The sequence below is a fragment of the Streptomyces paromomycinus genome (assembly GCF_003865155.1).
GTDB lineage: Bacteria > Actinomycetota > Actinomycetes > Streptomycetales > Streptomycetaceae > Streptomyces > Streptomyces chrestomyceticus.
Genome location: NZ_BHZD01000001.1, coordinates 4,154,698 through 4,263,852, shown reverse-complemented (window position 1 = coordinate 4,263,852; position 109,155 = coordinate 4,154,698). Strand labels below are relative to the sequence as shown.

Here is a 109,155-nt window from a genome sequence, read left to right as displayed (position 1 = left end):
CCGGTGGAGGTCCGTACGGGAAGCCGCGTCGTCTCCACCTTCCCGAACAGGAAGCTGGTGAACGCCTCGGTGAGCGCTGCGAGCGGATCGAGCATGGCCATGACGTACGCGCCTCCCAGCGGCTTAGCGGCGGATCCCGGTCGCGAACGGCAGCGTGTTGACAAAGGCGCGGTGGTGTTCCCGGTCGCACCACTCCAGTTTGAGGTAACTCTTGCCCGCCGAGGCGCGGATGGTGCGCTTGTCGCGGGCCAGCGCCTCCGGGGAGCGGGCGGAGACGGTGAGGTAGCCGACGAGGTTGACGCCCGCGGCGCCCGAGGCCAGATCCTCGCCGCGCTGGTCGACGCGGCCGTGGTGGGCCACGTCGCGCGGGTCGACCACCCGGTTCATCTTGGCGGCCCGGCTGGCCTCCGCGTCGTCGTTGGTCTTCTCCGTCAGCATCCGCTCGATCGCGATCTCGGTGGGCTCCAGGTCCATGCAGACCGCCACCGTACGGATGACGTCGGGAGTGTGCACCAGCAACGGCGCCAGGAAGTTGACGCCGACCGGGGTCAGCGGCCACTCCTTGACCCAGGCCGTGGCGTGGCACCACGGCGCGCGGGTGGCCGACTCGCGGGTCTTGGCCTGGAGGTAGGTCGGCTCCATCGCGTCCAGCTCGGCCGGCCAGGCGTTGCGCTGGCTCATCGCCTGGATGTGGTCGATGGGGTGGTCCGGGTCGTACATGGAGTGCACCAGCGACGACAGCCGGCTCTGCCCGAGCGGCTGGCGTACGCGGATGTCGGCCTCGGCCAGCCGCGCGCAGATGTCGGTCAGTTCGCGCGCCATGACGACGGCCAGGCCCGCGTCCCGGTCCAGCTTCTTGCGGATCAGTCCGCCGTTGTGCAGGTGCGCGGCGCGCGCCATGGTGTGCGCCTCGGCGGCCAGTTCGCGGGTGTAGTGCATGCAGGCGACCAGGTAGGCGCGGTGCTGCTCGGAGGAGGTGGAGACCATGGACTGGAGCTGGTCGTACGACTCCTGGAGCCAGGCGGGGGAGTCGGCGTTGCCGCGCTGGGCGACGTCCTTGGCGTGCGCGTCGGGGTCGGCGGGGAGCGTCCGGGCCAGCATCTGGAGGCGGGTGACGAAGCCGTCCCCGTTGGCGACGTGCTTGAGCAGCGTGCCGAACCGCTCGACGAGGGCCTCCTGGTCCTCGCTGTCGCGCAGGCCGACGCCCGGGCCCTCGATCTCGATGGCGGCCGTGACGGTGCGGCGGTCGGCGTGCAGCAGGACGGCGATCTCGTCCGGGCCGAACGGGGCGGTCAGCCAGTTGATGCGGCCGATGCCGGGCGGCGGGCCGATCTCCACCTCGCGGCCGTCCAGGCGGGTCCCGGCCTCGGCGGTGCCGGAGCGGTACGTCGTGCCCTGGCGGACCGTACGCCGGTAGCTGCGGTTGATCTCGAACCACTTGTAGAACGTACGGCCGCGGTACGGGAAGTAGACCGCGGCGATCGCCAGCAGCGGGAAACCGGTCAGGGTCGCGATCCGCAGCGACAGCACCGGCACCAGCAGGCCGCACACCATGCCGAGGAACGCGCCCGCGATGATCAGGGCGATCTCGCCGGTCTCGCGGTTCTTGCCGACGATCGCGTTCGGGCGGGCGCGGCCGATCAGGTACGTGCGGCGGGGCGCGATCGGGTGGGACTGGGTCGTCAACGCCCGTCACCTCCTGGAGTCTTGCCGGGGCGGGCGTTGCCGGTGGAGCCGGAACCGGAACCGGGGGACGGGCGCGAGCGGGGGGCGGGCGAGGCGGGGGCCGGGACGCGGCCGCCGGAGCCGCCGCGGCTGCTGTGGGCGGCCACACCGCCGGAGACCGCGTCGGCGGGCCGGGCCTGGCCGCCGCCGCCCTGGTCCTGGCCACCCCCGCCGGACCTGCGGGAGCTGTGCGTCTTGATGCCCTGGGACACCAGCGCGGCGGGCGAGGAGATCACGGCGGCGGCCTGCGAACCCTCGGTGGCCTGCTTCTTGTTCGTACGGGCCGAGACCATCTCGTCGCCGAAACCGGGCACGAAACGGTAGATCACGGCGCTGGCGAAGATGGCCAGCAAGATGATCGCGAGGCCGGAGACCACGGCCGAGATGGCGTTCGGGCCATCGCCGGTGGTGAGCGCGCCGGCGATGCCCAGGACGATGACGATGACCGGTTTCACCATGATCACGGCAATCATGATGCCCGCCCAGCGACGGACATGTCCCCACATGTTCTTGTCGACCAGGCCCGCGTAGACGACCGTACCGAGCAGCGCGCCCACGTACAGCAGGGCCGCCCTGATCACCAGCTCCAGCCAGAGCACACCGGCCGCCAGCACCGAGACCAGCGAGACCACGATCAGCATGATCGGGCCGCCGCCGATGTCCGTGTCCTTCTTCAGCGCCGCCGCGAACGCCCCGAAGAAGGTGTCGGTCTGCGCGCCCGTCCCTTTCGCGATGATCTCGGTGATGCCGTCCGTCGCGGAGACCACGGTGTACAGGATCAGCGGTGTGAACGCGGAGGCGAGCACGGTCAGCCACAGGAACCCGATCGCCTCGCTGATCGCCTCCGTCAGCCGCACGCCGCGCACGGCACGCTTGGCGACGGCCAGCAGCCACAGCACGAGCGTCAGCACGGTCGAGGCGGCGAAGACGACGGCGTACTGCTTCAGGAAGGCCGCGTTGGTGAAGTCGACCTGCGAGGTCGCCTTCACGGCTTCGGACAGCTTGTTGACGATCCAGGCGGCGGCGTCGGCACAGCCCTTGGCGAGGGAGGTGAGGGGGTCGAGGGGGTTGTTGTCGGTTAGGCCGCCGGGGGATTTGGGGGTGGTGTTGGCTTTGTCGCCTTCCTGGCAGTAATCCCTGGCGAGGCCGCGGATGAGGTCGCAGGCGTCGTTGCTGGGCGAGGGGCTGGCCGAGGGGCTGCCGCTGCCCGTAGGAGTCGGGGTAGGCGTGGGTGTGGGACTCGGCTCCGCGAAGGCGCGGGACGCCAGGAGGAGGACAGCCGTCTGTACGCCCGTCACCAGTGCGGCGAGGGAGAGAGCGCGACGACGATGGTTAGCGGGCATACGTGAACCCTCCGAAGCCTTGCACAGCCTTGGACATCTCCTCGGCCGACGACGCGGTCTGGTCCCGGCCGACCGGAGCCGGACCGTCCTTCTGCGTGAAGTCGGTGATCTTCCAGTCCCCGTCGATCCACCGCAGGTCGAAGGTGTTGGTGTACCAGCCTTCCGCGACCGGGTTCTTGGAATCGGCCCCGGCGATGCCGAAGAGGGCCGAGTACCAGACCGAGACCTTGGCCGCGGTGCCCGAGAACTTCTCGACCTTGGTGCCGACCGGGTTGGCCCGGGAGACGAACGTCGAGCCGTCGGGAGCCCGGCCGTCGGGCTTGAGCCCGATCCGGCCGAGGAACTTCGGGTTGCCGTACGCCTGGTCGAGGGCGCTCTCGCGGGCTGCCGCCACGTCCGGCGCGTACACCGTGGTGACTATCGTCCGCCGCCGGTCCTTCGCGTACATGCCGTCGCTGTTGAGCGCCACCGCGTAATTCGCCGCCGCCGACTGCGCCCCCTGCTCCGTCTTCGCGAAGCCCGACGCGATGCCGCCGTTCTTGCCCTCCACCGGCTTGGTGCCGGTCGGTGCGGTGGAGCGGGCGTCCGCTTCCTTCGCGCCGCCGTCGCCCGCGCCCTGTCCGTCCCCGCCCCGGTTCGCGAAGGCGATGGCGGCGATCAGGAGGACCACCACGCCGACGATCGTGATCAGGTTGCGGCTGGAGGAGCCCGTACGGGTGCGGCGGCCGCCTCCGTACGGGTCGCCGCCGCCGTCGGGGAGTCTGGTGCGGGTCTGGCCGCCCGTATCCGGGCCGCCCGGCTCGCCACCGCCGTATCCACCGCCATCGCTGAGACTCATCGTGCCTGTGCCCCCTCAACCGACCTGGCCGTCACTGCTGTCCTTTTGCCGCCCGTATATGACCGTAGCCGCGCGGGCAGCGGCTCGGGCGCAGTGGTACGAGTAGATCTCACCGTGACGGAACCTCAGGTGTCGGGCGGAAGAGGCGAATGGGGGACTCTGCGGCATTTGCGACCACCCCGTGGGCCGCGGCCGCCGCTCGGTCCCCGCCAAGCCCTTGTGTCCCCGCCCGGTGCGCGGCCCAATCGGACCGTTGCGCGCCGCAGTGGCGCAAAGCGGAACGGTCCGGGGCGGAGTGAGCGGGCATCGGCGGGTGCTCTCGGCGGTGGGGTGTGGCCGGTGATGGGGGAGGTGAGGAGGGGCTGTGGTGCGGGCGGCCGGCGGGGCGTACGGAAGGAGGCGGTCCGTGGTGCGCTGCGCCGGGGGCGTGCGGGGGCGTGGGTGAGGGGATTCGAGGTGACGGGAGGGGGTGGTGGGGGGCGGTGGTACGAGGGGGTGGCGGTGACCCGGAAGGCCCGTCGGCCGGCCGGTCGGCCGACCGCCGGTCGGTCCGTCGGCCTGTCGGCCCGTCAGCCCGTACGAGCCGGCCGGGCCGCTCCCGGGGCACCGGCTCGGCCGTCGCCGACCGCCCCGGCTACACGGCCATTCCGTACACGATCGTGAACAGCGTGCCGAGCGATCCGATGATGAAGACACCGGTCAGACCGGCCACGATGAGGCCCTTGCCCTGTTCGGCGCTGAACGTGTCGCGCAGCGCGGTGGCGCCGATGCGCTGTTTGGCCGCGCCCCAGATCGCGATGCCGAGGCAGAGCAGAATCGCTACTGCCATGACCACTTCGATCATGACGCGTGCTTCGTTGCCCAGTGTCCCGAACGGACCCCAGTCCGGGGCGATTCCGCCAATGATGGTGGTGATGTCGCCCTTTTCGGCCGCCAAGTGCATGAATGAACTCACCGCCCCTTATGGGTTGTTGCGTACCCGCGCCATACGGTACGGGCCAGCATCTATCTTCGCTGACAAAACCGCCACCAGATGTCGACTTGGCGGCTTTCTTTGACGGATCCCGTGGGGATTGCGTGCGTACGGGGGCGCACGTCGCCTGGGGACCCGTCGGCGTCACCGTGTGTACCACGGCCGGTCACACCGGGCAATGTTCGAATGGCGCGCCGGAACGGGCGCTGCTCAGAGCCCCACGAAGTGGTCGAACTCGCCGGCCTTCACACCCAGGACGAAGGCGTCCCACTTGACGCGCGTGGTGATCACGACGTTGTCCGGCTCGGTGTTCGTCCGCAGGTAGACGTTGCCGTCGTCCCCGAAGGCGACCTCGATGTACTCGGGCGCGTTCTCGTCGTCCGTGGCTTTCTGCCAGATGAGGTTCTCGGGGGGAGTGGGGGGAGTGGGGGTGGTCTGCATCAGTTCCTCCGTCGGCCCGCGGTGGGCGGTGACCTCGTGCACTCGCTCGTACGCGGAGGACTTTACGGCCCGTCAGGGGTGGTCAGGGGGCGGGTACCTGCCGCTCCCCGCCTTGACGTCCCGGAGGAACGCGGCCCAGGTGTGGGCGCTCACGCGGGCGACCACCCCTGGTCGGTCACTCTCCCGGTAGAGAACCGGTCCGTTCGGGTTCGCGGCCACCTCTACGCAGTCGTCGTTGCTGTAGGTGCTGTACGACGACTTCTGCCATGTGCGCGATTCGGCGCATCGGTCGCTCCGGGTTACCGGGTGTTGACGCTGTCGTACGAACCGGCCTTCACGCAGTCGAGGAAAGCGGACCAGGTGTGCGGCCTGGCGCGGGCGATTTCCCCTGGTCGGTCGCTCTCCCGGTAGAGGACCGGTCCGTTCGGGTTCGCGGCCACCTCCACGCAGTCGTCCTGGGGGTGCGCACTGTACGAAGACTTGCGCCAGGCGAGCTGCGACATGGTGGTTCCTTACAACGTGTACACAAGGTGGTGGATCAGAGTCAGGGAGTCCCGGCCCTCATGAGACTCGGGCTTTGTCTCCGGGTCAACACGCGGCAGAGCGAGTTCGGACAGCTTGGTGAAGATCCCGGAGTACTTGTCGACGTACTGCCTGTCGTGAAGCAGGACCGGGCCGAGCGGCTGCTCCAGCCGAACCGTGTCGAGTTCCGGCGCCGCCCCGCTGAACAGGGAGAACAGGCGGCTGTACGCGGCGAAGCCGCCTGCGGTGAAGGGAAACACCTGGATGGTCACGTGCGGCAGGCGCGCGACCTCGATCAGCCGGCGCAATTGCCTGCGCATGATGTCCGCGCTGCCGATCAGCGTGCGCAGCGCGCCTTCGTGGATCACCGCGTGGTACGGCGTCCCGGTCCCCGGCCCGATGATGTGCTGGCGGGCGATACGGAAGTCGACGTAGCGGTCGATCGCCTCGTTCCGGTCGGTTCCCTCCGCCATGACGCACATCGCGCGGGCGTAATCGGCGGTCTGTAGCATGCCCGGCACGACGGAGGGTTCGTGCATACGGATGGCGGTGGAGCGTGCTTCCAGTTCCGCCAGATCCAGGGCACGCCTGTCCATCACGTCCCGGTACGCGTCCCACCACCCCTTCCCCCGGTCCTGCGCCATCGCCATCAGCGCTTCGAACAGCGGTCCCTCCGCGCAGCCGTAGGAGCGCAGGAGGTGGTAGAGGCCGTTGCGCGGGACGTCGACGCGGCCGCTTTCGATGTGGCTCATGCGCTGGCGGTCGGCGTCGATCAGGGCGGCGGCCCGGTCGCCGGAGAGGCCCGCGGCGAGGCGGAGTTTGCGCAGCTCGGCGCCGAGGCGGCGTTGGCGCTCGGTGGGCTGGCTTCTGGGGGCCATGGGTTCCTCCTCGGGGTCCGGGCGCAGTTTGGCGCGATCTCGCGGCGGCGGACCATGGTTGGGGCGGGCTGCCACTCGTCCGAGGGAGATTCCGGGGTCTCGGTTGCAACTACCTCAACCTCGTCCCTAGCTTCGACGGCACAGGCCCACCCCCGTGCGCCCCGCGCGGCCCGGGCCCGGTGACCCCAGGAGGCCACGTCATGCGCCCCACCACCGAGGCCGCGCCCCGGCCGCTCACGTCCGGTGACTTCTCGCTCGTCTTTCCGCCGGATCCGGGGTGGGTGCGTACGGCCAGGGACGCGGTCGGTACGGCGGTGCGCTCGGCCGGGCGGGGCGGGCTGGCCGACACCGCGCTGCTGCTGACGTCCGAGGTGGTGACGAACGCGGTCAATGCCTGCCGCAGCAGCGGCTGTTCGGAGCCGGTGACGTTGTACGGGGAGTGGCCGGGGCCGGGCACGCTGCGGGTGCTGGTGCACGACGGGGCGCCGGGGCTGCCGGTGCGGCGGTGGTGCGAGGACGACGCGACGGGCGGGCGTGGGCTGTACCTGGTCGGGGTCTGCGCCGACGAGTGGGGTGTGTGCCGGCACGGGCCGGGGGACGGGAAGTCGGTCTGGTTCGAGCTGGGGGAGTGAAGGGCGCCGGCGGGAGCGGAGTGGGGTCGCGCGCCGGGGGCGGCCTGCCGGGAGCGCGGGAGGTGGCCCGTACAGCCGAGGTGTGGCGAGGTACATGACGAAAACGGCGGTGAAACGCGCCCGTTTGGGGGAGGGTTGAGGGGTGCGCAAATACTGGGTGGCCGGTGGGGTCGGGGTCGGGCTGGTGCTCTGCTTCCTCGCGCTGCTCGTGGTGGGCACGTACACGGCCGCCGCGGGCCTGGCGGGCGGCGCGGGCCGGGCGGTGGGGCTGGCGAAGGGCGCGGTGCCGGCGTCGTACCAGCCGCTGGTGCAGAAGTGGGGCAATCTGTGTCCCGCCATCAACCCGGCGCTGCTGGCCGCCCAGCTGTACCAGGAGAGCGGCTGGAACCCGAGGGCGCAGAGCCCGGCGGCGGCGCAGGGTATCGCCCAGTTCATCCCCGGTACCTGGGCTTCGCACGGCATCGACGGCAACGGGGACGGCCGGCGGGACGTGTGGGACCCGGCGGACGCGATCCCGTCGGCGGCGTCGTACGACTGCGAGCTGGCGAAGTACGTGAAGGACGTGCCCGGGGACCCGGCGCACAACATGCTCGCGGCGTACAACGCGGGCGCCTACCGGGTCATCAAGGCCGGCGGGGTGCCGGCGATCAGCGAGACGCAGAACTACGTGAAGATCATCACGACCCTCGCCAAGAGCTTCGAGGCGCCGGTGGGGCGGGTCCCGGCGTCCCGGCAGGCGGCCGCCGCGATCACCTTCGCGCAGGAGCAGCTGGGCAAGCCGTACCTGTGGGGCGGGAACGGCACGCCGGACCAGGACGGGCGGTTCGACTGCTCGGGGCTGACGAAGGCGGCGTACCACTCGGTGGACATCGAGCTGCCCCGGGTGGCGAACGACCAGTGGAACGCCGGGCCGCACCCGAAGCGGGACGAGCTGCTCCCCGGGGACCTGGTGTTCTTCGCGCACAATCTGAACGATCCGCGGTCCATCCACCACGTGGGGATCTATGTGGGCGGCGGCTACATGATCAATGCTCCGTACACGGGCGCGGTGATCCGGTTCGACAAGATCGACACACCGGACTACATCGGTGCGACCCGGGTCACCGAAGATGGCGCGAAAGCGCTGCCCCGGCCGAACGCTGCGTGAACATGGGGCCCTGAACTGCGGACATCAGTCTCTCTTCGATAACGTCCTGGTGATCATCCGGTGGAAGCTGGAACGGCTCGGCTGTCCATCGCGTTTCCTGGGCATGGAGACATGGCGAGGCCGTGGAAATCCGGCCACGCCCGACGACCACGGGGGTTGGCAGCACTCACACGGCGCTCGCGCGCGCGAAAGGTAAGGGGCCGCGGCAGATGGCTGGACTCGCAATGGACGGGTCGAACCCCGATGTGGACGTGCTCGACGGCATCAACGGCCTCGCGAAGGACGCGCCGGAGTGGCTCAACCGCGCCACGAAGTTCGTGGGGGAGTACGGCCTCGTCGCCGCGCTCGCCGTGCTGTGCCTGATCGCCTGGTGGGGTGCGCGCAGGCGGCCGGACGCGCCGGGCGCGGTGGCGGGCCTGGTCTGGGCGCCGCTGGCCGCCGGGGTGGCGCTGCTGGCCAACATTCCGATCCGGGCGGTGGTGGAGCGGCCCCGGCCGTTCCGGGTCCATGCCGGACTGGAAGTGCTCATTCCCGGCAAGACGGACTTCTCGTTCGTGAGTGACCACGCGACGCTGACCATGGCAGTCGGCGTGGGGCTGTTCATCGCGCACCGCGTGTACGGGCTGATCGGCATCGGCCTGGCGCTGCTGGAGGGCTTCTGCCGGGTCTACATGGGTGTGCACTACCCGACGGACGTCATCGGCGGCTTCGCGCTCGGTACGGCGGTGGCGCTGCTGCTGGCGCCGGTGGCGCAGGCCATGCTGATCCCGGTGGCGACGGCCGTGGGGCGCTCGCCCGCCTGGTGGCTCGTCCGGGCCGGCGGCCCGGCGCCCCGCGCGGTCGCCGAGCCGGTGACGGCCGTACCGCCGGTGGCGCGCGAGGAGCGGGACGAGGACCTGGCGGCGTAGCCGGGGACGACGCGAAACGGACGACGAAGACCGGACGACGAGGGAGGACCGGGGCTGACGGCCCCGGTCCTCCCTCGTCGTATGGGGGACGGACCTGCCGTCACCCCCCCGCCGATGGGCCGGACGCGCCGTCACAGGGCCTGCGGGAACGTCCTGAACAGCCCGTTCGGGTCGTACTGCCGCTTCAGCTCGGTGAGGCGGCCGGCGGCCGGGCCGTAGTACGCCTTCTTCCAGTCGGTCAGGGCCGCGTCCGTGTAGTTCTGGTAGGCGGCGCCCGAGGCGTAGCGCCGCATCGCGCCGTGGATGCCGTCCAGCCAGGCGCTCTGGGCGGCGCCCGTACCGCCCGCCTTCCAGGACGCCAGGTACTGCGCGAGGAAGCGCGAGCGGCGGTGCACGAAGGCGGTGTCGGTGGGGCGGACCCGGTTGATCGCGCCGCCCAGCGCGGTCAGCGACGCGTTGCCGCCGACGCCCTTGCGGCTCGCGGCCTCGATCTGGCCCAGCAGGGCGCGGATGCCGGCCGCGTCGAGCGAGCGGTCGTAGAAGTCGGAGCGGGCCGCGTACGTCTCGCGGGCGAGCTTGCCGGTGGCGCTGCGGCCGGGGAGGGCGCCCGGCAGGTGGCACTGCTCGGTGGACTTCGTGGAGCAGCCCGCGTAGGACTCCATCGCGTCGAGGTACGAGGTGGGCGTCAGACGTACGGACTTCGCGGGGCCGGGGCCGCCCGCGCGGTCGGCCAGCTTGTCGACGGCGTTCTGGAGGTCGCCGTAGGAGCCGAGGGAGAAGGCGGCGACGGAGACGGTCGGGGTGCCGCCGGGGTGCGCGTCCAGGTGCAGGGAGGACCAGATCTCGTCGGGCTGGGTGGGGCCCCACTCCTGCCAGGAGCGCAGCAGGGCGGTGGCCTTGGCCCAGGGCCAGGTCAGGTAGGCCATGACCGAGCGGGGGGCCGCGTGGGTGCGGAAGCGCAGTTCGGTGACCACGCCGAAGTTGCCGTTCCCGGCGCCGCGCAGCGCCCAGAAGAGGCCGCTGTTGCGCTTGGCGTCGCACTCGACGGTCTTGCCGTCGGCGGTGACGACGGTGGCGCCGACGAGGCTGTCGCAGGTCAGGCCGTAGGCGCGGGACGCGACGCCGTGGCCGCCGCCGAGGGTCAGGCCGGATATGCCGACGGACGGGCAGGAGCCGCCGGGGATCGTGACGTGGTGCTTGCCCAGGCCCTCGTAGACCTCGATGAGCTTGGCGCCGGCACCGATGCGGGTGATGCCGCCGGAGGGCGCGGAGACCGAGTTCAGCGCGGAGACGTCGATGATCAGCTTGCCGTTGCCGCTGGACCAACCGGCATATGAGTGGCCCCCGTTGCGTATCGCGACGGGGGCGTTGTAGCGGCGGGCGAAGGACAGGCACTCGGCTATGTCGGCCGGGTGGCGGACGTAGGCGACGGCCGCGGGCTTCAGGTTGTCGTAACGGGTGTTGTACAGGCGGCGGGCGGCGTCGTACGAGGCTTCGCCGGCGCGTATCAGCTTGCCGTCGAGGCTTTTGCGCAGTGCGTCCCACGCTGCCTTGGCGGCCGGGGGCCTGCCCGCCTGTGAACTGGTGTTGAGGCCGACGCCGCCGGACGCGGCGCCGCCAAGGGTGTTCGCGTGGCCGGTTTCGGTGCTGCAGGCGGTGGTAAAGCCGGCGGTCGCCGCCGCGAGTCCGCCGCCGGCTGCCAGTATCGTGCGCCGCTTCATTGTGAACTGCCCCTTTTGGAACCCTTTACGGGTCCGCGCGCCGTGGATGCTTCCCCCTACCCAGATGAGGCGGGGGCCCGGCGAGGTTCCAGGGGCGTGCTGACGGGGTTTCACGGGCGGTCATGGGTGGGAGGCCCGCCGGCCGGGCGGGCCGGCGCTCACCCCGCCCGGTGGTGCTGTTCCGCGTCCGTCCGTGCCTGGGAGCGGGCCCGGCGCGCCGGGCCGTGCCAGCCGCAGCTGCAGCGGGCCAGGCAGAACGAACCTCGTTCGGTGGTGGTGGTCCGGTGGTCGGCCGCCCCGGAAGGCGGCGCTGTCGGCTCCTGCGCTGCTCGGTCCTGCACGGCGCCACGCTACGCGCCCGAGGTGTACGGGCGTGACGAAGCGGGCTGAACAGTCGTTGAACGGAACGGGTCGTGGTGGTCCGGACAACCGGAACATCCCGGTCCGCTACTTCACGAGCAGAGCGGCCGAGGGGGCTCGTACGCGATGGTGGTGCAGGACAGGCGAGGCGGTGCCGTCGCGGCCGCCGTGTGCGGGGTGGGCCTGCTGGCCGGGCTGCTCACCACGGGCTGCTCCCCCAACGGGGCGGCGGCCGACGACCACGCCTCGGCCGGCCGCTCCGCAGACGGCCCGGTGGGCGGGTCCGCGGCCGGGCCGCCCTTCACCGACCGTGCCCGCCCACCGGGCGGCCGTCCGTCCGCCGGGCCGCGGGATGCCGCCGGCCCGGCGGACGCCGGTGCCCCGTCCGGCCGTACGGACTACGCGGCGGCCCTGCGCGCCGGCGCCGACGCGCTCGTCCGGGCCGGCACCTCCCGGGTGCGTACGGAGCTGGAGACGGTCAGCGGCGGCACCCGCGTCGCCATCCGGGGGACCGGCGGCCACGACTACCGCAAGCGGACCGGGCAGCTGAACGTACGGCTTCCGGACACCGGCGACGGGAGCGGCGCGCACCGCACGATCACCGAGATCCTCACGCCGTCCGCCTTGTACATGAAGAACCGCGGGGCGGGCGTGCCGGCCGGCAAGTGGGTGCGGGTGGACACCGCCTCGCTGGCCGACGGCAATCTCGTCACCGGCGGCGCGACCGATCCGCTGGCCGCCGCCGAGCTGCTGCGGGGGGTGCGGGAGGTGACGTACGCGGGGCGGGAGCGGCTGGACGGCGTCCCGGTGCGGCACTTCAGCGGGACGACGGACATCGGGTCGGCGGCACGCGCGGCGTCGGCGGCGTTCCGGCCCGCGCTGACGGCGGCGGAGAAAGGCTTCACCACCGACGTGGTGGCCTTTGACGCGTATCTGGACGACGCCGGGCGGCTGCGCAAGGTGCGCCAGCGCTTCCGCTTCGCCAACGGCACGACGGGCGGGACGTCGGTGACCTCCACCACCACGCTGTACGGCTTCGGGGCGCCGGTTCCGGTCCGGCTCCCCGACCGGGACGACATCTACACGGGCAAGGTCGCCGCCACGGGCGGCTGAGCGCGGCCGCCACGGGCGGCTGAGCGCGGCCGGCGCGGGCGGCGGTCGCGGGCGGCCGGGCGGCGCGACCGACAGGTTCGGCCCCCGGCCCCGGACCACGGCCTCCGGGGCACGTGTCGACGGCCTGTGCGAACTGGCGGAAATGGTCCATCCGTGCCATGCGCGGAGCGTGCGCCCGTACCTACTCTGGGCGGTAACCACCAGAAGAGTGGGGAGGCGCTCGAAGGAGGAGGTGTTGTACGTGGCCGGACACCGCAACTCGACGGTTCAGGACCACGTAGCCCTCGTCGAGATCGACCTGACTGGTGAGTTGATGATCGCGGCGGCCGCCGCGAGCGAGGATCGGCTCAGCTCGGACCGTATCGACGAGGTGCTGGACGTGGACGCGGACCGCGCGCGAACGGGGCACGGACCCGGGAATCCCAGGTGACAGGGCGGCGGCGCCGGGCGTGACGGTGCGGGGCACCGGCGCCCGGCGGCCGCGCTCAGGTGCGCAGCATCCGCTCGATGGCCTTGGTGGCTTCCTTGACCTTCTCGTCGATGGCCTCGGGGCCCTTGACGGCGGCGTCGGCGACGCAGTGCCGCAGGTGTTCCTCCAGGAGCTGGAGGCCGAAGGACTGCAGGCCCTTGGTGCTCGCCGACACCTGGGTGAGTATGTCGATGCAGTACACATCTTCTTCCAGCATCCGCTGGAGGCCGCGGATCTGGCCCTCGATCCGGCGCAGCCTCTTGAGGTGTGCGTCCTTCTGCTGCGCGTAACCGTGGATGCCCAGATCGTGAGCGGTGACGGCGTCGGGGCCGGTGCCGAGGGCGGTTTTCGGCCCGTCGGTGTGGCAGGCCGCGGCGGCTGCGGTGGTGCCGTTGGTGTCGGCGTCCGTGGTCGTCATGGCCATCTCCCGTGGTACGTAGGCGTTCCATATACCCCTAGTGGGTATATGGTACAGAAATTCGCAGGCGCGGGCGGTACCCCGTGCAGAGCATGGTGCCCGATGGGCGACACTGAAGGAATGCCGGTTAGCAGTGGCTGGATGATGCGCCTAGCATCAACTCGACCGAATCCGATGCACCCCGAGGATTTCACGTGCGCTTTCGTCTGACCCCCAGGGAGACGAGCTTCTACGACATGTTCGCGGCGTCCGCGGACAACATCGTCACAGGCTCGAAGCTCCTGATGGAACTGCTCGGGGCGGACGCCTCCGCGCGGACAGAGATCGCCGAGAGGATGCGGGCGGCGGAGCACGCGGGGGACGACGCGACCCACGCGATCTTCCACCAGCTGAACTCCTCGTTCATCACGCCGTTCGACCGCGAGGACATCTACAACCTCGCCTCGAAGCTCGACGACATCATGGACTTCATGGAGGAGGCCGTCGATCTCGTCGTCCTCTACAGCATCGAGGAGCTGCCCAAGGGCGTCGAGCAGCAGATCGAGGTGCTGGCGCGGGCGGCGGAGCTGACCGCCGAGGCGATGCCGAACCTGCGGACGATGTCCAACCTCACCGAGTACTGGATCGAGGTCAACCGTCTGGAGAACCAGGCCGACCAGATCCACCGCAAGCTGCTCGCGCACCTGTTCAACGGCAAGTACGACGCCATCGAGGTGCTCAAGCTCAAGCAGATCGTGGACATCCTGGAAGAGGCGGCCGACGCCTTCGAGCATGTCGCCAATACGGTCGAGACGATCGCCGTCAAGGAGTCCTGACCTCCGGTGGACACCTTCGCGCTCATCGTGACCATCGGGGTCGCGCTCGGATTTACGTACACCAACGGCTTCCACGACTCCGCGAACGCCATCGCGACCTCCGTCTCCACCCGGGCCCTGACCCCGCGGGCGGCGCTCGCCATGGCCGCGGTGATGAACCTCGCCGGCGCCTTCCTGGGCAGCGGGGTCGCCAAGACGGTCAGTGAGGGACTGATCTCCACGCCCGAGGGCTCCAAGGGGATGGGCATCCTCTTCGCCGCCCTGGTCGGCGCGGTGGTCTGGAACCTGGTGACCTGGTACTTCGGGTTGCCGTCGTCGTCCTCGCACGCGCTCTTCGGCGGCATGGTGGGCGCGGCGCTGGCGGGCGGTACGACCGTCTACTGGTCGGGCGTCATAGAGAAGATCGTCGTGCCGATGTTCCTCTCGCCCGTGATCGGCCTGGTCCTCGGCTATCTGGTGATGGTCGTGATCATGTGGCTGTTCCGGAAGTCCAACCCGCACAAGGCGAAGCGGGGCTTCCGCATCGCGCAGACGGTCTCGGCGGCCGGCATGGCGCTCGGACACGGCCTCCAGGACGCCCAGAAAACCATGGGCATCGTGGTGATGGCGCTGGTCATCGCGGATGTGCAGACCGCGGGCGACGCCATTCCGGTCTGGGTGAAGATCGCCTGTGCGCTGACCCTGTCGCTGGGCACGTACGCGGGCGGCTGGCGCATCATGCGCACGCTCGGCCGGCGCATCATCGAGCTGGACCCGCCGCAGGGCTTCGCGGCCGAGACGACCGCGGCGTCCGTCATGTACACCGCCTCGTTCATGTTCCACGCGCCGATCTCCACCACCCACGTCATCACCTCGGCGATCATGGGTGTGGGCTCGACCAAGGGCACCCGTGCGGTGCGCTGGGGCGTCGCCAAGAACATCGTCATGGGCTGGTTCATCACCATGCCCGCCGGCGCGGCGGTGGCCGCCCTGTGCTACTGGTGCGTCCACCTGGTGTTCGCGTGACGGTGCGCGGCCGCTGAGCCGCACGTTCTTGTGGGCCCGCCCTCCGGTTCCGGAGGGCGGGCCCTCGTCCTTGCGGTGGCACCGCCATGCAGCACCGCGGGACGTACGGGGCGGGCCCGGGTCCGGGCGCCGCGCGGGGCCCGGACGGGCGCTCAGCCGAAGCGGCCGGAGATGTAGTCCTCCGTGGCCTGGACCGAGGGGTTGGAGAAGATCCGCTCGGTGTCGTCGATCTCGACCAGCTTGCCGGGCTGCCCGACCGCGGCCAGGTTGAAGAAGGCCGTACGGTCCGAGACGCGTGCCGCCTGCTGCATGTTGTGCGTGACGATGACGATCGTGAACCGTTCCTTCAGCTCGCCGATCAGATCCTCGATGGCGAGGGTGGAGATCGGGTCGAGGGCCGAGCACGGCTCGTCCATCAGCAGCACCTGCGGCTCGACCGCGATGGCGCGGGCGATGCACAGCCGCTGCTGCTGGCCGCCGGACAGACCGGAGCCGGGCTTGTTCAGCCGGTCCTTGACCTCGTTCCAGAGGTTGGCGCCCTTGAGGGACTTCTCGACGACGTCGGTCAGCTCGGACTTCTTCTTCACCGTGCCGTTCAGACGCAGGCCCGCCGCGACATTGTCGAAGATCGACATGGTGGGGAACGGGTTCGGGCGCTGGAAGACCATGCCGACGGTACGGCGTACCGCCACCGGGTCCACCCCGCTGCCGTACAGGTTCTCGTCGTCCAGCATCACCTTGCCCTCGACGCGGCCGCCCGGGGTGACCTCGTGCATCCGGTTCAGGGTGCGCAGGAACGTCGACTTGCCGCAGCCCGAGGGGCCGATGAAGGCGGTCACCGAGCGGGGCTCGACGGTCATGGAGATGTCGTCGATGGCCCGGTGGCTGCCGTAGTAGGCGGAGAGGCCGCTGACGTCGATTCGCTTGGCCATGGCAATCACTGCTTCTTTCACTGTCGCTGGGGAGGTCAGCGGCCGGTCTTGGGGGCCTTCCAGCGGGCGATGCCGCGGGCCACCAGGTTGAGGATCATGACGAAGGCGATCAGGACGAGCGCCGCGGCCCACGCCCGGTCGTACGAGGCGTCGGAGCCCTGCTGCCACTGCTGGAACACGTACAGCGGCAGCGACTGCTGGGCGCCCTCGAAGGGGTTGTTGTTGATCGTCTTCGCGCCCCAGACCAGCAGCAGGACCGGCGCGGTCTCACCGGTGATACGGGCGACGGCCAGCATCACGCCGGTGGTGATGCCGCCGATCGAGGTCGGCAGGACCACCTTGAGGATGGTGCGCCACTTCGGCACGCCGAGGGCCAGGGACGCCTCGCGCAGCTCGTTGGGCACCAGCTTGAGCATCTCCTCGGTGGAGCGCACGACCACCGGCATCATCAGGATCGCCAGGGCCATCGCGCCGGCGAAGCCGGACGGGCCGAAGCCGAGGATCAGGATCCACACCGAGAGGATGAACAGGCCGGCCACGATCGAGGGGATGCCGGTCATCACGTCGACGAAGAAGGTGACGGCCTTGGCCAGCTTGCCGCGCCCGTACTCGACCAGGTAGATCGCGGTGAGCAGGCCGATCGGCGCGGCGATCAGGGCGGCCAGGCCGACCTGCTGGAGGGTGCCGATGATCGCGTGGTAGATGCCGCCGCCGGGCAGCGCGTCGGGCAGGGTGCCCATCGAGTGGCTCAGGAAGTAGCCGTCGAGGACCTTGACGCCCCGCACGACCGTCTCCCAGATGAGGGAGGCCAGCGGCACCACGGCCAGCAGGAAGCAGATCCAGACCAGGCTGGTGGCCAGGCGGTCCTTGGCCTGCCGGGCGCCTTCGACGGCGGTGGCGATCACGAACGTACCGAGGATGAACAGCAGGGCGGCGATCAGGCCCCACTGGATGCGGCTCTCCAGGCCGGCGGCCAGGCCGATGCCGCAGCCCACGGCGACCGCGGCCGCGGCGAGTCCGGCCGGGGCCCAGCGGGGCAGCCGGGGCTGCTTGAGCGAGACCGGGAGCGGGGCGCTGTCGGAGACGCGCCGGGGCGGGGTGACCGTGTTGCTCATGCGTTGGCCCCCGAGTACTCCTTGCGGCGCGCGATGATCACGCGGGCCGCGCCGTTGACGAGCAGCGTGATGACGAAGAGGACGAGGCCGGAGGCGATCAGGGCGTCCTGCCCGAACTCGTCGGCCTCGCTGAACTTGCTGGCGATGTTCTGCGCGAAGGTGCCGCCGCCCGGGTTCAGCAGGCTGAGGTTGATCAGGAAGCTGGGGGAGAGCACGGTGGCCACGGCCATCGTCTCGCCGAGCGCGCGGCCCAGGCCCAGCATCGAGGCGCTGATGATGCCGGAGCGGCCGAACGGCAGCACCGACATGCGGATGACCTCCCAGCGGGTCGCCCCGAGCGCGAGGGCGGCCTCCTCGTGCATCTTCGGCGCCTGGAGGAAGACCTCGCGGCTGACGCTGGTGACGATCGGCAGAATCATGATCGCGAGCAGGATGCCGACGGTGAACAGCGCGCGGGGGGCCTCGTCGGCGTAGGAGAAGATCCCGGTCCAGCCGAAGTAGTCGTCCAGCCAGCTGAACAGGCCGGTCAGGTGCGGTACGAGGAAGAGGGCGCCCCACAGGCCGTAGATGATGCTGGGCACGGCGGCGAGCAGGTCGATGACGTACCCGAGCGGGGAGGCCAGCTTGCGCGGCGCGTAGTGCGAGATGAACAGCGCGATGCCGACCGCGACCGGGACCGCGATGACCATCGCGATCACCGAGCTGACGACGGTGCCGAAGGCGAGGACCGCGATGCCGAACTCCGGCTCGGGGCCCGAGGTGTTCCACTCGAAGTAGGTCAGGAAGTTCGCGTGGTCACCGGAGATGGCGATCACCGAGCGGACGGTGAGGAAGGCCGCGATGGCGGCCATGATCACCAGGAGGGCGATGCCCGAGCCGCGGGACAGGCCGAGGAAGATCCGGTCGCCGGGGCGGACCGCCTTGCCGGACACCGGGGAGGCGGCGGGCTGCGCGGGTGGTGGCGGTGGTGCGCTGGATATCGAGGGTGCTGAGTTCATGGGTTTCTCCGGTCTGCGGAGCCCGGCGGGGGCTCCTGGCGCGGCGGTGCACCGGACGGGCGGCGGCCTGCGGGGCGCGGGCCGCCGCCCGGTGGGTCAGGCGAGCGAGGCGACGGCCGAGCGGACCTTGTCGGCGATCTCGGCCGGCAGCGGCGCGTAGCCCAGCTCCTTGAGGGCGTTCTGGCCGTCCTTGCCGGCGATGTAGGTCAGGAAGGACTTGGTGGCGGGCAGCGTCTCCGCCTTGTTGCCCTTGTCGCAGGCGATCTCGTACGTGACCAGGGTGATCGGGTAGGCACCCTCGGCCTTGGTGGTGTAGTTGAGCTTCAGGGCCAGGTCGCTGCCCTTGCCGACCTGCTTGGCCTCGGCGATGGCCTTGGAGGCGTTGTCGACGGTGGCCTCGACCGGGTCCTTGGCGCCGGTGTTCAGCTTGACCGTGTTGATCTTGCTGGCCGTGGCGTACGACAGCTCGAAGTAGGAGATCGCGCCGCTGGTCTGCTTGACCTGCGAGGAGACACCCGCCGAGCCGGACGCGGCCTGGCCGCCCTTGCCCTCCCAGGTCTTGCCGGGCTCGTGCTTCCAGGCGTCGGGGGCGGCGCCCTTGAGGTACTTGGTGAAGTTGTCGGTGGTGCCGGAGTCGTCGGAGCGGTGGAACGCCTGGATCTTGAGGTCCGGCAGCTTGGCGTCCGGGTTGAGGCGCTTGATCGCCTCGTCGTTCCACTTGGTGATCTCCGAGTCGAAGATCTTGGCGAGGGTCGGTGCGTCCAGCACGAGGCTGTCCACGCCCGGCACGTTGTAGCCGACCGCGATCGGGCCGCCGACCATCGGCAGGTTGATCGCCTGGCCGCCCTGGCAGACCTTCTTGGACTTCTCCACCTCCTCGGGCTTGAGGGCCGAGTCGGAGCCCGCGAAGGCGGTCTGGCCCTGGAGGAAGGTGGTGATGCCCGCGCCGGAGCCGGTGGGCTGGTAGTTGATGCTGGTGTCCTTGCAGGCGCCCGAGTACGCCTGCACCCAGGCGTCCATGGCGTTCTTCTGCGCGGACGAGCCGGAGGCGAGCAGCTTGCCCTTGCCCTCGCACTTGATGTTGCCGGTCTTCGCCGCGGAAGCCGCCCCGCCGCCACCACTGGTGTCGTCGGAGCCGCACGCCGACAGGGTCAGGGCACCGGTGACGGCGAGAGCGCCGACGGCGAGGGCGCGAACCCGGTTCTTGCGCTGCAGCTGCTTCACTGTCGTGAGTTCCTTCCTGGGGCGCGCCGCTTCTTGTTCGGCGTGCGGGGTGCAGACGTAGGTGGTCACCGGCGTGGCGACCGGGTGGTCACCCGGGTGGTGACCGCGTGGTCACTGTGCGGCGGCCGCAGCGGTCGGGCAAGGGTCGCCGGAGCGGGTGGTCGGACGGTTCAGCAATGCCGTGCCGCGTTCGCTCCGCAGGAGTGGCACGCCGCTCGGTACGGCCGAAATTAGGCAGATCAGGTGAAGCCGCCGATGGAGGAGAGTGAACGCCGGGTGAACCTCGGCCGTCGGCTGGGGGCGGCACCCGGACGGCGCGGAAACCTCGGCAGCGCTCTGTCGGATTACCCGCCGGTATGGCAGCATCCGCGCCTGTAGAGGTGCACGAATCGGTGCGGATCGACCGGAGGTGGCTGGTGGGGCGGCAGGGGGCAGGGCGGGGCAATCCCGATGCGTACGGCAAACGGGACGTACGGGACCGGACGGGTGCGGCGGACGGGCCGCGGCGGGCGGGGGCGGGGAGCCTGACGGGCGGACGGAACCTGCTGGGCGCGGGGCGTCCGGCGGGGGTACGGAGCCGGGCGGGCGCGGGACGCCGGCGGGGCGTGCGGGGGCTGCGCGGCGCCGTGGTGGCCGCCACGGCGGTGGTCCTCGGCGTGACCGGAATCCTCGGCGGGACGGCTCCGGCCGCGTACGCCGATCCCGGCCCCGCGGTGTCCGAAAAGCGCCTCGAAGAGGTGCGCAAGGAGCTGGAGGGCCTCTACCGCAAGGCGGAACAGGCCACCGAGGCGTACAACGCGGCGAAGGAGCAGGTCGCCCTCCAGCAGAAGGAGATCGTCAAGCTGGCGCAGACGATCGACCGGACGCAGAAGCAGATGGACGAACTCAAGCGTCAGGCGGGCGCGCTGGCCAGCGCGCAGTACCGGGGCGGCGGCATTCCCGCCGAGGCGCGCCTCATGCTCAACAAGGACCCGGAGCGCTTCCTCGACAACGCCACCCTGGTCCGCAAGGGCCAGCACGCCGCGAAGGACCTGAGCGACCAGCTCGCGCGGACGAAGAACGCCTTGGAGGGCTACGCGCAGGACGCCACCGACCGCTGGGAGCGGCTGGAGGAGAACCGCAGGAAGACGGAGACCGCGCAGCTCGACGTCCGCAAGAAGATCGAGGCCGCGCAGCAGCTGGAGTCGCAGCTCGCCGCGGAGGAGAAGGAGCGGCTGAAGAAGCTGGAGGACGCGCGGGCGCTCCAGGAGCAGCAGAAGTGGCTGGACTCCGGCGTACTGAAGGACATCGGCGCGCATGCCTCGGAGGCCGGCAAGAAGGCGGTGGCGTACGCGACTTCGCAGATCGGCAAGGACTACGTGTGGGGGGCCGAGGGCCCGGACACCTTCGACTGTTCGGGGCTGACGATGCGGGCCTGGGAAGCGGGCGGGCGGCCGATACCGCGCACCTCGCAGGAGCAGTGGCGGCAGCTGCCGCGGATCGCCCTGAAGGACATGCGCCCCGGCGACCTGATCATCTATTACCCCGACGCGAGTCATGTCGGCATGTACATCGGGGACGGCGCGATGGTCCACGCGCCGCGGCCGGGCCGGCAGGTCACGGTCACCGGGGCCGGGTCGATGCCGATTCTCGGGGTGGTGCGGCCCGACAAGTAGGGGCACCGGGAGGGGCACGGGGCGCCGTACGCGGGGGAGTCCCCGTCCCCGTACGCAGCGTGAGGCGTACGTGCGTTTCGTCACGGAGCGCCGACGGCCAACCTGACGCCGTCGAGGTGATGTTCGTCATTCCGCGCCCCTCCCTGCCCAGGTCACCGGGCGTGTGGGGGATGGCATATGACAAGTGCCGGGTGTCGTCGGCCATTCCGTAAGCCTCCGCGCTACCGCTATGGTCGCCTCTCGGTGCCCGGTGGCGCACCGCCCGGACCGACCGCCGGGCGGCGGCGGAACCGGGCACAGTGGCGCGCCGTTCGGCGGGCCACTGTGCACCCTCGGGGGGAGGGAAGGAAGCAGAGCATGTCCGTACCCATTCCGCGCCAGCGGACGGCCGTGCTGCCGCAGGAGGCAGCGTCGGCGGGCGACGCGCGCGACGGCGCGGCGCATGCGGCCGGTCCGTCGACGGCGCCGGATGCCGGGCTGACGCTGCTGCTGATAGGCGACGACCCCACCAGCGCCGTACCCGAGATGCGGGACGGGGAAGGCCGCCGGGCCCGCGTCCGTACGGCCCGCAACCTCACCGAGGCGGAGCGGCTGCTCACCGACGACGTGCACTGCATCCTGCTCGACCTGACGCCCGCGGGCGCCCGGGCCCGCACCGACCGCACTGACCGCGCGGACCGCTCGGACCGGGACGGGCACCTGACGGACGAGGACGGCGGCCACGACGAGCTGGGCGCCCTGCGCGAGGTGCTGCGGATGGCCCCCTCGCACGCCGTCCTCGCGCTGACCTCCGAGGCCGACGCCGAGCGGGCCGCCGAGGCCGTACGCGTCGGCGCGCAGGACTACCTCTTCCACGGCGAACTCGACGGTGCCGCCCTCGGCCGGGCGGTGCGCTACGCCGTCGAGCGCAAACGCGCCGACCTAGCGCAGCGCCAGCTCACCGAGTCACGGATGCTGGCCCAGGAGAACCGCCGGCTGGAGCGCGGCCTGCTGCCCACCCCGCTCCTGGACGGCTCCGACCTGCGCTTCGCGGCCCGCTACCGCCCCGGCCGCAGCCGCGCGCTGCTCGGCGGCGACTTCTACGACACCGTCCGGACGGCCGACGGCACCGTCCACGCGATGATCGGCGACGTCTGCGGCCACGGCCCCGACGAGGCCGCGCTCGGCGTCGAACTGCGCATCGCCTGGCGCGCGTTGACCTTCGCCGGCCTGTGCGGCGACGAGCTCCTGTCCACGCTCCAGAAGGTCCTGGAGCACGAGCGCGCCGACGACGAGATCTTCGCGACGCTGTGCCTGGTGGACATCGCGCCGGACGGACGGCACGCCGGGGTGTGCCTGGCCGGCCACCCCGCACCGCTGCTCGCCCGGTCCGGCGGTGCGCCGCGGCTGCTCCCGTACGAGGAGGGCGGCCCGGCCCTGGGCCTGCTGCCGCACGCCCGCTGGCCGCGCCGCCAGGTCGTGCTGGGCGGCTCCTGGAGCCTGATGATGTACACCGACGGCCTGATCGAAGGCCGCGTCGGCGACGGCAACCAGCGCCTCGGCCAGGAGGGCATGACGGAACTGGTGGGGCGTCGCACGGCCGCCGGGCTGCGGGGCGAGGAACTGCTCGACGCGGTGCTCACGGAGGTACGGGACCTCAACGGCGGGGAACTGACGGACGACGTGGCCGTCCTCCTGCTGGACCGCGGACGCGTGCGGCACTGAGCCGTACGCGCCGCACACCGTCCTCTACGGCCTTGCTACCGCCCGCCGTTGAACGGCCCGTACGGCCCGTCCGAACTCGACCCGCTGCGGCGCGGGCCCCGGCCGCCGGCGATCCCCTTGATCGCGGGCCGCACGTCGACCGTGTAGACGATCACGGCGATCAGGCCGATGATCGGCAGGAACGACATCAGCGGCAGCAGGAACAGCAGCGCGGTGGCGATCACCAGGAAGATCAGCCACATGCCCTTGGTCTGCTTGTCGGCCGCCCGGTAGGCGTCCTCGCGCCGTACGGCCGCGTCGACGAGCATCACGGCGGCGTACACGGCCAGCACCAGCTGCACCCAGCTCAGCACGTTCTGGAACCCGTAGATCAGCACTGCCACCACCCGTTCGACTCTGGTCCGTCGTCGGCCCACCGTACCCGGAGAACGGGCCGGGCACGCGTGGCGTGCCCGGCCCGCCGTCCCGGATCGCCTACTTGCCGTTCTCGCCCGGCGCGGCGGTCTTCTTCGCCGTCGTCTTCTTGGCGGCCGGAGCCTTCCTGGCCGCGGCGCCCTTGGCCTCCGGCTCGCTGCCGGCGGTCTCCGCGTCGCCCGTCGCGGGCTCCTGCTTCGGCTCCTGCCGGGGCTCCGGCTCGATCGCGACCGCGAGGTCCTCGGTCGCCTCGGCGGTCTCGCTGCGCCAGTTCTGCACCGCGCCGCGGCCGCGCTCGGCCAGCCCCTCGTACCCCTCACGGGCCTTGACCGCGGCCTCGGCGGCCCGGCCGACCCCCTGGAGCACGAGGTCCTGCGTCTGCTGGCTCAGCTTCTTGAAGTCGGCGTCGAGCAGGCCCAGCTGCCGGGTGATCCAGTCCTGCGCCTCCTTGGCCTCCTTGGTGACGCGGTCCTGAACGGCCTTCGGGTCGGTGTTGCGGACGGCCTCGAAGCGCTTGGGAGCCTCCTCGCGGAGCTTGTCGACCAGCGCCGGCAGCTCCTTGGCCTTCTCGGCGGCGAGGTCCACACCGCCCGCGAAGGCGTACAGCGGAGTCGGGTCGGTGAGCACCTTGCGGACGTCGTCGGTGATGGCCATGGCGTGGTTCCTCCTGGTATCGGTGGTCGGTCGCTCAGGTGGCGTGCGGGTCGCCGTCGGCCCCTCGGGCGTCCGGAGCGGGCTCGTGCGCCGTCGCACCGTCGCTCTCGCCGCGCCCGCTCCCGTGTCCGTTCTCCTTGCGGAAGGACTCGTAGATCTGCAGCAGCACCTGCTTCTGCTTCTCGGTCAGCGCGGGGTCGGTGAGGATCGCGGTGTGCACCTCGACCCCGTCCACCTTCCGCTCGTCGAGGATCCCGGCCTGCACGTACAGCGTCTCGGCGGAGATCCGCAGCGCCTTGGCCAGCTGCTGCAGGATGTCCGCGCTCGGCTTGCGCAGCCCGCGCTCGATCTGACTGAGATACGGATTGGACACCCCGGCGGCATCGGCCAGCTGCCGCAGGCTCAGCTGCGCGTTACGCCGCTGCTCCCGCAGGAACTCGCCGAGGTTGCCGACGTTGAGTGATGCCATGCCCCGATGGTGCGTCATCGTGCTAACTATTGCAAGCGGGCGCTAGCAAAAGTGGCGTTGGCGGGTGGGGGAGCGGGGCACGGTGCGTCCCGCCCCCTCCCGGGTGCCCCCGACCGCCCCGCTCACCCCGCTCCACCCATCAGCGCGCCGACATAGGCATCCAGCCGCCCCTCCAAGACCCGTGCCGTCAGGTCGGTCCGGCCGGACTCCTGCCATGGCTGGGCCACCGCCTGGAGTTCCTCCGAGGACGCCAGCGCGTCCCGCACCCGCCAGTACAGCCGTTCGCTGGCGGTCGCGGCCAGTGTGCCGCCCGCCTCCTCGTACGCGTCGGTGAACCGCAGGCCCCACTCCGGGCCGTGCAGCAGGGCCAGAACGGCGGAGCAGTGCGCCGCGTCGAGGTCCGCCGGGCCCCAGGAGGTGGCCGCCCAGTCGACGACGCCGGTGAGCCGGGCGCTCGCCGGGCCCGGCGCGTCGAACAGGACGTTGCCGGGCTGGAAGTCGCGGTGCAGGTAGCGGCCTTCGCAGGACGGTGGGGGATTGCGGATCAGGTCGATCGCGGCCGCCCATGCTGTGGTGTCGGCACCCTTCGGGATCACGACGGTGCCGGCGGTCGTCATCGCCACGTACTCCCGGGGTCGCGCGGCGGGCCGCAGCGCGTGGATCGCCACGAGTTGGCGGGCTAGTTGGGGGACGCGGGTCTCCACTCCCTCGTCGTCGAGGACCGTGCGTCCCGTCAGGTGGGTCATGAGGAGGGACGGGTGCTCGCAATGGGCTGCGGTCGGGTCTACCGCGACGAGTTCGGGGGCCGGGACGTCGGTCTCCGTGAGCTGGGACAGGGCGCCGGACTCCCTGCTCAGCCAGTCCTCGGCGTGGGGCGCGTCGACGAAGGTGCGCAGCACCAGGTCGCGGGTGCCGCCGTTCCCTGTGCTGATGGTCAGCCGCCGCACCTCGGCGGTGATGCCGCCGTGCAGTGGCTCGGACCTGATGATCCGTTCGTCGGGGGACAGGTGAGGGGCCACCCACGTCAGGGTCTTCGGCCGGACGGCTGCTGCCTCGCTGATGTCGGTCACCGTGTCAGGGCATCATGCGCGCGGCGGCACGGACAAGGCGGTTTCCGCGGCGGCGAGGATGTTGCCGAAGGTGCGGGTGATGATCGGGCGGGCGACGTGGCGGGTGAGGAAGCCGCCGAGGAGGGGGACGGGGATCTCGGCGCGGGTGGTCCAGCGGACGTGGGTGCCGGCGGAGGTCTCGGTGAACGTCATCCGGCCCAGTTCGTGCCGGGACGGCGGCAGGCTGCGCTCGACGACGTACTCGGTGGCGTACGGCGCGTCGTAGCGGGTGATGCGTTCCCGGAACCAGCCGATCAGCCAGAGATGGCTGCGCACCGCGCCGACGCCGTAGGGCGCGCCCTCCCCGTGCCGGGTCAGGCGGCAGCGCACCACCAGGGGCGAGCGGGTGTAGTGGGTGGTCGTGGTGAGCCAGGCGAACACCGTCGCGATCGGGGCGTCGATGACACGCTCCACGGTCATGGTTTCCATGGCTGGGGTCCTCCTCTGTCGAGTGTGCGCACCGCGTCGGCGTGGTGCAGCTTGTCCGGGTTGCGTACGCCGTAGAGGCCGGTGATCCGGCCGTCGTCGATCTCGAAGGCGACCAGCCAGTCGAGGTCTTCGTCCGTCATGAACCGTGCGGCGGGCATGCCGTTGTACGTGGCGGGCTCGGCGCGGGTGGCGGCGGTGGCGGTGCGGTACACGCCGAGGACGAACCGGGCGACCTCGGTGCGGCCGGTGACCGGGCGGCGGGCGGCGACCGCCTTGCCGCCGCCGTCGGAGAGCACCACGACGTCGGGCGCGAGCAGGTCCATCAGCGGCTGGATCTCGCCGGTGGCGGCCGCGGCCAGGAAGCGCCGGACGATCTGCGCGGTGGCGTCCGAGCCGGGAGCACAGCGACGGCGCCGCGCGTGCACGTGCCGGCGGGCGCGGTGCGCGGTCTGCCGTACGGAGGCCTCGGTCCGGCCGATCGAGGCGGCGATCTCGCCGTGGGGGAAGCCGAAGACCTCGTGCAGCACGAACACCGCGCGCTCGGTCGGGCTCAGCGTCTCCAGGACGAGCATCATCGCCATCGAGACGGACTCGGCCAGGATCACGTCCTCGCTCACCCCGGCCTCCGTACGGATCGGCTCGGGCAGCCACATGCCGACGTAGTCCTCGCGCCGCGCCTTGGCCGCGCGCAGGTGGTTGAGGGCCTGCCGGGTCACCGTACGGACCAGGTAGGCGCGCGGATGCCCGACCGTGGCCGGATCGACGGCGCTCCACCGCAGGTAGCTCTCCTGCAGGACGTCCTCGGCGTCGGTGGCGCTGCCCAGCATCTCGTAGGCGATGGTGAAGAGCAGGGAGCGGTGTTCGGTGAACGCCTTCGCGGAGGCGTCCGTGGAGGCGTTCTCAGGCATGGCGTCCGGTTCCTCTCCTCGGGTGTCATGGAGACACGTCGCGTCGGAGAAGCGTGACAGTCCGGTGGTGTGGTTCGGCTCACAGCGCGGGCAGGATGCTGTCGGTCGTGGTGGCCGGTGTTCAAGGGGGGTGTTCCATGGCTGTCGAACGGGTGTGGCTGGATGTGCCGTTCGCGGAGAAGGACGAGGCCAAGAAGGGCGGCGCGCGCTGGGACCCGGCGGCCAGGAGGTGGTACGCGCCCAGGGCCGGGATGGCGGCGCTGCACCGCTGGGCGGCGGCGCCGGACGTGCCCGACCTGCTGCCCGGTGAGGACCGCGGGCTCGGCAGCGGCCTCTTCGTCGACCTGGTGCCGCGCAGCTGCTGGTTCACCAACGTACGGTCGTGCGTGGCCGCCAAGGACTGGGAGCGGCTGCGCCGTACGATCACCCGCCGGGCCGGGCGCCGTTGCGAGACATGCGGCGCCGCGGAGGACCGGGACGCCAAGCGGTGGCTGGAGGCGCACGAGCGGTGGGTCTTCGACGACACCGCCCGGGTGCAGACCCTCAAGCGGCTCATCTGCCTGTGCACCGACTGCCACACGGTCACCCATTTCGGGTACGCGCTGGTGCGCGGCCTGGAGGCGCGGGCGTTCGCGCATCTGGTGAAGGTCACCGGGATGACCGGGGACGCGGCACGTCAGCACGTCAGGGACGCGTTCGACGTGTGGGAGCGCCGGTCCCGGGTCACGTGGGAGCTGGATCTGGGCATCCTCACGAAGGCCGGGATCACGCTCGCGCCGCCGCCGGGAGCGGGGGCGCGGGCCCGTACGGCCGAGGAGACGCTCCGGAGGGAGCGAGAGCGGGGGCGGGGGCGGTAAGGACCTGCCCGCCCGCCCGCACGCCCGCTCGCCCCGCACCGGCGTCAGGCCCTCACGGCGCCCCGGCCGGGCTGGTCCCGACGGCGACGGTCGCGCCCAGGTCGTCGTCCGTCGCCAGCCGGGTGACGAGACCGCCGCGGCGGAAGGCTTCGAGGGTGTGCGGCGCCTGGCGTTCGCTGGTCTCGATCAGCAGGTGGCCGCCGGGGGCGAGCCACCGGAGCGCGTCGGCCGCCACCCGGCGCTGTACGTCGAGGCCGTCCGTGCCGCCGTCGAGCGCCACGCGGGGTTCGTGGTCGCGGGCTTCCGGGGGCAGCAGGCCGATCGCGTCGGTCGGTACGTAGGGGGCGTTGACGACGAGGAGGTCGACGCGGCCGCGCAGGGCGGGCGGCAGCGGGGCGTAGAGGTCGCCTTCGTACACCTGGCCGGTGGCGGGGCGGATGTTGCGGCGGGCGCACCGTACGGCGGCGGGTTCGATGTCGGTGGCGTGCAGGTCGATGCGGGGCGGTGCCGAGGGCGGGGCGGCGGCCAGGGCCGCGCCGACCGCGCCCGTACCGCAGCACAGGTCGACGACGACGGGCCGTGGCCCGGCCGCGCCCCGGGTCCGGACGAGCGCGGCGGCCTGGCGGACGAGGAATTCGGTGCGGCGGCGGGGGACGAAGACACCGGGGTCGACGGCGATCCGCAGGCCGCAGAACTCGGCCCAGCCGAGGACCTGTTCCAGGGGGAAACCGGCGATGCGGCGGTCCGTCATGGCGGTGAGGTCGGACGGGGTGCGGGCGGTGGAGACGAGGAGCCGGGCCTCGTCCTCGGCGAAGACGCAGCCGGCCGCGCGGAGTCGGGTGACGAGTCCGGCGGGGGCCGGGGCGGCGGTGGTGGCGGGCAACGGAAGTGACATGCGCGTTCGGGCCTTTCGGGGTACCGAAGGGCGCTCTCGCGGTCACCTGCCGGGGAGGGACCGTACAGCCGTGAGGTGAGAGCACCCAGCCTGGACAGCGGTAATGGGTCTCACCTCCTTGGTCGTCCACTGTGTATGGGCTGGTCACCTTACCCGAAGCCGGGGGAGAGGGGCAGGAACGGCGGCGTGCGGCGGTGCGCCGTCCGGGGCGCGCGGGGGAGCCGTTCGCGCCCGTCGGGCTGCCGCCGGTCTCGACGTGGCGGTGCCGGGGCTGGAGGGTGGAGGCGGGGTGCCACCGCGGGAGGTGGTGACCGGGGGGTCACCGCGGGGCGGGGCCGGGAAGGCGGGCGGCTATGGCGGGTGCCGGAAATCCGTACATGCGGGGGCTGTTCGCCCCGGTGCGGGAGGAGACCACCGCGTACGAGCTGGCCGTGACCGGCCGGATCCCGGAGGAGCTGGACGGGCGCTATGTGCGCAACGGGCCCAACCCGCTGGGCGTGGACGACCCGGCGGCGTACCACTGGTTCAGCGGCGACGGGATGCTGCACGGCCTGCGGCTGCGCGGCGGCCGGGCCGAGTGGTACCGCAGCCGCTGGGTGCGGTCCGACGCGATGGCGCTGCGGCTGGGCGAGAAGATCCTGCACGGGCCGCGCCACCTGGACATGGACTTCGCCCCGAACACGCACGTCACACGCTTCGCCGGGCGCCTGCTCGCGCTGGTCGAGGGCGGCGCGCTGCCGTACGAGCTGGACGCCGACCTGGAGACGGTGGGCCCCTTCGACTTCGCCGGCACGCTGCCGGGCGGCCTCGCCGCGCACACCACCGTCGACCCGGACACCGACGAGCTGCACTGCGTGGCGTACTGCTGGGCCTGGCCGTACGTGCAGTACCTGGTCGCGGGGACGGACGGACGCATCCGGCGGCGCGTGGACATCCCGGTCGACGGGCGGCCGATGATGCACGACTTCTCGCTGACCGAGCGGCATGTGCTGCTGTACGACCTGCCGGTGGTCTTCAACCCGGGCGGGGTGGGGGTCGGGCCGTCCTTCCCGTACGTGTGGGAGCCGGGGCGCCCGGCCCGGCTGGGCGTGCTGCCGCGCGAGGGGGCGGCGTCGGACGTGCGGTGGCTGGAGATCGATCCGTGTTTCGTCTTCCACCCGATGAACGCGTACGAGACGGAGGACGGCAGCGGCCTGATCACCGTCCATCTGGTGCGCTACGACCGGCTGTTCACGAAGGGGCGCACGGGACCGGACGGGTCGCCGCCCGCGCTGGAGCGCTGGACGGTCGACCTCCGGGCGGGCCGGGTGCGGCGCGAGCGGGTGGACGACCGGCCGGTGGAGCTGCCGCGGGTGGACCCCCGGCGGCTCACGCTGCCCCACCGGTACGGGTACGCGGTGCTGGAGTCCGGGGCGGCGGACGTACGGGTGGCGCACTTCCCGGGGATCGAGCGGGTGGGCGCGGGCCTGGTGAAGTACGACCTGGAGCGCGGCACCAGCGAGGTGCGCCGCTTCGCGCCGCAGGGCGGCGTGGGGGAAGCCGTGTTCGTGCCCGCCGGCCCGGACACCGCCGAGGACGACGGCTGGCTGATGGCGTACGTGTTCGACCCGGACCGCGATGCCACGGACCTCGTCGTCCTCGACGCGCGGGACTTCTCGGGGGAGCCGGTCGCGCGGGTGCACCTGCCGGTGCGGGTGCCGGTCGGGTTCCACGGCGCGTGGATACCGGACCGGGAGTGAGGGCCCGCGCGGGAGCGGCGGGCCTCGTACGTCTCCCCGGCCTCCCGCAGGTGCGCACGGCCCCACTGACCAAAGGGTAGGTACCTGACCAAATAGTCGGTACTTGAGGAACGGCAGGCCACCGGCCAACATCAGGAGGGCGCGCGCCACGGAAGTATTCGGCAGGTACGACAGGCAACGCGGCGGCTGTGCGGGCGAGTTCGGCCGCTGCCGTGCGCGGGCCAGGGGAGTTGTGATCATGGGAGACAACCGCACTCCGGTGACGGTCATCGGGCTGGGCGACATGGGCGCCGCGCTGGCCGGGGCGTTCCTGGCGCAGGGCCGTCAGGTGACGGTGTGGAACCGCACGGCGGTCAAGGCGGACGGCCTGGTCGCCCGGGGTGCCGTCCGGGCGGAGACGGTCGGCGACGCGGTGTCGGCGAGCCCGCTCGTCATTGTCTGCGTCCTGGACTACGGCGTGGTGGAACAGGTGCTGACGCCGGCGGGCGGCGCGCTCGCGGGCCGGACGGTCGTCAACCTCACGAACGGCACGCCCGGGCAGGCCCGCGGGACCGCGGTCTGGGCGGCGGAGCGCGGTGTCGGCTATCTGGACGGCGGCATCATGGCCGTACCGCCGGGCATCGGCACGGCCGAGGCATTCCTCCTGTACAGCGGCCCGCGGGACGTGTTCGACGCGTGGCGCGAGGAGCTGGCGGTGCTCGGCCGGCCCGAGTACGCCGGTGCCGACCCGGGGGCGGCCGCCCTTCAGGACCTGGCGCTGCTCACCGGGATGTACGGGATGATCTCGGGCGTCGTGCAGGCGCTGACCCTGGTCCGCTCGGCGGGCATCGGGCCGGTGGACTTCGCCACCACGAAGCTGGTGCCGTGGCTGAGCGCGATGACGGCGGCCGTACCGCACTACGCCGGACAGATCGAGTGCGGCGACTACACCAAGGGAGTGGTCTCCAACCTCGCCATGCAGGCGGCGGGCCTGGAGAACATCGTCCGGGCTCACGAGGAGCAGGGCGTCAGCGCCGAACTGCTGGCCCCGGTACGGGCGCTGGTCGCCCGGCGGCTGGCCGAAGGGCACGGGGCGGAGGACTTCCCGGGCGTGGCCGAACTGCTCGGCGGGAGCGGGAGCGGGAGCGGGAGTGGGGGCGAAGGCGGGAGCGGGGTGGCCGCCGGCCGGTAGCCGCCGGCCCTGTCCGGCCGGCGGGCCCCGCACGGGGGACGGGAGCCCGTCGGCCGCCGCGCGGGGCACGGGCCCGACCCCCGTGCGGGACCGTGCCGTGCGCGAAAGGCCGGGGCGGTGCTGCCGCGTCCGCCGTACGGGCCCGAGGGGGCCGGAGGTCATCCTCCGTACGGACGGGCCTCCCGGGCCTCTCGCAGGGCCTGGGCCCACCAGGCCAGCTGGTCCAGCAGCACGGTGGCGGCCCGGTCGGCGTCCAGGGGCTCGCGCAGCTTCCCCTCGTCGTCGAAGAGGCTGCCGGCCATCGGGAAGCTGACCGTCTCGCGCACCGTCACCGCGTGCAACTCGGCAAAGACGAGGCGCAGTTGCTCCACGGCGCGCAGGCCGCCGGAGATCCCGCCGTAGGAGACGAAGCCGACCGGCTTGGCCTGCCACTCCTGGTGCAGCAGGTCCACGGCGTGCTTGAGCGGGGCGGGGAAGGAGTGGTTGTACTCGGGGGTGACGACGACGAAGGCGTCAGCGGCGCCGACGCGCTTGGCGTAGGACGCCATCTCCTCGCTGCCGTACCGCAGTTCGTACGGGCCGATCTCGGCGAGGTCGAGCACGTCGACCACGATGTCGTCGCGCCGGCCGGTGTGTGCGGTGAACCAGCTCGCGACGACGGGCGCGAACCGGCCCTCGCGGGTGCTGGCGACGATGACGGCGAGGGTGAAGGGGCGCTCGGGCATGGCGGGGCCTCCTGAAGGCGGTGCGGCAAAGCCGGCGGTCGGCTTCGGGACCAGACGCTAAAACCTCAACCAAAGTTGATGTCAATGCCTGGCCCTGGGCTCACCCGCACCACCGCTCCCGGCGGCCCCGCGTTCACCCGGAGGCGGTCCTCCAGCGGCCGCCCCGCGTCACTGCGCCCCGAAGAGGGTGAGCAGGTCCGTCTTCTGGAACATCCGGGCCGTGTCCACCGCGGAGGGAGTTCCCGCGGCCGGGTCGGCGCCGTGCGCCACCAGGAGGCGGACGATGGCGTCCTCGCCCTTGAAGACGGCGCCGGCCAGCGGCGTCTGGCCCCGGTCGTTGGCGCGGTCCGGGTCGGCGCCGCGCTCCAGCAGGGCCGCCACCGCGTCGGCGTGGCCGTGGTACGCGGCGAGCATCACCAGGGTGTCGCCCTTGTCGTTGGTGAGGTTGGCGGGCACGCCGGCGTCCACGTACGCGGCGAGGGTGCTGGTGTCGCCGTGCCGTGCCAGATCGAAGACCTTGGCCGCGAGCTGCAGCACCTCGGGGTCGTGCGCGTGCTCGGTCGTGTCGGGACTCTTCGGCTCCGTGTTCGCGTCACTCATGGTCGCCGGCCTCCTGCTCTGGTGGTGCGGCGGTGTCCTGCAACTCCCGCCCGGGCCTTTACTTGTCCCCGCCACCCTATTCAGCACACCTGCCGGGCGGCCCCGGCGCGCGCCGGGGCCCTGTCCGGGGCCGCGTCAGAACTCGTCCGGGCACCACGGCCGGCGTGCCGTACGCAGCAGGAGGTCGGCGGTCGCCAGAGCGCCCGGCCGTTCCTCGTCGATGCGGCCCAGCGCGGCCAGCCGCAGCGCGGACTCGTCGCCCAGATAGAGCGACGCGAAGGCGCCCACGTCCAGGGTGAGGTCCGCGCCGCGGTCCGTACGCGTACAGGTGGCGCCGTCCGGCCCGGCCTCCAGGAGATAGCGTCCGCCGGCCAGTTCCGCCTCGTCCCGGATCTCCAGGACGAGCGAGCCGGCCGCCGGGTACGTACGCGCCTCCAGCAGCCGGGGGACGTCCAGCGGCCGGATCCACAGGTAGTCGGAGTGCTGCACGATGTGCGCCGCGCGCGGGTCGCCGAGGTGGTGCGGCAGCAGGTCGTCGGGCGCGCGGAGGCCGGTCCTGATGTGCAGGACCCAGTCGATCGAGCACAGGAACAGCCACAGGGCCCGCTCGGCGGCCGGGGTGATCGCGGTCAGGCGGTCGACGGTGAGGGTGTTCTGCGGCATCTGGTGTTCCCACACGTCGGACGTCCGGTACGTGACCAGGCCCTCGACCGCGCCGGACGCGGACCGGTGGACGGCGTGGAAGCGCCGGCTCGCGGGGACGTGCGGGAGCGGGATGCCGCCCGTCTGGACCTGCCACCAGACGGCGGGCAGGTCGATCGCGCCGGGCTGCCCGGCGCGGAAGCGTTCGTGCAGCGCGGGGCCGAGCTCCCGGACCTCGGCGGCGTCGGCGAAGTCGACCCGGCCGCCGTCGTCCGGGCCCGCGTGGCGCGGGTCCAGCGCGGCCCGCGCCACGTCGATGTGCCACTCGGTGGCACAGGCGGCGGGACCGAAGCCGTACCGCCCGTAGATCGGGTACTCCGCGGCGATGAGCGTGGCGAGGGCGTCGCCGCGCTCCTTGGCGGCCCGCAGGTCGCCGGTCATCATCCGGGTGAGCAGCCCGCGCCGCCGGTGGGTGGGCGAGACCGTCACGGACGTGACGGCGTCGGCGGGCACGCGGGCGCCGCCGGGCACGGTCAGCTCCTGCGGGAAGCTGCGGAACGTGGCGACCCAGCGGCCGTTGTCGTACGCACCCTGGGTGCGGTCCGGGACGTAGGTGCTGCGGCGGAACTCGATGTCCTCCTTGGACACCTCGGGCGGTCGCAGGAAGCCCACGCTCAGGCCCCGCATCCAGTCGGGGAGGTCCGCGTCGCCGACCTTGCGCAGCTCGATGCTCATCCCCGTACGGTAGCCACGGTGCTGTACCGCCGTCGCGGCAATTTCGCGGGCGGCAAGGTGCGGCAGGGCGCGGCCGGGCCCCCGTAGGCGGGCGCCGCGCGCCTCGGAACGCCCGGCGCCGCACCCTCAGAACGCCGCGCGTATCTCCCCGACCCGCTCGGCGCCGCCCAGCAGCGGCACCTCCGCGATGCGCTCCAGCACCGGCGACTCGACGCCCATCAGGCGCAGCACCCGGGCGAGCACCGGGCCGAGCGTGCGGCTCGCGCCGTCGTCGACCTTGAACGCCAGCGCCCGTCCGTCCGGCAGCGCCAGCGCCTGCACGGCCTCGGCGCCCATCTTGGACAGCACGCCGGGCAGCGCCTGCATCAGCCAGGTGTCGGGGCGGCGGGTGCCCGCCACGTACTCCGGGTGGGCGCGCATCGCGTCGGCCACGCGCCGCTCCGGCGTGCCGGCGCCGGCCAGCACGAAGTGCCGGAACGAGCGGGCCAGCCCGGTCAGCGATATCGCCATCAGCGGCGCGCCGCAGCCGTCCGTACCGATGTGCTCGACGCGCTCGCCGCTGGCGGAGCGCACCGTCTCCAGGGTCAGCTGCTGGAGCGGGTGGTCCGGGTGGAGGTAGGAGTCCAGCGGCCAGCCGTTGGCGGCGCAGGCGGCCAGCATGGCGGTGTGCTTGCCGGAGCAGTTCATGGTCAGGGACTCGCGCACCCGCCCGGACGCCAGGTACGTCTCCGCCTCCACCGGGTCCAGCGGCAGGTCGGGCGGGGTCTGCACCAGCTCGGGGGCCAGGCCGTGCTCGCTGAGCATCTTCTGGACGAGGTCGAGGTGAAAGCTTTCGCCGGAGTGGCTGGCGGCGGCCAGCGCCAGCCGTTCGCCCGACAGGTCCAGGCCCGCCTGCAGGATGGCGGCGGCCTGCATCGGCTTGTTGGCGGAGCGCGGGAAGACCGGGGAGGTGATGTCACCGAGGGCGGTCTCCACGCTGCCGTCCGCCGCCAGGACCACCAGGGAGCCGCGGTGCCGGCCCTCGACGAAGCCCGAACGCACGACCTCGGCGAGGACAGGGGACATACCGGACAGGGCGGGCCCGTCGGTAACGGTGGAGGAGCTCATCGGGGGCCTTCCGGGGAGTGACCCGCGATCCCCCCCGGAACGGTGCGGCCGCCGGGTCAGGAGAGCAGGTCGTCTACTTGTGCTTCACCTTCACGGTACCTGCGGGCGATCTCGGCACTGCAATCGTCCGCGGTCCGCTGCAGCGCCTGGCGCCGCCGGGAGACCTGCTGCTCGTAACGGACCAGCCGGCCCATCGCGTCGTGCAGCTCCTGGTCCGTGCGGGCCGTGAGGTCGGACAGCTCCACCTCGCCGAGCATCTGCTCCGCGAGCTGGCGGTACTCCTCGCTGTGCGGCATCCCCAGCGTCACGTGGCGGGCCGAGGAGCGGTGCTGCGACGGCCCGTCCGCCAGGATCTCCGGCAGCCGGTCCAGCAGGGGCGAGTGCGGGGCCGTACGGCGGGTGCTCTCGGCCCGCAGGATGTCGATCCGGCCCTGCAGCAGCCGCCGCACATAGCTCAGGTCGGCCTCCTCCCGCTGCGCCTCGCGCCGCAGGAGGCGCAGGTCGGGCAGGCTCAGCCGGTGCAGGTCGGGCCGCGGGACCGGGCGGAAGCGGTCGCGTTGCAGCGGCGGCCGGTGCGGCGCCGTGCCTGCCTGGAACATGGGGCCGTCCTCCGTGCGGGCGGGCCCGGCGGGTGCCGGGGCCGGCGGGGTCGTACGGGCCGCCGTCGGCGCCGTACGGGCGATCGGTACGGGTCCGGGGGTGTGCCCGGGACCGGCAGTGCTCATGAGTCGTTCCGTCCCCTCGTCCGGTGCGGCCGTGCGGGCACGTTGTCCGCGCGACGCACCGCGTGCACGCATCGTGCCACTGCGGGCGGGCCGCCCGCAGGGCCAGCCATGGCCATGGCACCCGAACGGCCCCGGGAGGGTACGGCTGTCTCAGGCCCGGGCGTGCCGTGCATCATGGGCGGTATGCGAGCTGTGGTGCAGAGGGTCGACGGCGCACGCGTCGAGGTGGACGGCGAGACGGTCGGGGAGATCGTCGGTGAAGGGCTGTGCGTGCTGGTCGGAGTGACGCACGACGACACCCCGGAGAAGGCGGCGCAGCTCGCCCGCAAGCTGTGGTCGGTGCGCATCCTGGACGGCGAGAAGTCCTGCTCGGACACGGGTGCGGGCCTGCTGGTGATCAGTCAGTTCACTCTCTACGGTGACGCCCGCAAGGGCCGGCGGCCCACCTGGAACGCGGCGGCCCCCGGCCCGGTGGCCGAACCCCTCGTCGAGGAGGTCGTCACGCGGCTCCGCGCGCTGGGCGCGGAGGTCGCGACGGGCCGCTTCGGCGCGGACATGAAGGTCTCGCTGACGAACGACGGCCCGTTCACGGTGCTGCTGGAGGTCTGAGCCGCGGCGTCCGGGCCGCGGCTCCCTCCCGGCCGCCCTACGGCTCGACCACGACCTCCTGGGCCGCCGCGGTGCTCTCCACGAGGAGCGGCGCGTCGACGGGCACATTGCGCTTGACCAGGGCCAGCGCGATGGGACCCAGCTCGTGGTGGCGGGCCGAGGTGGTGACGAAGCCGAGCTGGCGGCCCTCGGCGCCGTCGGCGGCCAGGCGTACGGGCGCGCCGTGCGGCGGCAGGTGCACCTCGCTGCCGTCCAGGTGGAGGAAGACCAGGCGGCGCGGCGGCTTCCCCAGGTTGTGGACGCGGGCCACCGTCTCCTGGCCGCGGTAGCAGCCCTTCTGGAGGTGCACGGCGGTGCCGATCCAGCCCAGCTCGTGCGGGATGGTGCGGTGGTCGGTCTCCCGGCCCAGGCGCGGCCGGTGCGCCTCGACGCGCAGCGCCTCCAGGGCGAGGGTGCCGACGGCGGGGCCGTTGGCCGCCGCGAAGGCCTCCAGCTCGCCGCGCGGCAGGAACAGGTCCCGGCCGTGCGGGGTCTCCCGGACGACCGCGTCCTTCGGGGCTTCGGTGATGGAGCCGGCCGGCAGGTGGACCACCGCGTAGTCGTCCGTACGGTCGGCGACCTCGACGCGGTAGAAGAACTTCATGCTCTCCAGGTAGGCGATCAGCGCCTCCTCGTCGCCCGGCTCGGTGTGCAGCCAGGTCGTCTCCCCGTCGTCGACGAGGTAGAGGGCGTGCTCGATGTGGCCGTTGGCGGAGAGGATCAGGGCCTCGGTGGCGTGGCCGGGGGCGAGGTCGGTGACGTGCTGGGTGAGCAGCAGGTGCAGCCAGCTCAGCCGCTCGGGGCCGCTGACGGTGACCACGCCGCGGTGCGAGAGGTCGACGAGGCCGCGGCCGTCCGCGAGGGCGCGTTGTTCGCGGAACAGGTCGCCGTAGTGGGCGGCGACTCCTTCGTCGGGGGCCTCGGCCGGGACGGCACCGGGCAGCGACAGCAGCGGACTGGCTTCACGTGGGCGCGGCATACCCCAAGCGTACGACCGGCTACGCGGCGGGCCCCGACCCGCCCTCGGCGGACGGCCCGCCGCCGGGTGCCGCAGTCGTGCCGGTACCGGTTCCGGTGCCGCCGCCGGTGCACGCCGCGCAGCGCCCGAAGATCGCGAAGTGCTTCAGATCGGTGTCGAAACCGAACGTCTCCCGCAGCGTCGTCGTGAACCGTTCGGCCACCGACAGATCGGCTTCGATCACCTCCGAGCAGTCCCGGCACACCAGATGGATGTGGTGGTGCCGGGACGCGAGGTGGTACGTGGGCGCGCCGTGCCCGAGGTGGGCGTGGCTGACCAGTTTCAGCTCCTCCAGCAGCTCCAGCGTCCGGTAGACGGTGGAGATGTTCACGCCGCCCGCCGTCCTGCGCACCTCGGTGAGGATCGCGTCGGGGGTGGCGTGTTCCAGCTTGTCCACCGCCTCCAGCACGAGCTGCCGCTGCGGGGTCAGCCGGTACCCGCGCTTGCGGAGGTCGCTCTGCCAGTCGCTGCTCACCACACGGACAGTGTAGGAGGACGTTCAGTGGCCGCCTACGTTCCGCAGGTAACCTGCGAGCGCGGCGACGGCCGCCGGGTTGCGCGGGCTCTCCACCAGGTCGGCGTAGTCCAGTACGAAGATGCGGTCGTTCTTGACCGCCGATACGTTCTTCAGCGGCCCGTACGACTTCAGGAACGCCTTCTTCTGCGCGGCGGTCGGCGTGCCGTAGTCGTTGATGACGATCACGTCGGGGTCGCGTTCGACCACCGACTCCCAGCCGACCGTGGTCCAGGAGTCGTCGAGGTCCTTCATGACGTGGTCGCCGCCGGCCTTGGTGATGATGTCGTGCGGCCCGGCGAAGCGGCCGGAGGTCATCGGCTTGTCCTGGCCGCCGTCGTAGAGGAAGACGGTGGGCCGTGCGCCGTCCTTGGGCGCCTTGGCCTGCGCGTCGGCGATCTGCTTGCGGTACGTGGCGATCAGCGCGTCCGCCCGGTCCTCGACGTCGAAGATCTTCCCGAGGGTCTTCAGGTCGGTGTAGAGCGCGTCCAGCGGCGGCATCACGCCGCGCGCGCTGCCCTGGCCGCCGTCGGACCCGTTGCGGCACGACTCGGTCAGGACGTAGCTGCCGATGCCGAGCTTCTTCAGGGAGGCGGGGGTGACGTCGCTGTCCTCGCCGAAGCCGTAGTTCCAGCCCGCGAAGACCAGGTCGGCCTTGGCGTCCAGGGCGATCTCCTTGGTGATCGCCTTCTTGGAGAGCCACGGCACCTTGCCGTACGCGTCCTTCCAGGCGACCGCGTCGAGCTTGCCCCGGTACTCCGGCATGACGTACCCGGCCATGTGGTCCTCCAGGCCGAGCGCGAACATGATGTCGGCGATCCCGACGTCGTTGGTGACCACCCGGCGCGGCGCCTTGTCGTAGGTGGTCTTCGTGCCGCAGTTCGTGATCGTGACCGGGTAGTGGCCGGACCCGCCGCCGGGCCCGGACGCCTTGGCGGCGCCGTCCTTCCCGTCCTCGGCGACGTGCGCGCCGCAGCCGGTGAGCGCGGCGAGCGCGAGGGCGGTGAGCAGGGCGGCGGAGCGGTGGCGGCGGGTGCGCATGGGGGGCCTCACGGAGTGGTCGGTGCGTCGGTACGGGCGGGCAGGCGGTCGAACAGCAGCTGTACGGCGCCGGTCTCCGGGTGCGGTACGCGGTGTGCGCGCACCCCGAACACCTCGGCCAGCAGCTCCGGCCCCAGCACGTCGTGCGGCGCGCCGGAGGCGACGATGCGCCCACCGGAGATGACGTACAGCTCGTCGCAGTGCACGGCCGCCAGGTTCAGGTCGTGCAGCGCGGTCAGCACCGTCAGCCCGCTGTCCCTGACCAGTGCCAGCAGCTCCAGTTGCTGCGCGATGTCGAGGTGGTTCGTCGGCTCGTCCAGCACCAGCACCCGCGGCTCCTGGGCCAGCGCGCGGGCGATCAGCACCCGCTGCTTCTCGCCGCCGGACAGGCTCAGGAAGGCCCGGCCGGCGAGGTGGGCGGCACCGGTACGGTCCAGCGCGTCCTCGCACACCCGAAGGTCGGCGGCGCTCGGCCGCCCCGAACCGCGCTGGTGCGGCAGCCGCCCCATCGCGACGACCTCGGCGGCCGTGAACCCGAACTCGGTCGCCGACTCCTGGGGGAGCGCGGCCAGGTGCCGGGCCCCTTCGCGTACGCCCATGGCGTGCAGGTCGGCGCCGTCCAGCCGTACCGTCCCGGCGGCCGGACGCAGCGCGCGGTAGGCGCAGCGCAGCAGGGTGGACTTGCCGCTGCCGTTGGGCCCGACCAGCCCGACGACCCGGCCGCTGTCCGCGCGCAGGGTGATGTCGTGCACGAGCCGCGCGCCGGCCACGTCCACGGACACCGCGTCGATGTCGATCCGCATCAGGCCCCGCCTCCGTACGTACTGCCGTGTCCCGGTGTCAGGCACCGCATCAGGCACCCCATCAGGCCCCGCCTCCGAACGTGTAGCCGCGCCGCCGCATCAGCAGCACGAAGGCCGGCACGCCGAGCACTGCGGTGATCACTCCGACCGGCAGCTCGACGGGCGCCAGCAGCACCCGGGACAGGATGTCCACCCACACCATCAGCACCGCGCCCAGCAGCGGCGCCACCGCCAGCACCCGCCGGTGCCCGGCGCCCACCAGCATCCGCGTCACGTGCGGCACCATCAGCCCGACGAAGCCGATCGCCCCGCTGACCGCGACCACCGCGCCGGTGACGGCCGCGGTGACCGCGAACAGCTCCCGGCGCAGCCGCCCGGGGTCCACACCGAGCGCGGCGGCCGACTCGTCGCCCATGGCCAGCGCGTTCAGGCGGCCCGCGGAGAGCATCAGGTACAGCAGCGCCCCGGCCACCGCCACCGCGGCGACCGGCAGCGAGCCCCAGCCCGCCCCGCTGAGGCTGCCGAGCAGCCACATCATGGCGGACCGCGCCGCCTCGCCCCGGTCGGCGGCGAAGACCATCAGGGTGGAGAGGGCGGAGAAGCCGTAGTACATGGCGGAGCCGGTCAGGACCAGGCGCAGCGGGGTCAGGCCGTGCGCGCTGCGGGCCGCCGCGTAGACCAGCACCATGGCCAGCAGCGCCGAGCCGAAGGCGGCGGTGGACAGGGCCCAGACGCCGAGTGCGGCCAGCGAGCCGAAGAGCAGGACGGCGTTGGCGCCGACCGCGGCGCCGGAGGAGATGCCGAGCACGAAGGGGTCGGCGAGGGCGTTGCGCACCAGGGCCTGGACGGCCACGCCGATGGCGGACAGCCCGGCGCCGACGACGGCGGCCAGGAGCGTACGCGGGAAGCGCAGCTCCCACACGATGGTGTAGGCGGAGACCTCGTCGGAGGTGATGGTGCCGCCGCTCAGCCCGGCGCCCAGGTGGCGCAGCATCTCGCCCCATCCGACACCGGAGGCGCCGAGGCCGACGCCGCACACCAGGGAGGCGAGCAGGACGAGGGCGAGCCCGGCGGCCAGCGGCACGGTGGGCAGCGGCGAGCGGGTACGGGGCCGGTCGCCGTCGGGCCCGACGGCTGCGGAGGCGGGGGCGGCGGTACGGGCTGGGGCGGCCAAGGAACGTACGCCTTCGGCTCGGGCCGCGTCCGTACGGTCCGGGGTGACGGCGCGTGGCGCGGGGCCCGCGGCGGTGTCCCCTCGCAGTCCACGGCGAGTTGATCAGGAACCGGCGCCCCACGGGTGATCGGGCTGGCGGAACACGTGGTTCCGCACACCGTTGCGGGTCAGCGCCGGACTCTCACCGGACTTCCCCCGCGGGGCGCTCTGCGACGGTCCGTGCTGGCGCGCGGACCGGTCGGGGTCTACTTGAAGAACGCGATGCCGTCGTCCGGCAGGTCCTTGATGTCCTTGGCCCACTCGCGCGGGTCGACGACCTTCTTCAGGTGCGCCGACATGTACGGGCGCAGCGGCACCTCGGGGGTGGCCTTCTCGCCGACCCACATCAGGTCGCTGTTCACGTACCCGTACAGGCGCTTGCCGCCGCTGTACGGGCCGGAGGCCGCGGTCCGCGCCACGGCGTCGGTGGCCAGGTCGATCTGCGGCTTCTGGTCGGCCAGCTCGCCGTACCAGACCTCCGCGACGCCGCCGTCGCGGATCATCACGATCTCGACCTTGCGGTCCTGGTCGATGCGCCAGTAGCCGGACTCGGTCTCCAGCGGAGCGACCTTCTTGCCCTCGCCGTCGAGCACCCAGCTGTGCGAGGTGTATTCGAGGAAGTCACGGCCGTCGTGCGTGAAGGTGACCTCCTGGCCGAAGTTGCACTTCTCGGAACCGGGGAAGTCGGCGACGCCGGCGCCCTCCCAGTTGCCGAGCAGGAAGGCGAGGGGCACGAGGGCCGGGTTCAGGTCGGACGGGATCTCGATCATCAGCTCAGGCGATCTGTGTCGGGGAAAGGATCTGGGGTTCTAGCGCTGGCCCTGGTACAGCTTCTTCCAGGTCAGCCCGGCGAAGGCGACGACGCCGACGGCGACCAGGACGAGCAGGGTGGTGAAGACTGCCTCAAGCACGAGCGCGCTCCTCGGACGGAGTGAGGTGTTACGGACCGGGAGCGAGTCTAGTCGGCGTGCTCGGTGGCGGCGCTGTGAGGTCGGTCCCGCCGGGCGCCTGACGGGTGTCCCGGGCGCCTGACGCCCCCGGGACCCCCGGCGCCGCCGGTTCAGCTCAGGAGCTGCTGTTGGAGGGCGACGGACTGGTAGAAGGCCGTCGGTACGGTGCTGCCGGGGCGGGAGTGGATGAGGAGGGCGAGGGTGTCGCCGGTGAAGAGGTAGGCGTAGCGCACGGAGCGGCCGCCTTCGGAACCGGTCTGCCGGTACACCTCCGCCCCGCCGTCGGGGTTGGCGGAGTCGCCCGGCCGCTCCGGCACGGCTTTGCCGTAATCCTCGTCCCGTACGACGGTCCGCGCGTCCCGCACGTTGACGACCGTGCCCTTCCAGTCGTTCAGCGCCGTCAGCCGGAAGTACTGGACCACCGCCGCGCTCTCGAACTGGATCATGTGCACCCGGGCCCGGGTGCCGTCCGGCATGGTCCAGCCACGGGAGGCGGTGCGGCGCGGAGCGTATTCGGCCAGGTGCCGTCGCAGCAGGTCGCCGTCCGGAGCCTCATATTCCGCGGTGAAGGCGACGGTGTCCGGCGCGTCCTGCCCGCCGGTCTCGTCGAGGTCCACCGTGGCGCCCTCGGGGGCGGTCAGGCGCAACCCGCCGAGGTCGGCGTGGTGGACGCCGGGGGGACCGCCGATGGCGTCGGGCGTCTTCGCGAAGGGGGCGGGCGCTCCCGGGGGGAGCGGCGGCCGGTGCTGTTCGGGGTACGGCCAGCGGCCGTCGCCCGGCGTGCCCAGACCGGGCAGGCCGGTACGGTCGGCCGAGGTGATCCCGTAGGCGATGCCGGTGCCGAGGAGGCCGCAGACCACGACGGCCGCCGCGACGCGGGGCAGCACCCGGCGGAGGCGGCGCGGGCGGCCGGCGAGAGGCGGGGTGCCGGAGTCCGCCGGGCCGGGGGCCGCCGGGCCGGCGCCGTCCACGGTCAGGGAGCTGGCGTCGGTCATGCGGTGCCTCCGTGCGTGCCGGCCCGTCGGAGCTGCCGGGACAGGTGCCGGACCCCGTGCGAGGTGTCCAGCCCTTCGGGCCCGTAAGCGGTCAGGACGACCAGGCGGTCCCGCACTTCACCGGCGCACAGCATCGATGCCATGCCTCTCGCGCCGGACTCCTCGGGCAGGACGCAGTGTGCTCCGGGGTGGCCCGGCACGCTCGGCCCGGTACGTACTCCGTCGCCCGCGACGGCGGCAGGGAGGCCGTCCGCGCCGCCCGGCTTCAGGCGCAACAGCTGCACCTCCAGGATCTGGCCGGGCACCCGGTACGTCCGTACGGCCGACTCGACGACGCCCCGGCGCCGCAGCGCGGAGAAGAACGCGTCCCGCCGCCCGGCAGGCAGCCATCCGGACAACTGACGCGCCAGCAGTTCGGACTGCTCGGCGCCGACCGCGCTGTCGTTGCGGAAGGAGCCCGGATCGGGCCCGTACGCGGGCCCTCCCGGGGCGGGCAGCAGCTCGGTGCGGAGCGCGGCGGCTCCCGCGCCGGTGACCGGCGGATCGCCGATGGCGCGGGGCGGGGCTTGGGCCGGAGCCTTCATGAGCTGGTCGAGCTGTCGCTGGGCCAGGCGGCGCAGGGCGGCCTCGTCGAGGGGCTTGGTGTCCTGGAAGGCCATGTCCATGACGACCGTGCCGCGCCGGGCCAGCGCGCGGGCGGTGTACAGGGGCACGCTGTCCGGGAACTCCCGCGCCTCCGCCTCCACGAACAGCGCACCGGTGGGGGTCCCGGCCAGTTTCACCTTGTGCGCGCGCTGGGTCACGTCGAATCCCTGCCCGTCCTCCACGTACCGCGCGGCGCCCGCGTCCCACATGTCGCGGAACTGGACGAGATCGGTCCGGACCGTGAGGCTGCCGAGGCACCAGATGTCGTGCACGGCCCGCTGGAAGCCGCCTTTGGCCAGCCCTTTGAACACTTCGGCGGGCTCGGTGTAGCCCGCGGCGAACCTGTCCAGCCGCAGCCGCGGATTGCCGGACATCTGCGGCCGCGCGTCTTCCGGGCGTGGCGCGAGGAGCAGGTCCAGGTCACCGTCGGACCACGGCGCGGCCACGCGGCGCGGCGCCGCGTCCCCGGTCGCCTGCGCCGGCTGCGCCGAGACGCCCGCGGCCAACGGCGGCAGCGGCGTCGGCGGCCGCCCGTACTGGACGGCGTAGCCCGTGGCCACGCCGCCGACGACGCCGAGTGCGGCGCCCAGGGCGATCAGCGGACGGGTACGGCCCGCACGGCGCGCTAATCGGCGCCATGACCCCGGGCGGGATGGTGGCTGGTCAGGACGGTCCGGCTGCACGCGGCCCCCAGTAAAGATCGTGTGTTGGTCGGACAGCTGACCAACTACGGGGCCGAATGGTTGCGTTGGCAAGGGCTCTAAAGTGGCCGTATGGCGAAGAAGCTGGTGATCAAGGTGACGGCGGGGGCGGACGCCCCCGAGCGGTGCTCGCAGGCGTTCACGGTGGCGGCGGTGGCCGTGGCCAGCGGGGTGCACGTCTCGCTGTGGCTGACCGGGGAGTCGGCGTGGTTCGCGCTGCCGGGGCGCGCGGCGGAGTTCGAGCTGCCGCACGCGGCGCCGCTGCCGGACCTGATCGACTCGATCGTGGCGGGCGGCGGCACGATCACCGTGTGCACGCAGTGCGCGGCCCGCCGGGACATCGAGGAGAAGGACCTCATCGAGGGGGCCCGGATCGCCGGGGCGCAGGTCTTCGTGAGCGAGGTCATGCCGGACGGGGTGCAGGCGCTCGTCTACTGAGGGCGCGGCGGGCCGGGGCGTGGCTCAGCTACGGCCCAGGGTGCGGCTCAGCGACGGCCCAGGGCGCGGCTCAGCGACGGCCGGAGTCCGACCCGGACCCGGAGCCCGGCCCCGGACCGTGATCGTCGATCTCCCGCCACCACCGGTCCGACTCCGGGTCGCCCGACTCGTCCCACCAGCGCTCACCCGGCTCCCGCCGGTTGCCGATGATCGCCGCGAACGGCGGGATGACCATGGCGACCACACACATCGCCACCGCCGCCGGCACGGACCACAGCCGTACCACGCCCCACGCCAGGACGAAGAGGGCAAGACACACGCCCATCAGGGCGAAGTACCGGCGGTGCCGGCGCTGCGCGGGCGGACGCTGGTGCGCGGACATGCTTCCACCGTAGATCCGGCCGGGGTGGCTGGGAAGCGCGGCGGGCCGCACCCCGGCCAAGGCGTCCAACCCCCTGGGGTGCGGCCCGTCGGCCGTACGCGCGTACGTACTCGTACCGCCGTCAGACGGCGATGGCGACCTCCGCGAGACCGCCGTGCTGCGCGACGACGGTACGGTCCGCGGTCGCGCCCGGGACCAGGGCGCGCAGCGTCCAGGTGCCCTCGGCCGCGTAGAAGCGGAACTGTCCGGTCGCCGAGGTGGGGACCTCGGCGGTGAACTCGCCGGTGCTGTCCAGCAGGCGCACGTAACCGGAGACGGGCTGGCCGTCGCGGGTCACGCTGCCCTGGATCGTGGTCTCGCCCGGCTTGATGGTCGAAGCGTCCGGGCCGCCGGCCTTTGCTCCACACATATGAGTCGTCCTTGGTGAGTTGAGGGGTGATACGGGGAGGTGCTGCGGCGGTGCTGCGGCGGAACTGCGCCGGTGCGCCTACTTGGCGGCGCCGAGCTCGATCGGCACGCCGACCAGCGAGCCGTACTCGGTCCAGGAACCGTCGTAGTTCTTGACGTTGGACTGGCCGAGCAGCTCGTGCAGCACGAACCAGGTGAGCGCCGAGCGCTCACCGATGCGGCAGTAGGCGATGGTGTCCTTCGCCAGGTCCACGTTCTCGGTCTCGTAGAGCGCCTTGAGCTCGTCGTCCGACTTGAAGGTGCCGTCGTCGTTGGCGTTCTTCGACCACGGGATGTTGCGGGCGCTCGGCACGTGGCCGGGGCGCTGCGACTGCTCCTGCGGCAGGTGCGCCGGGGCGAGCAGCTTGCCGCTGAACTCGTCGGGGGAGCGCACGTCGACCAGGTTCAGGTTGTCGATCGCGGCGACGACGTCGTCCCGGAAGGCGCGGATGGAGGTGTCCTGGGCCTTCGCCTTGTAGTCGGTCTGCGGACGGTTCGGCACCTGCGAGCCGTCGACCAGATCGCGGGAGTCCAGCTCCCACTTCTTGCGGCCGCCGTCGAGCAGCTTGATGCTGTCGTGGCCGTAGAGCTTGAAGTACCAGTACGCGTACGAGGCGAACCAGTTGTTGTTGCCGCCGTAGAGGACGACGGTGTCGTCGTTGGCGATGCCCTTCCCGGAGAGCAGCTTCTCGAAGCCCGCCTGGTCGACGAAGTCGCGGCGTACCGGGTCCTGGAGGTCCTTCTGCCAGTCGATGCGGACGGCGTTCTTGATGTGGTTCTTGTCGTAGGCCGAGGTGTCCTCGTCGACCTCGACGATGACCACCTTCGGGTCGTCGATGTGGGCCTCGACCCAGTCGGCGTCCACCAGGACGTCGCTACGGCTCATGTTGTTCTCCTCCGGGGCAGTTACGGGGCACGCGTACGCCGGCGCGCGCTGCGGCACGGGACGCGGCGCTGCGTGGGGAAGTGGCAGGTGGCCTCAGCGGGCCGGGCGGAGACGGGGGAAGAGGCCGCCCGTCAGGCAGGGCGACAGAGCATGGCGGCGACGCGGCACAGGTCGACTGCCCGCCGCTTCGTGAGGTTCGCCTGTCCCCGCGAACGGGAACCGCTCAGAGAGCTCTGCATGCGACCGATCGTAGGGAGGCGCGGCGGGACGTGTCACCGGCGTGTCGGATGCTGAGACGTGTCGGTCCGTATGGCGGTACGGACGGGTGGTGCGAGGGGCGTGCGGGCCGGACCGGCGGGGCCCGCACGCCGGTCGGAGTCTGGCGTGCGGGACGGGATGTCTCAGTGTGCGGACGCCCGGGTGGTTCGTGGCGGTTCGCCCCGTTCCGGGGCCGGGGGTGGGACAGCCCCGGCCGGCCGGTGCCCCGGACGGATCAACCGGGCGGTGTCCCGGACGGATCAACCGGGCAGCTTGACGTCCTTGCCGCTGGCCGAGATCGAGATGCCCTCCGGCGTGGAGACCACCTTGTCCAGCTTCAGGCCGCCGGGCAGCCGGTTCAGCTTCCACTCGTGGTCGGTCTGCGCGCGGACCTGGTTGCGGCAGGCGGACAGCTGGGAGCACAGGGCCGGGAGGGTGTCGGCGCGCAGCCGGACGGTGTCGCCGTTCACTATGCTCACCGAGCCGGTGACCTCCAGCGAGTTCAGCATCGGCAGGTTCGGCAGGTTCGGGGAGATCTTCACCTGGCTCTTGCCGTTCTTCTCGCCGCCGTAGCTCACCTTGACGTTCTTGCCCGAGGCGGTGGTCAGGTCCGCGTACGAGATCCGGGCCTCGCCGGTGGCGCTCGCGGCGCTCTCGATCGAGGTGTAGTCGCTGGTCAGCTTGACGTCGTGGAACTGCGCCGACAGTTCCTGGATACGCAGCGTGTGGCCCTCGGCGGTGGCGTTCAGCCCGTCGATCTTGGCGTCCACCTGGTCCAGGCTGCGGCCCGCGACCTGGGTCAGGAACGGGAAGCCGGTGATGGACACCTCCGGCGTACGGTCCAGGCCCTGGCTGCTGCGGATCTTGTCAGCGGCCTTGTCCTCGGCGAAGTTCACCGCGATCCGGTCGGCGGCCACGAACAGGCCGCCGAGTATCACGACGATCACCAACAGCACTCGCAGTGCGCGCATCGAACCACTACCCCCAGGCGTGGGGCCGAAATCGGCCCGGTTTTTCCGGGTCAGGCCCCCGGTCGGATGCGTGCGAGCCTAACCGGACCACCGGGGAAGGTGTCTTTTCCGGCCCGTGGCCGGGGTGTCCGGAGGCTCGTGGCGGGGGCGTTCCGAGGCTCGTGGCCGGGGTGTCCGGAGGCTCGTGGCCGGGGTGTCCCGCTGTGTCTCGCCGCATGAGCTTCGGTGCGGCTACGCCTGGGTAAGCCCCCGGTGGGGGAATGTGTGGGCGCGCCCCGTATGGCGCGCAGCCGACGCCGGCCTCGGGGATGTCGGCCTCGGGGGACATCGGCTGCGGGGGACTTCGGCTGCGGGGGACGTCGGCCTCGGGAGACGTCGGTACAGCGGTCGGCGCTGAGAATGATCGTGGTCAGGGCGTGCGGCGGCTGACTGGGCTCTCGTACTCGCGGCGGGCCTCACGGCGCGCCTCGTGCTGGGCTGGAGCCGCCGGGGCGCCCTGGCCGCCGTCGAGCGGCCGACGGTGGGCGAGGAACCGGCGGTGCACGGCGGGGGCGGCGCTGACGCGCAGGGGGCAGCCTTGCTCGCGCCGTACGGCCGCCCCCCTGGTCGCGGTGCAGGACTCCGAGTACGTCGAGGATGTGCCGCTTGCCGCGCACGAGGCGGTACGTCGCGGAGATGTGCATGGTGTCGCCCTCGTCGACCCGAGTCGCCGTCAGGCCCGGGAATCACCGGGTGCATTGAACGCCGGTCGAAACCGTCGTCATGTCTGTCGTCATGTCTGTCGCCACGACTGTCGTCAGCACTGTCGTCATTCGAGCGTCTGCCGACCGGAGGGTGCCGCGTCCGGGTGCTGTGGTCGGGACAGACCGCTGTCTGCCATCGGTGAACGCCGCCCCGAGCGGGCGAGACGGCCATTACCGTCCAGTCGCATGACGACGATCACCACCCGTACGGTCGAATATCCGGCCGACAGCCTGACGATGATCGGACACCTCGCGCTCCCGGCCGGTGCCGAGCGCCGGCCCGCGGTCCTGATCGGGCCCGAGGGGACGGGGCTCAGCGATGTCGAGCGCCGCCGGGCCGAGGCGCTGGCCGAGCTGGGGTACGTGGCGCTGGCCTTCGACCTCCACGGCGGACGCTATGTGGAGGACCCGGAGGAAATGCTGGCCCGTTGCATGCCGCTGCTCGCCGACCCCGGCCGGATGCGGGGAATCGGTCATGCCGCGCTCGACGTGTTGCGTGCCGAACCACGGGCCGACCCCGACCGGATCGCCGCCGTCGGCTACGGCACCGGGGGCGCGATCGCACTGGAACTCGGTCGCGATGGTGTCGACCTGCGCGCGATCGGGACCGTCAACGCACTGACCACGGGCCGACCGGGCGAGGCGGCTCGCATTCGCTGCCCGGTATGGGCCGGGGTCGGGTCGGAAGACCCGGTCATGCCGCCCGCCCAACGGGACGCGTTCACCGCGGAGATGCAGGCCGCGGGCGTCGACTGGCGCCTCGTGGTGTACGGGGGAGCCCTGCACGCCTTTCACCATCCATCGGTCGACCACACCGTGCGTCCCGGCGTCGGCCACCACCCACGGCACGCAGAGCGAGCCTGGCGTGACGTCGTCGCCCTGCTCGCCGAGTGTCTGCCCGTCACGGATTGATCCGGTCGGCCGAGGGCGGGCCCGTGATCGCCACCGGGCCCGCCCACGACAGCCGCCTCTTAGGCCAGCGCCCGTCCCAGCACGTAGATGGCCGGGGCCGCCAGCGTCAGCGGCAGGGCGACGCCCGCCGTCATGTGCACGAAGCGGGACGGGTAGTCGTAGCTGGCCACCCGGAGGCCGACCAGGGCACAGCCGCCGGCGACCAGGCCCAGCAGGGCGCCGGACGCGCCCAGGCCGGTGAGCTGGCCGGCCGCGATGCCCGCGCCGGCGCCGCCGAGCAGGGCGACGACCAGGGAGGCGGCCGACGGCAGCGGCAGCGCGCGGGCGAGGGCGGTCACCGCGACCGCGGCGCAGCCCACCGTCACGGCGTGCGACGTGGCGGCCAGCTGCCCGGCGGCCAGGACCACCAGGGCGGTGGAGGTGAGGCCGGCGGTCAGCGCGTACATCCGCTCGTCCGCGCTGCTGCGGTTGCGCAGCTGGAGGATCAGGATGAACAGGCACCAGACGCCGAGGGTGCCGATGGCGACCACGGGCGCCTGGTCGCGATCGGTGGCCAGCAGCGCGATGTCGGTGGTCACGCCCGCCAGGAAGGCGAGGGCGATGCCCTGCCGGGCGGGCCACATGCCGTTGAGGCGGAACCAGCCGGCGGCGGTGACGGCCTGGAGGATCACCACCGGCACCGCCAGGGCCGCCCGGGGCAGTGGCGCGGCGAGGGCGAGGAGCAGGGCCAGGACGGCGGTGAGGGCGGCGGGCTGCAGGCCGGGCGGAATGATCGGCGAGCGGCCCTCGGCGCGGGCGCGCTGGTTGGGCGCGAGCCGCGACAGGTCGGGCGCGGGCCCGTCCGCGGACCGCTCGGGCTCCGGCGCGGCCCGGTGCCGGTGCTGCGTCCGGGGCTGCGGCTGCGGGGCGCGGGCGGCTGCGGCCGGTTCTGGGGTCTGCTTCGGCAGGTACGCGGTCTCCTCGGCGGACCGGTCCGGTGCGGACGGGCCGGGGCCCGCCGGGTCCGGGCCGCCCACGACGGGCAGCTGGACGCTGGTGTCCCAGGTCGGCGCCGTCCAGGTCTGGGTCTGCGGGCCGTCCCGGTCGTCGCCCGTGGCGTAGGCGTCGGAACCGTACGAGGCCGCTCCGGCCGAGGGCTGCCCGTAGGCGGGACGGCCGTCCGGCCCAGTGGCGTACTGGCCGGACCGGCCGGCCTGGCCCTGCTGCCCGTACTGGCCGGCCGGCCCCTGCTGCCCGTACTGGCCGGACTGACCGGTTTGGCCCTGCTGCCCGTACTGGCCCGTCTGCTGCTGCTGTCCGGCCGCTGCGGGCCAGGCGCTCTGCTGCGGCCGCCCGTACGCGTCGTAGGTCTGCTGGGGGTGTTGCTGCGGGGGCTGCTGCTGGCCGTACGGCGGGGTTCCGTATGCCTGGTGCTCGTACGGCTGCTGCTGCGGCTGCTGCCCGTAGCCCTGCTGCGGCGCCTGCGCCTGGCCGTACGTGCCGCCGTGACCGCCGTACGGCTGCGGGGCCGGCGTCCCGTACGCGTCGCCGGACCCGTAGGAAGCCTGCGCGTCGTACGGCGCCTGCGGATCGCCCGCGGGCTGCTGCGGCTGCTGCCGCTGGTCCTGGGGCTGGTACGGGTCGTAGGACCCGTACGGATGCTGCGGCTGGTTCTCGCTCATGGTCTCGCTCATCCTCCCGCGAACGGCGGCAGGACCTCGACGGTGCCGCCCTCGGCCAGCCGGACGGCCGCGTGGTCGCGGCCGCCGACCGGGTCGCCGTCCACCAGGAACGAGCAGCGCAGCAGGACGCGGGCGAACTCGGGGTTCGCGGCGTGCCGCTCGCGTGCCGCGGCCAGTGCCTCGGCGAGTGTCGCCGCCGCGTACGGCTCCTCAGCGGTGCCGGCGGCGGCCTTCGCCGCGGCCCAGTAGCGCACGGTGCCAGTTGTTGTCACGGCGGCCTCTTCATCTTCATCGTCGTTCGTCGTGCGTCGTCAGAGGCCTCCATGATGGCGTACGCCGCGGCGGGTGCCGTTCCGGGCAACTTCGGCGGCTGTCCGGACAAGTTCTGGCAAAACCTCCTGCTCCGTTCAAGTGGTACAGGGAAATTCGATTGCCGCGGGCAAGGGCTCGCATAGGCTCGAACAGTGTTGGTCCGATTGGCGCGGGCGCATCTGCGGCCCCACATGCGCCCCATATCCCTGATCGTGCTGCTCCAGCTCGTCCAGACGCTGGCCACCCTCTACCTGCCCACCCTGAACGCCGACATCATCGACAACGGTGTCGTCAAGGGGGACATGGGCTACATCCTGAGCCTCGGCGGCGTCATGATCGCCGTGACCCTGCTGCAGATCGCCTGCTCGGTCTGCGCCGTCTACTTCGGCGCCCGCACGGCCATGGCACTGGGCCGTGACATCCGGGCCGCGGTCTTCGACCGGGTGCAGTCCTTCTCCTCCCGCGAGGTGGGCCGGTTCGGCGCGCCGTCCCTGATCACCCGGACCACCAACGACGTGCAGCAGGTCCAGATGCTGGTCCTGATGACGTTCACGATGATGGTGGCGGCGCCCATCATGTGCGTCGGCGGTGTGGTGATGGCGCTCAACCAGGACGTGCCGCTGTCCGGCCTGATCCTGGTCATCGTCCCGGTCCTGGCGATCCTGGTGTCGCTGGTCACCCGGCGGCTGCGGCCGGTGTTCCGCGGGGTGCAGGATCGTATCGACACCGTCAACCGGGTGCTGCGCGAGCAGATCACCGGCATCCGGGTCATCCGGGCCTTCGTCCGGGACGGGTACGAGCGGGAGCGTTTCGCCGGCGCCAACCACGACCTGTACGACGTGTCGCTGCGCGCCGGCCGGCTGATGTCGCTGATGTTCCCGCTGGTCATGCTGGTGGTGAATGTGTCGAGCGTGGCCGTCGTGTGGTTCGGCGGGCACCGTATCGACAGCGGCGGGATGCAGATCGGCGCGCTGACCGCCTTCCTCAGCTATCTGATGTACATCCTCATGTCGATCATGATGGCGACGTTCATGGTGATGATGCTGCCGCGCGCCGAGGTCTGCGCCGAGCGCATCCAGGAGGTGCTGGCCACCGACACCAGCGTCACCCCGCCGGAGCAGCCGGTCACCGAGCTGCGCCGGCACGGCGAACTGGAACTGCGGAACGTCGAGTTCCGCTTCCCGGGCGCCGAGGAGCCGGTCCTCAAGGACGTCTCGCTGGTCGCCCGCCCCGGCGAGACCACCGCCGTCATCGGCTCGACCGGCAGCGGCAAGTCCACCCTCCTCGGGCTGGTGCCGCGGCTGTTCGACGCGACGGGCGGCACGGTCCTGGTGGACGGCGTGGACGTGCGCACCCTTGCCCCCGAGACGCTGGCCACCGCCATCGGCCTCGTACCCCAGAAGCCGTACCTCTTCTCCGGGACCGTCGCCACGAACCTGCGCTACGGCAACCCGGACGCCACCGACGAGGAACTGTGGCACGCGCTGGAGACCGCGCAGGCCCGGGACTTCGTCGAACGCATGGAGGACGGCCTGGACGCGCCGATCGCCCAGGGCGGCGGCAACGTCTCCGGCGGGCAGCGGCAGCGCCTGGCCATCGCGCGGGCGCTGGTCCGCAAGCCGGAGATCTACCTCTTCGACGACTCCTTCTCGGCCCTGGACTACGCCACGGACGCCGCGCTGCGGGCCGCGCTGGCCCGGGAGACCGGCCGGGCCACCGTCGTCATCGTCGCCCAGCGCGTGTCCACGATCCGCGGCGCCGACCGCATCGTCGTCCTGGACGAGGGCCGGGTGGTCGGCACCGGCACGCACACCGAGCTGATGGCGGACAACGAGACCTACCGGGAGATCGTCCTGTCCCAGCTCACCGAGCAGGAGGCGGCGTGAGCAGCCAGAAGGCGCCGCAGCAGCGCGGCCCCGCGCCGGCCGCCGGGCCCGCGCGCATGATGGGCGGCCAGCCCACCGAAAAGGTCATGGACTTCAAGGGCTCCAGCCTGCGGCTGCTGCGGCAGATGAAGCCCGAGCGGGCGGTCATCTGGGTGGCGCTGGCGCTGGGCCTGCTCAGCGTCGCGCTGAACGTGGTCGCCCCCAAGGTCCTCGGCCACGCCACCGACCTGATCATGGCGGGCGTCGTCGGGCGGCAGCTGCCCGGCGGCATCAGCAAGGGCGAGGCCGTCGCCCACCTGCGAGCGCAGGGCGAGAACGGGCTGGCCGACATGCTCGGCACGATGCCGGTCGTGCCCGGCCTGGGCATCGACTTCGGGGCCGTCGGCGTGGTCCTGCTGTGGGTCTTCCTGATCTACCTCGGCGCCGCGTTCTTCGGCTTCGTACAGGCCCGGATCGCCACCCGCGTCGTGCAGCGGACCGTCTTCCGGATGCGCGAGGAGGTGGAGGAGAAGCTGGCGCGGCTGCCGCTGCGCTACTTCGACAAGCAGCCGCGCGGCGAGGTCCTCTCCCGCGCCACCAACGACATCGACAACATCGCGCAGACGCTCCAGCAGACCCTGAGCCAGATCGTCGCCTCGCTGCTGACCATCGTCGGCGTGCTGGCGATGATGTTCTGGATCTCGCCGCTGCTGGCCCTGGTCGCGCTGGTCACGGTGCCGGTCTCGGTCCTCGTCGCCACCAAGGTCGGCAAGCGGGCGCAGCCCCAGTTCGTGCAGCAGTGGAAGACCACCGGCAAGCTCAACGCGCACATCGAGGAGATGTACACCGGCCACTCCCTGGTGAAGGTCTTCGGCCGCCAGAAGGAGTCCGCCGAGCTGTTCGGCAAGCAGAACGAGGCGCTGTACGAGGCGGGCTTCAAGGCCCAGTTCATCTCCGGGATCATCCAGCCCGCGATGATGTTCATCGGCAACCTGAACTACGTCCTGGTGGCGGTCGTCGGCGGTCTGCGCGTCGCCTCCGGCGCGCTGTCCATCGGCGACGTGCAGGCGTTCATCCAGTACTCCCGGCAGTTCAGCCAGCCGCTCACCCAGGTCGCCTCGATGGCCAACATGGTGCAGTCCGGCGTCGCCTCGGCGGAGCGGGTCTTCGAGCTGCTGGACGCCGAGGAGCAGGAGCCGGACGCCGCCCGGCCGCAGCGCCCGGAGCACGTCAGCGGCCATGTCGTCTTCGAGGACGTCTCGTTCCGCTACGAGGACGACAAGCCGCTCATCGAGGACCTGTCGCTGGCCGTCCACCCGGGCCAGACGGTGGCGATCGTCGGTCCGACCGGCGCCGGCAAGACCACGCTGGTCAACCTGCTGATGCGGTTCTACGAGGTGCGCGGCGGCCGGATCACCCTGGACGGCGTGGACATCCAGTCGATGACCCGGGAGGAGCTGCGCTCCCACATCGGCATGGTCCTCCAGGACACCTGGCTCTTCGGCGGGTCGATAGCGGAGAACATCGCGTACGGCGCTCCCGAGGGCACCTCGATGGACAAGATCGTCGAGGCGGCGAAGGCCACCCACGTGGACCGCTTCGTGCGGACCCTGCCCGACGGGTACGACACCGTCATCGACGACGAGGGCGCCAACGTCTCGGTGGGCGAGAAGCAGCTGATCACCATCGCCCGGGCGTTCCTCGCCGAGCCGGCGATCCTGGTCCTGGACGAGGCCACCAGCTCGGTCGACACCCGTACCGAGGTGCTGATCCAGCACGCCATGGCGCAGCTGCGCACCGGCCGCACCAGCTTCGTGATCGCGCACCGGCTGTCCACCATTCGTGACGCGGACTTGATCCTGGTCATGGAGTCCGGCGCGATCGTGGAGCAGGGCACGCACGACGCGCTGCTGGCGGCGGACGGCGCCTACGCGAAGCTGTACGCGGCGCAGTTCGCGGAGCCGCTGGCGGAGGCGGAGTGAGCGCCCGCGTCTGAAGCCCGGCCGGCGGTGCGTACGTACCTGCCGGCGGCCCGTACGTACACCTGACGGCGGCCCGTACCTCTCCCGGTACGGGCCGCCGCCGTGCTCACGCCGCCTGTTCCGCCACCCGTTCGGCCGTCCAGGCCGAGATCCGTTCGAGGAGCTCCCGGGGCGCCGCGTTCTCCGCGTGGCCGAAGCCGGGCTCCAGCCACAGCGCGCTGGTCGCCGGGTCGGCGGCCGCGGCGAGCATCCGGGGGTGATCCAGCGGGAAGTACGGGTCCCGGTCGCCGTGCACGACGAGCAGCGGGGTGGGTGCGATGCGGGGGACGGCCGCCACGGGGGAGAGCGGTACGGGGTCCCAGTCCTCCGGGTGGATACGGGTGCGCAGCCCCAGGCGGGACACCAGGCGCCCCGTGGGCCGCGTCACCACCCAGTGCAGCCTGCGCATCGAGGCCGTACCGCGGTAGAACCACCGCGCGGGAGCACTCACCGACACCACCGTGTCGGTATGCGCATCCGTGCGCCCCTCGCGCGCCCCTCCGTACAGCGCGGCGTGCCGCAGCACGACCGAGCCGCCCATGGAGAAGCCCACGGTCGCGACCCGGCGGTAGCCCAGGGCGCGCGCCCAGCCCACCGCCGCGGCCAGGTCCAGCACCTCGCGGTCACCGACCGTGGAGCGCCCGCCGGACCGCCCGTGGCCGCGGAAGGAGAACGTGATCACGCCCGCACGCTGGGCGAAGACCGCGGCCGCCCGGCGCAGCGCGGGCCGCTCCAGTGCCCCGGTGAAGCCGTGCGCGAGGACGACGGCCAGGCCGTCCGCAGGGGTGCCCGAGGGGGCGCGCGAAGGCGTGTGGACGGCGTCGATCCGGACCCCGTCCGCCGTCAACAACGTCGTGCGCCGGCCACTCGAAGTGATCGACGGAACACAAGATCGCGCAAAATCCGCCTCGGGTCCGGAAGTCATGTGGGCTATTCTGCTGGGCAAGAAGGATCCGGGCAGCGTTGCCCCCGGGTCCTTTTGTGCTTTCACCCGCGTTCACGCGCGGATGAGCACACCGGCGCTCCACGGGGCCCTGAACGGGACCCGGGAGCCACCCGTACGAAGCAGTGCCGCATACGCCCCCATGGCCAGGAGCGGGCATGGGAGGGGCCCCGTTCGCAGGGACCGAGGAGGAACCAGACGTAATGGGCGAGCGAAGCGTGCAGGACACGAAGGGCAGTAAACGGCCGGCCGGGACCCGGGCGGGTGATCGGCGATGAGCTCGCTGCTGCTCCTGACCAACGCCCTCCAGCCCTCCACGGAGGTGCTCCCCGCGCTCGGCCTGCTGCTGCACAGCGTGCGGGTCGCCCCCGCCGAGGGCCCGGCCCTGGTGGACACCCCCGGGGCCGACGTCATACTGATCGACGGGCGGCGCGACCTGCCGCACGTACGGTCGCTGTGCCAGCTGCTGCGGTCCACCGGACCCGGCTGTCCCCTCGTGCTGGTGGTGACCGAGGGCGGCCTGGCCGCCGTCACCGCGGACTGGGGCATCGACGACGTACTGCTCGACACCGCGGGCCCGGCTGAGGTCGAGGCCCGGCTGCGGCTGGCCATGGGGCGCCAGCAGATCACCGTCGACGACAGCCCGATGGAGATCCGCAACGGTGATCTGTCGGTGGACGAGGCGACCTACAGCGCCAAGCTCAAGGGCCGGGTCCTGGACCTGACCTTCAAGGAGTTCGAGCTGCTCAAGTACCTGGCGCAGCACCCGGGCCGGGTCTTCACCCGCGCCCAGCTGCTCCAAGAGGTCTGGGGCTACGACTACTTCGGCGGCACCCGCACCGTGGACGTGCACGTCCGGCGGCTGCGGGCGAAGCTGGGCCCCGAGCACGAGTCGCTGATCGGCACCGTACGCAACGTCGGCTACCGCTTCGTCACGCCGGAGAAGCCCGAGCGCGCGGCGGAGGACAAGGAGCCGCAGGGCAAGCGCGGCGGCCGGGCGGCGGCGAACGGCGACGGCCCGGAGGACGGCGCGGGCGCGGGCGTGCGCCGTTCCGCGCCCTCGCACGCCGGTGCCGGGAGGGAAGCCGCCGTGGCTCGGCCTGCCAAGGGCTGAGGCCACCCGCGTAGACTGCCGCGCGTGGCCAAGGTGACGCGGGATGATGTGGCAAAACTGGCGGGTACCTCGACCGCCGTGGTGAGTTACGTCATCAACAACGGACCGAGGCCGGTCGCCCCGGCCACGCGCGAGCGGGTGCTCGCCGCGATCAAGGAGCTGGGGTACCGCCCGGACCGGGTCGCCCAGGCGATGGCGTCCCGGCGCACGGACCTCATAGGACTGATCGTGCCGGACACCCGGCAGCCGTTCTTCGCGGAGATGGCGCACGCCGTCGAGCAGGCTGCCGCCGAGCGCGGAAAGATGGTCCTGGTCGGCAACGCCGACTATCTCGACGAGCGCGAAGTGCACTATTTGCGCGCTTTCTTGGGGATGCGGGTGGCCGGGCTGATCCTGATCAGCCAGGGGCCCAGCGAGCACGCGGCGGCCGAGATCGACGCCTGGGACGCCCGGGTGGTGCTGCTGCACCGGCGGCCGGACGCCATCGACGACGTGGCCGTGATGACGGACGACGTCGGCGGCGCGCAGCTGGCGACCCGGCATCTGCTGGAGCACGGCCATCCGTACGTCGCCTTCCTCGGCGGCACGGAGGAGACCCCGAAGTCCGGCGACCCGGTGACCGATCACCTGGAGGGCTGGCGCCGGGCGATGGAGGAGTCCGGAAAGTCGCTCGAAGGGCGTTATTTCCACGCGCCGTACAACCGTTACGACGCCTATCAGGTCGCGCTGGACCTGCTGGCGGGCCCGAACCGGCCGCCGGCCATCATGTGCGCCACCGACGACCAGGCGATCGGCGTCCTGCGGGCCGCCCGCGAACTGCGCATCGACGTACCGGGCGAACTGGCCGTGGCCGGATTCGACGACGTCAAGGAAGCGGCGCTGACCGACCCGCCGCTGACCACGGTCGCCTCCGACCGGGAGGCGATGGCGCGGGCGGCGGTCGACCTGGTGCTGGACGACGGCCTGCGGGTGGTCGGGTCGCGGCGCGAGCGGCTGCGGCTGTTCCCGGCCAGGCTGGTGGTCCGGGGTTCGTGCGGCTGCGGCCCGGCCGCCGCGGGTGCGGTGCCGGCCGCCGAGCGCGCCGCCCGCAGCTGATCTTCCTTACACCGGGCATACCTACTTCTGTCGGGCCTCTCAGGGCGTTCTCAGACGGTTCTCATGGTCAGCTCGCACAGTCGGGTACATGACCGAAACCTACCGCCGCAGCGGCGACGAGACTCCTCAGTACCAGGGTTACGCCCACGGGCCGCAGGCGCAGGGCGGGACGAGCGGGACGGGTTACCCGGCCCCGCCGCCCCACCCGCCGTACGCCGCACCGCAGCCGGCGGCCGGCACCCCCGCGGGCCCCGGCGGCACCGCCGGTTTCGGCGGCTCGGGCGACTCGGGCGGGCCGGGCGGTCCGGAAGGCCCCGACGGCACCGGCACCCCCGCGCCGCGCCGCCGGGCCCGCCGCCCCGTCGCGCTGATCGCCGCCGTGGCGCTCGCCTCCGGTCTGATCGGCGGCGGCAGCGCCGCCCTCATCGGCAGCGCCACGGACCGGCCGCAGACCAACACCACCACCCCGGCCGTCAACGCGGGCTCCGCCAAGAGCAGCGGCAGCGTCTCCGCGGTGGCCAAGGCCGTCACCCCGGCGATAGTCGAGATCAAGGCGCGGACGGCGAGCGGCGAGTCCACCGGCTCCGGCGTGGTCATCACCCCGGACGGCGAGATCGTCACCAACAACCACGTGGTGGCCGGCGCCTCCTCGGTCGAGGTCACCTTCAGCGACGGCACCAAGAAGCAGGCCGACGTGGTGGGCACCGACCCGGACAAGGACCTGGCCCTGATCAAGGTCAAGGGCGCCAAGAACCTCACCACCGCCTCGCTGGGCAACTCCGACAACCTGGCGGTCGGCGACGAGGTCGTGGCCATCGGCTCCCCCGAAGGGCTCACCGGCTCGGTCACCAGCGGCATCGTCTCCGCCCTCAAGCGCGATGTGACGGTCCCCAAGGACGACGGCCAGGAGCGGCAGCCGCAGCAGGGCGGCCCCGGCTGGCCGTTCGAGTTCGGCGGCAACCAGTACAACGGCGACACCGGCCGGTCGAAGACCACGTACAAGGCCATCCAGACCGACGCGGCGCTCAACCCCGGCAACTCCGGCGGCGCGCTGATCGACATGAAGGGCCAGGTCATCGGCATCAACTCGGCCATGTACTCGCCGAGTTCCGCACAGGGCAGCAGCTCGGCGGGGAGCGTCGGCCTCGGCTTCGCCATCCCGATCAACACCGTCAAGGCGGACCTCGCCAACCTGCGGGCGGGCGGCAGCAGCAACAGCTGAGCCGGCGGCTCCCTCCCCCTTCCCCCGCCCCGCACCGCACGCACGAGAGGACCCCCATGACCAGCAAGATCACCGTCCCGGTCCACCGCGCCCGCCGTGCCGTCGCCGCCGTCATCGCCTGGAGCGCGGGCGAGAAGCGGCACAGCGCGGGCGTGCTGACCGTCGACCACGGCGCGGACGCCCGTACCGGGCCCGCCGACCTGGACCTGGCCCGCGACCTGGCCGAGGCCGACGCCCGGGTGCGCCCGGCCCGCACCGTGCGCCCCACGGAGGTCGCGGCGGCCGCCCGGCCGCGCCCCCAGCGGGGCACCGCGGCGGCAACGGCCCGGCCGTCCCGGGCCGCCGCCCGGAGATGACCGGCGCGCCCGCACACCCCGGCGCCGTCCCCCGCGCACCGGGCGCCGTGCGGACCACCGACGAGACCGTGCCGAGCGACGTACCCCGGCCGCCGGCGTGCGAGGCTGACATGCTGGACCGCGGAATCCCCGGTCAGCCGCCCACACCCACACCCGAGGTAGTCACAGCGATGAGTCCCGCCGAGCACGGTGACCAGCCCGCCCGCATCCTGATCGTCGACGACGAGCCGGCCGTCCGGGAGGCGCTGCAGCGTTCCCTCGCCTTCGAGGGCTACGCGACCGAGCAGGCCGTCGACGGACTCGACGCGGTCGAGAAGGTCGCCTCCTACGACCCCGAACTCATCGTGCTGGACGTGCTGATGCCCCGGATGGACGGACTGACCGCCGCCCGGCGGCTGCGGGCGAGCGGCGTGACCGTACCGGTCCTGATGCTGACCGCCCGCGACACGGTCGGCGACCGGGTCACCGGCCTGGACGCGGGCGCCGACGACTACCTCGTCAAACCCTTCGAACTGGACGAACTCCTGGCCCGTATCCGTGCGCTGCTGCGCCGCAGCTCGTACGCGGCGGCCGCCGGCGCGCAGCCCGCCGAGGGCGACGCGCTGACCTTCGCCGACCTGCGGATGGATCTGGCGACGCGGGAGGTGACCCGCGGCGGGCGGCAGGTCGAGCTGACCCGTACCGAGTTCACCCTGCTGGAGATGTTCCTCGCGCACCCGCGCCAGGTGCTCACCCGTGAGCAGATCCTCAAGGCCGTCTGGGGCTTCGACTTCGAACCGACCTCCAACTCCCTCGACGTGTACGTGATGTACCTGCGCCGTAAGACGGAGGCGGGCGGCGAACCGCGGCTGGTGCACACGGTGCGCGGCGTCGGGTACGTGCTGCGCTCCGAGGGCGGCGCCGAATGAGCCACCCGTCCGCCCAGAACGGCGGAGCGTGGCGGCGTCTGAAGGGGCGCGTCGTGCACCGCTACCGGATGCTGCCGCTCCGCTCCCGGCTGGCCCTGCTCACCGCGGTCGCCGTCGCGCTGGCCGTGGCCGCCTCGGCCGCCGCCTGCTGGGTGGTCACGCGGGACCGGCTGACCGAGCAGCTGGACGAGACGCTGGCCAGTCAGTCCGTACCGGCCAGCATCGTGAAGGCCATGGGCGACAAGTGCACCGGTTCGCTGCCCGGCGACGTCTGGCTGGCGGTGCCCACCGATTACACGATCCAGATCGTGACCCCCGACGGCAACGTCTGCACCTCCTGGTCGAAGACCGCCATCCCCGCGCAGCAGTCGGACGTGAACGTGGCCAGGGGCCTGTCCGACCAGAGCTTCCACACCACCCGGACCGACGACGGCAAGGAGATGCGGGTCCTCACCCGCCCCTACGGAGGCCCGCTGACCGACCGGTTCGGCCCGCAGGTCGCGATCTCCGTGGCGACCCCCATGGACCCGGTCACCGACCCCCTCAACCAGCTCGCCCTGATCCTGTTGATCGTCACCGGCGTCGGCGTCCTCGGCGCCGCCACCGCGGGCCTGTGGGTGGCCCGGACCGGCCTCAAACCCGTGGACCGGCTCACCGAAGCCGTCGAACATGTCGCCCGTACGGAGGACTTGACGATCCGCATCCCCGCCGAGGGCGAGGACGAGATCGCCCGCCTCTCGCGCTCCTTCAACTCCATGACCGCCGCGCTGGCCTCCTCCCGCGACCTCCAGCAGCAGCTGATCGCGGACGCCGGGCACGAACTGCGGACGCCGCTCACCTCGCTGCGTACCAACATCGACCTGCTGGTACGCAGCGAACAGTCCGGCAGACAACTGCCCGCCGCGGACAAACAGGCGCTGCTGACCTCGGTCAAGGCGCAGATGGGCGAACTGGCCGCGCTCATCGGCGACCTCCAGGAACTCTCCCGCACACCGGACTCCGGGCCGGGCGGCGGCGCCTCGGTACCGGTCGCCGCGCTGCACGACATCGTGGAATCCGCCCTGCGCCGCGCCCGGCTGCGCGGCCCCTCCCTGGACATCACCGCCGAGGTGGACCCCTGGTACGTACGGGGTGAACCGGCGGCCCTGGAGCGCGCGGTGGTCAACCTGCTGGACAACGCGGTCAAGTTCAGCGCGGCGGACGGCGCCGTCGAGGTCGCGCTGCACAAGGGCGAGCTGCGGGTACGCGACCACGGCCCCGGCATCCCGGAAGAGGAACTGCCGCACGTGTTTGAACGCTTCTGGCGCTCGCCGTCCGCCCGCAGCCTGCCGGGCAGCGGCCTCGGGCTGTCGATCGTGGCCCGTACGGCCTACCAGGCGGGCGGCACCGTCGAACTCCGGGCGGCGCCGGGCGGTGGCACGGAGGCGGTGCTGATCCTGCCGGGGGCGGGCACTCCGCCGCCGGACCTGCCCGGGGCCTGAGAGGCGGGGGCCGGGCCGGGCAACCGCCCCCCGCCCCGGAGGACCGGCCCCTCCCGCCCCTACTTCCCCTTGCCCTTCGCCGCGCTGCCGATCGGCAGCCCGGAGCCGGTGATGTGCACCCGGATGCCGTCCTTCTCCACGGAGATGTCCCGCAGCCGCACGTCGCCGGGCGTGTCGGGCAGCCGGAAGGACAGCGACAGCCGGTCGGCGAGCTGCGGCTTGGTCAGCCCGGACAGCGCGCCCAGGATCTTCGGGTCGATGCCGATCTTCTGGAGCAGCCACGGGTGGTCCACCACCACATCGACCAGGTTGACCTGCATCAGCTGCTCGATGAAGCGCGGCGCGCCGGTCAGCTCGTGCAGCTTCTTCTCGTTGCGCAGCGCGTCGTCGATGGCCTGCTGCGGGATGCCCAGGCGCTCCGCGATGGCCGGCACGCCCAGCAGCGACTTCACCTTGGCGGCCTGCCGGCTCACCTCGGCAGCGGCCTTGCGGGTCAGCCGCAGCCCCTCCTCCTTGCCGGTGCCGGGCCGGTAGACGGCCACGTCGGCGATGTCCAGGCGCATCTTGCTGATGTCGGTGGAGATCCCGCGGTCCCCGGCCTGCTTGATGTGCGCCTCCGCCCGTACGCGCAGCTCGTGCCCGGCGATGGGCAGCTGCCCGACCGCCCGTACGGTGTTGGGGCCCAGCTCGCTGAACCGCACCTGCGAGGCGCCCAGTTCCCGGTTCATGTCGTCGAACGACAGCAGTACGGTGCCGTTCATGGTGCCGACCGTGGCGCCGGTGAGGGAGGCGGGCAGGTCGCCGTCGAGCCGTACGTCCTTCGCGCTCGCCTCGACCTTGGCCAGCGACACCCGGTCGGCCGCCAGGTCGGGCACGGAGACATCCACCTGGTCGAGGCGCTTGCCGAGCACCTGTGTCAGGAAGGGAAAGCCCTTGATGTCGACTTCCGGGTTGGCGTTCAGGTGCAGTGAGTTCTTCAGCTGCTCCTCGGCCTTCTGCTGCGCGTACAGCACGGCGAACCGGTCCGACAGTGCCAGGAACGCCACACACACCAGGACCGCGATCAGCAGTTTCGCCGTCTTCGACACCGCCGCGAACCGGCGGATGCCGCGCTTGCGGCCGCGGTGGTTCGGCGGTTTCCAGGCGTGCGGGTCGTCCTCGTCGGAGCGCAGGCCCAGGCCCAGCGGGTCGTCGCTGTCGTCGCGCTCGTTGAGGTACGTACGCCGGGTGAGGGGCGCGGAACCCGTCGTCCCGTCCGCGCCGGGCTCCGGCTCGGGATCGGCCAGGGCGGCCAGGTCCGCATACGGATTGATCTTCTCGAACCGGGCGGTGTCGTGCATGTCGCCTTCGTGACCGCCGTTACCGGTGCCGGCGCCGCTGCCAGCAGCGTCCTTGCCGGCCATGTCCGCTGTTGTCCGTGATTCCGAGGTGTCCGGTGTGGGGGAGGGGTTCGAGGAGGGTGAGGGTATGCGTGTGGGGATGCGCATCAGGCCATCCCACCATGGTGACAACCCTCGAACGCAAGTCCTACTGGCGGTAAGTGAGGTATACGCGGGCTTGTCCCGTCCGCTTGGCCGGAACCCGCCGGTGGCACCGCCGCTCCCCGGGAATTCCGGCTGCTGCCAGACGTTGACCAGTGGCGACACCCCTGTGTCACACGCGGACCACGCCACCTGAAAGGGCGCAGCGATGATCGTAGTAACCGGGGCCACCGGCAACATCGGCCGGAGACTGGTCGGGCGGCTGCTCGCGGAGGGAGCCTCCGTACGGGCCCTGACCCGCGACCCCGAGCGGGCCGGGCTGCCCTCCGGCGCCGAGACGGTACGGGCGGACCTCACCGACCCGGCCGCGCTCGGCCCGGCCCTGAGCGGCGCCGACGCGCTCTTCCTCAACCTGGCGGCAGGCGGCGGCGACGCGGGCCCCGCGATCGTCGAGGCGGCGGTGCGGGCCGGCGTGCGCCGTATCGTCCTCAACTCCTCGATAGCCGTCACCGACGGCCCGGAGGACGACGACAACTTCGTCTCCCGTATGCACAGCGTCGCCGAGCGCGCGGTCCGGGCCTCCGGCCTGGAATGGACCTTCGTGCGGGGCGGCGCCTACGCCGCCAACGCGCTGCTGTGGGCCGAGGAGATCCGGGAGAGCGGCGTGGTGCGCGACCCGCTGCCGGACGCCGTCACCTCGCCCGTGCACGAGGACGACCTCGCCGCCGTCGCCGCGGTGGCCCTCCTGGACCGTACGGGCGCCCACAACGGCCAGGCGTACGTGGTCACCGGCCCGGAGGCCCGCACCAGGGCGGAACAGGTCGCCGACATCGGCCGCGTCCTCGGCCGTCCGACCCGCCTGGAGGTGGCCCCCGCCGAGCAGGTGGCCGAGGAACGCGCGACACCGGTCCTGCCCAAGGAAGCCCTGCTCGAACTCTTCAGCCTCTTCGCCACCACCGTCGGCACCACCCCGCCGATCACCGACACCGTCCAGCGGGTCACCGGCCGCCCGGCCCGCACCTTCGCACAGTGGGCCCAGGACCACGCGGCCGACTTCCGCTGACCCGCGCGGCGGCCCGGTCGTCCGGACCGGAATCCGGGCCGGGGCAAGCCGGAACCTGAGCGGCTTGCCCTCCTCCCCGCGCAGGTCAGAGTCGTTGTCAGTGGTGGCTGTCAGACTTCGCTCATGACTGACAACGCTGTTAAGGGCCCGGCCAGTTACTTCCCGTCGATCGAGAAGAAGTACGGACGGCCGATAGCCGAGTGGAAGGAGCTCCTGCGGGCGTCGCCGTTGAGCAAGCACATGGAGCTGGTCGGCTGGCTCAAGGGTGAGCACGGGATGGGGCACGGGCACGCCAACGCGCTGGTCGCGCACACTCTGGCGGAGGACAAGGGACAGTAGGGGGCGAAAACCGGCCGAAGGCGGGCTGTCGTCCCGTCAGAAGTCCACCCTCGCCCGGTCGTCGATGCGGGCCACCGACTCCTGGCCGAAGCGCTTCATGTAAGCGGTGCGGATCTGCTCGATCTTGGGGTTGTCGCTGCCCGACTGGGAGGTGGGGTAGAGGAGGATCAGCTCGTACGAGCGCTCGCGCTCGATCGTGCCGTGCGCGTCGCGGTACTGGCCGTAACCGTCCTGGACGGTGAGGCCGTCGGGGAAGCGCGGCGTGACGAACTCGTCGACGAAGGCGTGGAACTCCTTGTCGGTGACCGGCGGGCCGCCGTCCGGGCGGGCCGTGCCGAACAGAAGGCTGGTCTCGATGTACGGACGGCCTTCCACGGTCTTCCGGGGAGCGGCGGCGGCCGTGGCCGCGGGCCGGTCCTCCTCGGCCAACGCCGCGTACGCGGTGGGGGCTCCGGCCCCCAGGAGCGCGGCGCTCAGCACGAGCGCGGCCAGGCGCAGACGGGGGCGGGCGGGGGACGTGCGGGGGCGGGAGACCGTCGGCATGGGCGTGCCCTTCGAGCGTCGGCGGATCGGAGCATCAGAGGACCGAGGGAGAGATACGCGATCGCTGAGCGTAGTCAGGTGTCGGTGCCGACGCGCCGTTCGTTCTGGACATCCCGTGGTGGGCGGGGTGGCTGCGTGGGCGGGGTGCCGGACGCGTCGGACGGACGACGTACGGCCCGGCGGTGACACCCCGCCGGGCCGTACGAGAAGCCGCCGTCGTCCGTTACTTGACGACCGTGATCCGGTCCGCCTTCGGCGGCGCGAGCGGCGCGGCCGCCGAGGAGTGCGCCGTCAGGTACGCGGTGAGCGCGTCCAGGTCGGACGGGCCGACGTACTTGTCCTTGCCCTCCTTGAAGGCGGTGAAGCCGTCACCGCCGCCGGCCAGGAACTCGTTCATGGCGACGCGGTAGGTCTTCGCCGGGTCGATCGGCTTGCCGTCCAGCCGCACCGAGTCCTTGGCCACCCGGCCGGCGCCGGTCTTGGTCAGGTCCAGGGTGTAGGTCAGCCCCGCGGACACCTGGAGGATCTTCGGCGACGCCTCGTTCGGGCCGCTGACCTGCTGCTGGAGCGCGGTCAGCAGCTGCGCGCCGGTGAGGGTGACGACCTGGGTCAGGTTGGTGAAGGGCTGCACGGTGAACGCCTCGCCGTACGTGACGACGCCGTCCCCCTCGCTCCCGGACGCCTTGTACGCCAGGTCGGAGCGGATGCCGCCGGGGTTCATCAGGGCGAGCTGCGCACCGCCCTTGTCCGCGGCCCGGGTGGCCTCCAGCTGCGCGTCGGAGATCAGGTCACCGAGCGGCGACTCCGGGGTCGCCGCCCCGCGGCCCGGGATGTCGGCGGTGATGTAGCCGACGGGCTTGTCGGCCACCGGCGCGGCGAGCTTGTTCCAGCGCTGGATGAGCGCGGTCATGTCCGCGGCCTTGGGCTGGGCGCGGTGGACGACGTGGTTGCGCGCGGTCGCCGACTTCACCGACGTACGGACGATGTCCTTGGTGCGGCGGTCGTAGGTGAGCGTCGTGTCCGTGTACAGCTTGCCGAACGAGGCCGCCGAGGTGACGGTGCGCGGCATCCCGGACGGGTCCGGGACCGTGCACGCGTACGCCTGGTGGGTGTGGCCGGTGACCAGCGCGTCCACCTTCGGCGTGACCTTCTTGGCGATCTCCGCGATCGGCCCGGAGATGCCGGCGCCGGGACCGGGGCTGTCGCAGTCGTAGTCGTACGCGGTCGAGGCGGGCATGCCGCCCTCGTGGATCAGCGCCACGATCGACTTCACGCCCTGCCGGTCCAGCTCCTTGGCGTACCGGTCGATGGTCTCGGCCTCGTCGTGGAACTTCAGCCCCTTGACGCCGTTGGCGCTGACCACGTCGGGCGTGCCCTCCAGCGTGACCCCGATGAAGCCGATTTTGACGCCCTTGTGCTTCCAGACGGTGTACGGCTTGAGGATCGGGCGGCCGGTCTTCTCGTCGGTGACGTTCGCGGCGAGGTACGGGAAGTCCGCGCCCTGGAAGCGCTTGCCCTTCTCGTAGCAGCCCTCGGTGGGGTGGCAGCCGCCCTTCTGGAGGCGGGTCAGCTCGGCGCGGCCCTCGTCGAACTCGTGGTTGCCGACGGAGGTGACGTCCAGGCCCAGCTTGTTCATGGCCTCGACGGTCGGCTCGTCGTGGAAGAGCCCGGAGAGCAGCGGGCTGGCGCCCACCATGTCGCCGGCCGCCGCGGTGACCGAGTACGGGTGCCCCTTGCGTGCCGTACGGAGCGCGTTGGCCAGGTACTCGACGCCGCCCGCCGCGATCTTCTTCTTGCTGCCGTCGGCCTGCTGCTCCTCGACGGTGCCGGCGGAGCCCTGCGGGGGCTCCAGGTTGCCGTGGAAGTCGTTGAAGGAGAGCAGCTGCACGTCGACGGTGCGGGAGGCGTGGCCCCCGCCGTGGCCGTGCCCGTTCCCGTGGCCGTGTCCGGTGTGGCGGGCGTGGGCGGCGGTGGAGGTGGCGGCGGGTTCGGCGCCGGCCGGTGCCGCGGCCGTGATGCCGACGGCGGCGGCGAGCGCCGCCGCTCCCACCGTCAGTCTGCGCGTGGTGCGCCGCCGCTGCGGTCTCGGTGACATGAGGAGGGTCTCCCTTGTGGGCTGGTGTCCGAGCGGACGCAGCCTACGGTCAACGCGCGTAGCGGAACAGGGGTGACAGATGACGGACCGGTGTGCGTCGGGTGTACCGGCGCCCGGGCCGTACGCTTCGAAGCATGACTGACGCAGCACAGGACAAGAGCCGGGCGGGCCGGCGGGTCGAGGTCACGGACGAGCTGACGCCGGACGCGGCCGCCGCCGCCCTTGCGCTGATCGAGCAGGCCGCGGCGACGGACGGGCAGCCCGCCGTGTCCGAACAGGGGCGGCTCCAGCTGCGCGGCGGGCGGCGCGAGGGCGTACGGCACCTGCTGCTGTACGTACCGGGCGGGCCGGACGACGAGGCCGGAGTGCTCGCCGGGTACGCGCAGCTGGAGGACACCGACCCCGTGGAGGCGCCCGCCGCCGAACTGGTGGTGCACCCGTCGCACCGGGGCCACGGCCACGGCCGGGCGCTGGGCACCGGACTGCTGGACGAGTCCGGCCGCCGCCTGCGGGTATGGGCGCACGGCGGCCACTCCGCGGCCCGCCACCTCGCCCAGACCCTCGGCATGACGCTCTTCCGCGAGCTGCGGCAGATGCGCCGCCCGCTGAGCGGCCTGGAGCTGGCGGAGCCGGAGCTTCCGGAAGGCGTGTCCGTACGGACCTTCCAGCCGGGCACCGACGACGCGGCGTGGCTGGAGGCGAACGCCGCCGCCTTCGCCCACCACCCCGAGCAGGGCTCGCTGACCCAGCGCGACCTGGACGACCGCAAGGCCGAGCCGTGGTTCGACCCCAAGGGCTTCTTCCTCGCGGAGCGGGACGGCCGGCTGGTCGGCTTCCACTGGACCAAGATCCACGCCGCCGAGGGCCTGGGCGAGGTCTACGTGGTCGGCGTGCGGCCGGACGCGCAGGGCGGCGGACTCGGCAAGGCACTCACCGCGATCGGGCTCAGGCATCTGGCGGGTCAGGGCGTACCGACGGCGATGCTCTACGTCGACGCGGACAACGTGCCCGCCGTGACCGTCTACGAGCGGCTCGGGTTCACCACGCACGAGACGGACCTGATGTACCGCACGGAGACGTGAGTGCGGGGAGACGTGCGCACGCCGGGGCATCGGCACGCGGTGACGTGAGCGAACAGAACACGTCATCGCCTGTCGTACAGAACCCGGCGTGCCGTCCCCTTCGTTGAGACGGATAACGAACCCAACCGATCGTCTTCCGCCGCACAGTGGTCCTCGGACGCCGCCGTTCCGTCCTCCGGTCCGGCGGCGCCGTACGTCCCGCTACCCTCCCGGCTGAGTGCCCGCACCCGGCGCCCCGTAGACGGCGCGCCGGTGCCGTTCGGGCCGAAACGGCGGCAGACGTAGGAGAGTTCCTTGCCCTTCCAAGCCGAAGAGCACATCCGGATCGTCCCGGTGGAGCGCCTGCGGCCGGGGGACCACGCCTTCGCGAGTTACGCCGACGAGGAGTCGCGCTGGTCCACGATCGGCTCGTTCGCACAGACCGGCATCACCCGCGGGGAGCGGGTGCTGCTCTTCGCGGACCCCGCGGTGCCCGAGACCACCGTGCTGGAGCACCTGGAGGCGTACGGTCCGCCGGTCGGACCGCCGCTGGAGTGCGGCCAGTTGAAGCTGCTCACCATGGACCGGATGTGGCAGCCGCGGGAGATCTCGGTGGAACGGCAGATGGCCGGGTTGCGGCGGGAGGTCGAGGAGGCGCTGCACGAGGGGTACCCGACGGTCCGCAGCGCCATCGACATGGCCTGGGTGGCGGCCTTCGGCGCCGACATCGAACGGGTCCTGTGGCGGGAGAGCAAGGGCTGCCACTACCTGTTCACCGACGCGCACTACACCGAGATCTGCACGTACGACGAGACCCGGTTCAGCGACGACGTCCTGGACCGGGCGGCGGCCGGCCACCCCACCGCCCTGCTGAAGCGCCCCGGCACGCTGCTGGTCCTGCCGGTCGCGGAGCCCGGCGCCGGCACGTACGGGCTGCGGCTCGTCGGCGAGGCCGACCTGTCCACCCGTGAACCGTTCAACGACGCGCTGCGCCGCATCGCCGGCTCGGCGGAGCCGCGCGTCCTCCTGGACCTCACCGAGCTGTCCTTCCTGGACGTCTACTGCGCACGGGCCGTACTGCGGCTGGCCGCCGAGGACGGCAGACGGGTCGTCATCCGGTGCGACGGCATACACGCCCACACGTTCCTGCTTCTGGGGGCGCTCGACATCCCGCAGCTGACCGTGGAAGGCGAGTGACGCATGGGACCGACGACCCAGGGTTCCCCCGCCGGGGGCCCGCAGCGGCCGCCAGGGCCGAGCGTGCGTCTCGCCGCCGACCACCGCCTGGAGACCGGCTTCACCTCGGCCGACCTGCCGCGGCTGCGCGTCGTGCTCGGCGAGTACGCGGCACGCCTGGGCCTGGCCGGGAGCCGCCGCAACGCCCTGCTGCTGTCCGCCAACGAACTGGCCGACAACGCGATCCGGCACGCGGGGGGAGGCGGACTGCTGACGCTCTACCGCAGGGGGGCGCTGGTGTGCTGCCGCGTCTCCGACGACGGGCCGGGTTTTGAGGCCTCCGTCATTCCCGAACGGCCGCCCGGACTGGCGGAGTCCACAGGCTGGGGGCTGTGGACCGTACGCCGGCTCACGGACGGCCTGGAGATCGGCCCGGGCAGTGGCCCCGGCCCGCGAGGTGCCGTCGTCACGTGCTGCGTACACGTGGTGTCCTCGGCGGGCTGACCCGGGACGGGCCACCGTACGAGCTCACCGGACCGCTGACGGCCCGGTCCGCCGCCGAACGGGTGATTCCGTACCGTCACGTACCGCGGCGCGGTCCCGTGGCGGGGCGGCCCGTGTCCGCAGCCGACGGTCGTCGTTCGCAACGCATGCGCACAGGACACATCGCTGCCGCAGCGGTCGCTTCGACCGCGGCGGCCGTCATGGGGCTGTCGGCCGCGTCCCCCGCGCACGCCGGCATCGGGCACCTCGGCGCCGCCGTGTTCGGCAGCAAGTGCGCGGCACTCCGTCATCCGGGCCGGACCACGGCCACCGCCCAGGACCCCGGCCTGGCCCTCAGCAACCTCACGCAGGTCCCGGCCCACGTGCCCTACAACCACTGCGGAGCGATCGACCTCGTCCCCGACGACGTCCTCAACGCGGACACGACGACCGAGCTGGTGCCTCTGCACCCGGTGAAGTAGCCCGTACGGAGCGCCGGCCCGTCGCGGCGTGCGGACGCCGGCCACCAGGTCGCGTTGCCGCCGCGCGCCCGGCCGCGAGCGCCGTGATGCCGTGCGCACGCGGGGGCGCACGCCGGAGCGACCACGCGCCCCTTTGCGCGCCCCAGGGGGCGCGCCCCCGGAAACGCAAGGCACGGGAATGTAAACACCGGGGAGTAGCGGCCCGCTTGCCTGGCCGCCACGTCCCCGTTACCGGCGATTCAACGTCGCTTGCGAGCATCACTGGATGCAGCCCGCTGTCCCGAATGCCGCCGGCCGCCGCCTGCGCCCCGTACCGGAACCCGTACCGGCTCCGTCCGACGGGCTGACAGAGCCCCCGGCGCGGAAGAATAAGGCCATGAACCAGCAGCCCAGCGCCCAGGACACGGACCGGACCGAGCCGACCACGTCCCGGACTGCGGCGCACCTGCCGCCGTCCGCGCAGCCGTCGGTGGGCTCCATAGCCGCGCACCGCCCGCACGCGGTCGCTGTGCCGGTGCCCGAGCTGGAACCCGACCTCGACGCGGACCTGGACGACTACGAGGAGACCGGCGCGGCGGGTGCCGACGGCGCGGAGCTGCCCGCCGGGCGCTTCCTGGACCGCGAGCGCAGCTGGCTGGCGTTCAACGAGCGGGTGCTGGAACTGGCCGAGGACCCCGCCACCCCGCTCCTCGAACGGGCCAACTTCCTCGCGATCTTCGCGAGCAACCTCGACGAGTTCTTCATGGTGCGCGTCGCGGGCCTCAAGCGGCGCATCGCCACCGGCGTCGCCACCCGCTCCGCCTCCGGCCTCCAGCCCCGCGAGGTGCTGGACCTCATCTGGACCCGCTCGCGCGAACTCATGGCCCGGCACGCGGCCTGCTACCAGCAGGACGTCGCCCCCGAACTCGCCGACCAGGGCATCCACCTGATCCGCTGGCCCGAGCTGACCGAGAAGGAGCAGGCCCGCCTCTTCACCCTGTTCCGCCAGCAGATCTTCCCGGTCCTCACCCCGCTCGCCGTCGACCCGGCCCACCCGTTCCCGTACATCTCCGGCCTCTCCCTCAACCTGGCCGTCGTGGTGCGCAACCCGGTCAGCGGGCACGACCACTTCGCGCGGGTCAAGGTCCCGCCGCTGCTCTCCCGCTTCCTGGAGGCCGCGCCGCAGCGGTACGTGCCTATCGAGGACGTGATCGCCGCGCATCTGGAGGAGCTGTTCCCGGGGATGGAGGTGCGGGCGCACCACATGTTCCGGGTGACCCGCAACGAGGACCTCGAAGTCGAGGAGGACGACGCGGAGAACCTCCTCCAGGCGCTGGAGAAGGAGCTGATGCGGCGCCGCTTCGGGCCGCCGGTCCGCCTGGAGGTCGAGGAGTCCATCGACCCGGCCGTACTGGACCTGCTCGTCCAGGAGCTGAAGGTCTCCGACTCCGAGGTCTACCCGCTGCCCGGCCCGCTGGACCTGACCGGCCTCTTCGGTATCGGCGCCCTGGACCGCCCCGAGCTCAAGTACCCCAAGTTCGTCGCGGGCACCCACCGCGACCTCGCCGAGGTCGAATCGGCGTCCGCGCCCGACATCTTCGCCGCGCTGCGCGCCCGTGACGTCCTGCTGCACCACCCGTACGACTCGTTCTCCACCTCCGTCCAGGCGTTCCTGGAGCAGGCCGCCGCCGACCCGGACGTGCTCGCCATCAAGCAGACGCTGTACCGCACTTCGGGCGACTCGCCGATCGTGGACGCGCTGATAGACGCGGCGGAGTCCGGCAAGCAGGTGCTCGTCCTGGTCGAGATCAAGGCGCGCTTCGACGAGCAGGCCAACATCAAGTGGGCGCGCAAGCTGGAGGAGTCGGGCTGCCATGTGGTGTACGGGCTGGTCGGCCTCAAGACGCACTGCAAGCTGTCGCTCGTCGTCCGCCAGGAGGGCGAGATGTTGCGCCGCTACTCCCACGTGGGGACGGGCAACTACCACCCCAAGACGGCCCGGCTGTACGAGGACCTGGGGCTGCTGACCGCCGACCCGCAGGTCGGCGCGGACCTCTCCGACCTCTTCAACCGGCTCAGCGGCTACTCCCGGCGGGAGACCTACCGGCGACTGCTGGTCGCCCCCAAGTCCCTGCGGGACGGCCTGGTGCAGCGCATCACCAAGGAGATCGCGCACCACCGCGCCGGCCGTCCCGCCTCCGTCCGCGTCAAGGTCAACTCGATGGTTGACGAGGCCGTCATCGACGCGCTGTACCGGGCCTCCCAGGCCGGTGTACCGGTCGATGTGTGGGTACGCGGCATCTGTGCCCTGCGGCCCGGCGTCGAAGGGCTCAGCGAAAACATCAGGGTACGCAGCGTGCTCGGCCGCTTCCTCGAACACTCCCGGGTGTTTGCCTTCGGCAACGGCGGCGAACCCGAGGTCTGGCTGGGCAGCGCCGACATGATGCACCGCAACCTCGACCGGCGGATCGAGGCGCTGGTACGGGTCACCGACCCGGCCCACCGCGCCGCCCTCGTCCGGCTCCTGGAGACCGGCACGTCGGACACCACCTCGTCCTGGCACCTGGGCCCGGACGGCGACTGGACCCGGCACGCGGTCGACGCGGACGGCGCGCCGCTGCGCAACGTACAGGAACTGCTCATTGACGCCCGGAGGCGCAGGCGTGGCTCAGCGACATGACTTCCCCCCGCTCCGCTACGAGCCCGCGGGGCCCGGCGGCGCGCCTGCCGCCCTGGCCGACGGACCGGCACGGCCCGGCGGGCCGGCGTACCCCGGCAGCCACCCGTACCCGTACGGAACCGACGGCTCCGCACTGACCGGACGCACCGCCCGCGACGTCCTCGCCGCCTACCTGCACCACCGGGCGACGGACTTCCTGCGCAGCCTGCGCGCCCACGGCGAGAGCGGCCCGGACGCGGAGAGCACCCGGGAGGCGGCCCGCCAACTGCGGTCCGCCGCCCGGCGGATCGGCGGCGCGCTGCACACCTTCCGGCCGCTCACGGACGAGCGGTGGGCCGACCACCTGCGCGGTGAACTGGCCTGGCTGTCCGGCACGCTGGCCCGCGAACACGCCGGAACGGCACGGCTGGACCGGCTGCTGGGCGCCCTCCAGCGCCTCACCGCCCCTTGCGACCTCAACAGCTCCGCCGCCCCTCCTTCCCGGGACGCACCGGACCCCGACGCGGCCGAAGCCCTGCTGTCCGCCGGAGCCGCGCGCGCCGGCGCCCTGCTGGAACGGCAGATCACCCTCGCCCGCACCCGCGCCCACTCCGCCGCCCTCCAGGCGCTCGGCTCCTCGCGCTTCCACGCCGTCGCCGACGCCGTGGCCGTACTCGCCTCGGAGGTGCCGCTCACCGCCACGGCCGACCGGCCCGCGCCGGACGCGCTGCTCCCGCTGGCCGAACAGGCTCACCGGCGCCTCGCCGAGGCCGTCGCGGCCCTGCCGCTCGCCCGCGCGGGCCAGGCGTACAACGGTGACGCCCGCACCGCCGCTTCCCGGCAGGACGCGCCCTGGCACCAGGTACGGCTGCTGGCCCGCCTCAGCCGGTACGCCCAGGAAGTGACCGACCCCGACGACGCCGACCCGCGCCTGGCGGAAGCCGGCTGCGCGCTGGAACGCCACCGGGACGCCGCCGAAGCCGCCGCCGCGGCCGCCGCGGCGGCCCGCACCCCGCGTATCGCCCCCGCCACCGCCTACGCACTCGGCGTCCTGCACGCCGACCAGCGCCACGAGGCCGAAGCGGCCCGTTACGTGTTCGGCCGGGTCTGGCTCCCCGCACCCGTACCGGAGCCCGGCCCCGCGACGCGGAAGGGATGACGGAGCGATGTCGGTGCCCGCGAAACCCGTCCGTGCGGCCGGCTGCGTCCTGTGGCGCCGTTCCGCCACGGCCGACGGCCTGGAGATCGCCCTCGTGCACCGTCCGAAGTACGACGACTGGTCGCACCCGAAAGGCAAGCTCAAGCGCGACGAGGACTGGCTGGCCGGCGCCCTGCGCGAGGTAGCCGAAGAGACCGGGTGGCAGTGCCGCCCCGGCGCCCGGCTCCCCAGCACGCACTACCTCGCCAACGGCCGCCCCAAGGAAGTCCGCTACTGGGCCGCCGAAGCCACCCACGGCGGCTTCACCCCGAACATCGAGGTGGACCGCCTCCGGTGGCTCCCGCCGGACCAGGCCCGCCGCGTCCTGACGCAGGAACGGGACCGGCAGTTGGTGGACGCGCTGCTGGGGGCGCTTCAGAGAGGACCCGGGGTGGCTTCCTGACCTGGCCTTTTACGGATGGTGCGGGGGCGTCCCCAGGAGCGCCCCCGCACTCCGTTTCCGCCCCGGCGCTCCCACCTCAGAAACCTTGAGTCGGGGCTTGTCAATTTTCCTTCTCCGAGCTACAACAGAAGGCAGAAGGGCATCGCACCCACTGCCTTCGGAAGGAGATGACCCGTGATGCTCATGCGTACCGATCCGTTCCGCGAGTTCGACCGCCTCACCCAGCAGGTGCTCGGGACGACAGCCCGTCCCGCCGCACTGCCGATGGACGCCTACCGGGCCGGGGACGAGTTCGTGATCCACTTCGATCTGCCGGGAGTCGATCCGGAGACCGTCGACCTGGACATCGAGCGCAACGTGCTGACCGTCCGCGCCGAGCGCACCCCCACCGCCCCCGAGGGCGCCGAGCTGATCGCGAGCGAACGTACGGCGGGCAAGTTCAGCCGCCAGCTGTTCCTCGGTGACGCGCTCGACAGCGACCGGGTGGACGCGGTGTACGAGAACGGCGTGCTGACCCTGCGCATCCCGGTCGCGGAACGGGCCAAGCCACGCAAGATCGAGATCGCGGGCGGGAGCTCGCGCAAGCAGATCTCCCACTGAGGTACGGGTCCGGCCCGGCCTGCCCGACGGGGCGGCCGGGCCGGCCCGGGACCCCGTCGGCCGCTCCCCGTCGGCATGCCCGCCTTACACGGACGGGCCCGCCCGCCTCTACCGGCACGACCGCCGCACACGGGCATACCCGCCTCACAGCTGCTCACCCGCCTCACACCGGCTCACCCGCTTCAAACCGGCGCGACCGCCTCCCACCGCACGGTGACCTCGCCCTGCCGCCACCGCCGGGGCCCGTCGGCCAGCGGCCACGCCGTACTCAGCGCGAGCACGCTGCGCATCCACCGCTGCCGCGCGCCCAGTGAGGCGTACGGGGCGGCCGCCGCCCACGCCCGGTCGAAGTCGCGCAGGAACGCGTGCACGGGCTGGCCCGGCACATTGCGGTGAATCAGCGCCTTCGGCAGACGTTCCGCCAGGTCGGAGGGCGTTTCGAGGGCGCTCAGGCGGGCCGCGAAAGTCACCGTGCGCGGGCCCTCCGGGCCCAGCGCCACCCACACGTGCCGCCGCCCGATCTCGTCGCAGGTGCCCTCCACCAGCAGCCCGTCCGGCGCCAGCCGCGCGCACAGCCGCTCCCACACGGCGGGCACCTCGTCCTCCGCGTACTGGCGCAGCACGTTCGCCGCCCGGATCAGCACCGGCGCCCGCCGTCCCGGCAGCGGCACCTCGAACCCGCCGTGGGCGAAGTTCAGTCCCGGGCACGCGTACGGCGCCGCGGCGGCGACCCGCGCCGGGTCGATCTCGACGCCGACCACCTCGACGTCGGCCCGGACCGTACGCAACCGGGCCAGCAGCTCCACCGCGGTCCAGGGCGCGGCGCCGTATCCGAGGTCCACGGCGACCGGGGCGGGGCCGCGGCGCAGTGCGGTGGCGTGATGGGCGGCGATCCAGCGGTCCATGCGGCGCAGCCGGTTCGGGTTGGTGGTGCCGCGGGTCGCGTTCCCGAGGGGGCGGGAGGGCGGGGGAGAGGCGGACGAGCTGCGGACCATGATCTGACCTTATGCGCCTGGGCCCCGGCCCCACCTCCACACCCACTGCCACCACCAACCCCACCCGCCTTATCTGCCCCCCGAGGTCACGCTTTGGCAAAGTGAAGAGAGAGCGGGCTCACAGGGAAATGGATGCGCGGGTTCCGTTGTTACGGGCTTCGGAGGCGCCGCACGCCCCGGCCCAGGCCGTACCGGCTAGGAGGTAGCCCGCAGTGAGCCAATACGTGTCCAGGCTCCGCAGCCGTTCCCACGGTCCGTTCCCGGGCCGCTCCGGGCTGCGCCTGCCGGGCGCGGTCCGCCGTCCGCGCCGGGTCGCCATGCTGAGCGTGCACACCTCCCCGCTGCACCAGCCGGGCACCGGCGACGCCGGCGGCATGAACGTCTACATCGTCGAGCTGGCCAGGAAGCTCGCCTCCCTCAACATCGAGGTCGAGATCTTCACCCGGGCCACGACCGGCACCCTGCCGCCCGCCGTCGAGCTGGCCCCCGGCGTCCTCGTCCGGCACGTGGACGCGGGCCCGTACGAAGGCCTGGCCAAGGAGGAGCTGCCGGCCCAGCTGTGCGCCTTCACCCACGGCGTGATGCAGGCGTGGGCGGGCCACCGCCCCGGCTACTACGACCTGGTGCACTCCCACTACTGGCTCTCCGGCCACGTCGGCTGGCTCGCCGCCGAGCGGTGGGGCGTCCCGCTCGTCCACGCCATGCACACCATGGCCAAGGTCAAGAACGCCGCCCTGGCCGCGGGCGACACCCCCGAACCCGCCGCGCGCGTCATCGGCGAGACGCAGATCGTGCGCGCCGCCGACCGGCTGATCGCGAACACGGACGAGGAAGCCGCCGAGCTGATGCGGCACTACGAGGCCGGGCCGGACAAGGTCGCCGTGGTGCACCCGGGCGTCAACCTGGACCGCTTCCGCCCCACGGGGCCGGCCCCTGCCACCTCCCTCGACCCCTCCGACACCGCTGCCTCCCGCTCCGCCGCCCGTGCCCGCCTCGGCCTCCCCCAGGACGCCCTGATCCCGCTCTTCGCCGGCCGTATCCAGCCGCTCAAGGCGCCCGACATCCTGCTGCGCGCCGTCGCCGTCCTCCTCGACGAGGACCCGTCCCTGCGCTCGCGCCTGGTCGTCCCGGTGGTCGGCGGCCCCAGCGGCAGCGGCCTGGCCAAGCCCGAAGGGCTGCAGAAGCTGGCCGCCCGCCTGGGCATCGCCGACGTCGTCCGCTTCCGCCCGCCGGTCGGCCAGGAGCAGCTCGCCGACTGGTACCGCGCCGCGTCCGTCCTGGTCATGCCGTCCTACAGCGAATCCTTCGGCCTGGTCGCCATCGAGGCCCAGGCGTGCGGCACCCCGGTGATCGCCGCCGCCGTCGGCGGCCTGCCGGTGGCCGTGCACGACGGCGTCAGCGGCTTCCTCATATCCGGCCACGACCCGGCCGACTACGCCCGCGCCCTCGGCCGCTTCGCCCGCGACACCGCGCTGGCCGGCCGGATGGGCGGCGCCGCCGCCCGGCACGCCCGGTCCTTCGGCTGGGACACCGCGGCCGCCGCGACCGCCGAGGTGTACACCGCCGCGATGCAGGAACGACGCCGTCACCTACGATCACCCCATGGCTGAAGACCGCTCCCAGGCTGATGCCGCGGCACGACAGGTGATCGAGGCGGCTCTCGACGAGGCCGGCCTGACGTGGGAATCGCCCGCCGACGGTACGTACGTGGTGACCCTGCCCGGCACCCGCAAGCTCGCCACGACCTGCTCGCTGATCGTCGGCAAGCACTCCCTGTCCGTCAACGCTTTCGTCGTCCGCCACCCGGACGAGAACCACGAAGCCGTGCACCGCTGGCTCCTCGAACGCAACACCCGCCTGTACGGCGTCAGTTACGCGATCGACAAGCTCGGCGACATCTACCTCGTCGGCAAGCTCCCCCTCGCGGCCGTCACCCCCGACGAACTCGACCGCATCCTCGGCACGGTCCTGGAGAACGCCGACGGCAGCTTCAACACCCTCCTGGAGATGGGCTTCGCATCCGCCATCCGCAAGGAGTACGAGTGGCGGGTCGCGCGGGGCGAGTCGACCCGCAACCTCGAAGCCTTCAGCAACTTGACCCGGCGCCCGTCGACGTAACGGCTCTGCGGGAGCGCCCTCATGGGAGCGCGCCCCCGCGAAAACGCCTCCTGCGGGAGCGCCCTCATGGGAGCGCGCCCCCCGCAGAAACGCCTCCGTCACCACACGAACCGCACCTCCGGAAAACGTCCCGACGGACCGTCCAGCAACCCGCTGTCCGTGCCCTGCCCCCGCAGCCACCGGTCGAAGAACGCCGTCACATACGCCCGTTGCGCCGCCACCGAACGCTCCGGCACGACCGTACCCACCAGCTTCTCCACGTCCTTCCGCGGCAACCCCGCCTTCCGGGCCACCTGCGGCACCATCCACTGCGCGTCCGTGAAGCTCGCGTGCGCGGCGCCGGCCAGAGTCAGGTCCCGGTGCCACCCCGAACTGTGCTCCCACACCGCCTTCCAGGACGGAACCGTACGGTGGTTGTGGCCCTCCACGCCCATCAGGAGCAGTGGCCGGTCCAGCCCCTCCATGCCGACCGTGGACGGGTTGGCGGGGTCGAAGTCGTCCTGGGTGTAGCCCATCACTCCGTCGAGGTTCACCGCCGCCTTGATGCGGCGGTCGTCATGCATGGCCTGAGCCGCCGTGAACCCGCCGCCGGACTGCCCGAACATCCCCACCGCACGCAGCTCCAACACCCGCCGCAGCGCCCCCGGAAGCGCACCCGGCCGGCCCAGCTCGTCCAGCACGAAGCGGGTGTCCGCCACCCGCACCGCCGTCAGCTTCCTCAGCAGCGCGACGATCTGTGCCGGATTCCCCTGCGTCTTCCGGACCTCCTCCTGCATACGGGTGCGCGCCACCCGCCCGTCCGGAAACTCCACCCCGGGCGCCTCATACGTGTGATCGATGCTCACGACCGCGTACCCGCGCGAGGCCAACTCGTCACAGAGCGTGCTGCCGAACGTGCGCGGATCCCCGGCGCCGGGCGAGTACAGCACGACCGGGAATCCCCGTGGCCGTCCGCCGGGCCGCGCGGCCGGCGCGTCCAGGTGCGCGTACGTACGGGTGGCGCCCCAGTCGACCGTCCCCTTCGGAATGACCTCCGAGAAGTTGCTCCAGTCGTCGAACGCGGCGGCCTCCCCGGGCAGCATCTGCGGCGCCCGGGAATGCCCGCCCACCGCACACGCCGGGTAGCGCACACTGACCATCAATTCCCGGTACGGCCGTTCCGCCACCCAGGGATCACGCCGCCGGCCGTCCACGAGGCGAAGCGAAGTGACCCCCACCGGATACGCCCCGGTCGGCGCGGGCAACGTCAGCCGCACCGGTCCCGTCCCCCGGAGGCCCGCCCTCGGCCGCCCGACCGGCAGGCCCGCCCTCGGCCGCCCGACCGCCACCGACGCACCCGGAAACACCGCTGCCGCGGCAGCCGCCACCCCGGTGATCAAACAATCGCGCCGCGTAAACACCGCCATGCCCTGCCCTTCTCCCGTCCAGCGCCCATCGGCCGCCCCACCAGGCTCTCCGCCCTGACGACCAGCTTCCCGGAGCTGTGCACGCGGCGCGATGGTGCCAGCCCCCTGTCGACACCCGTGCCCCCACGAGGCCCGCCCGCCCCCCTCACCCGCCGACCGTGGGCCGCGGCGATCCCATGGCCGAATGTGGATTACGCTCGAAGACATGGCCGACGCACCGTACAAGCTGATCCTCCTTCGCCACGGCGAGAGCGAGTGGAACGCGAAGAACCTGTTCACCGGCTGGGTGGACGTCAATCTCAACGAGAAGGGCGAGAAGGAGGCGGTCCGCGGCGGTGAGCTGCTCAAGGACGCCGGCCTGCTCCCCGACGTCGTGCACACCTCCGTCCAGAAGCGCGCCATCCGCACCGCGCAGCTGGCCCTGGAGGCGGCCGACCGCCACTGGATCCCGGTCCACCGCAGCTGGCGCCTGAACGAGCGCCACTACGGAGCGCTCCAGGGCAAGGACAAGGCCCAGACCCTGGCCGAGTTCGGCGAGGAGCAGTTCATGCTCTGGCGCCGCTCGTACGACACCCCGCCGCCGGCCCTCGCGGACGACGCCGAGTTCTCCCAGATCGACGACCCGCGCTACGCGATCATCCCCAGCGAGCTGCGCCCCCGCACCGAGTGCCTCAAGGACGTCGTCGTCCGCATGCTGCCGTACTGGTACGACAGCATCGTCCCGGACCTGGCCACCGGCCGCACCGTCCTGGTCGCCGCCCACGGCAACTCGCTCCGCGCCCTGGTCAAGCACCTCGACGGCATCTCCGACGCCGACATCGCCGGCCTGAACATCCCCACCGGCATCCCCCTCTCCTACGAACTCGACGCCGACTTCCACCCGGTCAACCCGGGCGGCACCTACCTCGACCCGGACGCCGCCAAGGCCGCCATCGAGGCCGTCAAGAACCAGGGCAAGAAGAAGTAAGCCCTCACGCACAGGCCCTCTACCTGCGGTTTCGCCGCGGTAGGGGGCCTCTGCTTGTCGCTGGGCCGCCTCAGCCCCTCAGGTGCGCCCCGGGCGCAGATGGCGGGAGGCGGCCAGGCAGGAGGAGAGCCAGGTCATCTCCGGGCGGTTGATGATCAGGCCGTCGACGGTGATCATTCCGTTCAGTTCGCCGTCGACCCGTATCGAATGGTCGCCGACGCGGAACACGTCCCAATCCGCGTCGCTGTGCCACAGCCGGGCGGCCTTCTCGCCCGGTCGTTGGGCGAAGACGAGTTCTTCGCCGTGCTCGTTCTGGAAATATCCGACGTAGTCGCGGGTGGTGATCTCGCCGCCGCACAGGAGCGCCAGGAGGGGTTCGATCTCCGAGGGGGCGTGCTTCATGCGGCGGGCTCCTCGCTCGGCTCGGTGGCGGCCGGGTCCTGGCGTGCCGACGAGAGGGCCAGCATCCGCTCCGCCGACTTCAGCAGCGTCTCGTACGTGATCACTTCTATTCGTGCGGCATGTGCGTTGTAGGTCCGCAGTGTTTCCGCGATCTGCCGTGGTGTGACGCTTCCGCTCACGTACCGAGGGTGCCCGATCACCACTGTCGCGGAGGCCCTGCGGGTGTCGACACCGTGCTCCGCGAGAATCGCGGGGCGGTTCTCGTCCATGGCCCGCAGGTAATTCTGTGCCTGGGAGACCGCGTGATGCGCCGGGGCGCCCAGCATGAGGTGGCCGCTGCGCCGGATGACGAGATCCTTGATGTGGGCGCGCTTGAGTTCGACCACGTGCAGGGAGCCGTCACCGCGCAGCAGGGGGATGTCGAGGATGGTGTCCGGGGTGTACTGACGGCGGGCCAGCTCGGCCACATAGGCCCCGCCGAAAATCCACTCCTGGTTCTTCAGGCAGGCATGGAGCTCGCTCTCGGAGCTGTCCGGGTCCTCCACTGCGGCACGGAGGGCTGTGAGGCCGGCTCGTCTGGCCTTCAGCTCGAGCAGTTGGGCCAGCAGGTCTGTGTCCACGTCCGTCAGAACATCACTCATCATCCGCGCGGCCTCGGGGGAAGCCGGCCGGGGCAGATTCCGGAGCACCACCTCCATGTGCCCGAACTCTTGGAGGCGCCGCACGTCCTTGGTGGACAGCTGGATGCCACCCTCGGCCGTGCCGAGCTCCAGGTGCTCGGTGGCCTGGACGATGCCCCGGAAGAGATCACGCGCGTCGGCGGCGGTCGCAGCGGGCTGGTCCCGGCACAGGACATCCAGGGCGGCCACCGCGCGCTCCGCGCCCATGGCCGCCATTTTCCGCATGTACTTCTCGCTGCGCTGCTGCGCCCTCTCGTCGTAGTACATCTCCAGGATGTCGAGGAACAGATCCCCCCGGGCGTATCCGGCGAAGTGCTGGAAGCGCCGGGCCAATCCCATGTCTTCGTGCAGCAGGGCCTCCTGGGCCACATCCTCCAAGGAGTCCACCAGGCGTCTGCCCTTGCCGTACGGTCCGCCCAAGCCGCCCATGATCTTCAGCACCGCGTCGATACGCTCGCGCACCTGCGCGTGGTCGGTGAGGTCCCGCGCCGTCTTGACCATGCGCCAGAGCGTGAAGCCCGAACGAAATGTCGCCATGCGGGCACCCTAAAACCGGGCACTGACAATCCAGGGCCCCGCCCGGCATCTCCCGGGCGGGGCCCTGCGCGCGTGTCGCGGATGCGGTTCCGGCGGCTGCCGGACAGTGGGCGCAACCGCGGGTGGCGGGGGTCAGAGGTGACCGGCGCCGGTGATCAGCTGCAGCCCCCGCACTGGCAAGGCCCACCGGACTGGCAGCCGCAGGAGCAGCTGGGGCCGCAGGCGCAGTTGCCGGGGGACGGGTTGGGGGCAGGGGTACGCGTCATGACTTGCCTCCTCGGGGAGAGGGCCATCCGAATGTCGTTCGGAATGTCGTCCGGTGTCCATTGGATGCCCGCCCCGCGAGGCGCATCAACGGCGCGCGGTGGCACGGCGCGCCGCTGTACGGCTCTTGGCCGGGGCGTGCGTGCCGTGCCGTGCGCGGTGGGGTGCTGCTACGCGCCCTCCACCGGTGCCGGCGGGGCGATTTCGTCCGCGTGTTCGCCGGTGACCAGGTAGACGACGCGCTTGGCGACGGAAACGGCGTGGTCGGCGAAGCGCTCGTAGTAGCGGCCGAGCAGCGTCACGTCCACGGCCGTCTCGATGCCGTGCTTCCAGCGGTCGTCCATCAGGTGCTGGAAGAGGGTGCGGTGGAGGAGGTCCATCGCGTCGTCGTCCTGCTCCAGCTGGAGGGCGAGGTCGACGTCCTTGGTGATGATGACCTCGGCGGCCTTGGCCATCAGGCGCTGCGCGAGCTGGCCCATTTCGAGGATGGTGGCGTGCAGGTCCCTCGGTACGGCCGTCTCGGGGAAGCGCAGGCGGGCCAGCTTGGCCACGTGCTGGGCCAGGTCGCCGGAGCGTTCCAGGTCGGCGCTCATGCGCAGGGAGGTGACGACGATCCGCAGGTCGGTGGCGACCGGCTGCTGGCGGGCGAGGAGGGCTATCGCGCGTGCCTCCAGGTCCCGCTGAAGGTCGTCGACCTTCTCGTCGGCGGCGATCACGGCCTCGGCCAGCTTCAGGTCCGCGTCGAGTATCGCCGTGGTGGCGCGCCCGATCGCGGAGCCGACGAGCCTGGCCATCTCGACGAGGCTCTCGCCGATCGAATCCAGCTCCTCGTGGTACGCGTCCCGCATCAGTGACCTTCTCTCGGTTCGGGTGGTGGCGTGTCGCTCGGGGTGGTGAAGTGCCATTCGGCTTGACGGAGTGGGGGCCGGAATCCCCACGCTCCCACGTTCCGGCCGGAACGCGACCGGTTCTGACCTCCGGAATGAACCGGCGCCGACACCAAGGTGAACTCTGGGCGACGTATGTTCGATCAGGCCCTCGAACGGCTGGGGAACTGTCACAGCCGACGCATAACCTGGAGTCATGAACGTGGATGCGGCCGTCGCCGCAGTGGCAGCGATCGCCGGTCTGTGCACCGGCGTCTTCGCCATGCTGGCGTTCCGCTGGAGTGAGCGGGACCAGGCCAAACCCACGCGTACCTCCCTGCACACCGACGCCGTCCTGCCACCCGGCGTGGACACGGTCCTGTCGGTGCTGCGTTCCTCGGCCGTCGTCCTGGACGAGGCTGACGCCGTGGTCAAGGCCAGCTCGGCCGCGTACGCGCTGGGTCTGGTACGGGGCGGGAAGCTGGCCGTCGAGCCGATGCTCCAGATGGCCCGTGACACCCGCCGCGACGGCGAGATACGCCAGGTGGAGCTGGACCTGCCGCGCAGGGGGACGGGCCGGGGCGGCGACGCCCTGGCGGTCTCGGCGCGGGTCGCGCCTCTCGGGTCGCGGCTGGTTCTGCTGCTGGTCGAGGACCTGACCGAGGCCCGGCGGATAGAGGCGGTACGGCGCGACTTCGTCGCCAACGTCAGCCATGAGCTCAAGACCCCGGTCGGCGCCCTGTCCCTGCTGTCCGAGGCCGTCATGGACGCGAGTGACGATCCGGAGGCCGTCGAGCGTTTCGCGGGACGGATGCAGAACGAGGCCACCCGGCTGACCAATCTCGTGCAAGAACTGATCGACCTCTCCCGGGTGCAGAACGACGACCCGCTGGAGGACGCCGAGCCGGTCCGGGTGGACGAGCTGGTCGCGGAGGCGATCGACCGCTGCCGCCAGCAGGCGGGGACGAAGCAGATCACCATGGCCGCCGCCGGCACCGCCGACCTGCACGTCTGGGGCAACCGCGGGCAGCTCGCCGCCGCCCTCGGCAACCTCGTCGAGAACGCCGTCAACTACTCGCCGGCCCGTACCCGGGTCGGTATCGCGGGCCGCCGTGTCCAGGCACACGGTGGCGACTTGATCGAGATCGCGGTGACCGACCAGGGCATCGGGATATCGGAGAAGGACCGGGACCGCGTCTTCGAGCGGTTCTACCGCGTGGACCCGGCGCGCTCGCGCGCCACCGGCGGGACCGGTCTCGGCCTCGCCATCGTCAAGCACGTGGCCGCCTCGCACGGCGGGGAGGTCACGGTGTGGAGCGCTGAGGGACAGGGCTCCACCTTCACCCTGCGTCTCCCGGAGGCCGGTGCCGTGCGCGACCGCGCGCATCCGGCTTCCGACCCGTCGGCGGAGGGCCTCGACGAAGAGGACCGCCCGTACGAGACCTTCAACGATCCGCTCCCTGCTCACCCTGCCCCGGAGGTCCTTCCGTGACCCGAGTGCTCGTCGTCGAGGACGAGGAATCGTTCAGTGACGCCCTGTCGTACATGCTCCGCAAGGAGGGCTTCGAGGTCGCCGTCGCGGCGACCGGCCCCGACGGCCTGGACGAGTTCGAGCGCAACGGCGCCGACCTGGTCCTGCTGGACCTGATGCTGCCGGGCCTGCCCGGCACCGAGGTCTGCCGTCAGCTGCGCGGCCGCTCCAACGTCCCGGTCATCATGGTGACCGCCAAGGACAGCGAGATCGACAAGGTGGTCGGCCTGGAAATAGGAGCCGACGACTACGTCACCAAGCCGTTCTCCTCCCGTGAGCTGGTCGCCCGGATCCGCGCGGTGCTGCGCCGCCGCGGGGAGCCCGAGGAGGTCACGCCGCAGGCCCTGGAGGCCGGGCCGGTCCGGATGGACGTGGACCGGCATGTCGTCACGGTCTCCGGCGGCAAGGTCGACCTGCCGCTGAAGGAGTTCGACCTCCTGGAGATGCTGCTGCGCAACGCGGGCCGGGTGCTGACCCGTATGCAGCTGATCGACCGGGTCTGGGGCGCCGACTACGTGGGGGACACCAAGACGCTGGACGTCCACGTGAAGCGCCTGCGCGCCAAGATCGAACCGGACCCGGGCGCGCCGCGGTACCTGGTCACCGTCCGCGGCCTGGGCTACAAGTTCGAGCCGTAAGAGGCGCCGGGCGTCCAGAGGCGCCCAGGGCGCGGCCGGGTGCCGCGCGGTACGGCATACGCGAGCGCCGTGCGGACCGGATCACTCCGGTCCGCACGGCGCTCGCGGTGTTGCTGGTACTGAGGGGCAGCGCAGCGTTACTGCGGGTACCGGCGGGGTACCCGCAGTACTGCGGTGCGGTCTTGCGGCGCTGCTACAGGTGTCAGCGGCCGGCTTCGGGCGACTGCGGCGCACCGTTGCTCGGCGAGGCGTTGTCGCCGGCGTCGGCGTTCGCGCCGGCCGAACCGCTCGGCGTGGGCTTACCCGACGGGCTGCCGGACGCGGAGGGGCTGCCGGACGGGCGGCCCGAGCCGGACGGCGACGGGACCTCGCTCGGGCCGAAGTCCTTGAAGTAGGTCTTGGCCGGGACGACGAACGCGCGCAGGGTGACCTTGCCCGCGGCGCTGAAGTCGAAGGTCACGGACTGCGCGTCGCCGTTCTTGACGGACCCGCGGCCGCTGTCCAGTACGGCGGAGGCGTTGTCCTTGCCGCCGATCACGATCGAGCCGCCGGCCGGGACCACGATCGCCCCGGAGCCCTTGGCGGGCGACAGCTTCGCTTCCTTGTTCGTACCGTTGACCTTGATGGACTCCAGCGTCTGGTCCTTGCTGCCGTTGTTGAACACGGTCGCGGTCACCACGGCCGGGCCCTCGGCGTCCGGCTCGGGCTGGGTGACGACGGAGGCGTTCTGGATCTTGAGGTCGCCGACGCTGGTCGCGGCGTTGTCCGGCTTGACCTGGAGCGTCTGGGCGTCGTTCCCGGCTCCGCACGCGGAGAGCGTGGCGATCGAGAGCGTGAGAACGGTGGCGGCGAGGACGCCGCGTCGAAGGCTGCGGCTCACGGCGGCGGCATCTCCTTGGACGAACTACGGCGGCCGAACTTCGAGCCCGGTCGCGGATGGGCGGCTGGGCGGCCGTGCGCGGGTGCCGTACCGGCATCCGCGTAAAGCCGCCCTAAGGGTGTGTCAGCGCCGCTAGGTTACCGAGCCGCCCCCGGGCCGCCGCACCCGACCCGCCCCCAGGACGATCACACCCTCCTCACATCCCGCTCCGGCCCGTCCCGACAGGCCGGAGCGGTCCGGCGCCGTACGTCCGTTTGCCGCACCCGTCCGCCTCTCGCGCGCATCTCGTCCGCGGCTCGTCCGCGGCTCGTCCGCCCCTCGTGCGCCCGCCGTCCGCTTCTCGTCCGCGGCCGCAGGAGTTTCCCGGTCCGCCGTACGGAATGATCACGAGCCGGGTCCGGAAGAAACCCGAATATCCGGCAAGCGGTCGTTCGGATGAAGCCCGAGCGGTTTCCTCGCAGGTAAATCGGCATTCGCAGGGAATGTGCCGGGTTCCCGGAATTGATCACGTGCGGCGGTCGCGTGCGGCGGCCGTCCGGTGTTCGTGAGGTGGACATCCGGTGATCAATTCACGAAACGGCGGACACCTGCCCTCCGGAACCGAACGGAGTAGCGGAACTGCGACATCCGGATCCCGACAAAACGGGACGTACAGGCGCTGTCGCGGGCTCTCTCGGGGATGTGACGTATGCGTTTCAGGCTGCGCGCGAAGCGCCTCCGACCTGCGAATTCCTGCACCCGGAGGGCCGCCGAAGCACGTTCCGGGCGCAGTTGTCAAGCCCCGAGATATGCCCTGACCTGCGAAAACGCCATTCAGAACGGCCCGTTCCCGTGTTAGCATGGATAGCCACGGAAGGGGTACCTGTCACATGACGTTCAAGGTTGGCGACACCGTGGTCTATCCCCATCACGGGGCCGCGCTGATCGAGGCCATCGAAACTCGCCAGATCAAAGGCGTGGACAAGACCTACTTGGTGCTGAAGGTCGCCCAGGGCGACTTGACTGTTCGTGTGCCAGCGGACAATGCGGAGTTCGTCGGCGTACGCGATGTGGTCGGCCAGGACGGGCTGGACCGGGTCTTCGAGGTGCTGCGCGCACCGTATGCCGAAGAGCCGACGAACTGGTCCCGTCGCTACAAGGCAAATCTGGAGAAGCTCGCTTCGGGTGACGTGATCAAGGTCGCCGAAGTGGTGCGTGACCTGTGGCGCCGTGAGCGGGAGCGCGGTCTCTCCGCCGGTGAGAAGCGCATGCTCGCCAAGGCCCGCCAGATCCTGGTGAGCGAACTCGCCCTCGCGGAGAACACCAACGAGGACAAGGCCGAGGCTCTGCTGGACGAGGTCCTCGCGTCCTGACGACGTACGAATGCCGCGGCGCCCGAGTGGCGGCCGACTCCGGCCAGGAGCGGTCAGTTGCCGGGCGCTGCGGCATATCTGCGGCGACATGTCCGTACTCGCACCGGTCCACCCGCCCGGACGCTCGCACCCAGGGCGGCCGCATCCATAGCACTCGCACCCACGGCGACCGCATCCGTACGCGGCGCATCCGTACGCAGCTCCTGCTCGTACGGCCCGCGCACCCGCAAAAGCACTTCTGCGGAAGCCGTGCACCACTACCGAACCGTGTGATCGTTCCCCGTGGTGACCGCCCCCGTGCTCGTCCCCGAAAAGATCCGCCGTCGCGCCCGCTTGTGGCGTGCCGGGCTCGGGCAGCTGTCCCGACCGGTGTCACGGAAGGGTCCGGATCGGGGCGTCGCGCCCGGCACACTGCGGCCATACCCATGTCGGCTCGGGAAACAAACCTGTCTGCGCTAATTCCGGGGACTCCCCGGGCTTCGGAGCAACCGATGTCAGACGTATCCCCAGATTCCGCCAACCCCTCCGGTACGCCCCGGCTCCGGACCGCGGCCGTGATCCCGGCCGCCGGACGCGGCGTACGGCTGGGCCCGGGCGCCCCCAAGGCGCTCCGCGCGCTCGGCGGCACACCCATGCTCGTCCACGCCGTACGGGCGATGGCCGCCTCCCGCGCCGTCTCCGTCGTCGTGGTCGTCGCCCCGCCGGACGGCGCCACCGAGGTCCGCAACCTGCTGGACCAGTACCCGCTGTCCGAACGCACCGACCTGCTGGTCGTCCCCGGCGGCGACACCCGCCAGGAGTCCGTCCGCCGCGGCCTGGACGCCCTGCCGGAGGCGGTCGACGTGGTGCTGGTGCACGACGCCGCCCGGCCCCTGGTCCCCGCCGAGACGGTCGACTCGGTGGTCGCCGCCGTACGGGACGGCGCCCCGGCCGTGGTGCCGGCGCTGCCGCTCGCGGACACCGTCAAGCAGGTCGAACCGCGCACCGGCGGGCGGACCGGCGAGCCGGAGCCCGTGGTGGGCACCCCGGAGCGGGCCCTGCTGCGCGCCGTACAGACTCCGCAAGGCTTCGATCGGGCGACCCTGGTCAAGGCGCACGAGACCGTCGCCCTTCAGGGGGACGGCGCGACCGACGACGCCGGGATGGTCGAGCAGCTCGGCGCCCCCGTCGTGGTGGTGCCGGGCCACGAGGAGGCGTTCAAGGTGACCCGGCCGCTGGACCTGATCCTCGCCGAGGCCGTACTCGCCCGCAGGAGGGCCACCGATGGCTATGTATGACCCCCGGCAGTCGCAGCCGCAGATGATGCCCCTGGTGGGCATCGGCACCGACGTGCACGCCTTCGAGAAGGGGCGCGAACTGTGGGTGGCCGGACTGCTCTGGGACGACGCGGCGAGCGACGGGTACGGGCTCGCCGGGCACAGTGACGGCGACGTCGCCGCGCACGCCGCCTGCGACGCGCTCTTCTCGGCCGCCGGGGTCGGCGACCTCGGCGCGCACTTCGGCACGAGCCGCCCGGAGTACTCCGGCGCGTCCGGCGTGACGCTGCTGTCCGAGGCGGCCCGCATCGTACGGGCCGAGGGCTTCCTGATCGGCAACATCGCGGTGCAGGTCATCGGCGTACGCCCGAAGGTCGGCAAGCGGCGCGCCGAGGCGCAGAAGGTCCTCTCGGAGGCGGCCGGCGCCCCGGTCTCGGTGTCCGGCACGACCTCGGACGGCCTGGGCCTGACGGGCCGGGCGGAGGGGCTGGCGGCGGTGGCCACGGCCCTGGTGCTGCCGATGGGGTAGGGGCGGGAAACCCGCAGCGCGGGGACCCGTGCTGCGGTCCCCGAGGTCCCGTGGTGCGGGAACTCCCTGGCACGTACGGGAGTTGTCCAAGGTGAAAGCCAAGGTGGCAGGGGTATCCGTAGCGGCTGGAGAGGGCATGGTCGGAGCGTCCGTACCGCACCGCGGTCGCTCGGGGTGAAATGTCACGCTTCTGTGTCCGTGGCCCCGGTGGTCGCGGGGCACTGTCCGGTTCGGACTACCCTTGTTGCGTGACTATTCGGCTGTACGACACCAGCGCCCGGCAGACTCGCGATTTCACCCCGCTCACGCCGGGCTGTGTCTCGATCTACCTGTGCGGCGCGACCGTACAGGCCGCCCCGCACATCGGGCACATCCGGTCGGGACTGAACTTCGACATCATGCGCCGCTGGTTCCTGCACCGCGGCTACGACGTGACGTTCATCCGGAACGTGACGGACATCGACGACAAGATCATCACGAAGGCGGCCGACCAGGGCCGCCCGTGGTGGGCGATCGGCTACGAGAACGAGGTCGCGTTCAACACGGCCTACGACACGCTCGGCTGCCTGCGCCCCACCTACGAGCCGCGCGCCACCGGCCACATCCCCGAGATGATCGAGATGATGCGGGGCCTGATCGACCGCGGCCACGCCTACGCCGCGGACGGCAACGTCTACTTCGACGTGCGCTCCTTCCCGGGCTACCTGGAGCTGTCCCGGCACGAGCTGGACAACCTGCTCCAGCCCTCCGGTGACAACGAGACCGGCAAGCGCGACCCGCGTGACTTCGCCATGTGGAAGGCGGCGAAGCCGGGCGAGCCGAGCTGGGAGACCCCGTGGGGCCGCGGCCGCCCGGGCTGGCACCTGGAGTGCTCGGCGATGGCGCACAAGTACCTGGGCAGCGCCTTCGACATCCACGGCGGCGGCGTCGACCTGGTCTTCCCGCACCACGACAACGAGATCGCGCAGGCCAAGGCGTACGGTGACGACTTCGCCGCCTACTGGTGCCACAACGCCTGGGTGACCATGAGCGGCGAGAAGATGTCCAAGTCGCTGGGCAACTCGGTGCTGGTCTCGGAGATGGTCAAGCGCTGGCGTCCGATCGTGCTGCGCTACTACCTCGGCACCCCGCACTACCGCTCGATGATCGAGTACAGCGAGGAGGCACTGCGCGAGGCCGAGTCCGCGTTCGCGCGGATCGAGGGCTTCGTCCAGCGGGTGGTGGAGAAGGCAGGCCCCGTGGAGCCCGCCGCCGAGGTGCCGCCGGCCTTCGCCGAGGCGATGGACGACGACCTCGGCGTACCGCAGGCGCTCGCCGTCGTGCACACCACCGTGCGCCAGGGGAACTCCGCGCTGACGGCCGACGACAAGGAATCGGCCGTCGCCCGCCTGGCCGAGGTCCGCGCCATGCTCGGCGTGCTGGGTCTGGACCCGCTGGACGAGCAGTGGTCGGGCGGCGGCACGGACCGCGGCGAGGACCTGCACGGCGTCGTCGACTCGCTGGTGCGGCTGGTCCTGGACCAGCGCCAGGCGGCCCGTTCCCGTAAGGACTACGCGACCGCCGACGCCATCCGCGACGAGCTGCAGCAGTCCGGCCTGGCCATCGAGGACACGCCGTCGGGACCGCGGTGGTCGCTGTCCTGAGGGGGCCGGGCCGGAGGGGGCGGCGGCGGGACTCGGGCCGGCGGGCCTGATCAACCGCCTCTGATCAGCCGCCCCTGGTCAGCCGGTCTCGATCGGCCCGAGCACGGCCCGCGGGCACTGATCCCGCGGGCTCCCGCCCCACCGAGCGCCGGTGCCGACGGGTATCCGCCCTGGTCGGCCCCGTCCCGGCAGGCTCCCGAACCGTCGGGGTCCCCGCCCCGGCGGGTGCCGGTTGGCCGTACCGGCCGTCTCCGGGCGACACTTCTTGCAGACACACAGCAGACACACATCCGTACGTACGTATCCACTCCACGTCGCGAGACGTCGAGAGCAGTGAAGAGACAGGTGACCCATGGCCGGCAACAGCCAGCGCAGGAACCGCCGCACGTCCAACAAGAAGGGTATGCAGGTCGGCAGCGGTGGCCAGCGGCGCCGGGGCCTGGAAGGCAAGGGCCCGACCCCGCCCGCGTCCGCGCGCAAGGGGCATGTGAAGAACCGCATCGCCAACGCCCAGGCCAAGCAGGCGGCCAACCGGCGCCCGGCCCCGCGGCGCGGCGGCGCCAAGGGCACCTCGGAGCTGGTCGTCGGCCGTAACCCGGTCTTCGAGGCGCTGCGCGACGGCGTGCCCGCGACGACGCTGTACGTGCAGCAGTTCATCGAGAACGACGAGCGGGTGCGCGAGGCGCTGCAGCTCGCCGCCGACCGCGGCAACATCAACCTGATGGAAGCGCCGCGCCCCGAGCTCGACCGCATGACCAACGGGCTCAACCACCAGGGCATGGTGCTCCAGGTGCCGCCGTACGAGTACGCGCACCCCGAGGACCTCGCGGCCGCCGCCTTCGACGACGGCGAGGACCCGCTGATCGTCGCGCTCGACGGCGTCACCGACCCGCGCAACCTGGGCGCCGTGGTGCGTTCCGTCGCCGCGTTCGGCGGGCACGGCGTGGTCGTACCGGAGCGGCGCGCCGCCGGTATGACGGCCGGCGCGTGGAAGACCTCGGCGGGCACGGCGGCCCGTACGCCGGTCGCCCGCGCCACAAACCTGACGCGCGCCCTGGAGGGCTACCAGAAGGCGGGCATGACCGTCGTGGGCCTGGCGGCGGACGGCGAGATGGAGCTCCAGGACCTGGAGGTGCTGGACGGCCCGGTCGTCATCGTCGTCGGCAGCGAGGGCAAGGGCCTGTCGCGGCTGGTCGGCGAGACCTGCGACGTACGCGTACGCATTCCGATGCCGGGCGGCGCGGAGTCGCTGAACGCGGGTGTCGCGGCGGGCGTGGTGCTGTGGGAGGCGGCCCGGCGCCGCGGGTGAGTCCGGCCCGGAGACGGTAGGGGGCTGGGCGGCGAGGTGGTGAGGGCGCGCGGGCGGGGTCGCCGGGCCGCGCGCACGCCCCTGGTGCGGCCGCCGTCCTCGCCCTCGGAGCCGAGGGCCACCGGCGTGTCCACCGACGCACTCATGTCGTACGGACGTACGACATGTCATCCGGAAGGCTGTGCGGCGCCCCGTGGCGGAACCGCGCCGCCGGTGTGCCGGAGCGGCCCTGCGGAGGTCATCCGCCGGGCCGGCGGTGATCCCGCGTTTCCTTGACGGGTCTCGGACAGTTCAGGGCGGTCAAGGCAGTGTCTTAAACGCGGGTCACTCGGTTAGATGAGCGTGGACACCAGAACACCCCGCACACCTACGGGGGGACGCTCGCCGGGCTTCGATGACGAGCCGGTGCTGAGCTCGGTCAAGGTGCCGTGCGATCCCGCGCAGGTCATTGTCAATCACGCCAGCTTCCGCGTGCAGCTCGCCGCGCCCGCCGCGAGCGGCAACGCCATGGCCGACACCGCGCGCATCCCTGTGGTCCGGGAGCCGGCGGGCGGCAGACGCCGCGCACCCGTGGTGTGGAGCGGCCGCACCGAACCGGGCGGCACCACCGCCGCCACCAGCCAACTTCTCCATGCTGTACGGATGTCGGGCCGGACCACGGTCACCACCGACCGGAGCGACGACGTCGGCACCACGACCCAGGTCCTGCCCAGGGTCCGGCTCGACGAGGAGCAGCCCGGTACGAGCACGGGCCTGGGGGCCCACACGGGTGCGGGCATGGGTACGGGCACGGTCACCGGCCCCGGCGGCCCGGCCCCGGCCGTGGTCGGCCAGCAGCGCGGCCCCATGGACGCGGACACCACCCTGCTCAAGGGCGTGCGCCCGACCACCGGCGCCTACGACCACTACGACGACGAACCGCAGTACTCGGACGAGGAGGCGGCGGCGTACGAGCGGTACGGCGACCCGGCCGGGCGGCGCGGCGGCGACCCGGCGATCCGGCACGCCTACTACCCCGGCCGCCGGATGAACCTCGGCGTCGTCCTGCTGCCGCTGCGCGTCTTCCTCGGCCTCATCAGCGTGTACGCGGGCATGGGCAAGCTCTGCGACCCCGTCTACTTCGACGGCGGCGAACGCGGCTCGATGGTCAAGTGGCTCCAGTCGCTGCACCCGTGGTCGCTGGTCGCCCCGCTGCGCGACTTCGCGCTCTCGCACCCCGTGGGGGCCGGCCTGACCGTGGCCTTCCTCCAGGTCGTGGTCGGCGTGCTGACCATGTGCGGACTGTGGCAGCGGGTCGCCGCCTCGTTCGGCGCCCTGCTCTCCGCGACCCTCCTGATGACGGTCAGCTGGCGCACCGTGCCGGTCTACGACGCGCCCGACATCATCTACCTCGCCGCCTGGAGCCCGCTGCTCATCGCGGGCGCGCCCGTCTACTCGATGGACGCCCGGCTCGCCGGCGAGGCGTGGCGGCGGCTGGGCCCGCGCGTCGAGCTGTGGGACCTGCGCCGTCGGGTCCTGCGCCGCGGCGCCGTCCTGACGGCCGTGGTCGCCGGACTGACGCTGCTGGTCGGGTCGCTGCTGGGCGGAGCCGTACGGTCCGCCTCGGTACCGTCCGTACCGGAGCCCGGCGAGCCCGCGACGAACAACCTGCCCGGCTCGCCGCTGCCGCAGCAGTCCCGGCCCGGCGGCCCGAAGGCGCAGCACGGCCCCGGGCACCCCGGCAAGTCGTCGAAGCACCCCGGAAAGCCGTCGGCGGACGCCTCGCGCAAGGCGGGCTCCCCGAAGGCGAAGACCCCCTCCGCCTCGGCCCCCGGCACGGCCCGGGCCACCGGCAGCGTGAGCGGCTCGGCACCGGACTCCGGCCGTTCCTCCAGCCGCACCCCGTCGCGGCAGACCGCCCCGACGCGGGCCCCGGCGACGACTCCCCAGGCACCGTCCGTGGGCGGCACCGCCGGCGGCACCAACGGCGGCGCGAGCGAGGGCGGTTCGAGCAGCTCCAGCAGTGGCAGGGGGCGCGGGGGCACGCTGGGCGGCCTCCTGGGGTAGGTGAGGGGCTCCTGGGGCTCAGGAAGGCCCCTGGAGCCCCGTGAGGACCTCACAGACGAACGGAACGCCCCCATGGCATCGGCCGTGGGGGCGCTTCCTTGCGCCGGGTGCTGCTCGGACGCGTCACCCGAATGGATAGCTCACCGGCGCTGCTCACCGGCGCCACCCACCGGCGCTGCCCGGTGATGCTGCTCGGTGCTACTGCTCAAACCCGCTGATCCCCCAGCTCCTTGGCGGCCTCGGTGAGGTCCTTGGCCGTGTCGATGGCGCGCCAGTACGCGCCGTGCGGCAGCGGGAAGCCGGCCAGCCGCCGTTCGCGGGCCAGCCGGGGGAACGTCGTGCGCTCGTGGTCCCCGCGCGCGGGCAGCAGCCCGGTGAAGGCGGCGGAGAAGACGTACACACCGGCGTTGATCAGATAAGGGGAGGGCGGCGACTCGATGAAGTCGAGGACGTGGCCGAATTCGTCGGTCTCCACGGCGCCCCACGGAATGCGCGGCCGGGCCAGCGCGAGCGTGGCGTCGGCGCCGCGCTCATGGTGGAAGTCCGCCATCTCGCGCAGCGAGAAGCGGGTCCAGATGTCACCGTTGGTCGCGTACCAGGGCTCGTCGGGCCGGGGCAGCGAGGCGGCGGCGTACTTGAGACCGCCACCGCGACCGAGTGGTTCGGTCTCGACAACGGTCGTGACACGCAGGGGAAGTTGTGTTTGGGACAGCCAGTCCTGGAGCACCTCGGCGAGGTGGCCGCAGGAGACGACCGCGTCCGTGACGCCCTCGGCGGCCAGCCAGGCGAGCTGGTGGCCGATGATCGGGGTTCCGGTGCCGGGAATCTCGACCATCGGCTTGGGACGGTCGTCGGTGTACGGGCGGAGTCGCGAACCCTGGCCTCCGGCCAGAATCACGGCCTGGGTGGGGTACGGGTACGGGGCTGTCATGGTGCGCACCCTATGCGGTGCGAGCCGGGCTCACTGGACAGAGGCGACGCCAGTGGCGAACGAGGTGTCACAGACCGGCCGGGACCATGCCTGCGCACGGTGTGCGGCACCACCGTACTTGGCGACCGCGGCACGGCCGAGGGCGCGCGCGATGGCCACGCAGTGCTTGGCCAGGGAGGGGCGCTTGGTGGTTTCCTCTTGGAGGTGGGTCAGCGCGACACCGGGGTTCTTCTCCTGGAGTTCCACCAGGAGCCGGTCGCGGAGCACGTCCTGCGGCGCCCGGGAGCCCGCCTTGGTGGAGGCGTTCTCGGAGGACGCGGTCAGCATCTGCGAGTCCGTACCCGGCGACGCCCACGGGACGCGGGTGACCGCGAGCGTCCCGGACAGGACGAGCACGACGGGGAGGACAAGGGCGAGGGTTCGGCCGATACGGCGGGCTGCGGAGTTCACGGGGCGATGGTAGCGAGTAGTGATGATTTGGCGACATTTAGTCACCGAATCGAGGGATCTTTTCCTCCGAAGTACGTGCGTGATGTTGACGTACAGGCTCGAAATGACGGCTCTGCCGGGGTATTTGTCGACACGGAACGTACGGTGACCCGGCCCGGACGGAAAACGGCGGTGCCGGCCCCGGAGGACCGGCACCGCCGCGTACGGAAGGCATGACGCCGCAGCTCAGCCGGGGAGCCGCTCGGCCGTCTCGGCCGTCTCGGCCGTCACTCAGTCACTCAGCCGCTCACCCGTCGACGTGGAGAAGACGTGCGTCTCGCCCGGCCGCGGCACGACGTGCAGCTCGGTGCCCTTCTCCGGCACCTGCCGCCCGTTGACACGGACGACCAGGTCCTTGTGCTCGTCACCGACGACCGCGGACCCGTACACGTACCCGTCGGCGCCGAGCTCCTCGACGACGTTCACGGTGACGGCCAGACCCGCCGGGGCGTCCGCAGCCTCCTTGGAGAGGGACTGCGCGGCGCCGCCGTTCTGCTCAACGATGTCGAAGTGCTCGGGCCGGACGCCGACGGTGACCGTACGGTCGCCCTTGTCGGCCGCCGCGGCCAGCGCCTCCCGGCTGACCGGCACGACGCTGTTGCCGAACTTCACGCCGCCGTCCGTGATCGGCACCTCGACCAGGTTCATCGCCGGCGAGCCGATGAAGCCCGCGACGAAGAGGTTGCTGGGCCGGTCGTACATGTTGCGCGGCGAGTCCACCTGCTGGAGCAGCCCGTCCTTGAGGACGGCGACCCGGTCGCCCATGGTCATGGCCTCGACCTGGTCGTGGGTGACGTACACGGTGGTGATCCCGAGGCGGCGCTGCAGCCCGGCGATCTGCGTACGCGTCTGCACGCGCAGCTTCGCGTCCAGGTTGGACAGCGGCTCGTCCATGAGGAACACCTGCGGCTCCCGGACGATCGCCCGGCCCATCGCGACACGCTGCCGCTGACCACCGGAGAGCGCCTTCGGCTTGCGCCCCAGGTACTCGGTCAGGTCCAGGATCTTCGCCGCGTCCTCGACCTTCTGCCGGATCTCCGCCTTGTTCACGCCCGCGATCTTGAGCGCGAAGCCCATGTTGTCGGCGACGGTCATGTGCGGGTACAGCGCGTAGTTCTGGAACACCATGGCGATGTCCCGGTCCTTGGGCGGCAGGTGGGTGACGTCCCGCTCCCCGATCCGGATCGCTCCGTCGTTGACGTCCTCCAGCCCCGCCAGCATCCGCAGCGAGGTCGACTTCCCACATCCGGACGGCCCGACCAGGACGAGGAACTCGCCGTCCTCGATCTCGATGTCCAGCTTGTCGACGGCGGGCTTCTCGGAACCCGGGTAGATCCGGGTCGCCTGGTCGTACGTGACCGTAGCCATGGTGTGTCCCTTCACCGGCAGGAACGTGCCGGACGATCCGAGTAAAAGGAGTGGTGTAGTCCACTGCTGTGGACTGTCCGTGACGGTACCCGGGCCGACGCCCGGTGTCAGTAGCCCGCGGGTCACGAAATAGCGGCGCCAGGTAGGCTGCGAGCCTGGGTACACTGCACCAGGCACGCCTCCTTAGCTCAGCTGGTCAGAGCAACGCTCTTGTAAAGCGTAGGTCGTCGGTTCGAATCCGACAGGGGGCTCAGGGAGTGGGAAGCCCCAGGTCATCGGTGGTGACCTGGGGCTTTCTGTTGCTACTTGATCCGGCGGCGGCGCCGGGCCCGAGCGTCCTTCGAGCTCGTGGTCTCAGTCCTGGTCTCAGTTTTCTCGGTTTGCGACCACAGGGCCTCGCCGATGCGCCGCGCGGCTTCCTGGGCCAAGGGGTCCGTCGACTTCACGTAGCGGCGGGTCGTGCTCAGGTGGGTGTGACCCATGATCTCCATGATGGTGCGCATGCCGACGCCCAGCTCGTTCAGGATCGTCCCGCCTGTGTGTCGGCTGCCGTCGTACAGCCGGCGGTCGCTGATTCCAGCCTCGGCCAGGATCTCCTTGAACTCTTCCCAGTCGTCCCGCGGGTCGATCGGGCGCCCGTCCGGGCGGGCGAAGACGAGGTCGTGCTCCTCCCATGAGTCGCCTGCTTCGGCGCGCTCGATTTCCTGCTGCGCTTTGTGTTCGCGGAGGAGCGGAATGAGGGGCGGTGGGATGACCAAGGGACGTTGGCTCTTCTTGGTCTTCGGGCGGGTGAAAACGAGACCGCCGCCTTTCCGCTCGGGGCAGGCGCTGGCGTGCTTCGTGCAGCCCTTGGCGCACGGCTTTGGGCAGCCTCGCTTGTAGTGCTTGTGCCGAATGCAGTCCGCTGGGCAGGCGTCGAAGCGGTGCAGGCGCGCTCCGCACGCGTGCGGGTCTGTGCACCCGTGTCGCCAGGTAAGCCGCTGGAGCTGCCATTCTGTGCGGCATTCGCCGGTGTCCAGATCAAGGTACGACCAGCGGAGCCCCAGCGTCTCGCCTTGGCGGACGGCCAGACCGATACCGAACCCCCAACGGAGGGCGGTACGCCGCTTGGCCGCGGTCTTCAGGAAGTCCTTCGCCTGCTCCTGCGTGAAGGGGTTGGCCTCTGTCTCTTCCACCGAGGGAGCGTCTACGAGGGTGGCGACATTGCGCCCTATGAGCTCGCGGCGGTGGGCGATCTTCAAGGCGCGTGACAGCGTCCGGTGGACCTTGAGTACGTGGGAAGGGGCATGCCCCTGAGCCATCAGGTCGGTGTAGAGCTGGTCCAGGTGCTCAGGGCGGAGGCGGTCGAGGCGGTGCTTACCGATATGTGGATTGATGTCGTTGCGCGTCTTGGACCAGTAGTCGTCCCACGTCCGTGGCTTGATCTTTCGAATTGCGATCGTGTTGAGGTAGGTCTCCATCCACTGCTCGACGGTCGGGATTCGCCCGGCCTTGGGCGCCCGCCCCTCGTCGCGGAGCTTCTCCAACTCCTTCACCTTGCGACGTACCGCGGCTTCGGTCTTGGCACGCCGGTGACGCCGGTCAGGGCTTCCGTCGTTCTTCACGCCCATCGTCACGCGGCCATGCCACCAGCCGTCGCTACCCAGGTAGATGGACGATTCCATGTTCGGCCTGCGAGGACTCACTCCTTCTCCTTCAAGGCGCCGGCGGCCCGGTGTGCGCGTGCACCGGGCCGCCGTTCGGGGGTGCGTATCAGGCGTGCTGGATTTCGAGGTTGGCCGCGTACTTTTCGAGGTCAGCCACGCGGATGCGGCGCGAGCGGCCTCGCTTCACGTAGGGCAACTCGCCTTCAGCCATGAGTGCGTAGATGGTGGAACGGCCGAATCCCAGGGCCTTAGCTGCCTGTTCTGGGGTGTAGAGGAGCGGGATGACGGGCGTAGGGGCGCTACTCATCGGCGGGACCTCCATGGCTGTCCGTACGGTGCTCGGCGAGTCGACCAGGGTGAGGTTCGGCGGACGTCGTGTAGAGCCTCCTTGCGTTATGAGAGGGATGGGCGGAGCCTCGCGGTTAGGAGGTCGCCGCAGAAACCGCGAAAACCGCAGAAAGGCGGTAGCGGGCTGGCTGACCTGCGATGTTGCGGGTGTGCGGGCGGGTGCCGCAGAAAGCTGCGGAATCGCCGCAGAAATGGTGGGAGGGGCGCGGGGTCTGCCGGGGCGGAGCGCCGGGGTGGGTTTCTGCGGGACTTTCGCGGGTTTCCGCGGTGGGCGAGTGTCACGGCTGTGTCGGACGCGTTGCCCCTGGTCAGGCCGTAAGCCGCGAGGGTTTTTGCGATTCTGCGGTTTCTGCATGTCGGTCTGCGTGCTCGGCGCTGGGCCTGCCCTCATATCTGCCCCTCCCGGACCTGCGGGTGGATGCGGTAGCGAGGCGCTGGCGGGCGTCCCCGCTTGCCGGTCCGGGGTGGGGTGTCGATGCGGAGGTAGCCGTGTTCTTCGAGGAGGGCTACGGCTGGCTCCAGGTCGGCGACGGTGGGGAATTCGGAGCGGGACAGCTTGGCGAAGAGGTCGCGGCGGCTGACGCTCTCCCAGTCGTTGGCGGCCAGGGCTTCGAGGAGGGTGCGGGCGCGGGCCTGGGCGGCGTCGGCGCCCATCAGGTCGAAGACGGTCAGGGCGTGGTCGGTGAAGTAGACGGCCAGCTCGATGGCGGCCGTCATCGTGGCTTCGCCGATGGGCTTGCCGTACGCGTCATCGAGGTGTTCGGCCAGGTGCAGGAGTCCGGCGATGCGAGCGGTAGCGCCGATGAGTTTGCCTGCCCATTTGCCGACGTGGCCGAGTCGTCCGCCCTTGGCGCGGAGCTGGGGTTCGATGCGGTGCTCGAAGGTTTTCAGGGCCCCGTCGGCGTCGTCGGTGAGCTGGAGGACGGCGGGGTCGGTCCAGTCGGCGAGGGACAGCGTCAGGGTGGTGATGTTGTGCTCGTAGCGGGCCGCGACGGGGGCGGGCACCGGGGCGGGGTTGATCTTCCGGTAGCCGACCAGGGACTCGGGCAGGGCGTACAGGAAGCGGGCGAGCAGGCCGCGGCCGTCGAAGCCGCGGTTCTTGCCGATGTCCTCCAGGACGGCGGGCTGGACGGCCAGGCCCATGGTCAGGGCGGGGGCATCCACGTACTCCTCGCGGCTGCGGCGATCCACCCGCAGTCGGTCTCCGGCGTGGCCTTTGAGAAAGACCTCCATGTTGGCGGTGCCGGAGTAGCGGCCGGCGATGATGTCGAAGATGCCGCCCTCCGCCGACATGACAGCCAAGCGTCCGCCCTGCTCGGCCAGCAGGGTGGCGATGACTTCAGGGGTGGCGTCGTCGGCGAGGAGACGGGGGCGCGGAGGGACGGTGAGGGATTCGGCTGCTTGGGCCAGGCCGATGGCTTCGGCGACCAGGCCGTCCTTCTCTGGTCCGTCGGCCGAGGCGGCTTTGGCTGCTGCCTTGTCGGCAGCTTCCTGGGCCATTTTCGCGGTGAGTTCGGCTTCGACGATGCGCCCGGCGGCCTCGGCAACGAGCAGCTTCTCCGCCTCGTAGAGCGGACCGGTCATCGCGGAAAAGACAGCCGACTTCCGGTTCGCGGGGCCGAGCGCCACGACGACGAACAGGTTGGTGGGCTCGCGCCAGCGCCCCCGTACCTGGACTACCGAGCGCCCGCCGGCTGCCGCCGCGAGGACCGAGAGCGCCAGGGCGCCGGCCAGGTCGGGCGGGGTCTGGGTCTCCTCGGCGACGGCTGCGACGTACTGTGCGAGCCAGTCCGGGAAGACGTGGGTCGGAAAGCCCGGGAGCTTGGGCCGGTGACTGAGGGGAATGGGCTCCGACCACGTGCCGGGGACCGTTTCGGCGCCCAGGGCCAGGGCCTCGCGCAGGTCCTCGTCTGTGGTGTCCGGTGTCATCCCGGCCTGCACGATGCGGGTGCCGGCTTCGATGCTGCGGCGGCGCTGGGCTTTGCCGCGCACGATCTCGGCATAGTACGCAGCGTTGGCGGCGGTGGGGACCGCCTGAACCAGGGTGTGGAGGTAGGTCTTGCCGCCGACCTTGGCCAGGACTCCGGTCTGGTCGAGGTAGTGGCCGAGGGTGATCGGGTCCACCGCCCTGCCCTGACCATGCAGGTCGAGGATCGACTGGTGGATGATCTCGTGGGCCGGACGGTAGTGGTCGGCGGGTGCCATGACCGCGCTGACCTCGGCGATGACGTCCGGGGCGAGCATCATGGCGCCGACGACTGCCTGCTCCGCTTCGAGGTCGTTAGGCGGCGCGTTTTCGATGGGGGCACTACCGCCGCGCATCGGCAACACGGTGCCGTACTGCGCGGGCGGGGACTCAGGTGTCATGCTTGGTGCTCCTGGTCGGTCCTTCGGGACGGTCAGGGAGAGCCAGGGCGGCGGTGTGTCCTTGCACGGGAGTGCCGCCGCCTTGGCGTGTCTGAGGAGTGGCTCAGCGGGTCATACGAAGCCAGGCCGCGTACTCCTGACGTACGTACGGGCGGTAGCTCGGGTGCCAGAGCGGGGAGTCCGGCGGGATCGGTCCGTGGGTCGTGCCGAGCGGTCCGCCGCCGCGCTCGCGGTCGTACTGGGCGAGCCGGTGAGCCGCCTTCGCCGCGACGGCGTTGGACTCCGCGGCGTCCGCCGGCGTGCACTCCGCCGATTCTTTGAGCGCGATGCGATCCAGGAGGGCGGCCTTGCGGAGCCAGAATTCGCGGCTGAGACCGGTGCCGGAGGGGTGGGCTGCCACCCGGTCGGTGACCCAGCGCATCTCGGCGAGGATGGTCGGCGCGTCGTCGTACGCCGTGACGGTGTCGGGGGCGTCCGAGGGCGCGTTGTGGTGCGGGTGGGGCATGTATCAGTCCTCCGTGGAGCAGGCACTGGGCAGCTCGGGAAGCCCTGCCTGAGTAAGAGCCGAGGAATCGAAGCCGGGGAGTGAGGCGCGCGCCGTGATGGCGGCCGCGAGGCTGGCCGCGTAGGCGTGGTGCTCGCGTGCGACAGCGATCTGGGCCTGGCCGCGCATCGCTTCGACGCGTTCGACGTGGGCGTGGTCCTCGCGTGTCTCGGTGAGGCGACGCTCGTACGCGGTGGCCTCCCGGCGGTCCACGCGCCAGTGGCGGTGAGCGAGGGCGTACGCGATCACGGTGGCGATGGCCCACAACAACAACGGCAACGACCAGCCGTCGGAGTACGCGGCTACCCCCGCCAAGGCGAGAGCACCGGACGCGCCGAAGGCCGAGCCCGTGATGATCGGGTCGCTGCTGTAACCGAGGGCGGAGACCACGCCCGCCGCTGCGGCAGCGCCGGCGAGAACGCCCATCAGCCAGGCGTTGCCGACGGAGTGCTCGGCGCCGTTCGCGTTCCAGATGCGGGCCAACGCCAGCACCGTCGACGTGGCGACGACGGGCGCGGCCTTGGGTGCGGCTGCGGCGAGCCAGTGCCGCGCAGGAGGGGCGGAGTGCACGGCGTCTCCTAGAGGTTACGGATGGCGTCGACGACAGCGTTGGTGAGCTGGTTCATGGGGCCGGCGGCGCCCGTCGCGGCGAGGTAGAAGCCGAACATGACGGCGATGAAGGCCGCGCCGTAACTGAGCGACTTCGACCGGAGCAGGAAGAACAGCACGAGCCCGAGCAGGGCGACGAGCGAGACGGTGATGGCCATCGAGGTTCCCTTCGGCAGAGCGGTTCGTCGTCAGCGCGTGCCGTCGCGGTGGATGCGGGCAGCGAGGTTGTAGAGGTGGCGGCCGACGCGTATGCGCTTGCGGTCGCCGCGGCAGCGCCGGCAGACCTTGCCGGGCCTCAGCCGTCCCTTGCGGTCGGTCTTGAAGTGGAAGCCGAAGCCGCTGCACTTGCGGCAGTTGCCGAACGGGCTGATCGCACAGAGCGCGGCGTAACACAGGGTGAAGAAGAGGATGAAGGTGATAGCGGCCAGAGCAGGGGTCATCACGGGCCTCCAGGGCCGTTTTCGGACATGCAGAGGGAAGGCCGCTAGGGACTAGCGGCCTGATCAGGAGATGTTTTGATCGCTAGCGGGGTCGCTAGACCTAGCAGGGCGGGCTGCTAGGCCTAGCGACGTTCCACGGCTAGCTCGCGACTCGCGATCCGTCACGCTCAGCGACTGCTGCGGTGACCTTGGCGCGCTCGATGCCGCGCCGGTTGGCCTTTCGACCGTCCTCGGTCTTGCCCCAGACCTGACCCGTGGGGACGCCGAACGGCTTGAGCGCGGCGGTGAGTTGTTCGGCCTCCCACCCGCCGTAGGCATCGGGCCGCAGCTCCGCGAGGCGGGCCACCACGACCTCGTTCCACAGCTTGGGCTCCTCGGCCTTTGTGACCGCGAGGATGTCCGCGAGCAGGTCGAAGGAGGCGGACGCGTCGGCTGCGGGATCTTCGCCGAGGGCGTGGCCCGAGAGCGTGCCGGCTTCCTTGCGCAGCTTGTAGGCACGCAAGGAGATGACGTCCGCGGTGGGAGCGTCGATGTAGACGGCGCGCACGATACGAGCGTCCGCGCCTTCGCCGACGAAGTAGCAGATGCCCTTGTCGGCCCAGGCCAGCATGTTGGCGCGGATGCCGCGCTTGTACGAGCCGGTGCCCAGGACCATGTCGTTCTCGATCTGGCCCATGACCTTCAGGCACCACCGCACGGTGGCGTTCGCGCTGATGCCGGTGGGCAGCGACTTCGAGTCGGGTCGCTGAGTGGCCAGCAGCAGCGTGATCCCGAGCGCGGGCCCGCGCTTCACGAGGTCGGTGCAGATCTCTTCGATCTCCGCCCCGTACTTGGGGTGCTCGAACCACACCTGGCACTCGTCGGCGCCGACCACGATGGGGTGCAGCCCGTACTGCTTCATGTTGGCCAGCGCCGAGGTGACCTTCGACTCCGGGCAGATGTCCTTCGGCAGGTTCCGCAACACCTTGGCCCGGCGTCGCAGTTCGGTACGCAGTTCTCGCAGGTCCGCCAGGGCGTACGCGATGTCCTGCTCGTCGTCGCCGGCCCGGTAGCGGTGCGCGATGCGGCCGAGGGCCGATAGGTCACCGGTGCCCTTCAGGTCGTACGGATGTACCTCGGCGCGCGGGTCCATGCCGGCGATGAGCAGAAGCAGCCTCAGGAGGAAGGTTTTCCCCATCCTGGGGACGGCGCCGACGATGCCGGAGATATACATCAGGGCCTGCGCGACCCACCGACCGCGCTGATCGGTCGCGAACGCCTGCGGCTTGAACAGGTCGACCGGACCGCCGACCAGCATCGGCCACTTCGGCTGCTGGGCCTTGTTCATGTCCTGATCGCCAACCCACAGCACCAGGCGCCCGGTGTGCTCGTCGGGTACGGCCTCGGGCCACACGCAGCCCAGCGGGCGACGCAGGCCGGAGGCGAGTCGGTCCCGGCGGTCCATGACGTCGGAGACGGTGACGCCGTACGGGAGATCGCCCTCCGCCCGCCACCCCGGGCCGTCCCGGGTGATCGGGGAGGTGAAGACCATGCCGGGCCGGCCCTTGGCGACTGCCTGGTTGATCTGCGAGATGCTGAGAGAGGCCAGCGCCCGGAGGACGATGTCCGAGGTCAGACGCTGCACCTTGGGCAGCTCGACGGCTCGGGTGGCAACCGGGGCGTCGGCCGCGGTTCCCACCGAGCCCAGCGCCAAGATCAGCGCGGACACCGACACCAGTTGCAGCCAGCCCGGAGCCAGGACGTACAGCGCCAGCGCCGCACCGAGCCCGACGAGGGAGGCCAGCAGCGCGAGCAACGTACGCATCCGTACGCGGCCATCGCGCTGCCGGGAGAGCTTGAGGTATTCGACAGCGTCCTCTCGCTGAACGGACGCGGCCCGGACCGGCTCGCCTTCCGCATCAGAGACCCATCGCAGCGTGCCGGCGATTAATTTCGCCGTGCCGCGAGGCGACTGGAGGACGAGCTTTCCGGCGTAAACCGGGGACCGTAGACCGTGGAAGCCGATCAGGTGACCGTAATGCCCGGACACCCACTTCAACGCGGTGGCGAACTCCTGTTGACTCTGTAGCCAGGAGGGGACGATCGCCCGCCTCTTGGCGTCCTTCAGCCGTCCCAGGTAGCCGGGCCCTTCGGGCTGTGGTCCGTCCACCGTGATCGGTTCGCTCGCTGGCGCGGGCTGGCTCTCCTTCTCGGAGGCAGGTCGCTTACTGGTGATGTTCACGACCTCGGCAGGGTCGCGATCGGGTTCGTCGTGCTGGTCGCTTTGGTCAGTCGTCACCACATCGGACACGATGTGCATCGCTCCTTCATTGCTGGGGGAGCGGCAGAGCCCGGTGGGAAACTTTGGACGGTAGACCACCGGGCTCACGCCGATGGACGTGTTGGTTGCTGGCTTCTCAGGTCTCTGGCTGGCTGGCTCTACGGCCGGGTGCCGTGGGCCTGAAGCTCCGCGGGCGCCTCGACCGCGCCACACTCGGCTTCGAGAACCGAGAAGATGACCGTCTCCTCGAAGCCGGCTTCTTCTTCGAGGCGCCGCCGGGCCGCACGGACACGGTCGCCACCCCACGTTTCGCCGAGTCCGTACCTCTGAGCGAGCGCGACCGGGTCCAGCGTACGGCCGTCCAAGAGCGCTGCTGCGGCCTCGCGTTCGGCTTTCTCTCGCTGTGCCGCTCGGATCTCGCGCGGCATGCGCCCTTCACTTTTCGAGCCGGGCTCATCGGAATTCCAGGCAGCCGCGAGACCACTCTTCGAGGCACCGCCCGTACTGTTCCGGCGGTCCTTGGCGCGTGTGCGCTGAGCGCGTTCACGTCGCTCGGCAGCAGTTTCCCGCTTCACGCGCTCGGCCTCTTCAACGGCCCTGGCCTCGGCTTCCGCCTTGATACGCAGAGCCTCACGCTCAGCAGCACGATCCCGCTCGGCTGTCTCGATTTCCGCCTCGACGCGCAGCCGCTCCGCCTCTCGCCGCGCGGCGCGCTCTTCCTTCTCCTGCTCGATGCGGGCCAGCTCACGGACCTTTTCGATTTCCGCCTGCTGCACCTCACGAGCCAGGCGCGCGGAATGCTCACGCGCCTCGCGTTCCGCCTCACGCTCGTCCTGCTGTCGCGCAACACGCGCCGCTTCGAGAGCCTGCTCGCGTTCGGCTGCTTCGGCTCGCTCGCGCTCTTCCCGCGCGTGCCGCTCACGAGCGGCGCGGTCAGCGGCGAGAGCGTCTTCCCATGCGCGGATCGTGCCGCGGTGAGCAGCGGTCCTGGCGGCGACGTATGTGCGGTACCCGGCGGACGCCTCGGCCAAGATGATCAGCAGGAACGGCGCAACCGAGTGCAGAAGCAGCCCACCAGCATCCGCCTGCTCAGGGACAAGCCGAAAAACGCCATCCGGGTACAGGGACTGCCAACAGTTCATGATCCAGGTCGACAGCCCTGCGAACCAGCGCAGGACGAACGGCCACCCGCTCGCCCGGTAGTCGCCCTGCTCGGCCAGGACCCCATCGACGTACAGGACGGTGAGCAGGGCCAGCGAGGCAAGCGGGTCGAGCATCCAGGCCACCCAGCCCGGTACGTGATGCTGGACGGCGAACGTGGTGACGTTGACGCAGGTGAAGACCAGCGCCCCGAACCCCAGCACCAGGAGGGAACGGGTCACCAGGCGCCCGACCTTCTCCAACTGCTCGATCGCTCGGCGAGCCGCCACAGCCTCCGGCTCCGTCACTGCGGTCAGTGAGCTGAGTCCTTCCGACGGAACCGTTGAATCAGTCGGGGGCCTGGCCACCCGCCACCTCCCCACCCTCGGGACCGCACTCGCACTCCTCCGCGGGGGCACCCTGCCCGATCCAGCAGGCGCACACCGCGAACAGCGGCCCGACGGCGACGGCCTCACCCGGCAGGAACCTGCACCGGTCGCACTTCGATGCGGCCGGCTTCACCTCGGCATCCAGGGGCGTGAAGTCGTACTCGGTCTCGTCGTAGTCGAAGTAACCGTTCACAGGGAAAGTCCTTCCGCGTACGTCGTGTGTCGGCCGACGACGCGGACGCTGCCGCTGGGCGCGGCGCCCAGCAGGTCGGGGGCGTCCGCCTCGATCGCGGCCACGGTGATCCGGGTGACAAGGTCGAGCAGCTCGGGGTCGTCGGCGAGGATTCCGCGAGCCGCCTCCAACCGCGCCGCGCGCTCTTCCGCGCTCTCGCCGTCGACGCCGAGCCACAGCTCAGGCGGCGTGCCGAGGGACAGCTCTACGTCGTCGATGACGAACTGGTGGCTGCCGAACCGATGCTTCATGGGTGCTCTCCTGATCTGTTCGGACTGGGAGGGAGACCCGGGGCGACGGCGTTGTCCTTTGCACGGGAGCGCCGGCGCTCCGGCAGATCTGTGTGGAGCAAGGGGGGAGGGGGGAGCAAGCCGCGTGCCGGCATCAGCCAGGACTGCGGCGACCGCTCGTTCGTGGACGAGTGGCCATGGCCGCCGGCGCCTCCGTGAGGGGGCGCCAGGGCCTAAACCACTGGTACGGGCACGGTCTGCTTGCCAGGCGCCGTGCCATTCAGTTCTCAAGGAACGGACGCTTCCTTCGACCCCGTTTCACGGAGGTCTCCGGGCGCGCGCACTGCGGGTTCGCGCGGCTCTGCCGGTGCAGGCAGGCATGGGCGAGCGACACAACAGGTCTTGAAGACCTCTTGTCCTCTACTCCTCTTAATGAGTGCTCATGAACATACGGCCCACTCCTGATGTCGTCAACTCCTCTTGAGGACTTATGCTGAAACCGTCCAACGATCAGGGACGGTGA

111 protein-coding genes, 1 tRNA gene and 1 pseudogene (1 of these 113 only partly in view) are annotated in these 109,155 nt (G+C 71.7%); 45 read left to right on the top strand and 68 right to left on the bottom strand.

What is annotated here, in order from left to right; genetic code table 11:
* The 9 genes from OEIGOIKO_RS17715 to OEIGOIKO_RS17675 form a co-directional block, all read right to left on the bottom strand.
* Positions 1 to 95 carry the 5' end (the start) of an ATP-binding protein gene (locus OEIGOIKO_RS17715; RefSeq protein WP_125058759.1) on the bottom strand. It extends 1,330 nt beyond the left edge of the window, so the window shows 95 of its 1,425 coding nt (coding positions 1-95); its start codon is at positions 93 to 95; its stop codon lies beyond the left edge, outside the window.
* 28 nt (positions 96 to 123) lie between these two features.
* Complete coding sequence (locus OEIGOIKO_RS17710) at positions 124 to 1,686, bottom strand: SCO6880 family protein (RefSeq protein WP_125054887.1); 1,563 nt, start codon at positions 1,684 to 1,686, stop codon at positions 124 to 126.
* On the bottom strand, positions 1,683 to 3,068 hold the full coding sequence (locus tag OEIGOIKO_RS17705) for a hypothetical protein (protein ID WP_125054886.1): 1,386 nt from the start codon (positions 3,066 to 3,068) through the stop codon (positions 1,683 to 1,685). Before OEIGOIKO_RS17705 ends, OEIGOIKO_RS17710 begins: the two co-directional genes overlap by 4 nt.
* Positions 3,058 to 3,906: a hypothetical protein gene (locus tag OEIGOIKO_RS17700; RefSeq protein WP_125054885.1), complete on the bottom strand. Its 849-nt coding sequence runs from the start codon at positions 3,904 to 3,906 to the stop codon at positions 3,058 to 3,060. Before OEIGOIKO_RS17700 ends, OEIGOIKO_RS17705 begins: the two co-directional genes overlap by 11 nt.
* Before the next feature lie 634 nt (positions 3,907 to 4,540).
* Positions 4,541 to 4,849: a hypothetical protein gene (locus OEIGOIKO_RS17695; protein WP_030021086.1), complete on the bottom strand. Its 309-nt coding sequence runs from the start codon at positions 4,847 to 4,849 to the stop codon at positions 4,541 to 4,543.
* A 240-nt stretch (positions 4,850 to 5,089) separates the two neighbouring features.
* Positions 5,090 to 5,320, bottom strand: a complete 231-nt coding sequence (locus OEIGOIKO_RS17690) for a DUF397 domain-containing protein (protein WP_125054884.1) — start codon at positions 5,318 to 5,320, stop codon at positions 5,090 to 5,092.
* A 72-nt stretch (positions 5,321 to 5,392) separates the two neighbouring features.
* Positions 5,393 to 5,662: a DUF397 domain-containing protein gene (locus OEIGOIKO_RS43535; RefSeq protein WP_125058758.1), complete on the bottom strand. Its 270-nt coding sequence runs from the start codon at positions 5,660 to 5,662 to the stop codon at positions 5,393 to 5,395.
* Positions 5,620 to 5,823, bottom strand: a complete 204-nt coding sequence (locus tag OEIGOIKO_RS17680; RefSeq protein ID WP_125054883.1) for a DUF397 domain-containing protein — start codon at positions 5,821 to 5,823, stop codon at positions 5,620 to 5,622. The genes OEIGOIKO_RS43535 and OEIGOIKO_RS17680 overlap by 43 nt, the downstream gene beginning before the upstream one ends.
* A 9-nt stretch (positions 5,824 to 5,832) precedes the next feature.
* Complete coding sequence (locus OEIGOIKO_RS17675; protein WP_125054882.1) at positions 5,833 to 6,720, bottom strand: helix-turn-helix domain-containing protein; 888 nt, start codon at positions 6,718 to 6,720, stop codon at positions 5,833 to 5,835.
* A 200-nt stretch (positions 6,721 to 6,920) separates the two neighbouring features.
* On the opposite strand from OEIGOIKO_RS17675, the gene OEIGOIKO_RS17670 reads away from it, so the two are divergent.
* From OEIGOIKO_RS17670 to OEIGOIKO_RS17660, 3 genes are all read left to right on the top strand, one after another.
* A complete protein-coding gene (locus tag OEIGOIKO_RS17670) occupies positions 6,921 to 7,352 on the top strand; it encodes an ATP-binding protein (RefSeq protein WP_125054881.1) in 432 nt (143 codons plus the stop codon).
* A gap of 142 nt (positions 7,353 to 7,494) precedes the next feature.
* Positions 7,495 to 8,499 carry a bifunctional lytic transglycosylase/C40 family peptidase gene (locus tag OEIGOIKO_RS17665; protein ID WP_125054880.1) on the top strand — a complete coding sequence of 335 codons (1,005 nt, stop codon included), beginning with the start codon at positions 7,495 to 7,497 and terminating at the stop codon, positions 8,497 to 8,499.
* Between the two features lie 209 nt (positions 8,500 to 8,708).
* Positions 8,709 to 9,407 carry a phosphatase PAP2 family protein gene (locus OEIGOIKO_RS17660; RefSeq protein WP_125054879.1) on the top strand — a complete coding sequence of 233 codons (699 nt, stop codon included), beginning with the start codon at positions 8,709 to 8,711 and terminating at the stop codon, positions 9,405 to 9,407.
* Between the two features lie 131 nt (positions 9,408 to 9,538).
* Here OEIGOIKO_RS17660 and OEIGOIKO_RS17655 read toward each other — a convergent pair whose 3' ends face one another.
* Both OEIGOIKO_RS17655 and OEIGOIKO_RS17650 read right to left on the bottom strand, forming a co-directional pair.
* A complete protein-coding gene (locus OEIGOIKO_RS17655) occupies positions 9,539 to 11,128 on the bottom strand; it encodes an FAD-binding oxidoreductase (protein ID WP_125054878.1) in 1,590 nt (529 codons plus the stop codon).
* 158 nt (positions 11,129 to 11,286) lie between these two features.
* A complete protein-coding gene (locus tag OEIGOIKO_RS17650; protein WP_125054877.1) occupies positions 11,287 to 11,469 on the bottom strand; it encodes a hypothetical protein in 183 nt (60 codons plus the stop codon).
* Positions 11,470 to 11,614: 145 nt separating this feature from the next.
* On the opposite strand from OEIGOIKO_RS17650, the gene OEIGOIKO_RS17645 reads away from it, so the two are divergent.
* Positions 11,615 to 12,601, top strand: coding sequence for an SCO4651 family lipoprotein (locus OEIGOIKO_RS17645; protein ID WP_125054876.1), 987 nt, complete (start codon positions 11,615 to 11,617; stop codon positions 12,599 to 12,601).
* A 235-nt stretch (positions 12,602 to 12,836) separates the two neighbouring features.
* A complete protein-coding gene (locus OEIGOIKO_RS17640) occupies positions 12,837 to 13,031 on the top strand; it encodes a hypothetical protein (protein ID WP_125045673.1) in 195 nt (64 codons plus the stop codon).
* 55 nt (positions 13,032 to 13,086) lie between these two features.
* On the opposite strand, the gene OEIGOIKO_RS17635 is transcribed toward OEIGOIKO_RS17640, so the two are convergent.
* Positions 13,087 to 13,488: a metal-sensitive transcriptional regulator gene (locus OEIGOIKO_RS17635; RefSeq protein ID WP_125054875.1), complete on the bottom strand. Its 402-nt coding sequence runs from the start codon at positions 13,486 to 13,488 to the stop codon at positions 13,087 to 13,089.
* 194 nt (positions 13,489 to 13,682) lie between these two features.
* On the opposite strand from OEIGOIKO_RS17635, the gene OEIGOIKO_RS17630 reads away from it, so the two are divergent.
* Together OEIGOIKO_RS17630 and OEIGOIKO_RS17625 are read left to right on the top strand one after the other, a co-directional pair.
* Positions 13,683 to 14,303 carry a DUF47 domain-containing protein gene (locus tag OEIGOIKO_RS17630; RefSeq protein WP_003983068.1) on the top strand — a complete coding sequence of 207 codons (621 nt, stop codon included), beginning with the start codon at positions 13,683 to 13,685 and terminating at the stop codon, positions 14,301 to 14,303.
* A gap of 6 nt (positions 14,304 to 14,309) precedes the next feature.
* The gene (locus OEIGOIKO_RS17625; RefSeq protein ID WP_125054874.1) at positions 14,310 to 15,308 is read left to right on the top strand and encodes an inorganic phosphate transporter; all 999 of its coding nucleotides are present in this window, start codon (positions 14,310 to 14,312) and stop codon (positions 15,306 to 15,308) included.
* A gap of 152 nt (positions 15,309 to 15,460) precedes the next feature.
* On the opposite strand, the gene pstB is transcribed toward OEIGOIKO_RS17625, so the two are convergent.
* The 4 genes from pstB to pstS all read right to left on the bottom strand — a co-directional run bounded on the left by pstB (position 15,461) and on the right by pstS (position 19,577).
* Entirely contained in the window at positions 15,461 to 16,240 is a 780-nt protein-coding gene (gene pstB, locus OEIGOIKO_RS17620) for a phosphate ABC transporter ATP-binding protein PstB (protein ID WP_125054873.1), read from the bottom strand.
* 35 nt (positions 16,241 to 16,275) lie between these two features.
* Entirely contained in the window at positions 16,276 to 17,355 is a 1,080-nt protein-coding gene (pstA, locus tag OEIGOIKO_RS17615; protein ID WP_125054872.1) for a phosphate ABC transporter permease PstA, read from the bottom strand.
* The gene (gene pstC, locus OEIGOIKO_RS17610) at positions 17,352 to 18,353 is read right to left on the bottom strand and encodes a phosphate ABC transporter permease subunit PstC (RefSeq protein WP_125054871.1); all 1,002 of its coding nucleotides are present in this window, start codon (positions 18,351 to 18,353) and stop codon (positions 17,352 to 17,354) included. The genes pstA and pstC overlap by 4 nt, the downstream gene beginning before the upstream one ends.
* Before the next feature lie 96 nt (positions 18,354 to 18,449).
* Complete coding sequence (pstS, locus tag OEIGOIKO_RS17605) at positions 18,450 to 19,577, bottom strand: phosphate ABC transporter substrate-binding protein PstS (RefSeq protein ID WP_125054870.1); 1,128 nt, start codon at positions 19,575 to 19,577, stop codon at positions 18,450 to 18,452.
* Between the two features lie 629 nt (positions 19,578 to 20,206).
* Between pstS and OEIGOIKO_RS17600 the strand changes: the two genes are divergently transcribed.
* Together OEIGOIKO_RS17600 and OEIGOIKO_RS17595 are read left to right on the top strand one after the other, a co-directional pair.
* Complete coding sequence (locus tag OEIGOIKO_RS17600; protein ID WP_125058757.1) at positions 20,207 to 21,232, top strand: C40 family peptidase; 1,026 nt, start codon at positions 20,207 to 20,209, stop codon at positions 21,230 to 21,232.
* Positions 21,233 to 21,409: 177 nt separating this feature from the next.
* Complete coding sequence (locus OEIGOIKO_RS17595) at positions 21,410 to 22,936, top strand: PP2C family protein-serine/threonine phosphatase (protein WP_371858935.1); 1,527 nt, start codon at positions 21,410 to 21,412, stop codon at positions 22,934 to 22,936.
* A gap of 35 nt (positions 22,937 to 22,971) precedes the next feature.
* On the opposite strand, the gene OEIGOIKO_RS17590 is transcribed toward OEIGOIKO_RS17595, so the two are convergent.
* The 6 genes from OEIGOIKO_RS17590 to OEIGOIKO_RS17565 form a co-directional block, all read right to left on the bottom strand.
* A complete protein-coding gene (locus OEIGOIKO_RS17590) occupies positions 22,972 to 23,313 on the bottom strand; it encodes a DUF2516 family protein (protein ID WP_174857305.1) in 342 nt (113 codons plus the stop codon).
* Positions 23,314 to 23,410: 97 nt separating this feature from the next.
* Complete coding sequence (locus OEIGOIKO_RS17585; RefSeq protein ID WP_125054867.1) at positions 23,411 to 24,004, bottom strand: hypothetical protein; 594 nt, start codon at positions 24,002 to 24,004, stop codon at positions 23,411 to 23,413.
* A gap of 34 nt (positions 24,005 to 24,038) precedes the next feature.
* A complete protein-coding gene (locus OEIGOIKO_RS17580; RefSeq protein ID WP_125054866.1) occupies positions 24,039 to 24,473 on the bottom strand; it encodes a helix-turn-helix domain-containing protein in 435 nt (144 codons plus the stop codon).
* Between the two features lie 122 nt (positions 24,474 to 24,595).
* A complete protein-coding gene (locus OEIGOIKO_RS17575; RefSeq protein ID WP_125054865.1) occupies positions 24,596 to 25,543 on the bottom strand; it encodes a phosphotransferase family protein in 948 nt (315 codons plus the stop codon).
* A 12-nt stretch (positions 25,544 to 25,555) separates the two neighbouring features.
* Positions 25,556 to 26,011, bottom strand: coding sequence for an SRPBCC family protein (locus tag OEIGOIKO_RS17570; protein ID WP_125054864.1), 456 nt, complete (start codon positions 26,009 to 26,011; stop codon positions 25,556 to 25,558).
* Complete coding sequence (locus OEIGOIKO_RS17565; RefSeq protein WP_125054863.1) at positions 25,999 to 26,919, bottom strand: RNA polymerase sigma-70 factor; 921 nt, start codon at positions 26,917 to 26,919, stop codon at positions 25,999 to 26,001. The genes OEIGOIKO_RS17570 and OEIGOIKO_RS17565 overlap by 13 nt, the downstream gene beginning before the upstream one ends.
* Positions 26,920 to 27,056: 137 nt before the next feature.
* On the opposite strand from OEIGOIKO_RS17565, the gene OEIGOIKO_RS17560 reads away from it, so the two are divergent.
* Positions 27,057 to 27,776 carry a DUF5710 domain-containing protein gene (locus OEIGOIKO_RS17560; RefSeq protein ID WP_125054862.1) on the top strand — a complete coding sequence of 240 codons (720 nt, stop codon included), beginning with the start codon at positions 27,057 to 27,059 and terminating at the stop codon, positions 27,774 to 27,776.
* A 52-nt stretch (positions 27,777 to 27,828) separates the two neighbouring features.
* On the opposite strand, the gene OEIGOIKO_RS17555 is transcribed toward OEIGOIKO_RS17560, so the two are convergent.
* A complete protein-coding gene (locus OEIGOIKO_RS17555; RefSeq protein ID WP_125054861.1) occupies positions 27,829 to 28,671 on the bottom strand; it encodes a putative protein N(5)-glutamine methyltransferase in 843 nt (280 codons plus the stop codon).
* A gap of 353 nt (positions 28,672 to 29,024) precedes the next feature.
* On the opposite strand from OEIGOIKO_RS17555, the gene OEIGOIKO_RS17550 reads away from it, so the two are divergent.
* Positions 29,025 to 30,410 carry a carotenoid oxygenase family protein gene (locus tag OEIGOIKO_RS17550; protein WP_246177386.1) on the top strand — a complete coding sequence of 462 codons (1,386 nt, stop codon included), beginning with the start codon at positions 29,025 to 29,027 and terminating at the stop codon, positions 30,408 to 30,410.
* A 238-nt stretch (positions 30,411 to 30,648) separates the two neighbouring features.
* Positions 30,649 to 31,581 (top strand): NAD(P)-dependent oxidoreductase, encoded by a 933-nt coding sequence (locus OEIGOIKO_RS17545; RefSeq protein ID WP_125054860.1) that lies wholly within the window; start codon positions 30,649 to 30,651, stop codon positions 31,579 to 31,581.
* A 158-nt stretch (positions 31,582 to 31,739) separates the two neighbouring features.
* Here OEIGOIKO_RS17545 and OEIGOIKO_RS17540 read toward each other — a convergent pair whose 3' ends face one another.
* The 5 genes from OEIGOIKO_RS17540 to OEIGOIKO_RS17520 all read right to left on the bottom strand — a co-directional run bounded on the left by OEIGOIKO_RS17540 (position 31,740) and on the right by OEIGOIKO_RS17520 (position 36,115).
* Positions 31,740 to 32,306, bottom strand: a complete 567-nt coding sequence (locus OEIGOIKO_RS17540) for an NADPH-dependent FMN reductase (RefSeq protein WP_125054859.1) — start codon at positions 32,304 to 32,306, stop codon at positions 31,740 to 31,742.
* Positions 32,307 to 32,474: 168 nt separating this feature from the next.
* Positions 32,475 to 32,906 carry an ankyrin repeat domain-containing protein gene (locus OEIGOIKO_RS17535; protein ID WP_125054858.1) on the bottom strand — a complete coding sequence of 144 codons (432 nt, stop codon included), beginning with the start codon at positions 32,904 to 32,906 and terminating at the stop codon, positions 32,475 to 32,477.
* Between the two features lie 135 nt (positions 32,907 to 33,041).
* Positions 33,042 to 34,283: a GNAT family N-acetyltransferase gene (locus OEIGOIKO_RS17530; protein WP_125054857.1), complete on the bottom strand. Its 1,242-nt coding sequence runs from the start codon at positions 34,281 to 34,283 to the stop codon at positions 33,042 to 33,044.
* Between the two features lie 126 nt (positions 34,284 to 34,409).
* Positions 34,410 to 35,390, bottom strand: coding sequence for an asparaginase (locus tag OEIGOIKO_RS17525; protein ID WP_125054856.1), 981 nt, complete (start codon positions 35,388 to 35,390; stop codon positions 34,410 to 34,412).
* 56 nt (positions 35,391 to 35,446) lie between these two features.
* Positions 35,447 to 36,115 (bottom strand): RsiG family protein, encoded by a 669-nt coding sequence (locus OEIGOIKO_RS17520; protein WP_125054855.1) that lies wholly within the window; start codon positions 36,113 to 36,115, stop codon positions 35,447 to 35,449.
* Positions 36,116 to 36,298: 183 nt separating this feature from the next.
* On the opposite strand from OEIGOIKO_RS17520, the gene dtd reads away from it, so the two are divergent.
* Positions 36,299 to 36,724 carry a D-aminoacyl-tRNA deacylase gene (gene dtd / locus OEIGOIKO_RS17515; protein WP_125054854.1) on the top strand — a complete coding sequence of 142 codons (426 nt, stop codon included), beginning with the start codon at positions 36,299 to 36,301 and terminating at the stop codon, positions 36,722 to 36,724.
* A 37-nt stretch (positions 36,725 to 36,761) separates the two neighbouring features.
* Here dtd and ygfZ read toward each other — a convergent pair whose 3' ends face one another.
* The 8 genes from ygfZ to OEIGOIKO_RS17475 form a co-directional block, all read right to left on the bottom strand.
* Positions 36,762 to 37,742, bottom strand: coding sequence for a CAF17-like 4Fe-4S cluster assembly/insertion protein YgfZ (gene ygfZ / locus OEIGOIKO_RS17510; RefSeq protein ID WP_125054853.1), 981 nt, complete (start codon positions 37,740 to 37,742; stop codon positions 36,762 to 36,764).
* Positions 37,743 to 37,761: 19 nt separating this feature from the next.
* Entirely contained in the window at positions 37,762 to 38,259 is a 498-nt protein-coding gene (locus tag OEIGOIKO_RS17505) for a Fur family transcriptional regulator (RefSeq protein WP_246177385.1), read from the bottom strand.
* Positions 38,260 to 38,280: 21 nt separating this feature from the next.
* Positions 38,281 to 39,336, bottom strand: a complete 1,056-nt coding sequence (locus OEIGOIKO_RS17500; RefSeq protein ID WP_125054852.1) for an ABC transporter substrate-binding protein — start codon at positions 39,334 to 39,336, stop codon at positions 38,281 to 38,283.
* A gap of 8 nt (positions 39,337 to 39,344) precedes the next feature.
* Positions 39,345 to 40,139, bottom strand: coding sequence for an ABC transporter ATP-binding protein (locus OEIGOIKO_RS17495; RefSeq protein WP_125054851.1), 795 nt, complete (start codon positions 40,137 to 40,139; stop codon positions 39,345 to 39,347).
* A gap of 61 nt (positions 40,140 to 40,200) precedes the next feature.
* Complete coding sequence (locus OEIGOIKO_RS17490) at positions 40,201 to 41,232, bottom strand: FecCD family ABC transporter permease (protein WP_246178043.1); 1,032 nt, start codon at positions 41,230 to 41,232, stop codon at positions 40,201 to 40,203.
* Between the two features lie 326 nt (positions 41,233 to 41,558).
* Complete coding sequence (locus OEIGOIKO_RS17485; protein WP_031004957.1) at positions 41,559 to 42,122, bottom strand: heme-binding beta-barrel domain-containing protein; 564 nt, start codon at positions 42,120 to 42,122, stop codon at positions 41,559 to 41,561.
* A 290-nt stretch (positions 42,123 to 42,412) separates the two neighbouring features.
* Positions 42,413 to 43,297: a hypothetical protein gene (locus tag OEIGOIKO_RS17480; RefSeq protein WP_125054849.1), complete on the bottom strand. Its 885-nt coding sequence runs from the start codon at positions 43,295 to 43,297 to the stop codon at positions 42,413 to 42,415.
* Entirely contained in the window at positions 43,294 to 44,502 is a 1,209-nt protein-coding gene (locus tag OEIGOIKO_RS17475) for a hypothetical protein (protein ID WP_125054848.1), read from the bottom strand. The genes OEIGOIKO_RS17480 and OEIGOIKO_RS17475 overlap by 4 nt, the downstream gene beginning before the upstream one ends.
* A gap of 213 nt (positions 44,503 to 44,715) precedes the next feature.
* On the opposite strand from OEIGOIKO_RS17475, the gene OEIGOIKO_RS17470 reads away from it, so the two are divergent.
* Positions 44,716 to 45,081 carry a DsrE family protein gene (locus OEIGOIKO_RS17470; protein WP_030021046.1) on the top strand — a complete coding sequence of 122 codons (366 nt, stop codon included), beginning with the start codon at positions 44,716 to 44,718 and terminating at the stop codon, positions 45,079 to 45,081.
* 70 nt (positions 45,082 to 45,151) lie between these two features.
* Here the strand turns inward: OEIGOIKO_RS17470 and OEIGOIKO_RS17465 are convergent, their stop codons facing one another.
* The 5 genes from OEIGOIKO_RS17465 to OEIGOIKO_RS17450 form a co-directional block, all read right to left on the bottom strand.
* Entirely contained in the window at positions 45,152 to 45,463 is a 312-nt protein-coding gene (locus OEIGOIKO_RS17465) for a DUF3099 domain-containing protein (protein WP_125054847.1), read from the bottom strand.
* Positions 45,464 to 45,584: 121 nt separating this feature from the next.
* Positions 45,585 to 45,872, bottom strand: a complete 288-nt coding sequence (locus OEIGOIKO_RS17460; RefSeq protein WP_125054846.1) for a DUF1416 domain-containing protein — start codon at positions 45,870 to 45,872, stop codon at positions 45,585 to 45,587.
* Positions 45,873 to 45,950: 78 nt separating this feature from the next.
* Positions 45,951 to 46,796 (bottom strand): sulfurtransferase, encoded by an 846-nt coding sequence (locus tag OEIGOIKO_RS17455; protein ID WP_125054845.1) that lies wholly within the window; start codon positions 46,794 to 46,796, stop codon positions 45,951 to 45,953.
* A 131-nt stretch (positions 46,797 to 46,927) separates the two neighbouring features.
* Positions 46,928 to 47,035 carry an Ms5788A family Cys-rich leader peptide gene (locus tag OEIGOIKO_RS43945; protein ID WP_358974834.1) on the bottom strand — a complete coding sequence of 36 codons (108 nt, stop codon included), beginning with the start codon at positions 47,033 to 47,035 and terminating at the stop codon, positions 46,928 to 46,930.
* A gap of 279 nt (positions 47,036 to 47,314) precedes the next feature.
* Positions 47,315 to 48,025: an LmeA family phospholipid-binding protein gene (locus tag OEIGOIKO_RS17450; RefSeq protein ID WP_125054844.1), complete on the bottom strand. Its 711-nt coding sequence runs from the start codon at positions 48,023 to 48,025 to the stop codon at positions 47,315 to 47,317.
* Between the two features lie 929 nt (positions 48,026 to 48,954).
* Between OEIGOIKO_RS17450 and OEIGOIKO_RS17440 the strand changes: the two genes are divergently transcribed.
* Positions 48,955 to 49,680, top strand: coding sequence for a dienelactone hydrolase family protein (locus tag OEIGOIKO_RS17440; RefSeq protein WP_125054843.1), 726 nt, complete (start codon positions 48,955 to 48,957; stop codon positions 49,678 to 49,680).
* Between the two features lie 59 nt (positions 49,681 to 49,739).
* Here OEIGOIKO_RS17440 and OEIGOIKO_RS17435 read toward each other — a convergent pair whose 3' ends face one another.
* Positions 49,740 to 51,341, bottom strand: a complete 1,602-nt coding sequence (locus OEIGOIKO_RS17435) for a hypothetical protein (protein WP_125054842.1) — start codon at positions 51,339 to 51,341, stop codon at positions 49,740 to 49,742.
* Positions 51,342 to 51,349: 8 nt separating this feature from the next.
* Positions 51,350 to 51,595, bottom strand: a complete 246-nt coding sequence (locus OEIGOIKO_RS17430; RefSeq protein ID WP_030021040.1) for a MoaD/ThiS family protein — start codon at positions 51,593 to 51,595, stop codon at positions 51,350 to 51,352.
* Between the two features lie 210 nt (positions 51,596 to 51,805).
* On the opposite strand from OEIGOIKO_RS17430, the gene OEIGOIKO_RS17425 reads away from it, so the two are divergent.
* Both OEIGOIKO_RS17425 and OEIGOIKO_RS17420 read left to right on the top strand, forming a co-directional pair.
* Positions 51,806 to 53,539, top strand: coding sequence for an ABC transporter ATP-binding protein (locus OEIGOIKO_RS17425; RefSeq protein WP_125054841.1), 1,734 nt, complete (start codon positions 51,806 to 51,808; stop codon positions 53,537 to 53,539).
* A 59-nt stretch (positions 53,540 to 53,598) separates the two neighbouring features.
* The gene (locus OEIGOIKO_RS17420) at positions 53,599 to 55,500 is read left to right on the top strand and encodes an ABC transporter ATP-binding protein (RefSeq protein WP_246178040.1); all 1,902 of its coding nucleotides are present in this window, start codon (positions 53,599 to 53,601) and stop codon (positions 55,498 to 55,500) included.
* Positions 55,501 to 55,606: 106 nt separating this feature from the next.
* On the opposite strand, the gene OEIGOIKO_RS17415 is transcribed toward OEIGOIKO_RS17420, so the two are convergent.
* The gene (locus OEIGOIKO_RS17415; protein ID WP_125054839.1) at positions 55,607 to 56,464 is read right to left on the bottom strand and encodes an alpha/beta hydrolase family protein; all 858 of its coding nucleotides are present in this window, start codon (positions 56,462 to 56,464) and stop codon (positions 55,607 to 55,609) included.
* Positions 56,465 to 56,756: 292 nt separating this feature from the next.
* Here OEIGOIKO_RS17415 and OEIGOIKO_RS17410 point away from each other — a divergent pair, with 292 nt between their 5' ends.
* The 6 genes from OEIGOIKO_RS17410 (at position 56,757) to OEIGOIKO_RS17385 (ending at position 62,658) form a co-directional block, all read left to right on the top strand.
* Positions 56,757 to 57,596, top strand: coding sequence for a response regulator transcription factor (locus OEIGOIKO_RS17410; RefSeq protein WP_125054838.1), 840 nt, complete (start codon positions 56,757 to 56,759; stop codon positions 57,594 to 57,596).
* 24 nt (positions 57,597 to 57,620) lie between these two features.
* On the top strand, positions 57,621 to 58,691 hold the full coding sequence (locus OEIGOIKO_RS17405) for a LacI family DNA-binding transcriptional regulator (protein ID WP_125054837.1): 1,071 nt from the start codon (positions 57,621 to 57,623) through the stop codon (positions 58,689 to 58,691).
* Positions 58,692 to 58,779: 88 nt separating this feature from the next.
* Positions 58,780 to 59,913, top strand: coding sequence for a S1C family serine protease (locus tag OEIGOIKO_RS17400; protein WP_125054836.1), 1,134 nt, complete (start codon positions 58,780 to 58,782; stop codon positions 59,911 to 59,913).
* Positions 59,914 to 59,969: 56 nt separating this feature from the next.
* Complete coding sequence (locus OEIGOIKO_RS17395) at positions 59,970 to 60,269, top strand: hypothetical protein (protein ID WP_125054835.1); 300 nt, start codon at positions 59,970 to 59,972, stop codon at positions 60,267 to 60,269.
* A gap of 170 nt (positions 60,270 to 60,439) precedes the next feature.
* The gene (locus OEIGOIKO_RS17390; RefSeq protein WP_125054834.1) at positions 60,440 to 61,177 is read left to right on the top strand and encodes a response regulator transcription factor; all 738 of its coding nucleotides are present in this window, start codon (positions 60,440 to 60,442) and stop codon (positions 61,175 to 61,177) included.
* Positions 61,174 to 62,658: a sensor histidine kinase gene (locus OEIGOIKO_RS17385; protein ID WP_125054833.1), complete on the top strand. Its 1,485-nt coding sequence runs from the start codon at positions 61,174 to 61,176 to the stop codon at positions 62,656 to 62,658. The genes OEIGOIKO_RS17390 and OEIGOIKO_RS17385 overlap by 4 nt, the downstream gene beginning before the upstream one ends.
* 59 nt (positions 62,659 to 62,717) lie before the next feature.
* On the opposite strand, the gene OEIGOIKO_RS17380 is transcribed toward OEIGOIKO_RS17385, so the two are convergent.
* A complete protein-coding gene (locus OEIGOIKO_RS17380; RefSeq protein WP_125054832.1) occupies positions 62,718 to 64,145 on the bottom strand; it encodes an LmeA family phospholipid-binding protein in 1,428 nt (475 codons plus the stop codon).
* Between the two features lie 202 nt (positions 64,146 to 64,347).
* Here OEIGOIKO_RS17380 and OEIGOIKO_RS17375 point away from each other — a divergent pair, with 202 nt between their 5' ends.
* Both OEIGOIKO_RS17375 and OEIGOIKO_RS17370 read left to right on the top strand, forming a co-directional pair.
* Positions 64,348 to 65,202, top strand: coding sequence for an NAD(P)H-binding protein (locus OEIGOIKO_RS17375; RefSeq protein ID WP_125054831.1), 855 nt, complete (start codon positions 64,348 to 64,350; stop codon positions 65,200 to 65,202).
* Between the two features lie 123 nt (positions 65,203 to 65,325).
* Positions 65,326 to 65,541, top strand: coding sequence for a DUF4287 domain-containing protein (locus OEIGOIKO_RS17370; protein WP_125054830.1), 216 nt, complete (start codon positions 65,326 to 65,328; stop codon positions 65,539 to 65,541).
* A gap of 36 nt (positions 65,542 to 65,577) precedes the next feature.
* Here the strand turns inward: OEIGOIKO_RS17370 and OEIGOIKO_RS17365 are convergent, their stop codons facing one another.
* Positions 65,578 to 66,084: a DUF3574 domain-containing protein gene (locus OEIGOIKO_RS17365; RefSeq protein WP_125054829.1), complete on the bottom strand. Its 507-nt coding sequence runs from the start codon at positions 66,082 to 66,084 to the stop codon at positions 65,578 to 65,580.
* Positions 66,085 to 66,307: 223 nt separating this feature from the next.
* The gene (locus OEIGOIKO_RS17360; protein ID WP_125054828.1) at positions 66,308 to 68,179 is read right to left on the bottom strand and encodes a bifunctional metallophosphatase/5'-nucleotidase; all 1,872 of its coding nucleotides are present in this window, start codon (positions 68,177 to 68,179) and stop codon (positions 66,308 to 66,310) included.
* 134 nt (positions 68,180 to 68,313) lie between these two features.
* On the opposite strand from OEIGOIKO_RS17360, the gene mshD reads away from it, so the two are divergent.
* The 8 genes from mshD to OEIGOIKO_RS17320 all read left to right on the top strand — a co-directional run bounded on the left by mshD (position 68,314) and on the right by OEIGOIKO_RS17320 (position 76,220).
* Positions 68,314 to 69,261, top strand: coding sequence for a mycothiol synthase (mshD, locus tag OEIGOIKO_RS17355; protein ID WP_125054827.1), 948 nt, complete (start codon positions 68,314 to 68,316; stop codon positions 69,259 to 69,261).
* A 294-nt stretch (positions 69,262 to 69,555) separates the two neighbouring features.
* Entirely contained in the window at positions 69,556 to 70,437 is an 882-nt protein-coding gene (locus OEIGOIKO_RS17350) for an MEDS domain-containing protein (protein ID WP_125054826.1), read from the top strand.
* Between the two features lie 3 nt (positions 70,438 to 70,440).
* The gene (locus tag OEIGOIKO_RS17345; protein WP_125054825.1) at positions 70,441 to 70,920 is read left to right on the top strand and encodes an ATP-binding protein; all 480 of its coding nucleotides are present in this window, start codon (positions 70,441 to 70,443) and stop codon (positions 70,918 to 70,920) included.
* Positions 70,921 to 71,066: 146 nt separating this feature from the next.
* Positions 71,067 to 71,381, top strand: coding sequence for a chaplin family protein (locus OEIGOIKO_RS17340; RefSeq protein ID WP_125054824.1), 315 nt, complete (start codon positions 71,067 to 71,069; stop codon positions 71,379 to 71,381).
* A 376-nt stretch (positions 71,382 to 71,757) separates the two neighbouring features.
* Positions 71,758 to 74,040: an RNA degradosome polyphosphate kinase gene (locus tag OEIGOIKO_RS17335; protein WP_125054823.1), complete on the top strand. Its 2,283-nt coding sequence runs from the start codon at positions 71,758 to 71,760 to the stop codon at positions 74,038 to 74,040.
* Positions 74,024 to 75,178 carry a CHAD domain-containing protein gene (locus OEIGOIKO_RS17330; protein ID WP_125054822.1) on the top strand — a complete coding sequence of 385 codons (1,155 nt, stop codon included), beginning with the start codon at positions 74,024 to 74,026 and terminating at the stop codon, positions 75,176 to 75,178. The genes OEIGOIKO_RS17335 and OEIGOIKO_RS17330 overlap by 17 nt, the downstream gene beginning before the upstream one ends.
* Before the next feature lie 7 nt (positions 75,179 to 75,185).
* On the top strand, positions 75,186 to 75,620 hold the full coding sequence (locus tag OEIGOIKO_RS17325) for an NUDIX hydrolase (protein ID WP_125054821.1): 435 nt from the start codon (positions 75,186 to 75,188) through the stop codon (positions 75,618 to 75,620).
* Between the two features lie 177 nt (positions 75,621 to 75,797).
* On the top strand, positions 75,798 to 76,220 hold the full coding sequence (locus tag OEIGOIKO_RS17320; RefSeq protein WP_125058755.1) for an Hsp20/alpha crystallin family protein: 423 nt from the start codon (positions 75,798 to 75,800) through the stop codon (positions 76,218 to 76,220).
* Positions 76,221 to 76,402: 182 nt separating this feature from the next.
* Here OEIGOIKO_RS17320 and OEIGOIKO_RS17315 read toward each other — a convergent pair whose 3' ends face one another.
* Positions 76,403 to 77,215: a class I SAM-dependent methyltransferase gene (locus OEIGOIKO_RS17315; protein WP_125054820.1), complete on the bottom strand. Its 813-nt coding sequence runs from the start codon at positions 77,213 to 77,215 to the stop codon at positions 76,403 to 76,405.
* Positions 77,216 to 77,427: 212 nt separating this feature from the next.
* Here OEIGOIKO_RS17315 and mshA point away from each other — a divergent pair, with 212 nt between their 5' ends.
* Complete coding sequence (gene mshA, locus OEIGOIKO_RS17310; RefSeq protein WP_125054819.1) at positions 77,428 to 78,825, top strand: D-inositol-3-phosphate glycosyltransferase; 1,398 nt, start codon at positions 77,428 to 77,430, stop codon at positions 78,823 to 78,825.
* Positions 78,818 to 79,333, top strand: coding sequence for a type III secretion system chaperone family protein (locus OEIGOIKO_RS17305; RefSeq protein WP_125054818.1), 516 nt, complete (start codon positions 78,818 to 78,820; stop codon positions 79,331 to 79,333). Before mshA ends, OEIGOIKO_RS17305 begins: the two co-directional genes overlap by 8 nt.
* 98 nt (positions 79,334 to 79,431) lie before the next feature.
* Here the strand turns inward: OEIGOIKO_RS17305 and OEIGOIKO_RS17300 are convergent, their stop codons facing one another.
* The gene (locus tag OEIGOIKO_RS17300) at positions 79,432 to 80,499 is read right to left on the bottom strand and encodes an alpha/beta hydrolase family protein (protein ID WP_246177383.1); all 1,068 of its coding nucleotides are present in this window, start codon (positions 80,497 to 80,499) and stop codon (positions 79,432 to 79,434) included.
* A 445-nt stretch (positions 80,500 to 80,944) separates the two neighbouring features.
* Between OEIGOIKO_RS17300 and OEIGOIKO_RS17295 the strand changes: the two genes are divergently transcribed.
* Positions 80,945 to 81,706, top strand: coding sequence for a phosphoglyceromutase (locus OEIGOIKO_RS17295; RefSeq protein WP_031004888.1), 762 nt, complete (start codon positions 80,945 to 80,947; stop codon positions 81,704 to 81,706).
* 78 nt (positions 81,707 to 81,784) lie between these two features.
* Here the strand turns inward: OEIGOIKO_RS17295 and OEIGOIKO_RS17290 are convergent, their stop codons facing one another.
* From OEIGOIKO_RS17290 to phoU, 3 genes are all read right to left on the bottom strand, one after another.
* Entirely contained in the window at positions 81,785 to 82,108 is a 324-nt protein-coding gene (locus OEIGOIKO_RS17290) for a hypothetical protein (protein ID WP_125054816.1), read from the bottom strand.
* Positions 82,105 to 83,325, bottom strand: coding sequence for a Shedu anti-phage system protein SduA domain-containing protein (locus tag OEIGOIKO_RS17285; RefSeq protein WP_125054815.1), 1,221 nt, complete (start codon positions 83,323 to 83,325; stop codon positions 82,105 to 82,107). Before OEIGOIKO_RS17285 ends, OEIGOIKO_RS17290 begins: the two co-directional genes overlap by 4 nt.
* A 434-nt stretch (positions 83,326 to 83,759) precedes the next feature.
* Positions 83,760 to 84,437, bottom strand: a complete 678-nt coding sequence (gene phoU / locus OEIGOIKO_RS17280) for a phosphate signaling complex protein PhoU (RefSeq protein ID WP_031004884.1) — start codon at positions 84,435 to 84,437, stop codon at positions 83,760 to 83,762.
* Between the two features lie 235 nt (positions 84,438 to 84,672).
* Here phoU and OEIGOIKO_RS17275 point away from each other — a divergent pair, with 235 nt between their 5' ends.
* Together OEIGOIKO_RS17275 and OEIGOIKO_RS17270 are read left to right on the top strand one after the other, a co-directional pair.
* The gene (locus OEIGOIKO_RS17275; protein WP_125054814.1) at positions 84,673 to 85,947 is read left to right on the top strand and encodes a sensor histidine kinase; all 1,275 of its coding nucleotides are present in this window, start codon (positions 84,673 to 84,675) and stop codon (positions 85,945 to 85,947) included.
* Positions 85,944 to 86,624: a response regulator transcription factor gene (locus tag OEIGOIKO_RS17270; RefSeq protein ID WP_018540121.1), complete on the top strand. Its 681-nt coding sequence runs from the start codon at positions 85,944 to 85,946 to the stop codon at positions 86,622 to 86,624. Before OEIGOIKO_RS17275 ends, OEIGOIKO_RS17270 begins: the two co-directional genes overlap by 4 nt.
* A 202-nt stretch (positions 86,625 to 86,826) precedes the next feature.
* Here the strand turns inward: OEIGOIKO_RS17270 and OEIGOIKO_RS17265 are convergent, their stop codons facing one another.
* On the bottom strand, positions 86,827 to 87,504 hold the full coding sequence (locus OEIGOIKO_RS17265; protein WP_125054813.1) for a DUF461 domain-containing protein: 678 nt from the start codon (positions 87,502 to 87,504) through the stop codon (positions 86,827 to 86,829).
* 869 nt (positions 87,505 to 88,373) lie between these two features.
* On the opposite strand from OEIGOIKO_RS17265, the gene OEIGOIKO_RS17255 reads away from it, so the two are divergent.
* The 6 genes from OEIGOIKO_RS17255 (at position 88,374) to OEIGOIKO_RS17230 (ending at position 95,639) form a co-directional block, all read left to right on the top strand.
* Entirely contained in the window at positions 88,374 to 88,856 is a 483-nt protein-coding gene (locus tag OEIGOIKO_RS17255; protein WP_003953493.1) for a CarD family transcriptional regulator, read from the top strand.
* A 491-nt stretch (positions 88,857 to 89,347) separates the two neighbouring features.
* Positions 89,348 to 90,133, top strand: a complete 786-nt coding sequence (gene ispD / locus OEIGOIKO_RS17250) for a 2-C-methyl-D-erythritol 4-phosphate cytidylyltransferase (protein WP_125054812.1) — start codon at positions 89,348 to 89,350, stop codon at positions 90,131 to 90,133.
* Positions 90,120 to 90,641 carry a 2-C-methyl-D-erythritol 2,4-cyclodiphosphate synthase gene (gene ispF, locus OEIGOIKO_RS17245; RefSeq protein ID WP_371858934.1) on the top strand — a complete coding sequence of 174 codons (522 nt, stop codon included), beginning with the start codon at positions 90,120 to 90,122 and terminating at the stop codon, positions 90,639 to 90,641. Before ispD ends, ispF begins: the two co-directional genes overlap by 14 nt.
* 248 nt (positions 90,642 to 90,889) lie before the next feature.
* Positions 90,890 to 92,284: a cysteine--tRNA ligase gene (gene cysS, locus OEIGOIKO_RS17240; protein ID WP_125054811.1), complete on the top strand. Its 1,395-nt coding sequence runs from the start codon at positions 90,890 to 90,892 to the stop codon at positions 92,282 to 92,284.
* Between the two features lie 352 nt (positions 92,285 to 92,636).
* Entirely contained in the window at positions 92,637 to 93,593 is a 957-nt protein-coding gene (rlmB, locus tag OEIGOIKO_RS17235; protein ID WP_030022525.1) for a 23S rRNA (guanosine(2251)-2'-O)-methyltransferase RlmB, read from the top strand.
* Between the two features lie 336 nt (positions 93,594 to 93,929).
* Positions 93,930 to 95,639: a DoxX family protein gene (locus OEIGOIKO_RS17230; protein ID WP_125054810.1), complete on the top strand. Its 1,710-nt coding sequence runs from the start codon at positions 93,930 to 93,932 to the stop codon at positions 95,637 to 95,639.
* A 205-nt stretch (positions 95,640 to 95,844) separates the two neighbouring features.
* On the opposite strand, the gene OEIGOIKO_RS17225 is transcribed toward OEIGOIKO_RS17230, so the two are convergent.
* The 3 genes from OEIGOIKO_RS17225 to OEIGOIKO_RS17215 all read right to left on the bottom strand — a co-directional run bounded on the left by OEIGOIKO_RS17225 (position 95,845) and on the right by OEIGOIKO_RS17215 (position 98,427).
* Positions 95,845 to 96,570, bottom strand: a complete 726-nt coding sequence (locus tag OEIGOIKO_RS17225; RefSeq protein ID WP_125054809.1) for a nucleotidyltransferase family protein — start codon at positions 96,568 to 96,570, stop codon at positions 95,845 to 95,847.
* Between the two features lie 30 nt (positions 96,571 to 96,600).
* Entirely contained in the window at positions 96,601 to 97,020 is a 420-nt protein-coding gene (locus OEIGOIKO_RS17220; RefSeq protein ID WP_031004864.1) for a hypothetical protein, read from the bottom strand.
* 270 nt (positions 97,021 to 97,290) lie between these two features.
* Complete coding sequence (locus tag OEIGOIKO_RS17215; protein WP_031004861.1) at positions 97,291 to 98,427, bottom strand: ABC transporter ATP-binding protein; 1,137 nt, start codon at positions 98,425 to 98,427, stop codon at positions 97,291 to 97,293.
* A gap of 177 nt (positions 98,428 to 98,604) precedes the next feature.
* On the opposite strand from OEIGOIKO_RS17215, the gene OEIGOIKO_RS17210 reads away from it, so the two are divergent.
* Positions 98,605 to 98,678: transfer RNA gene (locus OEIGOIKO_RS17210), tRNA-Thr, on the top strand.
* Positions 98,679 to 98,729: 51 nt separating this feature from the next.
* Here the strand turns inward: OEIGOIKO_RS17210 and OEIGOIKO_RS17205 are convergent.
* The 12 genes and pseudogenes from OEIGOIKO_RS17205 to OEIGOIKO_RS17155 form a co-directional block, all read right to left on the bottom strand.
* Positions 98,730 to 100,112 carry a tyrosine-type recombinase/integrase gene (locus tag OEIGOIKO_RS17205; RefSeq protein WP_125054808.1) on the bottom strand — a complete coding sequence of 461 codons (1,383 nt, stop codon included), beginning with the start codon at positions 100,110 to 100,112 and terminating at the stop codon, positions 98,730 to 98,732.
* 67 nt (positions 100,113 to 100,179) lie between these two features.
* Complete coding sequence (locus tag OEIGOIKO_RS17200; RefSeq protein WP_125054807.1) at positions 100,180 to 100,380, bottom strand: helix-turn-helix domain-containing protein; 201 nt, start codon at positions 100,378 to 100,380, stop codon at positions 100,180 to 100,182.
* A 428-nt stretch (positions 100,381 to 100,808) separates the two neighbouring features.
* Entirely contained in the window at positions 100,809 to 102,350 is a 1,542-nt protein-coding gene (locus OEIGOIKO_RS17195) for a YfjI family protein (protein WP_246178038.1), read from the bottom strand.
* A 69-nt stretch (positions 102,351 to 102,419) separates the two neighbouring features.
* Positions 102,420 to 102,743: pseudogene (locus OEIGOIKO_RS43530) on the bottom strand (DnaB-like helicase N-terminal domain-containing protein); the annotation flags it as partial.
* 148 nt (positions 102,744 to 102,891) lie between these two features.
* Positions 102,892 to 103,293, bottom strand: coding sequence for a hypothetical protein (locus tag OEIGOIKO_RS17190; RefSeq protein ID WP_125054806.1), 402 nt, complete (start codon positions 103,291 to 103,293; stop codon positions 102,892 to 102,894).
* A gap of 3 nt (positions 103,294 to 103,296) precedes the next feature.
* The gene (locus OEIGOIKO_RS17185; protein ID WP_125054805.1) at positions 103,297 to 103,902 is read right to left on the bottom strand and encodes a hypothetical protein; all 606 of its coding nucleotides are present in this window, start codon (positions 103,900 to 103,902) and stop codon (positions 103,297 to 103,299) included.
* Positions 103,903 to 103,910: 8 nt separating this feature from the next.
* Complete coding sequence (locus tag OEIGOIKO_RS17180) at positions 103,911 to 104,099, bottom strand: hypothetical protein (protein ID WP_125054804.1); 189 nt, start codon at positions 104,097 to 104,099, stop codon at positions 103,911 to 103,913.
* Positions 104,100 to 104,129: 30 nt separating this feature from the next.
* A complete protein-coding gene (locus OEIGOIKO_RS17175; RefSeq protein WP_125054803.1) occupies positions 104,130 to 104,381 on the bottom strand; it encodes a hypothetical protein in 252 nt (83 codons plus the stop codon).
* Between the two features lie 139 nt (positions 104,382 to 104,520).
* A complete protein-coding gene (locus OEIGOIKO_RS17170; protein WP_125054802.1) occupies positions 104,521 to 106,680 on the bottom strand; it encodes a cell division protein FtsK in 2,160 nt (719 codons plus the stop codon).
* Positions 106,681 to 106,799: 119 nt separating this feature from the next.
* On the bottom strand, positions 106,800 to 108,089 hold the full coding sequence (locus tag OEIGOIKO_RS17165) for a hypothetical protein (RefSeq protein WP_125054801.1): 1,290 nt from the start codon (positions 108,087 to 108,089) through the stop codon (positions 106,800 to 106,802).
* Between the two features lie 40 nt (positions 108,090 to 108,129).
* Positions 108,130 to 108,363 (bottom strand): hypothetical protein, encoded by a 234-nt coding sequence (locus OEIGOIKO_RS17160; RefSeq protein ID WP_125054800.1) that lies wholly within the window; start codon positions 108,361 to 108,363, stop codon positions 108,130 to 108,132.
* Complete coding sequence (locus OEIGOIKO_RS17155) at positions 108,360 to 108,653, bottom strand: hypothetical protein (RefSeq protein ID WP_125054799.1); 294 nt, start codon at positions 108,651 to 108,653, stop codon at positions 108,360 to 108,362. Before OEIGOIKO_RS17155 ends, OEIGOIKO_RS17160 begins: the two co-directional genes overlap by 4 nt.
* Positions 108,654 to 109,155: the final 502 nt, after the last annotated feature.

What these genes read in the sequence shown, in the direction of transcription:
- OEIGOIKO_RS17705 (WP_125054886.1), bottom strand. Translation starts at nt 3,068, where the DNA reads ATGCCCGCTAACCATCGTCGTCGCGCTCTCTCCCTCGCCGCACTGGTG.
- OEIGOIKO_RS17700 (WP_125054885.1), bottom strand. Translation starts at nt 3,906, where the DNA reads ATGAGTCTCAGCGATGGCGGTGGATACGGCGGTGGCGAGCCGGGCGGC.
- OEIGOIKO_RS17695 (WP_030021086.1), bottom strand. Translation starts at nt 4,849, where the DNA reads ATGCACTTGGCGGCCGAAAAGGGCGACATCACCACCATCATTGGCGGA.
- OEIGOIKO_RS17690 (WP_125054884.1), bottom strand. Translation starts at nt 5,320, where the DNA reads ATGCAGACCACCCCCACTCCCCCCACTCCCCCCGAGAACCTCATCTGG.
- OEIGOIKO_RS17680 (WP_125054883.1), bottom strand. Translation starts at nt 5,823, where the DNA reads ATGTCGCAGCTCGCCTGGCGCAAGTCTTCGTACAGTGCGCACCCCCAG.
- OEIGOIKO_RS17675 (WP_125054882.1), bottom strand. Translation starts at nt 6,720, where the DNA reads ATGGCCCCCAGAAGCCAGCCCACCGAGCGCCAACGCCGCCTCGGCGCC.
- OEIGOIKO_RS17670 (WP_125054881.1), top strand. Translation starts at nt 6,921, where the DNA reads ATGCGCCCCACCACCGAGGCCGCGCCCCGGCCGCTCACGTCCGGTGAC.
- OEIGOIKO_RS17660 (WP_125054879.1), top strand. Translation starts at nt 8,709, where the DNA reads ATGGCTGGACTCGCAATGGACGGGTCGAACCCCGATGTGGACGTGCTC.
- OEIGOIKO_RS17655 (WP_125054878.1), bottom strand. Translation starts at nt 11,128, where the DNA reads ATGAAGCGGCGCACGATACTGGCAGCCGGCGGCGGACTCGCGGCGGCG.
- OEIGOIKO_RS17645 (WP_125054876.1), top strand. Translation starts at nt 11,615, where the DNA reads ATGGTGGTGCAGGACAGGCGAGGCGGTGCCGTCGCGGCCGCCGTGTGC.
- OEIGOIKO_RS17635 (WP_125054875.1), bottom strand. Translation starts at nt 13,488, where the DNA reads ATGACGACCACGGACGCCGACACCAACGGCACCACCGCAGCCGCCGCG.
- pstB (WP_125054873.1), bottom strand. Translation starts at nt 16,240, where the DNA reads ATGGCCAAGCGAATCGACGTCAGCGGCCTCTCCGCCTACTACGGCAGC.
- pstA (WP_125054872.1), bottom strand. Translation starts at nt 17,355, where the DNA reads ATGAGCAACACGGTCACCCCGCCCCGGCGCGTCTCCGACAGCGCCCCG.
- pstC (WP_125054871.1), bottom strand. Translation starts at nt 18,353, where the DNA reads ATGAACTCAGCACCCTCGATATCCAGCGCACCACCGCCACCACCCGCG.
- OEIGOIKO_RS17595 (WP_371858935.1), top strand. Translation starts at nt 21,410, where the DNA reads ATGACAAGTGCCGGGTGTCGTCGGCCATTCCGTAAGCCTCCGCGCTAC.
- OEIGOIKO_RS17585 (WP_125054867.1), bottom strand. Translation starts at nt 24,004, where the DNA reads ATGGCCATCACCGACGACGTCCGCAAGGTGCTCACCGACCCGACTCCG.
- OEIGOIKO_RS17580 (WP_125054866.1), bottom strand. Translation starts at nt 24,473, where the DNA reads ATGGCATCACTCAACGTCGGCAACCTCGGCGAGTTCCTGCGGGAGCAG.
- OEIGOIKO_RS17570 (WP_125054864.1), bottom strand. Translation starts at nt 26,011, where the DNA reads ATGGAAACCATGACCGTGGAGCGTGTCATCGACGCCCCGATCGCGACG.
- OEIGOIKO_RS17565 (WP_125054863.1), bottom strand. Translation starts at nt 26,919, where the DNA reads ATGCCTGAGAACGCCTCCACGGACGCCTCCGCGAAGGCGTTCACCGAA.
- OEIGOIKO_RS17560 (WP_125054862.1), top strand. Translation starts at nt 27,057, where the DNA reads ATGGCTGTCGAACGGGTGTGGCTGGATGTGCCGTTCGCGGAGAAGGAC.
- OEIGOIKO_RS17555 (WP_125054861.1), bottom strand. Translation starts at nt 28,671, where the DNA reads ATGTCACTTCCGTTGCCCGCCACCACCGCCGCCCCGGCCCCCGCCGGA.
- OEIGOIKO_RS17550 (WP_246177386.1), top strand. Translation starts at nt 29,025, where the DNA reads ATGGCGGGTGCCGGAAATCCGTACATGCGGGGGCTGTTCGCCCCGGTG.
- OEIGOIKO_RS17545 (WP_125054860.1), top strand. Translation starts at nt 30,649, where the DNA reads ATGGGAGACAACCGCACTCCGGTGACGGTCATCGGGCTGGGCGACATG.
- OEIGOIKO_RS17540 (WP_125054859.1), bottom strand. Translation starts at nt 32,306, where the DNA reads ATGCCCGAGCGCCCCTTCACCCTCGCCGTCATCGTCGCCAGCACCCGC.
- OEIGOIKO_RS17535 (WP_125054858.1), bottom strand. Translation starts at nt 32,906, where the DNA reads ATGAGTGACGCGAACACGGAGCCGAAGAGTCCCGACACGACCGAGCAC.
- OEIGOIKO_RS17530 (WP_125054857.1), bottom strand. Translation starts at nt 34,283, where the DNA reads ATGAGCATCGAGCTGCGCAAGGTCGGCGACGCGGACCTCCCCGACTGG.
- OEIGOIKO_RS17525 (WP_125054856.1), bottom strand. Translation starts at nt 35,390, where the DNA reads ATGAGCTCCTCCACCGTTACCGACGGGCCCGCCCTGTCCGGTATGTCC.
- OEIGOIKO_RS17520 (WP_125054855.1), bottom strand. Translation starts at nt 36,115, where the DNA reads ATGAGCACTGCCGGTCCCGGGCACACCCCCGGACCCGTACCGATCGCC.
- dtd (WP_125054854.1), top strand. Translation starts at nt 36,299, where the DNA reads ATGCGAGCTGTGGTGCAGAGGGTCGACGGCGCACGCGTCGAGGTGGAC.
- ygfZ (WP_125054853.1), bottom strand. Translation starts at nt 37,742, where the DNA reads ATGCCGCGCCCACGTGAAGCCAGTCCGCTGCTGTCGCTGCCCGGTGCC.
- OEIGOIKO_RS17500 (WP_125054852.1), bottom strand. Translation starts at nt 39,336, where the DNA reads ATGCGCACCCGCCGCCACCGCTCCGCCGCCCTGCTCACCGCCCTCGCG.
- OEIGOIKO_RS17495 (WP_125054851.1), bottom strand. Translation starts at nt 40,139, where the DNA reads ATGCGGATCGACATCGACGCGGTGTCCGTGGACGTGGCCGGCGCGCGG.
- OEIGOIKO_RS17485 (WP_031004957.1), bottom strand. Translation starts at nt 42,122, where the DNA reads ATGATCGAGATCCCGTCCGACCTGAACCCGGCCCTCGTGCCCCTCGCC.
- OEIGOIKO_RS17480 (WP_125054849.1), bottom strand. Translation starts at nt 43,297, where the DNA reads ATGACCGACGCCAGCTCCCTGACCGTGGACGGCGCCGGCCCGGCGGCC.
- OEIGOIKO_RS17470 (WP_030021046.1), top strand. Translation starts at nt 44,716, where the DNA reads ATGGCGAAGAAGCTGGTGATCAAGGTGACGGCGGGGGCGGACGCCCCC.
- OEIGOIKO_RS17465 (WP_125054847.1), bottom strand. Translation starts at nt 45,463, where the DNA reads ATGTCCGCGCACCAGCGTCCGCCCGCGCAGCGCCGGCACCGCCGGTAC.
- OEIGOIKO_RS17460 (WP_125054846.1), bottom strand. Translation starts at nt 45,872, where the DNA reads ATGTGTGGAGCAAAGGCCGGCGGCCCGGACGCTTCGACCATCAAGCCG.
- OEIGOIKO_RS17455 (WP_125054845.1), bottom strand. Translation starts at nt 46,796, where the DNA reads ATGAGCCGTAGCGACGTCCTGGTGGACGCCGACTGGGTCGAGGCCCAC.
- OEIGOIKO_RS43945 (WP_358974834.1), bottom strand. Translation starts at nt 47,035, where the DNA reads ATGCAGAGCTCTCTGAGCGGTTCCCGTTCGCGGGGACAGGCGAACCTC.
- OEIGOIKO_RS17450 (WP_125054844.1), bottom strand. Translation starts at nt 48,025, where the DNA reads ATGCGCGCACTGCGAGTGCTGTTGGTGATCGTCGTGATACTCGGCGGC.
- OEIGOIKO_RS17440 (WP_125054843.1), top strand. Translation starts at nt 48,955, where the DNA reads ATGACGACGATCACCACCCGTACGGTCGAATATCCGGCCGACAGCCTG.
- OEIGOIKO_RS17435 (WP_125054842.1), bottom strand. Translation starts at nt 51,341, where the DNA reads ATGAGCGAGAACCAGCCGCAGCATCCGTACGGGTCCTACGACCCGTAC.
- OEIGOIKO_RS17420 (WP_246178040.1), top strand. Translation starts at nt 53,599, where the DNA reads ATGGGCGGCCAGCCCACCGAAAAGGTCATGGACTTCAAGGGCTCCAGC.
- OEIGOIKO_RS17415 (WP_125054839.1), bottom strand. Translation starts at nt 56,464, where the DNA reads ATGACTTCCGGACCCGAGGCGGATTTTGCGCGATCTTGTGTTCCGTCG.
- OEIGOIKO_RS17410 (WP_125054838.1), top strand. Translation starts at nt 56,757, where the DNA reads ATGAGCTCGCTGCTGCTCCTGACCAACGCCCTCCAGCCCTCCACGGAG.
- OEIGOIKO_RS17400 (WP_125054836.1), top strand. Translation starts at nt 58,780, where the DNA reads ATGACCGAAACCTACCGCCGCAGCGGCGACGAGACTCCTCAGTACCAG.
- OEIGOIKO_RS17395 (WP_125054835.1), top strand. Translation starts at nt 59,970, where the DNA reads ATGACCAGCAAGATCACCGTCCCGGTCCACCGCGCCCGCCGTGCCGTC.
- OEIGOIKO_RS17390 (WP_125054834.1), top strand. Translation starts at nt 60,440, where the DNA reads ATGAGTCCCGCCGAGCACGGTGACCAGCCCGCCCGCATCCTGATCGTC.
- OEIGOIKO_RS17385 (WP_125054833.1), top strand. Translation starts at nt 61,174, where the DNA reads ATGAGCCACCCGTCCGCCCAGAACGGCGGAGCGTGGCGGCGTCTGAAG.
- OEIGOIKO_RS17380 (WP_125054832.1), bottom strand. Translation starts at nt 64,145, where the DNA reads ATGCGCATCCCCACACGCATACCCTCACCCTCCTCGAACCCCTCCCCC.
- OEIGOIKO_RS17375 (WP_125054831.1), top strand. Translation starts at nt 64,348, where the DNA reads ATGATCGTAGTAACCGGGGCCACCGGCAACATCGGCCGGAGACTGGTC.
- OEIGOIKO_RS17370 (WP_125054830.1), top strand. Translation starts at nt 65,326, where the DNA reads ATGACTGACAACGCTGTTAAGGGCCCGGCCAGTTACTTCCCGTCGATC.
- OEIGOIKO_RS17365 (WP_125054829.1), bottom strand. Translation starts at nt 66,084, where the DNA reads ATGCCGACGGTCTCCCGCCCCCGCACGTCCCCCGCCCGCCCCCGTCTG.
- OEIGOIKO_RS17360 (WP_125054828.1), bottom strand. Translation starts at nt 68,179, where the DNA reads ATGTCACCGAGACCGCAGCGGCGGCGCACCACGCGCAGACTGACGGTG.
- mshD (WP_125054827.1), top strand. Translation starts at nt 68,314, where the DNA reads ATGACTGACGCAGCACAGGACAAGAGCCGGGCGGGCCGGCGGGTCGAG.
- OEIGOIKO_RS17345 (WP_125054825.1), top strand. Translation starts at nt 70,441, where the DNA reads ATGGGACCGACGACCCAGGGTTCCCCCGCCGGGGGCCCGCAGCGGCCG.
- OEIGOIKO_RS17340 (WP_125054824.1), top strand. Translation starts at nt 71,067, where the DNA reads ATGCGCACAGGACACATCGCTGCCGCAGCGGTCGCTTCGACCGCGGCG.
- OEIGOIKO_RS17335 (WP_125054823.1), top strand. Translation starts at nt 71,758, where the DNA reads ATGAACCAGCAGCCCAGCGCCCAGGACACGGACCGGACCGAGCCGACC.
- OEIGOIKO_RS17325 (WP_125054821.1), top strand. Translation starts at nt 75,186, where the DNA reads ATGTCGGTGCCCGCGAAACCCGTCCGTGCGGCCGGCTGCGTCCTGTGG.
- OEIGOIKO_RS17320 (WP_125058755.1), top strand. Translation starts at nt 75,798, where the DNA reads ATGCTCATGCGTACCGATCCGTTCCGCGAGTTCGACCGCCTCACCCAG.
- OEIGOIKO_RS17315 (WP_125054820.1), bottom strand. Translation starts at nt 77,215, where the DNA reads ATGGTCCGCAGCTCGTCCGCCTCTCCCCCGCCCTCCCGCCCCCTCGGG.
- OEIGOIKO_RS17305 (WP_125054818.1), top strand. Translation starts at nt 78,818, where the DNA reads ATGGCTGAAGACCGCTCCCAGGCTGATGCCGCGGCACGACAGGTGATC.
- OEIGOIKO_RS17295 (WP_031004888.1), top strand. Translation starts at nt 80,945, where the DNA reads ATGGCCGACGCACCGTACAAGCTGATCCTCCTTCGCCACGGCGAGAGC.
- OEIGOIKO_RS17290 (WP_125054816.1), bottom strand. Translation starts at nt 82,108, where the DNA reads ATGAAGCACGCCCCCTCGGAGATCGAACCCCTCCTGGCGCTCCTGTGC.
- OEIGOIKO_RS17285 (WP_125054815.1), bottom strand. Translation starts at nt 83,325, where the DNA reads ATGGCGACATTTCGTTCGGGCTTCACGCTCTGGCGCATGGTCAAGACG.
- phoU (WP_031004884.1), bottom strand. Translation starts at nt 84,437, where the DNA reads ATGCGGGACGCGTACCACGAGGAGCTGGATTCGATCGGCGAGAGCCTC.
- OEIGOIKO_RS17275 (WP_125054814.1), top strand. Translation starts at nt 84,673, where the DNA reads ATGAACGTGGATGCGGCCGTCGCCGCAGTGGCAGCGATCGCCGGTCTG.
- OEIGOIKO_RS17255 (WP_003953493.1), top strand. Translation starts at nt 88,374, where the DNA reads ATGACGTTCAAGGTTGGCGACACCGTGGTCTATCCCCATCACGGGGCC.
- ispD (WP_125054812.1), top strand. Translation starts at nt 89,348, where the DNA reads ATGTCAGACGTATCCCCAGATTCCGCCAACCCCTCCGGTACGCCCCGG.
- ispF (WP_371858934.1), top strand. Translation starts at nt 90,120, where the DNA reads ATGGCTATGTATGACCCCCGGCAGTCGCAGCCGCAGATGATGCCCCTG.
- rlmB (WP_030022525.1), top strand. Translation starts at nt 92,637, where the DNA reads ATGGCCGGCAACAGCCAGCGCAGGAACCGCCGCACGTCCAACAAGAAG.
- OEIGOIKO_RS17230 (WP_125054810.1), top strand. Translation starts at nt 93,930, where the DNA reads ATGAGCGTGGACACCAGAACACCCCGCACACCTACGGGGGGACGCTCG.
- OEIGOIKO_RS17225 (WP_125054809.1), bottom strand. Translation starts at nt 96,570, where the DNA reads ATGACAGCCCCGTACCCGTACCCCACCCAGGCCGTGATTCTGGCCGGA.
- OEIGOIKO_RS17215 (WP_031004861.1), bottom strand. Translation starts at nt 98,427, where the DNA reads ATGGCTACGGTCACGTACGACCAGGCGACCCGGATCTACCCGGGTTCC.
- OEIGOIKO_RS17200 (WP_125054807.1), bottom strand. Translation starts at nt 100,380, where the DNA reads ATGAGTAGCGCCCCTACGCCCGTCATCCCGCTCCTCTACACCCCAGAA.
- OEIGOIKO_RS17195 (WP_246178038.1), bottom strand. Translation starts at nt 102,350, where the DNA reads ATGACACCGGACACCACAGACGAGGACCTGCGCGAGGCCCTGGCCCTG.
- OEIGOIKO_RS17190 (WP_125054806.1), bottom strand. Translation starts at nt 103,293, where the DNA reads ATGCCCCACCCGCACCACAACGCGCCCTCGGACGCCCCCGACACCGTC.
- OEIGOIKO_RS17180 (WP_125054804.1), bottom strand. Translation starts at nt 104,099, where the DNA reads ATGGCCATCACCGTCTCGCTCGTCGCCCTGCTCGGGCTCGTGCTGTTC.
- OEIGOIKO_RS17175 (WP_125054803.1), bottom strand. Translation starts at nt 104,381, where the DNA reads ATGACCCCTGCTCTGGCCGCTATCACCTTCATCCTCTTCTTCACCCTG.
- OEIGOIKO_RS17170 (WP_125054802.1), bottom strand. Translation starts at nt 106,680, where the DNA reads ATGCACATCGTGTCCGATGTGGTGACGACTGACCAAAGCGACCAGCAC.
- OEIGOIKO_RS17155 (WP_125054799.1), bottom strand. Translation starts at nt 108,653, where the DNA reads ATGAAGCATCGGTTCGGCAGCCACCAGTTCGTCATCGACGACGTAGAG.